Raw genomic sequence first — 109,968 nt, 5'->3', positions numbered from 1 at the left:
TGGCCTACCGGGTTCTGCAAGGACTGTCGGCGGCGGCCATCGCCCCCACGGCCCTCGCCCTGCTGACCACCTCGTTCCCCGAAGGGCCGGCGCGAGCTAAGGCGATGAGCAAGTTCGGTATCGCCACAGTGCTCGGGTTCATCGGCGGCCTGGTGCTCAGCGGCCCGTTGGTGGACGCGCTCGGCTGGCAGAGCGTCTTCTATGTCACGGTTCCGGTCGGAGCGGTGATGGCCGCGCTCGCGCCGCGGTTCATAGCGCCCGCGGCTCCCCGGCGTCGCAGGCTCGACGTGCTGGGCGCGGGGATGATCACGTCCGGTGTGGCCCTGATCGTCGTCGCGCCGGCTCAGGGCAGCGCCAACGGATGGACTTCGCCGCGGTGCGTCCTGCCGCTGGTCGCCGGCATCGCGGTGCTGACGCTCTTCCCGGTCGTGGAGCGCCGCCAGCCGGAGCCGCTGGTGCGCCTCGGGCTGTTCCGGTCGAGCACGCTGCGGATGGCCAACCTCGTGTCACTGGCGTCCGGCATGATGTCGGGGGCCGGCTACCTCCTGGTCACCCTCTACCTCCAGGAGGTCAAGGGCTGCGGCCCGGTCCTGGCGGGTCTCATCGTCGCGCCTGTCGGTGTGCTGAACCTCGCGCTCGGCACGGTCCTGCCCCGGGTGATCACACGCATCGGTCTACGGCTGTCGATCAGCGGCGCGACCGTGTCGGCCGGTCTGCTGCTCGCCGTCATCTCCACGCAGATGACGGCCGCGCGGGACCTTGTGGTGTTCGGACTCCTCCTGCTCCCCTTCGGCGCGATGATGCTCGCCACCACGGTCAGTTCGACGCTGGCGGCAACCTCGGGAGTCTCCGGCCACGAGCAGGGGTTGGCGGGTGGCGTACGCCAGACCTCGTTCCAACTCGGCATCGCCCTCGGCGTGGCCGCCCTGTTGTCCCTGGCGACTACGCGGACCACCGCCCTGGAGGCGGCGAACCCCGCCGTCGGGCACGTACAGGCGCTCGCGGCCGGGTACCAACTCTCCCTCTACGTCCTCGGCGGACTGGTGATCGCAACGGGCGTGATCGTGTTCGCGAGCCTGCGAGACACGACCACCGGATCCCATCCCGGCGCGGTCATCCCGAACCGCGCCCTCCATCGCGGGTGAAGCCAGAAGACACTCTTGTCGCTCACCCGTGCCAGGCGATGTGTCGAGTGCTGCTGTCTGCGTCCCAGTCTTAGCGTCCGGTCCGCGCCAGAGTGTGGTCTCGTTGGGGGGCCTTGCAACTCATGTCTCGGGGAGGGACGGATCGGGTGTCCATGGGGTCGGTGCGGTGATGGCCCAGCGCTCGTGGTCCTGCCACCTCCCATCGATATAGAGGTAGGCAGGGGAAAGCCCCTCGTACTGAAAACCGAGCCGCTGGACCAACGCCAAGGAGGCTGTGTTCGCCGGCTGGATGTTGGCCTCCAGCCGGTGTAGCCGCAGCTCGGTGAAGGCGTGCTGCAGGGCGGCCGCGAGTCCTTCGGTCATGTACCCGCGCCCAGCGGACGGAACGAAGGCCGCATAGCCGAGGGACGCCCCCTGGTAGCGGCCCCGGATGATCGAGTTGATGTTGACCATGCCGGCGGCCGCGCCGGTCTCCCGGACACGGACCAGAAAGCCCTGGTTGGTGCCGTCGTCGAAGCGGCGCATCCAAGCCTGGAACGCCTCCTCGGTCGCGGGCAGTTGCATCCACGGCCGGTGCAGTTCGGTGGTGGCCTGCACGAGCGAGCAGAACTCGTCCTGATCGGAGCGGGTGAGCGGGCGTAGTTCGACCCGTGACGGCGTCTTGAGCATGAACCAACGTTAGGGCGGCGAAGCCAGACGATGAGCGTTGGACGCGCACCCTCCGAAAGAGCTCCGCAAGACGCGGGGGCGACATCGCTCAGGGCCACCACACTCGGCGGCCATGGCGGTGGGGGTACTCCGTCACCTTGTTCGGTGAGTGATCCAGGCTCGGCCCGCTTGCGCTGCCCTGGCCCGGGAGGCGCGTATGTCCTCTGGCCCGTGCATGGCCTTGTACTCGCGGAACATCGTCCACAATGCGCCAAGGCCGGTGACTGCATCGGCCAGAGCCGTGTTCCAACCAGGGTGTGCTGCGACGAGCGCTTCGGCTTGCGCGGGGCTGTGTCCGGCTTCGACCAGCCGGGGGGCGAGCAGCGCGGCATCGATCCACGCTTGCCCCCGGCACGCGAAGGACCAGTCGATGACGAAGACGTTCTGGCCGGCGGTGAGGAGGTTCCCGGTGTGCAGGTCATAGTGCAGCAGCGTCTCCCCCTTCAGTGACTCCGCCGACAGCCATTCGAGTGCCTCGGCGTACAACCCCCACCACGACTCCCGCGGCTTCATGCCCAACAGTTCAGCAGCCGTTCTCTGCAGCGTGTCGAGGTTGGCCGTCACGCACGGCAGCGCGCCGCCCGCCCCTCCAAGCCGTGCCAGGGTGTCGATCACGGCGGGCAGATCCGGAGACCCGGGCGACAGGTCGGCGCCCCGCGCGCCATCGATGTACTCGAACACCAGCAGGTGCCAACCGCCGATGTCGGCGCACCACAGCATCCGAGGGGCCGGGACGGACGGGGCGAGGGCAAGGTTCGCCGCTCGCTCACGCAGGTAGAGGCGGGCGGCGGGATCGTCGGCCGGAACGCCCTTGAGGAAGACGCTGCCGCCTTCCGCATGTAGCCTCGCAGCCACCCCCGGCATGATGCCCCGCTCCGCGGCCTCAGCCTTGAGCACCGTCCCAAACCGGGCCTCCACGGCTGCCAGCACCTCACCGGGAAGGTCCTCCCACCGCCGTTTCCTCACGCTATATCGCCTTCGGGGAGTCGTGGCAGCCCTGGTGGCACTGGCTGCAGTCACCGGTCGTCTCCCAGAGGACTGGGTCGACGGTCAACCCAGCCTGCTCCATGGCGGCCACGGTAGCCCGGATACCGGCCCTTCCGGTGCGGATGTCGCCCCGGTCGTCGGGCGTGTGGTGGATGAACCGACCCGCGACGCGGTGGCAGAACTCGGCGTACTCGCTGGTGTAGAGGACGAAGGCGTGCCATCCCACGTCCACGGCCTTGGACGGGGCCAGACCGGCACCGGGGTTGAGTGCGCAGGCCGTCAGGAAGGCCAACGCCTGGGTCAGGACGCGCTCGGCCTCATCGGTGCCAACGTGCCTTTCGTGGACGATCCGGGCGACCAACCGGCCGAAGAGATCGGTGCTGATCAGCGTCCTCGGGTCGGTGACGACTGGAGACGGATGCGCTGCCGTTACGGACAAGGGCTGCTCCTCATCTTGAGTGGCGGGCGGCGGTCTGCGGCCGTCCTGCCTGCGGAACTCCACAACGAGGACGTTAAAGAGCCGATCGCCGACCGCGCCAGAGGCTTGCGTGAGCTTGCGCATGAACTCAGAGAGCCGCGATCGCGGCCATGATCAAGCTGCGGGCCGCCCGGCCATGAACCGCCATCGAGGAGAGCTCGGAGAAGGTCCTCCGGTACAGGTCGAGTTCGCCGGCCTGCCGCACCGTGATCTTGGCGGAGACGGTCTCGATGACAACCTGCTCCTCGTCCAGTATCCAGAACCCCTCGACCGGCCACATGTCGCGGAAAACAGAGAACGGAATAATTCCGAGTGCCACTGACGGCAAAGTCATTGCGTCCAGCAGATGACCCAACTGCCCGGCCATCACATCGATGTCTCCAAGACTCGTACGCAGCACTGACTCCTCAATGACGACCGCGAACCGGTGACCGCCGCTGTAGAGCAGTCGCTGCCGCTCGACCCTCGCCTTCGCCGCCTCATCTCCGGCGTCCGGAAGCGAGAAGAAGTCGGCTATTCGGGCAAGAAGCGCACTTGCATATGCCTCGGTCTGCAAAAAGCCCGGCACGACGCCAGGCTCGTAGATCCGAAAACTAGCAGTCTGTTCCCACAACGGCATCACGGCGTCCTGCAACCGCTTCAAGCCGCCACGCTGCATACGCCGCCACTCCACGTATGCGGAATCGAGTCGGCGGTTGATGGAAATGAGTTCCGCCGAAACCCACTCATCCACCCCACAGGCCACGCACCATGCCTTGATGTCGGAATCCGCTACGGCCTGTTTACCACTCTGCATTCGGCTGCATTTGGACTCATGCCAGCCGCACGCGGCCGCCACCTCACGGGCCGACAGGCCGGAATCCAGGCGGATCTCCCGCAGCCGAGCGGCTAGGGCCTCGCGGGCCTGCTGGACAGACGATGAAGGATGGATTGGCATGGATGGACGTCAGGAGGGCCGGTACTCGCTGTGGTCGATCGCTCGCTCCCACACCGCCGCGAAAGCGGTTGAGCACAACGTGACCAAAGACCGATCGCGGGTCACTTCATTACCAGCCCACTCACCGTCACCAGAGAAATGGTTCCATACGAGGACGGCGGAATCAAAGATCCAGAAGTCGGTCGGCGGCGTCACAAGGCCGACCGTCCGTTGGCGAGGCAGCCACCGCACCTGCTCCCCCGCCGTCAAGTTAACCGGAGCCGTACATTCCCATAGCCATCGACTGTAATCGGAGAGCGGCTCAGAAATAATCCGCGCTCGCCGGATAGCAACCCCTCTTGCAACCGCCTTGCCGATGATTGATATCCACCACTCATCGTTGGCGTCTGGGGACACGATCCCGGTTTCACGCCACTTCACGAAAGAAGCGTCCGCCATATAGGCATCACGCAACTCCAGGTGGACGGCGGAATCGATCGCTGCGGCGAGAAGGTCTTCAAACCTCTCGTTGGTCAGCGGCGTCCCCATCGAGCGCCTCCAAGGCCTTCAATATCATCGGCTTCATACGCGCGGGAACCCGTACCGAAGACTCGTTCTCAGCCGTACGGCTGTAGGACGAGATCTCAGCCAGCACGGCCGCATCAATCTCCGTCCACCCCTGGATGACGAGTTCGCCGCTCGCACGGTCCAGGAAAATGGCGGGCGAGCCCTGGTTCTTGCTGGTGTCATCCTTGCCGTAGAACTCCAGAGCCATACTGACCTCCGGCACCCGCGCATGCGTCGGCTTGCATGCAACTGGGTCGATCCTCCGCTTCGCGGCCCCCAGCGGTCAAGCGTCCGGCAGACGGCGAAGGGAAGCGCTCACCACGATGGGAGAGGAGAGTCACCTACAAGACCGGTGCTCGGTCCGCATGCTTTTCGTCTTCGCCCCAGACCGCGCTGCGATCTTCCTGGTGGCTGGGGACGGAAGCCGGGCACTGGCGCGCTGGTACGACGAGGCGATCCCATTGGCGAAGCCCGCTGCGCCGAGTACCGGGGCCGTGAAGGACAAGAAGGCCGGACGATGAGCACCGGATGCCGCTGGCAGGACAACAAGGTCGAACAGTCACGTAGCCACGCACGTGTCAACCACGCCCCCGATCGTCGATTCGAAGTCGCAGCGCGCGTACGCTCCGGATCTTGGTGGGTGGCGTTTACCTGCGGCTTTGGCGCCTGGGTTAGCATCGTCCCCTGATGCGTCATCGTTCCCGCTCCTGGGTTCGTCGGCGGCTGCGGTCGCTGGCTTGGCTGGAGCTGTTCAACGTGCCGCTGCAGGCCGTGATCTGGTTCGGCGTCCTCGGCTTGCCGGTGACGGCGGCGAACCTGACGGGCTTCACGATGTTCGCGGTCCTGCTCGTGGTGGGGGCCGGGTATTGGCTGGCCAAGCTGCGGCAGGTTTCGGGTCCTGGTGCGTCTCTGCCCGGTGCTCGGGTCTTCGCGGTGGCCCGCATCGCCATTGCCCCGCTTCTCGCGGTCGGGGTGCTGTCCACCATCGGGTGGGTGGTCGCCGCTCCGGGCGCGGGCAGTTGGCCGGGGCTGGGCTTCGCGCTGTTCGCGGTGCTGGAGTACGTGAACTACTTCCACGTCCAACTCATGTACGACACGGTCGAGGATGTCCGCTACCTGCGCTCACACGGCCTGCGACGTGCGCACCTGGCCCGCGACCTCACCGTCCGCCACAGGTCACGTCAGCGTGGACGGGAGACGGCGTTCGACACCGCAGCGGAAACATCCATCCACCGCTGACATGACGGAGTGGTGCGTGCTCTCCGCAGGCACATCCCTCTCACGACTCCACGCGGGCCTGGCACAATTGCCCCAGGCAGCCGCCCCTGTGCTCCCGTCCCCACGGCCGCCTCAAGGAAGCGGATGCGGTGAGGCGATGGTCAGGCGCTGCCGTCGACGTCCCAGTCGTAGCGTCCAGCCTTCACCTGAGCCGTGAAGCCAACCCAGGCTTCGGGAGCGTAGGTGAGATGCCCGGCTTCGGGCGCTTTGCTGTCGCGCACACCAATGCCGACTGCGAGATCGGCGACTTCGACACAGTCACCGCCAGCGCCGTTGCTTCGAGTGCTTTTGCGCCATACAGGGTGGGATACGTCCGAGAGTTGCATGCCCCGCACCTCAGTGTCTTCCGTCGTCGTGTGCGTCACGCCATGCTGTCGGCTACGCGTGCGATGAGCTCCTGCGAGTCGCCCGGTCGCAGGGCGGCTGCACGCAAGTGGTCAAATGCCAGGCTATACCGCTCAATCTCATGTGGCTTCTCCAGATACAGCCCGCCTGTCTGTCCTTCCATGAAGACGACTTTGGGATCCGTCGGCTCAGGGAAACCCAGGATGGTGAAGGCGCCGCTCATCGCCGGGTGAGCACCCGCGTCGAACGGGAGTACCTGGAGGGTGATGTTCGGCCGCGTTGCCATGTCACGAAGGTAAGCGAGTTGCGCTCGCATGGCTTGATCTCCCCCGACACGACGGTGGATCACCGCCTCGTTGAGGACGGCCCAGAACTTGGGAGCGTCCGATGCGGTGAGGCGCGCAGTACGAGCCATCCGGAGTTCGACACGCTTATCAATCTCCGCTCCGTCCTCGGCGGGGAATGCCTCGAAGACCGCGCGGGCGTAGTCAGCCGTCTGGAGCAGGCCGGGGATGTGCTCAGACTCGTACTTGTCCATGGTCACGGCGTCCGACTCCAGGCCAACGTAGACCTCGAACCAGGGCGGGATGGCCTCGCCGTAGCTGTGCCACCAGCCCTTCTGCCGAGCTTCGCGGGCGAGCGTCAGCAGGACCTCTCGCGCTTCGTCTTCGACCGCGTACACGTTCAGCAAGTACTTGACGTCACGTGGCAGCACACCGACGCGAGCGTTCTCAATGCGGCTGATCTTCGCGTTCGACCACTCCAACCGTTCGGCGACCTCGTCCAGGGTGAGTCCCAACGCTTCCCGATGCCGGCGCAGCTCGCCCGCGAGCCTGCGGCGCTTCACCGTTGGAGTACTCCTTGCGATCATCTCCATACCCCTTGTAATCAGCAATCTGCATCTGTAATTTACTGGTGCAAGTGACCGTCACTCAAAGCATGCCACTGCTGGCAGAGAGTGCGCAGGCGAACACCACCGCTGAGTGGTCGGTCAGGGAGGAAACAGAGCGGCCCCGGGCCGGTGGTGCAAGCACCGGCCCGGGGCCTTGACCCGACTGACAAGGAGTCGGACCCATGGTGAACCTACCCAACTGCTCACCTTCCGGGGAGCGCGGGAACGTGATGTCGGTGCCGCTGGAGACGGCTCAGCGGCTGGAACTGCTGGTCAGGCTGATGGTCGGCCTGCGCAGCCTCGGGCGTGGCTCGGTGCTATACCTCGACGGGCGGGCTGAGCCCGTCCTGTCTGTGCCGGTGCTGTCGCGGCGGCGGTCGCTGGCGGTGCTCGTCGTCCAGGACGGTGGCGGGTGGTCCTACCTGTGGGACGCCGTCCACCGGACCCCCGCCGGTGCAATGCAGATCGCGGCCGAGCAGATCGCCGGGGTCGCGCGGTGATCGTCTGGGACGAGAAGCACGTGGAGCGGGTGTGCTCGGACGGTGCCGTGGACGTCCGGGAGGTTCGGGCTCGGGTGCTGCGGACGGTGACCCGATGCGCCGACGGGTTCGATCTGGACGATGTCGACCTCCTCGTCTGCGAGATCGCGACCAACGCCGTCCGGCACAGCGCGAGCGGCCGACCCGGGGGTGGGCTGCGGGTGACCGTGCTCGTGGCGGCCGGGCGGCTGCGGGTCGAGATCCAGGACGACGGCGGCTCGGAGGGGCGTCCGATGATCCCTGCCGAGGGCTCGGCGTGGGACGAGTGCGGGCGCGGGCTCCTCATGGTGAGCGAGCTGGCCGATCGGTGGGGTGCGCTGCGCGGGGAGGACGGACGCCACACGGTCTGGTTCGAGGTCGTCTCGTGACGGTCGTGCGGTGGCTGCGCGGTGCGTGGCCTGTGTGGCGGTGCGGGTCATGCCAGGACGAGCGTTGGCCCGTCCGAGAACTGCTTCCGGAGTCGCGGCCGGAGGTGGTGTTCCTCTTCGCGGGCGTTGGCCCCCAGGCGCGCAAGGCGTTCGAGATGCTGCCGGGTGAGGTGCGGGCGTGGCGGACGCTTGCGGAGATGGAGGCCGCGCGGTCCCGGGTCTGGTCGCGGGACGGCCGGGTGTGGGACGCGGGCGTTTCGGCCGGGCGGGCTGAGGCGTACCGGGCGGCGGCCGAGCAGCTCGAAGACGTGCTGATCGAGTCCCTCGACCTCTGGGACGAGTACGAGCGGCAGGTCGGCGAGGACACCTTCAGTTGAGCCCTGACCTGCGGCATGCTGCTCTCGCGGGGATGCGGAGCGGCATGCCGCAGGAGCGGGCCGCTAGGTGGTTCGGAGCGTGTAGGTGCCGTTGTGGTGCTCGTAGACGGGGTCTGTGGTGTTGCGGGCCGTTTCGCGTAGGGGGCGCTTGATGACCTTGTTGGTGGGGGTGCGCGGCAGGGCGTTCACCACGCGGATGTAGCGCGGCGTCCACTTCGTACCGAGGTCGGGCTGAGCCTGGAGGAACGCCGCGAAGGAGTCCGGGGCGAAGGATTGATCCGGGGCGAGGGCTACGGCTGCCATTACCTGGTCGCCTACGTGGTCGTCCGGGACGGCGTAGACGGCTACCTCTGCGAAGGCGTCGTAGCGGGCCAGGAGGCGTTCGACGGGGGCTGCGGCGAAGTTCTCGCCGTCCACGCGTAGCCAGTCGTCGTTGCGGCCGGCGAAGTACCAGTATCCGTCGGTGTCGCGGTAGGCGAGGTCGCCCGACCACGTCCAGCCGTTGCGAACACGCTTCGCCGTGGCCTCGGGATTGTTGTAGTAACCCTCGAACTTGCCCGCCCCGTTGGTGTCGACGATTTCGCCGATCGCTTCTTCTGCGTTGAGGAGCGTGCCGTGGGCGTCGAACTTAGCCGGCGGGCACTCCTGGAGTGTGTCAGGGTCGATGACCAGGGTGCCCGGCTCCGCGACGCCCAGGGAACCCGACGGCGTGCCGGGGACGCGGTTCAGGCGGATCTCGCCTTCGCTGGAGCCGTACGAGTCGATGACCGTGCAGCCGAAGCGGCGAGCGAAGTCTTCGATGTCACGTTCGTTCGCCTCGTTACCGAAGGCGATGCGGAGAGTGTTGTCGGCGTCGTCCGGCTTCTCCGGAGTGGCCAGGATGTAGTTGAGCGGCTTGCCGACGTAGTTGAAGAACGTGACGCCGTAGCGGCGGACGTCCGGGAGGAAGCCCGAGGCTGAGAACTTGCGGCGCAAGGCGATACGACCGCCCGTTGCCACGGCAGGGGCGATGCCCGCCATCAGGGCGTTCGAGTGGAACATCGGCATGACCACGTAGAACACGTCGTCGCGCGTCAGTGACCGGCGGTCGCGTTGCTGGACGGCAATGCGTCCAAGCCTGCCCTGGGTGCAGATCACCGCCTTGGGGGCCGATGTCGTCCCCGAGGTGAAGACCAGTGAGAAGACCGTCTCGGGTGTGACCGGGAGGACGTCCGCCAGAGATGTCGTTGCCAGACGATCGGCGTAGGCAGCCGTGTCGATCGTCAGCGTCGGGACCTCCACCAAACCGTCCAGCAGCGGTTCCCGGGACGTCTCCGTGACCAGAAGCGCACAATCAGTGTGGGCGATGTCGCGAGCTAGTTCAGCACCCCGCCGCGTGGGGTTCAGTTCGACGACCGGTACACCCGCCAACGCTGAGCCCAGAAGCCAGAACAAATGCTCCGGGCCGTTCTCCAGGAAGAGGCCGACATGTCCGCCCGCCGAACGAGCCAGGGTCGCGCGACGCTGGGACTCTTCGATGACCTCGCGCCATGTCCAGGACGCGTCCTCGAAGTTCAGAGCCGGTCGTTCGTCGTCCGCGCGGGCCGCGATCAGTTCGGCGAACGTGACCTCGTGGCTCGGGCGGTCGTCCTGCAGCGCGGGCATCGGTACTCCCTAGGCGCGGTGGGGGCGGTTCGTCCAGCCCTGGTCGTCGGCGCGGACGAACCAGCCGGACGCGGCGAGCGTGCCGCCGTCCACCGGGATCGTGTGGCCGGTGACGAAACGGGCGTCATCAGAAGCAAGGAACGCGACCACGGCTGCGTAGTCGTCCGGCTCGCCGAAGCGGGCCAGCGGAACCCAGGTGTGCTCCAAGCCCTCGTCGTAGCCGCGCCGCATCCACTCGACCGGAGTCTGTTCGGTGTTGGCCAGGTCGGGGGCGATCGCGTTGACGCGCACCCCGTGTCGTCCGACCGCTACGGCGAGGCTCCGGGTGAACGCCGACACACCCGCGTTGAACGCCGAGTACACCGGGTGCTGCGGGATCCCGCGGAACGCCTCGACCGTCGAGTTGTTGACGATGCTGCCGGCACGCTGCTCGATCATGGTGGGAAGCAGCGCGTGAGTCAGTTTGAAGACGTGCAGCAGGTTCAGCTCATAGAGCCGCTGCCACTGGTCGGGCGTGCTGTCCTGGAAGGACGGGGAAGCCGGACGGAAGTCGCCCACGTTGTTCACGAGCACGTCCACCCGGCCGGGAACAGCCGCCGCGACCCGCTCGACCGTCTCGTCCTCGACGATGTCGCCGATCACCGTGACGCACCGGCCGCCCGCCTTCTCGATGCCGGCCTGGGCTCGGGCGGCGGCGTCCGCGTCGATGTCGTTCAGGACCACCAGGTCACCGCCGGCGGCGAGGCGGCGGGAGATCGCCCCGCCGATGCCGAGCGCGCCGCCCGTGACGACGCTTACACGTTCAGCCATGGCGCCACCTCCGGACGGGACGGGTCTCGATCGAGTCGATGCGCTGCTCGCGCCGGGCGATCCGCCAGGTCTGGCCGTCCAGCCGGTAGATGTCGGTGTACCGGCAGTGCCAGACGAGGTCGGACACCGTGCCGTCCTCGCGCGAGGTCATGTGGTGGGCGACGCAGGCGATCTCGCCGCTCGCCGTGCCGGGCTCCGGCCCCACATCGAAGACCTGCCCCGCGAGCGCGTGGAAGGTCACCGGGATCTGGTCCAGTACCGACAGCGTCGCAGCGATCTCCGGACGCCCGGTGAACGTGCGGACCGGGTCGAGCTCGTCGGGAGCGTCCGGCAGGACGAGTACGGCGTCCTCGGTGAACAACTCCCGCATCGCGTCGATCTCGCGCCGGTCGGCGTACAGCGCGTACCGGGCGACCAGATCGCCGAGGGCGATCTGGTCCACGACTCCCAGCGTCATGCCAGGCCCAGGCGCTCGGCGCAGGCCGACAGCTCGTCCTTCGCCTCGTTCAAGTCAGTAGTCGGCGCACCGCGCAGAACGAGCCGCCCCGCCCCAAGCCCAGCAAGCTTCTCCGCCTTCTCCGGTGTGACCGCCGACAGCGAATGGCCGAGCGTCAGCTCCAGCGCCTCCGGGTCGCGGCCGTTCTTCTCGGCCTCCTCCCGCATCAGCGCGACGAGCGAACGAAGCTCGTCCCCCGCGACGCCCAGCGGTTGAAGACCGTCGCCGTAGCGGCCGGCGCGGCGCGCGGCGGCCTTCGTGTGGCCGCCGACATGAATGGGCACGCCGCCCTTCTGGACGGGCTTCGGGTAGCTCATCGCCCCCTCGAACCGGAAGAACTCCCCGTCGTGCGAAGCCCCCGAAGGCGCGGTGTCGGCCCACAGTTTCCGGAGCACTTCGAGCTGCTCGTTGCCGCGCCGTCCCCGCGAGTCGAAGCCGGCGCCGCACGCCTCGATCTCCTCGCGCATCCAGCCCATGCCGACGACCAGCCGCAGCCGTCCGCCCGACAGGGCGTCGATCGTGGCGAGCCGCTTGGCCAGCACCACCGGGTGGTGGTTCGGGAGGACGAGCACGCCGGTGGCGAGCCCGATCCGCGACGTCCGCCCCGCGAGGAACGCGAGCAGGTCCAGCGGGTCGGGGATGTCCAGGTCGTCGGCGAGTTCCATGCGGCCGGACGCGTCGTACGGGTAGACGCTGGAGTAGCCGCTCGCCACCACCGCGTGCTCGACCGCGCCCACCGACTCGAAGCCGCAGGCCTCGGCGTGCCGGACGTACGCGCCGATCCACGCGGGATCGGCGGTGACGCCCGCCGCCACGGGGAGCAGGACGGCGTACTTCATTCAGAACCTTTCGTGAGTGCGGCGGCGCGCCCGGCGCGGCGGCCGAAGAACGTGCCGTCGCCCAGGGACGTCCCGCTGATGTAACCCTCGCCGTGGATGCCGGAGGCCGTGCGCCCCGCCGCGTACAAGCCGGGGATCGGCTCACCCGAGTTGTTGCGGACCTCGCCGTCCACGGTGGTGTCGAGGCCGCCGAGCGTGAAGCCGCCCGCGCCCGTCCCGGCGCCGTGCTTGCCCGCGCCGAAGAACCCGTCGCGCGGGTCGATCGCCGCGAACGGCCCCTTCAGCGGACGCAGCCACCTGGCGTCCTTGTGGAAGTAGGGGTCCTCGCCCTTCTCCGCGTACTGGTTGTACGTCTCGACGGTCTGCTCCAGCGAACCGGGCGGCAGGCCGAGGGACTCCTCCAGCTCCGCGACGGTCTCCGCCGCGTGCGTGGGCCGGACGCCCCACATGTCGGCCTCGTCGATGTCGTCGTGCCCGGCCTCGTCGATGATCGCCCAGTAGGGGCCGGGCTGGTGCTGGACGGCCCGGTGGCTGAACAGGCCCGGGTAGACGTCCTCGTTGATGAAGCGGCGGCCGAGTCCGTCCACGAGCATGCCCCGGCAGATGACGGCGGGGTTGGCGGTGAGCGCGATCTCCACCGCCGCCATGCGGCGGGTCGCGGCGCCGGCCGCGGTCGCCATACGGATGCCAGAGCCGTCGCTGGTGCCGTCGCTGACCTTGTCGTGCCCGAGCAGCACCGGGGCGTGGTCGGCGAGCATCTCCTCGTTGTCGACGAACCCGCCGGACGTCAGGATGACGCCCCTGCGCGCCCGGTAGGTCACCGTTTCGGAGAACTTGCGCGCGACGACGCCGACGACACCTCCGCCGTCCACGACGAGGTTCGTGGCGTAGGTGTCCTGGTGGGTGACGGCGCCCGCCTCGGCGACGGCCGCGATCAGCTTCTCCATCAGGATCCCGCCGGCGAACATCGGCGTCTCCGGGCGGTGCCCGCGCGGCGCGGGCCGGGCGATCGTGTTGTACGGCCAGGCGTTCTCACCGAGCCACATCAGGCCGTCCTCGGTGTACGGCATCCAGCCCGGCGCGTCGAACAGGGTCTCCTTGAACGGGACGCAGCGGGCGCGGAACCACTCGAAGTGCTCCACGCTCCCGTCGCAGTACAGCCGCAGCTTCTCCTCGTCGGCGTGCGGGCCGAGCGCCGCCTTGAGGAAGGCGAACATGTCGTCCGGCGTGTCGTCGAAACCGCACGCCTTCTGCACCTGCGTGCCGCCGCCGAGGTACAGCTCCCCGCCCGACTGCGCGGACGTCCCGCCGGGGCCGCTCGACCGTTCCAGGACGAGCACGTCCGCGCCCGCCGCCGCGGCCTCGTAAGCCGCGGCGGCACCGGCCGCTCCGAAGCCGACCACCAGCACGTCGCACTCGTGGTCGAACTCCACCTCCGCGGCGGCGACCGGCTCCACCGAAGCCTTCGCCATCGGCGTCAGCCCTTCGCGGGCGGCACGAACGCGGCCAGCGGCTCCGACCCCGACCAGTCGTGGCCCCAGTAGCTGTCCTTCGTGATCTCCTCGGCGGTGTAGTACGTCTCGTCCACGAGCATGCCCTCGCAGCCGTACTCGATGTCCCACCCGCCGGGCGCCCGGACGTAGAACGACACCATCTTGTCGTTGGTGTGCCGGCCCAGCGTCGACGAGATCGAGAAGCCCTTCCCCTTGACGGTGTCGAGCGCGATGCCGACCGCGTCGAGGCTGTCGACCTCCACCATCAGGTGGACGAGGCCGGGGGCGCCGTCGTGCGGCGCCGGGCAGACCGCGAGGCTGTGGTGCCGCTGGTTGACGCCCATGAAGCGGATGCGGACCGCGCCGCCGCCGACCTTCATCGCGCCGCGCGGCAGGAAGCCGAGCACCTCGTTGTAGAAGGCGATGTTCGCGGCGAAGTTCGGGGTGGGCAGCACGACGTGGCCCATGCCCATCGCGCCGGTGACGAACTTCTGCGCGAAGCCGGTGCGGACGGGGCTGTGGTCGAGCACCGGGCCGAAGAACACCTCGACGGGGGTGCCGCCCGGGTCGGTGAACGCGATGACCTCCTCGGCGTCGCGTTCCGCCGCCTCCTTGGCGGTCAGCGCCGTGACGGCCGTCCCGGACTTCTCGACGGCCTCGCGGACGGCGGCCAGCGCGAACTGGTCGCGGACCTCCCAGCCCACGGCCAGCACCTTGTCGGAGTCGCCGGGCACCAACTGGAGGCGTGACCGGCGCTCGTCCATGCGCAGGTACAGGCCGTCGGGGTTCGGGCCGCTGCCCTCGGCGAATCCGAGCCCGTCGAGGGCGAACTCGCGCCAGCGGTCGATGTGCTGGGTCTGGACCTTGAGATAACCCAGCCCTCGGATCTGCGTCACTGTCCTGGATCCCTTCGATTTCGCGGCCCGCGCAGCGGCGGTCCATGCTCAACCTGCCAAACCGCGTGGTCGGCCGCCCGGACCTTCCCGCTGAGTGAGAGTCGCGCGGCGGCCCCGGCCGGACGACCGGCGAGGATCGTGGGATGACAGCAACGAGACCGGTCGCGCTGGTGACCGGGGCGAGCCGGGGAATCGGCCGGCGGACGGCGCTCGCGCTGGCCGCCGCCGGGCACGACGTCGCGTTCACCGCGCGGACCGTCGAAGAGGGCGAGGGCCGGATACCGCCGCGGCACGGCACGGGCGGCGCCATCCCCGTCCCCGGCAGCCTGGCGCGGACGACGGCGGAGATCGAGGCGCTCGGCGCGCGGGCGCTGCCCGTCCGGATGGACCTGCTGGACCGGGCGAGCGTCCGGGCCGCCGCGCGGGCCGTGCTGGACGCCTGGGGCCGCATCGACGTCCTGGTCAACAACGCGGTCGCGCACATCGCGGGCACCCACGAGCGGTTCCTCGACCTGGACGTCGACGTCGCCGAGCAGACCGTCACCGGCAACTATCTGCACCAGATCGTCCTGCTCCAGGCCGTCCTCCCGGCGATGCTCGGCCAGGGCGGCGGGACGATCGTGAACCTGTGCTCTGGGTCGGCGACCAGCGACCCGCCCGGACCGCCCGGCGAGGGCGGCTGGGGGGTGGCGTACTCGGCGTCCAAGGCGGCGTTCGGGCGGCTCGCCGGCGCGATCAACGCCGAGTACCGGGAGCGCGGCGTCCGCGCGTTCAACCTCGACCCCGGTTTCGTGGTCACGGAGGCGGGCGCCGCGCGCGGCGGTCTCGACTCCCTCAAGGACAAGGGCTTCGAGGCGACGCCCGAGGAGGCTCCGGGCGCCGCCGTCGTCTGGCTTGTCACGAACCCGGAGGCCGAGGGCTTCCTCGGCAGGGTGATCTGGACGCCCAAACTCGTCGAAGACCTGTCCCTGCTCCATTGACGGTCCCTGCTCCGTTGACCTGCGGCGTGTTGTCGTTAAGAGGGCGCTCTTAACGACAACACGCCGCAGGTGAACGAGGCTCGCCGGTCAGATCATGGAGCGCATCGGGCCCTGGGGGGGCTCTATGTCCAGGTCTGTCAGGGCGCTCACGTGGTAGACCGAGCCGGGCACGTGGATCGCGTGGGCCAGGCCGACGTGGGCGTCGCGCCAGAAGCGCTGGATGGGGTTGTCGTTCCGCATCGCGTTGCCGCCCGACCGGACCACGATCTCGTTCATCGCCTGCACCGCCCGCCACGCGGCGCGCACCTGGGTGCGGCGGCCGGCGGCGCGTTCGGCGAACGTCGGGACGTGCCCGGCGGCGACCATGTCGTACATGCGCGAGCAGTTGTCGAGCAGCGCGGTCCGGGACGCCTTGATCTCCTCGGCGGCCTCGCTGATCGCGTACAGCACGTACGGGTCGTCCTTGATCTTGGTGCCGGTGATCTGGACGCGGTTGCGCTGGTAGGCCAGGTGGTGGTGCAGCGCGCCCTCGGCGATGCCGATCACCGCGGAGGTGATGCCGAGCGGGAACACGCAGGAGAACGGCATCAGGTAGGACGGGTTGGTCAGCCCGGCCTCGCGCGGCGCGGAGCCGTCCACGACCTTGGTGTACTCCAGGGTGCGGTAGGCCGGGACGAAGGCGTCCTTGACGATGATGTCCTTGCTGCCGGTGCCCCTGAGCCCGGCGACGTCCCACGAGTCCTCGACGATCTCGTAGTCGGAGCGGGGCAGGATGAGGTGCAGCGACCGCGGCGGCATCGCCATCTTGCCCTCGTCGTCGCCGAGCATCCCGCCGAGGAAGATCCAGTCGCAGTGGTCGGTGCCGGAGGAGAACTGCCAGCGGCCGTTGAAGACGTAGCCGCCGTCGACCGGGCGGGCGATGCCCATCGGCGCGTACGGGGACGCGATCCACGTGTCGGGGTCCTCGCCCCAGATCTCCTCGCGGACCTTCGGGTCGGCGTAGGCCATCTCCCACGGGTGGACGCCGACGATGCCGGCGATCCAGCCGGTGGAGCCGTCCAGGGAGGCGACGCCCATCACGGTCTCGGCGAACTCGCGGGGGTGGACCTCGAGGCCGCCGTACTCCTTCGGCTGGAGCAGCCGGATCGCGCCGGCCTCCCGCAGGATCGACGCCGCCTTGTCGTCCAGCCGGCCGAGGGCCTCGTTGGCCGGGCCGAGCTCGCGGATCTGCTCCGCCCTCTCCATGATCGTGTCAAGCACGCGGTTCGCCATCGCCTGTCTCCCGTGATGTGTTTCAGCCGTCGTAGGTGATCTTCAGCCGGTCGGTGACCGGCCTCGCCTGACAGGCGAGGATGAGGCCGTCGGCGAGATCCTGCTCGTCGAGGACCGAGTTGGCGTCGAGAGTGACCTCGCCCTCCAGCTTCACGCAGGCGCAGGCCGAGCAGTTGCCCTCCCGGCAGGAGAACGGGGCGTCGACGCCGGCGCGCAGCAGCGCGTCGAGGAGCCGCTCGGACTTGGGCCACGGGACGGTGCGCGTCTCGCCGTCCATCTCGACCTCGATCTCGCCGGCGTCCCCGGTGTCCGCGGGGGCCTCCTCGGGCTCCTCGAACGGGTCGCCCTCCAGCGAGAAGAAGCGCTCGACGTGGACGCGCATGCCGAGATCGGTGAACGTGGCGGTGGCCAGGTCCATGAAGATCTCCGGCCCGCACACGAACGCCTGCCGACCGGTGTACGGTCCGGCCAGGGACCGCAGGACGGCGGGCGTCGGCAGCCCCTGCACCGACTCCAGGATGTGGACGACCGTGAGCCGTCCGGGGTGCGCCTCGGTCAGCGCCCGCAGCTCGGCCGCGAAGATGACCGACCGTTCGTCCCGGTTCGCGTAGAGCAGCGCCACCTTGCCGCTCCCGCCCGCCAGGCACGACTTCAGGATCGACATCACCGGGGTGATGCCGCTGCCGCCCGCGACGAGCAGCAGGTCCTCGTCCAGGGAGGACGGCGTGAACGTGCCCGCCGGGCGGAGCACCTCCAGCGTGTCGCCGGCCGTGACGTTGTCGCAGATCCAGTTGGACCCGAGACCGCCCGCGACCCGCTTGACCGTGACCTTCAGCCGGTCGTCGGTGAGCGGGGAGCTGCACAGCGAGTAGCAGCGCGCCGCCCAGCCGTCCCCGGCCGGGACCCGGACCGTGAGGAACTGGCCGGGCCGGTAGCCGAACCGGTCCCGGTCCCCCTCGGCGGGTTCGAGGACGAGCGAGTGCGCGTCGGCCGTCTCCTGGACGACCTCCACCACCCGCGCCTTCAGAGCCGTCATGACCGTTCCGCGGCCTTCCCAGCGGCGTGCCGCGCCGCGATGTAGCCGAACACGATGGACGGGCCGATCGTCGCGCCCGGCCCCGCGTACTCGTTGCCCATCACCGAGGACGACGAGTTGCCCGTCACGTACAGGCCGTCGATGACCGTGCCGTCCTCGCGCAGGACGCGGGCGTGCTCGTCCGAGACCAGGCCGCCCTTGGTGCCGAGGTCGCCGACCTCCATCCGGAACGCGTAGTACGGGCCGCCCTCGATGACGTCCAGGTTCGGGTTCTCCAGGTTGGGGTCGCCGTAGTAGCGGTCGTAGGCGGAGTCGCCGCGGCCGAACTCGGGGTCCTTGCCCGCGCGGGCGTACCCGTTGAACGTCTGGACGGTCTCGCTCAGCGCCGCCGCCGGTACATCGATCTTCCCGGCCAGTTCGGCGAGCGAGTCCGCCTTGAACGCGATGCCCGCGTCGTAGAACGCCTTCGGGATCGGCGCGCCCGGCAGGATCTGCGCGAACGGGTAGCGGGCGCGTGCCTTCGCGTCCATCACGAACCAGCACGGGACGTGGCCGCCTTCGAGCTGGTCGTGGACGAAGTTGACGTAGGGGGCCGACTCGTTGGTGAACCGCTTGCCGTCCTGCGACACGATCACCGACCGCGGGATGCACCGCTCCGACAGCAGCGGGATGACCGCGCCCGCCGGGTGCCGGACGGCCGGCATCCACCAGGCGTCGTCCATCAGGTCGAGCGCGGCGCCGAGGCTCTCACCGGCGCGAATGCCGTCGCCGGTGAGCTCGCGGGCGCCCATCGCGAAGTCCTCCTGGCCGCCCTTCGGCAAGTACGTGTCGCGCATCTCCTGGTTGTGGTCGAAACCGCCCGTCGCGAGCAGGACGCCCTTGCGGCCGCGGATCCGCACCGTCTCGCCGTCGCGCTTCGCGACGATCCCGGTGACGCGGCCGTCCTCGTCGGTGACCAGCTCGGTCATGGTCGTCTTCAGCCAGAGCGGGACGCCGGCGTCCTTCAGCGCCATCCGCAGCCGGGCGGCGAGCGCGCGGCCGCCCGTCGCCATGTGGCGGCGGCGGACCATGTTGGACGACACGCGCCACGCCGCGACCAGCGACGCGCGCCGGCCCGCCCAGGTGCGCTTGGCCATCGCGAGGTCGTGGTAGTCCTTCGCGGTGATCCACAGGCCGAGCGGGCCCTTCATGCTGTTGGGCCGCTGGAACTTCTCGTCCTCGCCGAGCTTGCGGGTGTCGAACGGCTTGGCCTCGATGGACCGGCCGAGCGGACGGCCGCCCTCGTACTCGGGGTGGTAGTCGGCGTAGCCCTTCGTCCAGAAGAACTGCATCCACTTGCTCTTGCCGATGAGCTCCATCGCGGCGGGGCCGTTGTCGACGAACGCGTCCAGGCGCGCCGCCGGGACGCGGCCCTCGGTCAGCCGGTCGAGGTACCGGCGGATCGACTCGCGGCTGTCGTCGTGGCCGCGCGCCTTCAGCGTCGGGTTGTTCGGGATCCAGATGCCGCCGCCGGAGACGGCGGTGGAGCCGCCGAACCGCTTGCCCTTCTCGACGATCAGGGCGGACATGCCGGCGTCGTGCGCGGTCAGCCCGGCCGCCATGCCGCCGCCGCCGCTGCCGACGATGACGAGGTCGTACTCGTGGTCCCATTCCGGGGCGGCGTCGCTCATCCCTGCTCCTCGGTGGTCAGGAAGGCGAGGACGGCGCTCTCCCAGGCGGCCTTCTGTTCGATCATCACCCAGTGCCCGCAGTTCGGGAAGATGTCGACCTGGACGTCCGGGATCGTCCGCATCGGGATCAGCGCCATGTCGACGGGGCTGACGCGGTCGTCCCGTCCCCACGTGATGAGGGTCTTGGCCTTGAGCTTGTGGAGCATCGCCCAGTAGGGCGGCTCGTCGGACGCGGCCATCGCCTTCGCGCGGGCCGCCATCGCCTTCGACCCGTACATGCGGCGGGCGGCGGCGAGCGTGTCGGGGTCGGTGGCCTGCTGCCAGCGCTCCTCGATCAGCTCCTCCGTCACGACCTTCGGGTTGTAGACCATCGAGTTCAGCCACCGGACCAGGCCCTCGCGGGTCGGGTCGTCGGTGAACTCCGCCAGCAGCTTGATGCCCTCGCCGGGCGCGGGGCTGAAGACGTTCCGGCCGATGCCGCCGATCGTGACCAGGCGGCCGATGCGGTCGGGGTGCCCGAGCGCGACCTGGGTGGCGATGATGCCGCCCATCGAGTTGCCGATCACGTCGACCCGGTCGAGGTTCAGGCCGTCCAGGAAGCGGATCACGGCGCCGCCGGCCGCCATCATGGGGTGCTCGTCCGTCGGGTCGCTGACCCCGAACCCGGGGAACTCCAGGACCAGGCACCGGAAGCGCTCGGCGAACCGGGCGAGGTTGCCGCGGTAGTTCCGCCAGCCGGTCACGCCGGGGCCGGACCCGTGCAGCATCAGCAGGGGCGGGCCCTCTCCTGCCTCGTGGTAGCGCAGGACGCCCCGGTCGGTGGCGAGCTCGCGCAACGTCGACTCGTAGGTCAGCTCCGCAGGCATGATCTCCCAGTCCTTCGACGGTGGCTTGACGGGAACGTAATTCCGGTCGGGGCAAGGTAACCCGATGGATCCCGATCAGCGGGACGCGGGTCTCGCCGGGGCCTCCCGGGGCCGGTTCGGCACGCGCTTCCACTCAACGGGATCGGTACGCGCCGGCCCGCGGGGGCATGCCTACGTTTCAGGCTCACCGGCCACTTGACCGGCGACGCGCCCACCCTGCTTATTGGACCTTGCCGCTTATTGGGCATTGTTGTCGGAGATGTTGTTGTTGAACCTGGACGTCGACCACCGCGTCCCGCACCCAGCCCCGAGGTGAACAGATGCCAGCCGAGCCAGCGCTCACCGCAGACACCGGCCGCACACCGTCCGGCGCCGCCGCGTCCGACGCCGCCGCGCCCGACCCCGTGGAGTTCCGGAAGGCGATGGCGGAGTTCGCCACCGGGGTCACCGTGGTCACCGCCCTCGACGGCGGCGAGCCGGTCGGCTTCGCCTGCCAGTCGTTCGCGTCGGTGTCGCTGGAGCCGCCGCTGATCCTGTTCTGCGCGGACAAGCGCGGCCGGTCGTGGCCGCGGATCCGCACGGCGGGGCGGTTCTGCGTCAACGTGCTCGGCGAGGAGCAGCGGGAGCTGTGCGAGCGCTTCGGCTCCAGCCGGGGCACGAAGTTCGAGGGCCTGGACTGGGACGTGTCCGAGTGGGGCACCCCCAGGCTGCCGGACGTCCTGCTCGCCGTGCACGCCGTCGTCCACGGCGTGCACGAGGCCGGCGACCACGAGGTGGTGATCGGGCGGGTCCTGGACGTGGAGCGGCACGACAACCGGAACGGCGTGTGGCGGCGTCCGATGGTGTTCTTCCGCAGCCGGTTCGGCGTGGGCGAGCCCGACGCGCCGATCGCCCCCGACCCGTGGGGGCTCGGGGACCGGTGGGGCTGGGGCTGACGCCCCGCCCCCGCGCGGGTGCGGCCTCACATCCAGGTGCCGCGTCCGTCCACGGCGAGCAGCCGGTTCATCGTCTCCGGCGACCATGTCGACTCCTCGCCCGCCCGGTGGACGCCGCGGCGGGCACGCGGGCGCGCGGTCCCGGCCGCCGAGCCGGGGAAGAGGATCTGCGCGGTCTCGCGGGCCGCGGTGACCACCAGCGGCGCGACGTTCTCCAGCGGTGTCCGGATGTCGCCGGCCAGGGAGATGCCCGCGACCGGGCCCTCGTCGCCGCGGATCGCCGCCGCGACGCAGGCGATGCCGGCGAACGACTCGCCGCGCTCGAACGCCAGGCCGCGGCGCTGCCGGATGCGGTGCAGTTCCTGGTGCAGGGTGCCCAGCTCGCCGATGGTGCGGCTGGTGAACCGGCTGATGTTCTCGCCGAGCAGCGCGTCCACCTGCTCCGGCTCCAGCCACGCCAGCATCGCCTTGCCGAGCGCCGTGCAGTGCGCCGGGGCGCGGCCGCCGACCCGCGACGGCACGGAGGTGGCGAGCCGCCCGCCGAGCTTGTCCAGGTAGAGGACCTCGGCGCCGTCCAGCACGGCGAGGTGCGCGACGAGCCCGGTGGTGACCTGCAGCTCGTGCAGCAGCGGGGCCGCCGCCTCGCGGATCTTGCCGTGCCCGCCGTCCTGGCCGCCGAGGCCGAGGGCGCGCTGGCCGAGGCCGTAGCCGAACGAGTGGTGCGCGAGCCAGCGCTGCTTGACCAGCTGGTCCAGGATCCGGTGCGCGGTCGAGCGCGGCAGCCGCGTGCGGCGCGCGACGTCCTCCAGCGTCAGCCGGGCCGTCGGCCCGTTGAAGGCGTCCAGGATGAGCGTCATCCGCTCGATCATCGACGGCGGCGACTCCCGCCGGGCCGCTCGCAGCGCATCCGCCGTCATGGCCTCCGGCGCTGCTCCGCGCATCATCGCCTCGGTCATCGCACCTCCCAGAACCCGACTGAAATGAATTCTTGTTACCTGGAATGTAGCAACCGCTTGGTCTTCTGTGAAGAGGGGACGTAAGTCCAGGTCAGCGAAGTTTAGGATGCGAGAACCGGTGCGCGGGGCGTCCAGGACACCGTGATAGAACGTTTTCCTGCCAACGAGGGGAGCAACGATGCGTGTCGGTATCGTCACGCCGGTGGTGGCGCAGCCGCCCGGCAGCGCCGCCTGGGAGCGCGGCGCGGGGATCGAGGAGATCGCGGCGATCGCCGCGGCGGCCGACCGGCTCGGCTACCACCACCTCACCTGCAGCGAGCACGTCGCCGTCCCCGCCGAGGCGGCCGAGCAGCGCGGCGGCGTCTACTGGGACCCGCTCGCCACCCTCGGCCACCTCGCCGCCCGGACGTCCCGCATCCGGCTGGCCACGCAGGTCCTCGTGCTCGGCTACCACCACCCGCTCGCGATCGCCAAGCGGTACGGGACGCTCGACCGGGTCAGCGGCGGCCGCCTCACGCTCGGGCTGGGCGTCGGCAGCCTGGAGGAGGAGTTCGACCTGCTCGGCGCCCCCTTCGCCGGCCGCGGCGCGCGCGCCGACGACGCCCTCGCCGCCCTTCGGGCCTCCCTCGGGCGGCGCCTCCCCGAATACCACGGCCCGCACTACGACTACTCGGGGCTGGTCGTGGAGCCGCACGCCGTCCAGGAGCACGTCCCGCTGTGGATCGGCGGCCGCTCGGGGCGCTCCCTGCGCCGCGCCCTGACCGCCGACGGCTGGGTCCCGTTCGGCCTCCCGCTGAAGACCCTCGCCGAGATGCTGAGCGAAGCCGACGTGCCGCCCGGCTTCGACGTGGTCCTGGCTCCGTCCCGCCCCTTGGACCCCATGGCCGACCCCGAGGCCGCGGGCGCGGCCCTCACCAGGCTCCGCGACGCGGGCGCCACGATCGCCGGCGTCAGGTTCGCGTCGTCGTCCCCCGCGCACTACCGCGAGCAACTGGCGGCCCTGCGCGACCTGGCCGGGGCCTACGGCCTGACCTTCGAGGAGAAGCTGTGACCGTCGAATCCCGCCTCGCCGCCCTCGAAGAGCGCCTCCGCGCCCTGGAGGACGAACGCGAGATCACCCGGCTGATCCTCTCCTACGGCCCCCTCGTCGACAGCGGCTGCGCCGCCGACGTCGCCGCCCTCTGGGAGCCCGACGGCGTCTACGACGTGGACGAGATCCTCATGACCGGCCAGGCCGAGATCGACGCCATGGTCCGCTCGTCCAGCCACCAGCGCTGGATCGCCGGCGGCTGCGCCCACTTCGTCGGGCCTCCGCACGTCACCCTCGACGGCGACGAGGCCACCGCCGTCGGCTACACCCTCATGATCGTCAACAGGGACGGCTTCGCCCTGCGCCGCGCCACCGCCAACCACTGGCGCCTGCGCCGCACCGCCGGCGGCTGGCGCGCGGTGAACCGCACCAACCGGGTCCTGGACGGCCGCGAAGAGTCCCCCGACCTCCTGGCCTCCCACTTCCCCGACGCCGCCCGCCACCGCTGAGCGGCCGGACAGGCCGAGGCCGCGCCGGGGGCGGGTTCGGCCGGTGCGGTCAGGGGGTGTTGCCGCCGAACCACTCGCCGGCGTGCGGGCGGGAGTCGGCCGCGCCGGACGGGGCGGACGGAGGACGGCCGTCGCGGCGGGCCTCCAGGCGCTCCTGGAGTTCGGCCTCGATCCGCATCTCGTCCTCGCTCGGCGCCATCGCGATGACGATCAGCAGGATGGTCGCGACCGCGCCGACGCCGCCGACGAGGGGCAGGATGAAGTCGACGGCCTTGGCGCCGGTGGGGGCCGCGTCGCGGGCGTGCAGGTGCACGCGCATGGCGGCCATGCCGGTGTAGTGCATGCCGGTCACGGCGACGCCCATGATCAGCGCCGCGCCGGCCGTCGCCCACATGCCGCGGACCTTGAGCGCGAACCAGAGCGCGGCGGTGGCCGCCACCAGGGCGATCACCACCGACAGCGTCACGAGGGCGGGCTGGTAGCCGACGTCTGCGGACATGTTCATGGCCGCCATGCCCATGTAGTGCATGCTCGCCACGCCCGCGCCGGTGAGCAGCCCGCCGGTGATGATCAGCGGCGTGCCGGCGCCGGCGAAGCCCACCAGGAACAGCCCGATCGCGACGACCGCGATCGCGATGAGGCAGCTCAGCAGGGTGAGCGGCACGTCGTAGCGGATCTCGGCGTGCGGCACGCTAAAGCCGAGCATGGCGATGAAGTGCATCACCCAGATGCCGGTGCCGCCGATGGCCAGCGCCGCGAGGCCCAGCCAGGAGGCCCGTGACCGGCCGCTGGAGGCTCGCGCGCGGGCCGTGCACATCAGCCCGAGCAGCGAGCCGACGAAGGACATGAGATACGCGGCCACCGGTGTCAGCAGCCCGTAGGAGAAGTGGTGGACTTCCGCCATATGTTCCCCTCGGAACGGTCCAAAAAGTGATCGCCGCATCATGTCACGCTGATCAGCACGAATCGAACGCGGTTCCGGTGAGCGGGGAAGCGGATCGGCGGAACGTCAGGGGGTGATGGCCATGGCGGCAAGGATCCTGGCGGCCAGGTCCCGGTCCCCGGTGACGCGGACGGTGACCGCGTCGGGGGTGCAGCGGCCGGCGGTCAGGCGGACGTAGGTCTCCCAGTCCATGGCGAGCTCGGACGTGGGGTCGCCGGGAGCCGACGGGGCGGGGGCCGACGGGGCGCCGCGGCCGTTCTCGTCCACCGTGACTGCCGCCTGGAAGTCGGGCGGGCCGGTGATCGTGAAGGCCACGGAATCGCCGGGGGCGGCCTTCGCACGGCGGGCGACGATGAGGGGCAGGGCGGGGCTGAACAGGTTCCAGAAGCAGTGCGCCGCCGGCGCGTCCAGGTTGCCCGGACGGTCGACGGCGCGGCGGACGTCCTGCTCGTGCGTCCAGCAGTCCATGGCGCGGACCATCATCAGGCGGGAGTAGGGGCCGTCCCTGCCGTCCGGCATGGTGACGACGCGGTCGGGGTCCAGGGTGGGGAGCTGGACGAGGCGGCGCTCCAGGGCGTCCGCGAGCTCCGCCGCCACGGCCGGGCCCGGGAGGGGGCGGCGCGCGTGCACCGCCGCCTCCAGAGCCCGGCCGAAATCGTTGCGGAGGTACTGGAAATCGGGGACGTCGACGTCGGGGGAGGGTTCGCCGAGGAGCTGGAGCTCGATGCCCACCAGGTGGGACAGCTGGTCCTTGACCGTCCAGCCGGGGCATTCGGTCGGACGGTCCCAGTCGTCGCCGGTGAGCGTGCCGGCGAGCGCGAGGGTCGAACGGACCGTCTGCTCGTAGGCGGCGGTGTTGGCGCGCATCTCCTCGTTCATCCCCCGGAGCCTACGCTCCGAGCACGTTGCCGATGATGTCGGCGTAGGCGGCCTCGCCGCGGGCGTTCGGGTGCAGGGGTGCGGCCGGGTTGACGGGGACGTAGCCCTCGATCCATCGCTTGGACGACGACTGGCAGGCATCGTGGCCGGCGGACGGGGTGACGAGGTCGACGTAGGTGGCGCCGTGCGCGGCCGCCTGGTCGCGGATGACGCCGTTCATGGCGTTGACGGCGCCCTGCAGGAAGTTGGCGTCGGTCGGCAGGACGGGCTGGATGGGCCAGCAGCCGTTCCTCTTGATGTAGAGGCCGTATCCGGTCACGACGACGTGCGCCTTCGGGGAACGGGCGCGGATACCGTCCAGGACGGCGCTGAGGCGCGGGCCGAGGTCGGCGGTCTTCTGGGCGACCTCGGTCTCGAACTCGCCCTTGCAGGGGGTGGCGGTGGGGTCGAGGTTGATGCAGTCTTCGGCGATGCCGACGAGCCCGACGTCGTTGCCGCCGATGGTGAGCGTGACGAGGGTGGTGGACGCGGTGAGGGCGTCGAACTGGGGCGGGACCGTGCCGGTGTCGACGCCGGCGACGCTGGTGCTCTGCGGTTCGGTCATGTGCTTGGTCCGGGCGCCGCTGCAGGTGACGTCGTGCAGGTCGGCGTTGAGCGCGTCGGCGAGTTCGTGGGCGTAGTTGTTGGTGGAGCGCCCGCATCCGATCGGGCCGGTGATGTCGGGGATGAGCGGCCCGGAGGCCATCGAGTCGCCGAGGGCGACGTACTCCACCGTCGCCGCGTGGGCGGGGGCCGCGGCCAGAGCCGTTCCCGCGAGGACGAGTGCGCCGACCATGCCGTGCAACAGACGCTTCATGCCAACTCCCGGCGTCATGGACGATGTCGCCGTGATCGTCCAGAATCTGGACACACCGTTCAATTGGCGTGAAAACAGACTCTTGCGGGAGCGGTTGTGACGCGGGACAACAAGGGCGGCGGCCGGGCACTGCGCATGGCGGGACGGCCGATGGCGGCCCATCTGCGGGCCCGCGCTCCACGGCTGACCCGGCGCGTGGTCGCGCGGCTGCTCGCCGAGCTGCCCGTGTACGCGGAGCTGCCGCAGGAGGAGGTCGCCGGGGATATCGCCGGAATCGTCCAGCACAGCCTCCGGCAGTTCGCGGACGTGCTGGAGCGGCGCCGCCCCGCCCGGCCGGACGAGTTCGGCAGCCAGCGCGACTCGGCGGCGCTGCGGGCCGAGGAGGGCGTGCCGCTCGACGCGATCCTCACCGCGTACCAGATCGGCGCGGCGATGGCGTGGGACGAGCTGACCGCCGGCGCGGAGCCGGCCGACCTGCCCGCCTTCCAGGAGGCGCTCGGCTACTTCCTGGACTTCCAGCGGCTGCTGGTCTCGGCGGTCAGCGCCGCCTACCTGGAGGTGCGGCAGATCCTCGACAGCCAGGAGCACGGCGGCCGGCACGCCCTGATGACCGCGCTGCTGGCCGGGGAGACGGCCGCGCACCGCCCGGCGCCCCGGTACGCGGTGCTGACACTGGCGTTCGCCCCGCATCCCGACGAGGCCGGCGCGGGTCAGCGCGCCCGGATCGCGGCCCGGCGCAAGATCCGGCGGATCCGGACCGTGCTGGACGAGGTCGCCGACGAGCCCGCCCTCACCGCCCTGGACGCCTCCGGCGGAACCGCCCTGCTGCCCTTCTCGGCCGGCTGGGACGTCCTGGCCGACCTGGTGGCGCGGGCCGCGAAGTCCGCCGACATCCCGGTCACGGCGGCGGCGGAGATCGCCGCGCCCGCCGGGATCCCCGCCGCGGTCGCGCAGACCGCCGAGATCATGGACCTGGTCCGCCGGGCGGGCCGCCCGCCCGGCCTGTACCGGCTCGCGGACGTCCTGCTGGACTACCAGCTCAGCCGGCCGAGCGGCGCGCTCGCCGGGCTCGCCGCCCTGCTGGCGCCGCTCGACCGCAAGCCCGAACTGCTCCGCACGCTGGAGCGCTACCTGGCCTGCGACCTGGATCGGCGGACGACGGGCGCGGCACTGCACGTCCACCCGAACACGGTGGCCTACCGCGTCCGCCGCATCAGCGCGCTGACCGGGCTCGATCCGGCCCGGCCGAGCCACCTGCAGCTGCTGAACGCGGCGCTGATAGCGCGCCGCGCCCTCCCGTAGTGCGGTGACCCCTGCGCTCCGCGCTCGGTGTGGGTGGGGGGCTCAGCCGGCGGTCGCGCCGGGGTGCTCGGTACGGAGGTGGTGCTGGAGCGAGGACAGTTCGAGGTGCGCCTGGTGGCAGCGCACACACGCCCAGATGCCGTCCGGAATGGTCACGCCGTGCTCAGCCCCGTCGTCACGCGCGCAGAGCGCCGTGTAGGTCTGGACGAGGCGCCGCCACGTCCTCCGGACCGCCAATGACATTCCCGCTCCCCCTCCAAGCCGAACCTCATGGATCGGCTAAGGATAAGGCAACGGGAATGTCAAGGTGAAACGCCGGAGATCACTGTCCGATCTTCACCCCCGGCTCGCCGTGCTTGTACTCCAGCGGCCGCATGCCGCGGCCACCCGGGATGTTGCCGGCCGCGCGGTACTTGCCGGTGGGCAGGATGGTCCGCCCGAAGGTGTTCTCCATCATCATCGCGGCCGCCGCGTACAGGGCGACCGCCGCGGAGGCGACGAACAGCCAGCCGCCGATGTCCAGCGGCCAGGTGGACCCGGCCCAGAATCCGGCGGCCGTGAAACCAGCGCCCACGGCGAGGCAGGCCAGCAGCAGCGCCAGCACGATGTTCTCGCCGAGCGCCGCCAGCGCGCACAACCCCGTGATGGCCGCCAGCGCGATGAACCAGAAGCCGAAGCCCTGCTCCACGCCGCCGAGGACCGGCGCCAGCGCCAGCGGTGCCGCGCCCGCGCTGATCAGCAGGAAGAGCGTGCCCCAGCCGAGCCAGAACGCCCCCCAGGTGCCGTGGACCGCGGTGGCGAGGCCGTCGCGGGCCCGGTAGGCCCACATGCCCGCCAGCAGCTGGGCGAGGCCGCCGAAGAACAGCACGAACGGCCAAAGGATCAGTGGGGTCGCGGCGGTGCCGTACCAGCCGGCCTGCCATGCGCCGACCATCATGGTCGCGCCCGCGAACCCGAACAGCCCGAGGATGGACGGTGCCGCGATGGGCTGCAGGAAGACCCGCGTGCGGTCCTCCCAGATCGCGTGCTCGCCGGGCTCATTGGCGCCTCGGCGCGGCGCGGCCGTGGCGGCGCCCTCGGCGGGCGTCGCGGCTGCGGCGCGCTCGCCGGGCATCGGCGATTCCCCTCGCTCTCTTCGCCTTGCCATGAGATCCCCCTCTGGAATCGGAGAGCTGTAAATCCCTCCTAACCGTGGTTTGGGGGGTCAAACAGCCCCGGACCTGGATACTCGCGGAAGCATCCCCCATCGCGCGGATCGTTTACCGCGCCCGGGTGCGGACGTGGTGATCCGCTGACGCGGGCGGCCCGTCAGCGCTGCGGGCGGCAGTGGATCGTCAGGCCGGGGGTGAGGTGCCAGCCGATGAGGCGGAAGAGCCGGTCGATGTGCGGCGAGACCGTGTGCAGGACGAGCAGCCGGCCGTGGTCGTGCATCTCGCGGGCCGCGACGGTGAAGGCGCGCAGCCCGGCGACGTCCATGAAGGCGAGCGCGGCCATGTCGACGTGGACGTCGCCGGCCAGCCGGACCTGCGCGGCGTGCAGCGCGGCGGCGACGCCGGGAGCGGTGGAGACGTCGATCTCGCCGGCCATCCGGAGCCACGGCGAGGACGACGCGGCGGCGATGTTCAGCAGCGCGGTGTCGAGCTCGACGATGTCGTAGCGGGGAGCCGCGCGCTCCCCGGACCCGGGAGCGCCCTCCCCGCCGCCGATCCGCCAGATCGTCATGTCACGCGCACCTCGCCCTTGGACGGGGCGCCGCTGTCCGGGCGGCCCCGTATATGCCAGGCTCTCACCTGTCGGCATCCTATGGACCCCACCGGGCGGATTTCATGGACGAGAAGACGATTCTGGACCGTATCAACGAGTTCATCGAGGAGGAGCACGCCCTCCGGCAGGCGCACGAGCGCGCGGAGACGACCGACGGCGAGGCGCGCGACCGGCTGCAGCGGCTGGAGGTGGCGCTCGACCAGTGCTGGGACCTGCTGCGCCAGCGCCGGGCCCGGCGGGCGGCGGGACAGAACCCGGACGACGCCGAGGTCCGTCCCGCCGGTGAGGTCGAGGGCTACTGGCAGTAGCCCCCTCGGGTCCCGCGGATCACGGGACCATCCAGCCGAGCACGCCGGTGGACTGCAGGCCCGACAGCAGGCACATCCCGGCGAGGAAGAGCAGGCTCCAGAGGACGACGCGGCGGAAGATGTCGCCCTCGCGGCCGTCCAGGCCCACCGCGGCGGCCGCGATGGCGAGGTTCTGCGGGGACACCATCTTGCCGAGGACGCCGCCGGAGCTGTTCGTCGCGGCCATCAGCACCGTCGAGAGGTCGGCCTTGTTCGCGGCGGTGACCTGGAGGGCGCCGAACAGCGAGTTGGACGAGGTGTCCGACCCGGTCACGGCGGTGCCGAGCCAGCCGAGGATCGGCGACAGCACCGCGAACGCGCCGCCCGCCCCGGCCATCCAGGTGCCGAGCGTGACCGTCTGCCCGGATGCGTTCATCACGAACGCGAGGGCGAGGACGGCCATGACCGTGATGATCGCCCACTTGAGCTGGACGAGCGTCGTCCAGTAGGCGCGCAGGGCCTTGCCGAGGCCGACGCCGAGCACGGCCATGGTGATCAGCCCGGCGACGAGCATCTGCGTGCCGGGGGTCGTCAGGTAGTTGAAGTTGAAGTTCGGCAGGCTCAGCGGCTTGCCGGACGGGCCGGTGAGGTGGAGGCCGGGCCAGGAGACCGTCTGGGTGGCCTTGTCCAGCTGGTTCTTGACCGCGTCGATCTGGCAGACGACGAAGACCGCGATGATGATCGCGTAGGGGGCGTAGGCGCGGGCGACCTCGGCGCGCGAGTCGCGCTCGCCGCCGGTCTCGACGCGCGCGGCGAACTCGGGCGTGGGCTCGTCGGCGGAGCCGCCCGCGACCGGCGCGGGCCGGGCGGGCGCCTGCCGCGGCCGCAGCCGGACGACGAGGACGACGGCCGCGGCCGAGACGAGGGACGCGACGACGTCGGCGAGCGGCACCGAGATGAAGTTGGCGGTCACGTACTGGGCGACGCCGAACGCGAAGCCGCAGAACAGGGCGGTGGGCCAGGTCTCCCGGAGGCCCCGCTTGCCGTCCACGATGAAGACGAGGACGAGCGGGACGAACAGCGCGAGGATCGGCGTCTGCCGCCCCACCATCGCGCCGAGCGTGTCGCTGGACTCGCCGGTGACCTTGCCGAGGGTGAGGATCGGCGTCGCCATCGCGCCGAACGCGACCGGCGCGGTGTTGGCGGTGAGCGCGAGGACGGCGGCCTTGATCGGCTGGAAGCCGAGCGCGATGAGCATGACGGACGTGACCGCCACCGGCGTGCCGAAGCCCGCGAGGGCCTCCAGCAGGGCGCCGAACGAGAACGCGATCAGCACGGCCTGGAGCCGGTGGTCGTCGCTGACCTGCGCGAACGAGCGGCGGAGCACGTCGAAGTGGCCGGTCGTGACGGTGATGTTGTAGACCCAGAGCGCGTTGATGACGATCCACAGGATCGGGTAGAAGCCGAACGCGGCGCCCTCGCTTCCGGCGAGGAACGCCTGGTCGGCCGGCATGCCGTACGTCCAGATCGCGACGGCCAGGGAGACGGCCAGCGCGATCAGGGACGCCAGCCACGCGCGCATGCGCAGGCCGCCCAGCAGGACGAACAGCACGGCGAGCGGCAGCGCGGCGACGAGTGAACTCCAGCCGAGCGAGTCGGCGACGGGATCGAGGATCTGCTGGTACACGGCGATCACCTCGCGGCTAGGGAGCGCCCCCGAGCACGTGATCGATACCCACCGGCGTGACGTGCATCACCTTGATAGTGAACTTTTCAAACAGTCATCTCCACCTCCACTCGCGTTGCCCTCCTTCACAGGTGCGGGAGGAGTTTCGCGGGGGTGATGGGCAGGTCGCGGACGCGCACCCCGCACGCGTGCGCGACGGCGTTGCCGACGGCCGCGGCGGCCCCCACGATGCCGATCTCGCCGATGCCCTTGGAGCCCATCGGGTTCAGGTGCGGGTCGGACTCCTCCACCCACGCCGCGTCGATGTCGCGGACGTCGGCGCAGGACGGGACGTGGTACTGGGCGAGGTCGCCGTTGACGTAGTCGCCGAACCGCTCGTCCATGACGCTCTCCTCCATCAGCGCCATGCCGATGCCCATGGTCATGCCGCCGATGAACTGGGAGCGGGCCGCGACCGGGTTGATGATCCGCCCGACGGCGAACACGCCGAGCATGCGGGGCACCCGGACCTCGCCGGTGTCCATGTCCACCTCGACCTCGGCGAAGTGCGCGCCGAACCCGTGCCGGGCGTACTCCTCCTCCGCCTTCAGCTCGCCGGCGGTGTCGGCCGACACCTCGATCCCCTCGGGCGGGACGGCGCCGTTGAGCCGTCCGAGGAGCGTCTCGCAGGCCCGCACGACGGCGGTGCCCCAGCTGGCCGTCCCGCTGGACCCGCCCGCGACGGACGCGGCCGGGAAGGCGCTGTCGCCGACCTCCATCCGCACCCGGCCGAGGTCGGCCTTGAGCGTCTCGGCGGCGATCAGCGCGAGCGCGGTGCGGGCGCCGGTGCCGATGTCGGCCGCCGCGATCCGGACCGTGAACGTACCGTCCCGGTCCGCCCGCGCCGTCGCCCGGCCGGGGTTGCGGCGGGCCGGGTAGGTGGTGGCGGCGACGCCCGTCCCGAGCAGCCGGCGGCCGGCGCGCCGCACACCCGGCGCCGGGTCGCGGCCCTCCCAGCCGAACCGGTCGGCGCCCTCCTCCAGGCACGCGACGAGGTTGCGGGAGCTGAACGGCAGCCCGCTCTCCGGCTCCCGGTCCGCGTCGTTGCGGATGCGCAGCTCGACGGGGTCGACCCCGGCGGCGACGGCCAGCTCGTCCATGGCCGATTCGAGCGCGTACATGCCGGGCGTCTCGCCGGGCGCCCGCATCCACGACGGCGTCGGGACGTCCAGCCGGACGACCCGGTGCGTCGTGCGGCGGTTCGCGGCCCGGTACATCACCCGGGTCGGCGCGGCGGCCTGCTCGGCGAACTCGCGGACCGTGGAGGTCTGCTCGACCACGTCGTGCATGATCGCGGTGAGCCGCCCGCCGGTGTCGGCGCCGAGCCGCATCCGCTGGATGGTGGGCGTGCGGTAGCCGGTGGTCGCGAACATCTGCCGGCGCGGCACCGCGAACTTGACCGGGCGGCCGACCTCGCGCGCGGCCATCGCCGCCAGGACGGCGTTGGGCCGGGGCGTGCCCTTGGACCCGAACCCGCCGCCCACGTGCGTCGACACGACCCGCACCTGGTCCTCGCCGAGCCCGAAGATCTTCGCGATCGTCCGCTGGTGGCTGGACGGGCCCTGGGTGGACTCGAAGAGCGTGAGGGTTCCGTCCTCGTTCCACTGGGCGACGGTGGTGTGCGGCTCCATGGGGTTGTTGTGCTCCGCCGGGGTCGTGTAGGTGACGTCCACCCGCACGGCCGCTCCGTCGAAAGCCTCGTCGGGGTCGCCGAGTTCGGTGTCCGCGGGGAGCCCGGCGTTGACCTGCTCGGGCTTGTAGAGGCCGGGATGGTCCCGGCGGAGCCGGACGTCCGGCTCCTCCGGCGCGTACTCGACGTGGAGGAGGCGCGCCGCCTCCCGCGCCGTCTCCAGCGTCTCGGCGACGACGGCCGCGACGAACTGGCCCCGGTAGGAGACCGTCCGGGACTGGAAGACGGCCAGCTCCCCGTTGGACGACGGCTCCAGCCGGGGTGCGTTCTCGCAGGACAGGACGGCCAGCACGCCCGGAAGCCGGCGCGCCGAGCCGGTGTCCACGGAGACGATCTCGCCGCGTCCGGCCTCGGCCTGGACGGCCGACAGGTAGGCGGCGTCGTGCACCGGGTACTCGAAGGCGTACCGCGCCGCGCCGGTGACCTTCTCGCGGCTCTCCAGCCGGTTCGTCATGACCTCTCCCTCCACTCGTCCGCCAGCTCGGTCAGCGTCCGCACGACGAGGTTGCGCGCGAGCGGCACCTTGTAGCCGTTGTCGCGCAGCGGTGCGGCGGCCGCCAGCTCGGCATCGGCGGCGCGCGCGAACTCCTCCCCGGTGGCGGGGGCGCCGCGCAGCGCGTCCTCGGCCTTCCGGGCCCGCCACGGCTTGTGGGCGACGCCGCCGAGCGCCAGCCGGACGTCCCCGACCGCGCCGCCGCGCACGTCCAGCGCCGCCGCCACCGAGACCAGCGCGAACGCGAACGACGCCCGCTCCCGCACCTTGCGGTACGCGGCCGGCATGCGCAGCGGCGGCACCACGACCCCGGTGATCAGGTCGCCGGGGTCCAGCGTGGTGTCCCGCTGCGGCTCGGAGCCGGGCAGCCGGTAGAGGCCGCCGAGCGGGACGGTCCGCTCCCCGCCGCGGCCGAGCACCCGCACGGAGGCGTCGAGCGCCGCGAGCGCCACCGCCATGTCGGACGGGTGGGTCGCGACGCACGCCGCCGAATGCCCGAGGATCGCCAGGTTGCGGTGCTCGCCGTCGCGCGCCGGGCAGCCGGTTCCCGGGCTCCGCTTGTTGCAGGGCTTGGACGCGTCCTGGAAGTAGGGGCAGCGGGTGCGCTGCAGCAGGTTGCCGCCGACGGTCGCGAGGTTGCGGAGCTGGCCGGACGCCCCCGACAGGACGGCCTTCGCGAGCATCGGGAACTCCTCGCGCACCGTCCGGTCGGCGGCGAGGTCGCTGTTGGTGACGGCGGCGCCGATGAGGAGCGTCCCGTCCGGGTCCCGCTCGATCCGGTCGTAGGGCAGGCGGGTCACGTCCACGAGCTTCGAGGGCTCCTCCACCCCGAGCCGCATCAGGTCCACGAGGTTCGTCCCGCCGCCCAGGTAGCGGGCACCGTCCCCGTCCCCGTTCCGGGCCATGGCGTGCTGGGCCATCGCGTCCTCGGCCGTCGTCGCGCGCGCGTATGCGAAGGGCCTCATGCCCGCGCTCCTTCCCGGACTCGCCGCGCGGCCGCGCCGGGTTCGCCGGCCGCCTCGCGCAGCGCGGCGACGATGCCGGCGTAGGCGCCGCAGCGGCACAGGTTGCCGCTCATCCGCTCGCGGATCTCGGCGTCGTCCAAGGGCGGCTCGGAGGCCATGTCCCCGGTCGCGGCGCTCGGCCAGCCGCGTGCCGCCTCGTCCAGCACGGCGGTCGCGGAGCAGAGCTGGCCGGGCGTGCAGTACCCGCACTGGAAGGCGTCGTTCTCGATGAACGCCTCCTGGACGGGGCTGAGCCGCCCGTCCCGCGCGAGCCCTTCGACGGTGACGATCTCGGCGCCGTCATGGGCGACGGCCAGCGCGAGGCATCCGTTCGCGCGGCGCCCGCCGATCAGGATGGTGCAGGCGCCGCACTGGCCGTGGTCGCAGCCCTTCTTGGAACCCGTGAGGCCGAGGTCCTCCCGCAGGACGTCCAGCAGGGACGCGCGGGTGTCGACGCTGAGCCGGTGTTCTCGGCCGTTCACGTCCAGGGTGATGTCGGCGTGGATAGGCATGTCCATGCCGCGCCCCTACCCCGGACGGAAGGGGTGAGTCAGCGGCGCCGCGGACGCAGCCGGTGAAGGCGGTACCAGGCGGCCGCGACGAAGACCGCCAGCAGCACGGCCGCGATGCCCATGTCGAACGCCCAGGTCGCGGCCGCCGGCTTCCACAGCGGGTCGGGGTCGCCGGCCGGCGGGGAGATCCTGCCGAGGTCGATGGTCGCGCCCGCCGCGCCCATCCCCCACCGGGACGGCGACAGCCACGCGAGCTGCTCCAGCCCCGGCTTGCCGTTCAGCCGCACCAGCGCGCCGGACAGCACCAGCTGCGCCATGGACAGGACTATCAGCAGCGGCAGCGTCTTCTCCGACGTCCCGACCAGCGCCGACACCAGCAGCCCCAGCGCCATCGACGCGACGCCGAGCAGCGCCATCGCCAGCATCAGCTCGGGCAGGACGGCGGTGAAGGTGCCGTGCGGCGGCAGCTTCACCCCGACCGTGCCGATCAGCACGAGGACGATCGCCTGCAGCGCCGTGATCACGCCGAGGACCAGCAGCTTCGACATCAGGTAGACGCCCGCCGACAGGCCCGCCGCCCGCTCCCGGCTGTAGATCGTCCGCTCCTTGACCAGCTCGCGGACCGCGTTGCCCGTCCCGGCGAAGCACGCGGCGAACGCCATCACCATCAGCTTGGACGCGGCGTCCGGGTTGGTGCCGGGCGCCCCGGTGAGGCCCTTGGCGGCCGGGATCGCGGCGGTCAGCCCGCCGAGGATCAGCGGCATCACGCCGAGCAGCACCAGGTAGCTGCGGTCGGACGCGATCACCGCGAGGTAGCGCCGGCACAGCGTGCGGAGCTGCGCGAGCCGGGACTGGCGCCGGGGCGGCGGCTCGGGCGCCCTGGCCGCGGCCGGGCGGGACGTCCCGTTCGGCATGCCCGCGACATAGCGCGTGTGGCGCGGGGAGGCGCGGAACTCCGCCGCCCAGTCGCGGTCCGGCTCGCGGTCGAACGACTGGAACACCTCGGCCCACGTCCGCTTGCCGAAGTGGGCGAGGCCCTCGTCCGGCGGCCCGTAGTAGGCGAGCCGGCCGCCGGGGACGAGGACGAGCAGCCGGTCGCAGGTGTCGAGGTTCGCGACGCTGTGCGTGACGACGATGACCGTCCGGCCGTCGTGGGCCAGCGCGCCGAGCATCTCCATGACCGTCTTGTCCAGGCCCGGGTCGAGGCCGGACGTCGGCTCGTCCAGGAACAGCAGCGACGGTTTCGTCAGCAGCTCCAGCGCGACGCTGACCCGCTTGCGCTGCCCGCCGGACAGCCGGTCGATCCGGGTGCGGGCGTGCGGGGTGAGGCCCAGCTCGTCCAGCACCTCGTCGACCCGCTGCTCCCGCTCGCTCCTGCGCGTGTCGCCGGGGAAGCGCAGTTCCGCCGCGAACAGGAGCGCCTGCCGGGTCGCGAGCTGGGTGTGCAGGATGTCCTCCTGCGGGACGAGCCCGATCCGGTGCCGCAGTTCATCGTAGTCGGCGTACAGGTCGCGGCCGTCGTAGCGGACGGTGCCCTCGGTCGCCGGGTGGGTCCCGGTGACGGCGCCCAGCAGCGTCGACTTCCCGGCGCCGGACGGGCCGATGACGCCGACGAGGGACCGTTCCGGGATGGGGAAGCCGACCCCGTCCAGGATCACCTTGCCCTCGGGCGTCCGGACGGTCAGCCCCTCCACCGACACCGACACGTCGCCGGTGTCGACGAACTCCCGCAGCTCGTCCCCCACCAGCCGGAACGTCGCGTGCCCGACGCCGACCAGGTCGTTCTCGGCGACCTCGGCGGCGCCGACACGGTCGCCGTTGACGTACGTGCCGTTGTGGCTGCCGAGGTCGACGATCTGGTAGCGGCCCGGCACGAGCGGCCGCAGCTCGGCGTGGTACCGCGACACGACCAGGTCGGGGACGACGACGTCGTTGTCGGCGGCGCGGCCGATCCGCAGCACGCGCGGCACGACCTTGAAGATCTGGCTGGGGCGCCGCCCGGCCCCGGCGGCCTCCGGCAGCGGGTCGGCGTCCGAGCAGGCCAGTTCCTCGCCGGCCGCGGCGTCGCCGAGCCGGAACGTCAGGTCGCCGCGGATCGCCATGCGCGTGACGCGGCGGCCGTCGAGGAACGTGCCGTTGCTGCTGCCCGCGTCCTCGATCCGCCAGCCGTCCGGCCCGGCGCGCAGCACGGCGTGGAACCACGACACCCGCGGATCGGTGAGGACGATGTGCGACGCGGGGTCGCGGCCGATCCGGTACGCAACGCCGGCCCGCAGCCGGTGCACGCCGCCGCGCGTCCGGACGACGAGGGGCGTGGCACGCGATTCCGCGGCGGGCACGGCCGTCATGGACCGGAGTTTAATTCCCCGCGCCGATATTGACAGGGCCCCATTCCGGGAATTGAGTGAATACCATGGCGAAGCCGTCCGGCGAGGCGACCGCCACCCGCGTCGACCGGCTGCCGCAGCGGCGCCGGCGGCGCTGGCCGGTCGCCCTTCTCGCCCTCGTCGCACTGCTGTCGCTGCTGGTCGGGACGGCCGACCGGGCCGGCGCCGCGGTCGCCCAGCACGAACTGGCGGCGGAGATCAGAAAACAGGGATTTCCGGCCACACCGGAAGTGACCATCAAGGGAATCCCATTCCTGACGCAGGTCGCCTCCCGTGATTTCCGCGATGTGCGGCTGAAAGCGGACAATATTATCGAGGGACCCCTGCGCATCACGAGTCTCAAAGTGCGCGCACGGAATGTCCGGGTCGATCGGGGATTCCAGAGCGGCGTCCTCGGGTCGGTCGACGGGACCGCGTTCGTCGCGTTCGGCGACCTGGCGAAGGCGGGCGGCAGCCCCGGCCTGGAGCTGACCGCCGGGGCGGACGGCCGGGTCCACGCGAAGGTCGACCTCGGCATCACGGACGTGACCGCCACCGCCGCCGTGACGAAGGAGGGCGACGGCATCCGGGTGAAGGCGCTGTCGGCCGCGGGCTTCCCGCTGGACGAACTGGAGGGCGCGCTCGACTTCACCGTCCCGGTGAAGGGCCTCCCGCTGGGGCTGGCGTTCCGCGGCCTGACGGTCTCGTCCGGCGGCGTCTCCCTGCACGTGGACGGACGGAACGTCCGGTTCGGCTAGCGGACAGCCGGGCGGCCCCGGAGATCAGTCGGCGTCGGTGAGTATCTCCACGACCTGGCGGGCCGTCTCGGTCGGCAGCGGCGCCGGCAGCCCCTTCCACTTGCGGGACGCGGCCAGCGCCGCGGCGCCCGCCCCGCCGCCGTACACGGCCGCCGCGACGAAGGACGCCAGCTCGGGCGGCAGCTTCTTCTCCAGCAGCAGCACGTTCATCCGGTAGGTGGCGGCGGTCGCGAGCATCCCGAAGGCCCCGGCCACCGCGCCCAGCCGCAGTGCCGGGATGCGCTGCCGGGCCTTGTCCAGCATCTCCTGCTGCGCGGCGTCGACCACCCGCCGGGCGAGCAGGAGGTTCTGCTCCAGCGGGCCGTCGACCTCCGCGGGTTCGCTCGACTCCGTCATGACCTCCGGCTTACCCGCAGCAGGGCGAAAGAATCCGGCGAGCAATATGTCACAGGGCGGGGCGGGGGGCGGGGATCATGAGGGTGTGGCGCTCGTCCGGGGTCAGGCGGCGGAAGACGCGGGTGCGGGCGCGCTCGACCAGGGCGGCGCCGTCGGTGACGGCCTCCCAGACCCGGACCGTGCGGTCGCCGGAGGCGGTCGCCAGGCGGGTGCCGTCCGGCGACCAGGCCACGTCCCAGATCTCGTCGTCGTGGACGGCCGCGACCGACAGCTCCCCGCCGGTCAGCGCGTCCCACAGGCGGACGGTCCGGTCACCGGACGCGGTCGCCAGCACCCGGCCGTCCGGTGACCACGCCACCGACCACAGCCAGCCGTCGTGCCCGGACAGCACGGACACCTCCGTCCCCTCCGCGGCGTTCCACACCCGCACCGCGCGGTCGCCGGAGAGGGCGGCGATGTGCGCGCCGTCCGGCGACCAGGCGACGGCCCTGACGGCGCCCTGCGGCACGGTCAGCGCCGTGAGCCGCAGGCCCGTCCGCGGCTCCCAGACGAGGACCGCCCCGTCCTGCGACCCGGAGGCCAGCCGGGTTCCGTCCGGCGACCAGGAGACGGCGCGGACGGTGTCCTCGTGCCCGCGCAGCACGAGGGGCGCGGAGCCGTCCGGCCCCTGCACCCGGACGGTGCGGTCATCGGACGCGCTGGCCAGCCGGGTTCCGTCCGGCGACCACGCCACCGCCCGCACCCAGTCGCCGTGCCCGGTGAGCACGCTCTCCAGCGCGCCGTCCGCCGCCCAGACGCGCACGGTGCGGTCGCGGGAGGCCGTCGCGAGGCGGGCGCCGTCGGACGACCACGCCACGTCCCAGATCTCGTCGGTGTGCCCGCGCAGGACGCGCGAGGTGCCGCCGGCCCAGATCCGGACGGTGCCGTCGTGCGAGGCGGAGGCGATGCCGCCCGCCGACCAGCCGATCGCCGACACCGCGCGCTCGTGCCCGCGCAGCACCGCGACCTCGGCGGCGCGCTCGGCGTCCCAGAACCGGACGGTCCGGTCGTTGGAGGCGCTGGCCAGGCGGGCCCCGTCCGGCGACCAGGCCACCGCGCGCAGCGCCTCGCCGTGCCCGCGGAACACGGCGAGCTCGGTGCCCTCCGCGGCCGACCACAGCCGGATCGTCCGGTCATGGGACGCGGTGGCGAGGCGGGCGCCGTCCGGCGACCACGCGACGGCCCACACGATGTCGGCGTGCCCGGTCAGCACCGCCGCGGACCCGCCGGTCGCCACGTCCCACACGCGCGCCGTCCGGTCGTAGGAGCCGGTGGCCAGGCGGGTCCCGTCCGGCGACCAGGCGGCCGTGCGGACGGTGTCGTCGTGGCCTTCCAGCACGGCGACCGTCTCGCCCGCCGCGGCGTCCCAGACCCGGACCGTGCGGTCATCGGACGCGCTGGCCAGGCGGGTGCCGTCGGGCGACCAGGCCACGTCGCGGACCCATCCCCCGTGGCCGCTCAGCGTGGCCGTGGCCGAGCCGCCCGCCGGGTCCCAGATCCTGACGTCGCCGTCCCGGGACGCGGAGGCGAGCCGGGCGCCGTCCGGCGACCACGCCACCCCCCACACCATGTCGGCGTGGCCGCGCAGCACCGCGACCCGGGTGCGGGCGGCCGCGTCCCAGACGCGGACGGTCAGGTCGTTGGACGCCGTGGCGAGCCGCAGCCCGTCCGGCGACCAGGCGACCGCGACGACCGGGCCCTCGTGCCCGCGCAGCACGGCGGCCTCGGTGCCGTCCGCGTCCCAGATGCGGACCGTCCGGTCCGACGACGCCGTCGCGACCAGCGCGCCGTCCGGCGACCAGGCCACCGACCAGATCCGGTCGTCGTGGCCGCGCAGGACGCCGCGGACCCGGGACACCGCGAGCGCCGCCGACAGCGCCCGGCGGGCCAGCGGCGTGGGCGCGCACTCCTCGTGCGCGGCCAGCGCGAGCAGCAGGCTGTGCTCCGGGTCGGTGCGGAAGCCGGTGAGCGCCTGCCGGGCGATCGAGTCGGCGAGCCGCCGCATCGCGGCGCCGTCCGAGCGGTGGGAGATCTCCACGAACTCGACGGCCAGCGGTTCGGCGGCGGCGAGCCCGTCCGCCTCGGTGATCCACTTGCGGGCGGCGGCGAGCCGCTCGCCGCGCAGCAGGTACGCCTCCTGGCGGCCGTAGCGGTCCCATTCGGCGGCCCACTGCTCCAGGTCGGCGAGGCGGCGCAGCGTCTCGGCGTGCAACGCGATCGTCTGCCGCAGCGGCGCCCACGCGGAGAACAGCGCCTCGTGCGAGACGTCGAACACCGCCTCTTCGCCGTCTTGGCCGCTGGTGCAGAGCCGTTCCCGCACGAACGCGTCCACGACGCGGCGGGCGGCGTCGTCCAGCTCGCTCGCGGGGACCCGCCGGCGCGTCGGCCGGCCGTCGGTGAACTTGACGAACTTCAGCAGGACCGGCAGGACGGGCGGCGCCGGTTCCAGGGCCTCCAGCTCCCGCATCACCCGGTCGGCGCGGCGGGTGAGGGCGCCGTCGACGCCGCCGGTCCGCCGGTAGTCCTCGGCGGTGATGGTGCCGTTGCGCCCGACGTGCAGGTACAGCTCGTGCAGCAGGTAGGCGAGCAGCGGCAGCGCCGTCCCGTCCCCGGTGTCGTCCGCCATCTGGGCGACCAGTTCCGGCGGCTCGAACGCGACGCCCGCCCGCTCCGCCGGTTCCCGGATCACGGTGCGCAGCGCCGCCCGGTCGAGCGCCGTGACCGTGAACGGGTGCCGGAACATGCCGGCGAACCCGCCGCTCAGGAAGGCGGTGAGGAACTCGGCGCGGAACACGAACACGGCCCACAGCTTCGAGTCGCCGTCCAGGGCGTCGCGGAGCATGCCCAGGAAGGCGTCGCGGTCATCGCCCGGCGTGAGCGTGAGCAGTTCCTCGGCCTGGTCGACGACGATCAGGACCGACCGGTTCCGCCGTCCCCGCCGGAGCGCGTCGATGCGCCTCCCCAGCTCGGCGGGATCGTCCCGCAGCCCCGCCGCGATCTCCTCGGCGTCCCGCTCGCCCTGGGCGTCGGCGAGGCGCTGGGCCAGGCAGCGGAACGGGTCGCCCTCCGGGGTCAGCGGCGGCAGCACGACCCACCGCCGCTGCTGGTGGATGCGCGGCAGCAGCCCGGCGTACAGCAGCGACGACTTCCCGACCCCGGACGGCCCGGTCACCGCGATCGACCGCGGCTCACTGCCCGGCCGCAGCCGCTCGATCAGCTCCTGGATCTCGGCGTCGCGTCCGAAGAAGACCCCGTCGTCCTCTTCCGTGAAGGCGTCCAAGCCCGGGTACGGCGACCGGTCGGCCTCCCACACCGGCCGGGCCATGGTCCGCCGCTCCTGCCCCTTCTCCCACGCGAGGACGAGGGGAATCAGCAGCATGCACAGGATGATGACGGGAAGTGCCCACTTTTGGACGACATGAGTGGTTTGCGGCGAAACCTGCAATGCCAGCCCGAGCAGCGCCACCAGCAGGATCATCAGATAACCGGGGAAGACAGGGCCCTGCCGACGACGCATGCACCATCCTCCGAACGAGACCGCAAACCCAGCCCATGCTACGGGCGGCCCCCGATGCCCCCAATGGGCGCATCGGCCACAACTCCTTTCGACCCCCGACCGGACGAAATGCTGAGCCCCTTCCGGACATGTGGAGATGTGTTAGGCCAGTTCGCCGCGCCAATGGCGTGCGATGAGAGGAGATGGCTTGCCGTCCACTGTGGAGGAGCCCCATCCGCCCGATGACCGGCGGCGCCGTTTCGAGGAGGTCTACGCGGCGAACCGCGCGCAGATCCTCGGATACGCGCTGCGCCGGACCACCGACCCGCAGGACGCGGCGGACGTCCTCGCCGAGACGTTCCTGACGGCGTGGCGGCGGCTCGACGACGTCCCGCCGGGCGCGCAGGCGCGGCTGTGGCTGTACGGGGTGGCGCGCCGGGTGCTCGCCAACCACCACCGCGGGGAACGCCGCCGGTCGGCGCTGGCCGCCGATCTCGGGTCCCGGCTCCGCGCCGCGGTGGCCGGCCACGACCCGGCCGACCTGGCGGACGTCGCCGCCGCGTTCCGCACCCTGCCGGACGGCGACCGCGAACTGCTGTCGCTGGTCGGCTGGGAGGGGCTGGACCACGGCGAGATCGCGGCCGTCCTCGGCTGCTCCCGCAACGCGGTGCGGATCCGCCTGCACCGCGCCCGGCGCCGGTTCGCCCGCGCGCTGGCACGCACGGACGCGCCCGCCCTGCCCGCCGCCGCACGGATCCCGAACGGAGAGCACGTATGAACCGCGACATCGACACGCTGATCGGCAGGCTCGCGCCCATCACCGACGCCCGCACCGCGGAGCTGCTGACGGACGAGGCCGCCGCCGACCTGGCCGACCGCATCACCGCCGCCTTGCCGGCTGAGGTCCCGGTCACCGCCCCGGCCGCGCGGCGCTCGCCGCTGCTGCTGAGGCTCGGCCTCCCGCTCGCCGCCGCGGGCGTGGCCTGCGCCGCCGTCACGGTGGGCCTGCTCGCCCGGGACGACGGGCCGCAGCGCCCACCGGCCACCGCCTCGACGGCGCCGACGGCCGCCCCGACGAGCCCCAAGGTCGCGCTCGTGGCCGCGCTCTCCTTCACGCGCAAGGGCGGCTACATCGACGTCCGGGTCCGCGACCCGCTGGCCGACCCGAAACGGTACAGCGCCGAGTTCGCCAAGCACGGGCTCGACGTCGAGCTCTCGCTGGTGCCCGCGTCGCCGTCCATCGTCGGCACCGTGGTGATGGTGGACACGAGCGAGGGCACGAAGGACGGCGACATCACGACCATCACCGCCAAGGGCGAGTGCGAGACCGGCGGCGGGGGCGACGTCTGCCCGGTCGGCGTCCGCATCAGGAAGGGATACAAGGGCACCGCCGGGGTCGTGTTCGCGCGGGCGGCCCGTCCGGGCGAGCAGTACAACAGCACCGCACCGGTCACCGCACCGGGCGAGGCCATGCACGGGATGGCCTTCAGGGGCCACCGCGTGGGCGAAGTACTGGCGGCGCTGAAGAAGCGGCACGTGACCGTCCCCGAGTACCGCTACATGGACGGGAACATCAGCAAGCCCCTGTACCCCGGCCAGGTACCCGGCAACTGGTACGTCCACGACGCGGTCCCGTGGGCCAAGGGCCAGGTCCTCTTGTTCGTAGGCACCGGCCCCCGCGAGTGACACGTCCTTGCAGCCCCGGCCGGCACCGGCCGGGGCCGCAAGCACGGACGATGCCGTCCGGCGCCGCCATCGCGACGGAACGGGGAGGGCTGGGCGGCTCGCGGATCGTCGGCGGAGAGGCCTATGCCCCAGATGCGGTCCAGTGGGCTTGCTTCCACCAGGACGCGGTCGCGAGTGCCCAGGAGGTAGTCGCGGAGTTCATTGTTCTGGCCGAACTTCGCCTCGCTGGCTTTTGTGACAATCGCCACACGGCTGTCCCGCCATGTCCGCTCGTCGAAGTCGCGGACCCCGCGGCCCAGGTCTTTGGCGCGGCGAGGATGGGAGGCGGCGATGACGGCGGCGGCCGTTTCGTCGTCACCGAAGAGGCGGGTCCGGACGGGAATGGATGATCCATTAGCGGTGTTAACGGTTGCGTCGCGTCCAGCGGGGGATGGGCGCGGTCTAGACCATTTTGCGAAAGCGGGCCGGTGACCGGGAACATCGTCTCAATTAGGCCCCGGCTCGAACTGGGAGGACAGCAGTAACAATGGACAAGGCCCTGGCGAACCCCCGACGCACCAAGATCGACTCCTGGCCGGAGCGGCCCGTGGACGCGGAATCCGAGCGTCCCGTAGAGGCCGACGCCACGGAGGATCTCGCCGCGCGCTGACCCGCGGCTATAGATGGAGACCCGTCCGGTCGATCCGGGCGGGTTCTTCGCGTCTTCAGCGTGGTGCGGCCGTGCTGGCGCGGAGGACGACCTCGCCGGCGACGCGGTCGATGCGGCTGCGGCGGGCGGACGGCTCGCGCAGCGCCAGGCCCATGACCCGCTCCCCCATCGCGTTCAGCGGCAGCGCGACGGTGGTGAGCGGCGGCGTCAGGTCGCGGACGATCGGGATGTCGTCGAAGCCCGCGAGCGAGATGTCGCCCGGCACGGAGACGCCGTTGTCGCGGAACGCGGCGAGGGCGCCGATCGCCATGACGTCGGTGACGGCGAACACGCAGGTCGGCCGGTTCTCGCGGCGGAGCAGCTCGGTCGCCGCCGCGTAGCCGCCGTCGCGGGTGAACGCCGCCTCGACGATGTGCTCGGACCGGACGCGGACGCCCGCCTCGGCGAGCGCGTCGGTGAACCCGCCGAGCCGGTCGGACACGGTGGTCAGGGCGCGCGGGCCGGTCAGCACGCCGAAGCCGCGGTGCCCGAGGTCGAGCAGCGCGCGGGCGAGCGCGGCGGCGCCCTCCCGGTTCTGCGGCAGCACGGCGTCCACCTTGAGGCTGCGGTGCCGGCTGAGGACGGCGACGCGGCCGCCGGTGCGCTGGTAGGGGTCGAGTTCGGCGGCCATCGCGCGCTCCCAGTCGCGGTCCTCGAAACCGGACCCGATGAGCAGGATCGCGCGGGCCCGCTGGGCGCGCAGCATCGCCACGTACTCGATCTCGCGGGCCGGGTCGCGGAACGTGCTCGCGAGCATCACGAGCATCCCGTGCTCGGCTGCGGCGCTCATCACGCCGCGGGCTACGGCGGCGAAGTACGGGTCGCTGACGTCGTGGCAGATCACCCCGACCGACTTGCTGGACGAGCTGGCCAGCGCCTGCGCGTGCGCGTTCGGCGTGTAGCTGAGCTCCGCGGCCGACGCGAGCACGCGTTCCCGCAGGTCGGCGCGGACCTGCGAGGTCCCGTTCAGGACGCGGGACGCGGTGGCGAGCGAGACGCCGGCCTCCCGGGCGACGTCCTGCAGCGTCACGTAGGCCCGGTCCGCGCGCCGCTCCTCGGCCGCTTCCGTCATCGCACTCCCTCGTCCGGCGCGGCGGGTTCCCGGCGAACACCCTCTTGACCGCACCGTGCGCCGCTCTTACGGTACCTCAGAAAGCGCTTTCTGAACGCGCTTTCCCAAGGTTGGGGAGGAACGGGATGGCACGCAGGTCCATCGGGATCGTCATGAACGGCGTCACCGGGCGCATGGGGTACCGCCAGCATCTCCTCCGCTCGATCCTCGCGATCCGCGAGCAGGGCGGGGTGCGCGCGGGCGACGGCACCGTGCTGTGGCCGGAGCCGGTGCTCGTCGGGCGCAGCGAGGCCAAGCTGCGCGATCTCGCCGAACGGCACGGGCTGGCCGAGTGGACGACCGACCTCGCCGAGGCGCTGGCGCGGCCGGGCGTCGACGTCTACTTCGACGCGCAGGTCACCGGCGCCCGGGTGGACGCGATCCGCGCGGCCGTCGCGGCGGGCAAGCACGTCTACACCGAGAAACCGCTGGCCGAGGACCTGGCGGGCGCGCTGGCGCTGGCCCGGCTGGCGGACGAGGCGGGCGTCAAGCACGGCGTCGTCCAGGACAAGCTGTTCCTGCCGGGACTGCTCAAGCTGAAGCGCCTCGTCGACGGCGGCTTCTTCGGCCGGATCCTGTCGGTGCGCGGCGAGTTCGGCTACTGGGTGTTCGAGGGCGGCTGGCAGGAGGCGCAGCGGCCGAGCTGGAACTACCGGGCCGAGGACGGCGGCGGCATCATCCTCGACATGTTCTGCCACTGGCGGTACGTGCTGGACGGGGTGATCGCCCCCGTCCGCTCCGTGCAGGCGCTGGGGGCGACGCACATCCACGAGCGGGCCGACGAGGACGGCAAGCCGTACGAGGCCACCGCCGACGACGCCGCGTACGGGATCTTCGAGCTGGACGGCGGGATCGTCGCGCAGATCAACTCGTCCTGGACCACGCGGGTGTTCCGCGACGAGCTGGTGGAGTTCCAGGTGGACGGCACGGAGGGGTCGGCGGTCGCCGGGCTGCGGCGCTGCCGCGTCCAGCACCGGTCGATGACGCCCAAGCCGGTATGGAACCCCGACCTGCCCGCCACCGAGGACTTCCGCGCGCAGTGGCAGGAGATCCCCGACAACGCCGAGTTCGACAACGGGTTCAAGACGCAGTGGGAGATGTTCCTGCGGCACATCGCCGACGACGGCCCCTTCCCCTGGGACTTCTACGCGGGGGCGCGCGGCGTGCAGCTCGCCGAGCTGGGACTGCGGGCCTGGCGGGAGGGCCGCCGCCTGGAGGTGCCGGAGCTGTGAAGATCGAGCTACCGGGCCTGGAGGCACCGCACGTCATGGGCGAGCCGCGCGCCTACGCGCGGCCGCCGGGCCCCGCCTCGTCGCGGGTCGCGTATGCCGCCGCGCACGTCGTCCCCGGCGGCGACTCGCTCGACTGGGACACGACCCTGGCGTTCCGCCGGCACCTGTGGTCGTACGGGCTCGGCGTCGCCGAGGCCATGGACACCGCGCAGCGCGGCATGGGCCTGGACTGGGCGACGACCCGCGAGCTCATCCTGCGGAGCGGCCGGGAAGCGCTTTCAACCGGCGGCCGGATCGGCTGCGGCGCCGGCACCGACCAGCTGCCGCCCGGCCCCGCGACGCTGGACGCGATCGTCGCCGCCTACGAGGAGCAGCTCGCCGTGATCGAGTCGGTCGACGCCGTCCCCGTGCTGATGGCGAGCCGCCACCTGGCCGCCGCCGCGCACGGCCCCGAGGACTACGCGACGGTGTACGGACGGCTGCTGCCCCAGGTCAAGCGGCCCGTCGTGCTGCACTGGCTGGGGTCGATGTTCGACCCGGCACTGGACGGCTACTGGGGCTCCCCCGACCTGGACGCGGCCGCCGACGCGCTCCTCTCCCTGATCGGCGACCACGCGTCCCGCATCGGCGGCGTGAAGATCTCGCTGCTGGACGCGGGCCGCGAGATCGCGTTCAGGCGCCGCCTCCCGCCCGGCGTCCGCCTCTACACCGGGGACGACTTCAACTACCCGGAGCTCATCAGGGGCGACGACATCGGGCACAGCGATGCGCTGCTCGGCATCTTCGACCCGATCGCACCTGCCGCCGCTGCGGCGTTGCAAGCGCTCGATGACGGCGACCTCGCGTCCTACGAAGAGATATTCGCCCCGACGGTGCCGCTCTCCCGCCACCTGTTCGAGGCGCCCACCTACTACTACAAGACCGGTGTGGTCTTCCTGGCGTGGCTGGCCGGCCATCAGCGGCAGTTCCGCATGGTCGGCGGGCTGGAGACCGCACGTTCCGTCCCGCACATGGTCCGCCTCTTCCAGCTCGCCGACGCCGCCGGTCTCTTCCCGGACCCCGCTCTGGCGGCGCACCGGGTGCGCGCATGGCTGACCGTCCAAGGAGCCGAGCGATGAGGTTCAGCCTGAATCAGTGGACGACCCGGCACTGGCCCCTGCCCGACCTGGCCGAAGGCTGCGCGGCGGCCGGAGTGACGGGTGTCGGCCTGTGGCGGGAGCCCGTCGCCGACTACGGCGTGGCCCGCACGACCGAACTCATGCGCGACCACGGCCTCACGGTGACGTCCCTGTGCCGAGGCGGCTTCTTCCAAGACCCGGCCGCGCTGGACGACAACCGCCGCGCCATCGAGGAGGCCGCCGAGCTGGGCGCCCCCGTCCTGTGCCTGGTGAGCGGCGGACTGCCGGACGGATCCCGCGACCTGGACGGCGCCCGCTCACGCGTCGCGGACGTCCTGGCCGAGCTCGCCCCCTACGCGGGCGAGCACGGCGTCCGGCTCGCGCTGGAGCCGCTGCACCCGATGTACGCCTCCGACCGCTGCGTGGTCTCCACCCTCGGCCAGGCGCTCGACCTGGCCGCGCCCTTCCCGTCCTCCCAGGTAGGCGTGATGATCGACACCTACCACCTGTGGTGGGACCCGGACGTCTGGGACGGCATCGCCCGCGCGGGCGCGGTCGGCCGCCTCGCCCTGTTCCAGGTCGCCGACTGGGTGACGCCCCTCCCCGAGGGCGTCCTCACGGGACGCGGCATGCTCGGCGACGGCTGCATCGAGCTGCGCCGCTTCCGCGAGGCCGTCGACGCGACCGGCTACACCGGCCCCATCGAAGTGGAGATCTTCAACGAGGAACTCTGGGCCATGCCGGGCCAGGAAGCCCTGGCCCTGACCCTGTCCCGCTACAAAGAACACATCACATGACGCACCCGTCGCGCAGCGGCGCACCACCCTCATGCTCCTGATCCCCGGCACGAGGTGTTGACTAGCCGCGGCACTCCAGGCGGGCGGCCCAGCGGTGCAGGGCTCTCACCTGGTCGAACGTCAGGCCGCGGGCGGGGTTCACCGGTAGCAGGCGCAGGTGTCGGCGGTGCGGGAACGCCTGCCGCCTGATCGTCAGCGGGAGCACGTCGTCGGCCCAGGCGAAGGGGCGCCCGTTCGCGTGGCGGAGGATGGGCGCCCATTTGCGGGTGTACGGAAGTTGCATCACCGGGATGCGCGGGTCGCCCCGCCGGGGGGTGTAGTCGAAGAAGTCGACGTGGGGCAGCGGCGGCAGCCCGAGGAGGGGGCCGATGTGCTCGTTGGCGTGCTCTTCCCAGGTCGTCGCCCAGACCAGGTCGTAGCTGGTCGAGAGGTTGCGCAGCCAGATGCCGTGCTCGGCGCTGATCCGGACGGTCAGGCGGCCGATGGCGTGTTCGGTGAACCCCTCGCTCGGTGTGTCCGGGCTCAGGACGCCGTCTACGTCGAGGTAGAGGAGCGGCCTTCCGTCGCGGGTACCGGGGCGGGGGACGTCGCCTAACCACATAGGCGCGCCATGTGAAGGCCGTCGTCGGTGGCCGCGAGGAGGGTGCCGTCCGGGGAGAGCGCCAGATCGTTGGCGGGGGCCGGGACCTCGATGCGGTGGGACGGGGCCGGGGTCGCGGCGTCCCAGGCGAGGAGGGTGCCGGGCTCGTCCTGGAGGGCGGCGGCGACGAGGAGTCGGCCGTCCACCAGGGACGCCGCCACCGGGTCGCACGGGGCCGGCGTCTCCAGGGTCGCGAGCCGGTCGCCGTCCAGGCCGAGGACGTGCAGGCCGGAGGGGACCGGCTGGACGAGGACCAGGCCGTCGGGGGACGGGGTCAGCACGGCGGCGGGCACAGCGGCGGGCAGGGCGGCGGGCAGGGCGGCGATCTCCTCGCCGCGTTCGATGTCCAGGAGGCTGACGGCGGAGTCGCCGGGGAGGCCGATGAGGGGGCCGGTCGCCGGGGTGGCGTGCAGGATCCAGCGGTCGATGGCCGTGCGGTGGCCGAGCCAGACGGTGAACTCGGCCAGGCGATCGCCGGTGACGACGTCCCACGCGACCACCTCGGCGTCGTTCGCGGGGCCGAAGACGGCGACGACCGCGGCGCGCCCGTGGTGGACGGCCAGGCCGAGGAGGTCCGGCTGGCCGTCGAACACCGGCTCGTGGCCCGTGGACAGGTCCTGGACGTGGACGCGGTCGCGGTGCGTCCAGGCGACGGTCGGCGAGCCGGCGGGGACTCCGAACGCCCAGTCGGCCCGGTCGGTGGGGAAGTCGGGGATCGGCGGGCCGAGCGCGGCGCCGGCGGTCAGGTCCCACAGCTGACCGGCGTTCGCGCCCCGCGCCGCCTGCGAGGTGAACGCCAGCGGCGCGCCCTCCGCGGTGGCGGCGACGCTGTCGAACGAACCTTGCGCCAGCGGTTCCGCGGGCACGCTTTCCGGCATGCGACGGAGATTAGGCCACCCGGCCGCGATCGTTCCACGGATGCGTGGAAACTCGGTCGCGGTGTGACACTTGCGTGCGCCGCGCAGCTGTAATCAGCCGGCGGCGCGAAGGCGGGCGGCGATGTCCTCCGGGGGGACGTCGTTGATCCAGGCGGCCATGCCCGACTCGGAGCCCGCCAGGTACTTGATCTTGCCCGGGGCGCGGCGGACGGAGAACAGCTCCAGGTGCAGGCGCAGGAGGTCGTTCCCGGCGGGCGCCTGGTGCCAGCCGGCGACGTACGGGAGCGGGGTGCCGTAGAGGCCGTCGCAGCGGCGGAGGAGGTCGCGGTAGAGGACGGCCAGCTCGTCGCGTTCGGCGGCGTCCAGCGCGGTGAAGTCGGGGACGTGGCGGTGCGGCATCAGGTGCACCTCGACCGGCCAGCGCGCGGCGGCGGGGACGTAGGCCGTCCAGTGCTCGCCCGCGAGGACGACGCGGCTCCCCGCGCGCTCGGCCTTCAGGACGTCCTCGAACAGGCCCGGGGTGGCGGCGGCCATCTCCAGCATGCGTTCGGTGCGCGGCGTGATGAACGGGTACCCGTAGATCTGCCCGTGCGGGTGGTGCAGGGTCACGCCGATCTCCACGCCGCGGTTCTCGAACACGTAGACCTGCCGGACGCCGGGGACCGCGGCGATCTCGGCGGTGCGGTCCGCCCACGCGTCGATGATCGTCCGGACGCGGGAGACGGGCAGCCCCGCCATCGACGCGTCGTGGTCGTCGGTGAAGCACACGACCTCGCAGCGTCCCGCGCCGCGGGCCCGCGGCACCCCGTCGATCTCCGGCGGAACGGGCGGCGTGCGGACGTCGAAGGACGGGAACCGGTTCTCGAACGCGACGACGTCGTAGGACGGGTCCGGGATCTCCGCGGCGGGGCCGCCGGGGCACAGCGGGCACTGGTCGGCGGGCGGCAGGAACGTGCGGGTGTTGCGGTGCGCGGTGATCGTGACGTGCTCGCCGGTCAGCGGGTCGCGGCGCGTCTCGCACACCGCCTCGGCCGGCCGCAGCCCGCGCGGGTCGGGCACGGGCACCCGCCCCGGCGCCTCGTCGTAGTAGACGATCTCTCGGCCGTCCGACAGACGGGCGCGTATCCGGTTCATGGCGCCGAAAGCCTACAGTGCGGCCGGATCACCCAGCGGTGGCGCCCGCCGCGTTCTGCGCCTCGTGCACGCTCAGCAGATGCCTCACCAGCGTCGTCAGCACCTCCTTGCCGGACGTTCGCTCGCGGACGTCGCAGAGCACGACCGGGGTGTCCGGGCGGAGGTCGAGCGCGTCCCGGATCTCCTCGGACGTGTAGTCGTAGCCGTCGTCGAAGCAGTTGACGCCGATGACGAACGGCAGGCCGCGGTTCTCGAAGTAGTCGACGGCGGGGAAGCAGTCGGCGAGCCGGCGGGTGTCGGCGAGGACGACGGCGCCGAGCGCGCCGAACGACAGCTCGTCCCACATGAACCAGAAGCGGTCCTGGCCGGGCGTGCCGAACAGGTACAGGACGAGGCCGTCGCGGATCGTGATGCGGCCGAAGTCCATCGCGACCGTGGTGGTGGTCTTCTGCTCGATGCCCTCGGTGTCGTCGATGCCGACGCTCCGGTCGGTGAGCAGCTCCTCGGTCTGCAGGGGGCGGATCTCGCTGACCGCGCCGACGAGCGTGGTCTTGCCGACCCCGAAGCCGCCGGCGACGAGGATCTTCACCGCGACCGGGACCGCCGGGCCGGGTCCCTCGGGTTCCGCGGGCTCAGAGGGCTTGGAGACCATGGAGCACTTCCCTCAGCAGACGTTCCTGGGAGAGCGGGCTCTCCTGTTGGGGGCGGGTGGCGGTGATGAGCCGGTGGTGCAGCAGGTCGCCGAGCAGGACGCGCACGACGACCAGCGGGAGCTTCATGCGGGCGGCGATCTCGGCCACCGGCTGCGGCTGCACGCACATCTCCAGGATGTCGAGATGCTCGGGGCCGATGCCGGGCGAGCCCGACCGGGGCCGCGCCGCGGTCGAGACTATCGTGATCATGTCGAAGGCCTCGCCGGTCGCGGGCCGCGCGCGCCCGCGGGTGAGCGCGTACGACCGTACGATCGGGCCGGCCTCGTCATCGAGCCATTCGCTGCCAGGACCGGTCATGGCCCGTCACGATTCCTCGGTGTCGAGGGCCTCGGCGCGGCCGCGCCGGGTGCCCTGCTGGATGGACGACATCATCGACCGCAGCTCCTCGGGCGACCGGCTCGGCCGCGGCTCGGCGGGCGGCGTGGGCGCGGCGGACCGGTCCTCGCGCAGCTGGGCGGCCATGTTCTCCTGCCGGACGCGTTTCGGCAGCGCCGGCCGGCCGGCCGCTCCGGACCCGCCGGGGGGCCGCCGCCGGACCTCGCGCGGCGACCGCGGCACGCCCGGCTTGGCGGCCGGCGGCTCGGCCGCGGGTCCGGCCGCCGCCGCGGGCGGCTCCGGCTCGGGCGCGGGCGGCGGGTCGCCCCACGGCGACGGCGCCGAGCGCGGCGCGGGCGCCGGGCCCTGCATCGGCTCCTCGAACACCGGGATGGGGCCGGTCATCGGCCCCGGGTCGCCGAACATGGGGATGGGCCCGGTCATGGCGCCCGGTTCCTCGGCGGGCGGGCCGCCGGCGGACGCGGCCTCCGACGGCGCGGACGCGGGGGCGGCGTGCCGTCCCGAGGCGAGCCGCAGCACCGACCCGCCGCGCTCCTGCCGGTCCCGGCCGCCGACGACCGAGCCGACGGGGACGAGCGCGTCCTCCGCCCGGCGGGTGGTGAGGGCGGGGCCGGCCTGCGCGGGGTCGCCCTCGTCCGGGACGACGAGGCCCTCGGGCAGCAGGACGATCGCGGTCATGCCGCCGTACGGGGACGTCCGCAGCGTCACCTTGATGCCGTGCCGGCGGGCGAGCCGCCCGACGACGAACAGGCCGAGCTGGGCGCTGTCGGACAGGTCGAACTCGGCGGCGGTGGCGAGCCGCTCGTTGGCGGCGGCGAGGCTCGGCTCGTCCATGCTGAGGCCGCGGTCCTCGACCTCCAGCGTGAAGCCGTGCGAGACGGCCTGCCCCTGCACCTGGACGGTGGTGTGCGGCGGCGAGAACGCGGTGGCGTTCTCGATCAGCTCGGCGAGCAGGTGGATGACGTCGGCGACGGCGGGGCCGACGACCGCGGCGCGGGTCATCGGGGCGACGTTGACCCGGGTGTAGTCCTCGACCTCGGACGCGGCGGCGCGGGCGATGTCGACGATCGCGACGGGGCTGCGCCAGCCTCGGCCGGGCGCCTGCCCGGACAGGATGATCAGGCCCTCGGCGTGCCGCCGCATGCGGGTGGCGAGGTGGTCGACGCGGAACAGGTCCTCGAGGTCGTCGGGGGTCTCGATGCGCCGCTCCATCGCGTCCAGCAGCTTGAGCTGGCGGTGCAGCAACGTCTGGCTGCGGCGCGCGAGGTTGACGAACACGTCGCTGACGTTGCGGCGGAGCGTGGCCTCCTCGACCGCGCCCTGGATCGCGGTGCGCCGGGCGGCGTTGAACGCGTCGCCGACCTGGTCGATCTCGCGGGTGCCGAACGCCAGCGGCGGCGCCTCGGCGGCCACGTCGACCTCCTCGCCGCGGCGCAGCCGGCGGATCACGCCGGGCAGCCGGACGTCGGCCAGGTCGATCGCCTCGCGGCGCAGCCGGGCCAGCTCGCGGATGACGGACCGGGCGACCCAGATCGCGAGGACGAGGGACGCGGCGACGGCGACGAGCCCGAGCGCGCCCGCGAGGACGACGCGGGTGATGATGCCGGCGGCGATCGGCTCGGCGCGCCGCTCCGCGCCCTCGGACACGGCGAGTTCGAGGCCGCGCAGCCGGGTCAGGTTGGAGTCGGCGGTGGTCTTCCACAGCACCCCGGCGTTACCGGCGCTGTTCTTGGCGTACCGGGCGGACCCGACGAACCGGTCCTCCAGCGTGCGGAGCCGACCGTACTCGGGCATCGCGACGACGCGCTGGTAGTAGGCCTGGTCGGCGGAGCGCAGCTCGGCCGCCGCGTACCCGTAGAGGGCGCGCTGCGTCCCGACGAGCTTGACGAACCGGGAGTGCTCGGCGGCCGTCATCCGGCCGGCGGCGAGCGCGCCGGCGAGGAGCGCGTCCTCCTGCGCGAGGACCTCGCGGGCGCGGGTCAGCGACGCCTCGTTGCGGGCGTCCTTGGCGACCTCGGAGTTGTCCAGCGTGGCGAGGGAGCCCTGGAGCGCGCCGACGTCGCCGAGCAGCGCGGTGTAGTCGGCGAACGCGCGGTCCCGGTCGACGGCGCCGTTGTCGATGGCGCGGCGGCGGGCGGCCAGCCCGTCCAGCTCGCTGATGATCTTGTCGGCGAGCTTTCGGGTGGGCTCCGGCGCGGCGTCGCGGGCGCCCGCGTCCCCGGCGAGCCGGCGGAACAGGTCGGCCTGCCGGTCGGTGACCAGCCGGCCGGACTCCATCGACGCGCGGTCGCCCTCCGCGCGGCCGCCGAGGTACACCATCGACAGCCGCCGCTCCGCCTGCAGCGCGCTGCCGAGCGCGCCGGACGGGTACCCGTAGTGGTCCTGGACGGTCTTGACGTGCCGGAGGTTGAGCCCCTCGCCGAGCGCGATGCTCGCGGCGAACGCCCAGAGCACGCCGAGGGAGACCACCGACACGGTGACCATGAGGACGACCTTGAAGCGGATGGACCGGAATCGCGCTGCCTTGGGAGCCCGCCGGCGGCCGGCGGCTGAGTCCGTGGTGGTGCGGCCTCGATTTGGCACTGCGGCTAGAACTTTCACTCGTTCGGACGGCTGGCGAGACGGAAGCGACTGCTGTGCGTGGCGGGTCGCGGGGGAACGGTAGGAGAGCCTAAGACCGTCCGGCGCCGTGTGTCGACAGTTTCCGGATCATCACGTTTTGTGTGCACAGATGGACGAAAATACCCCTACGATGCCTCAGCGTGATGGCTCGTTCTCCCCACGCGACGGAAAAAGCCGGGTCGCTCGTCCGCATGCGCAGGTCGCGGGCGGTGCTCGCCGCGGGCGCGCTGGCCACGGTCGCGGCGCTGACCGCCGGATGCAGCGGCGACTCCGCGTCCGCCGCCGGACCGCCCGACATCCCGATGATGCAGGAGCTCGGCACCCCGGAAGGGCGGCTCGATCTCGTCGCCTGGGCGGGCTACGCCGAGGACGGCTCCAGCGACAAGAGCGTCGACTGGGTCACCCCGTTCACGAAGGCGACCGGCTGCCGGGTGCACACGAAGGTCGCCGACACGTCCGACTCGATGGTCGCGCTGATGAAGACCGGCCGTTACGACGGCGTGTCGGCGTCCGGCGACGCGAGCCTGCGGCTCATCTACGGCGGGTCGGTCGCGCCCGTCAACACCGGTCTCCTCAGCAACTACGGCGACATCGCCAAGTACCTGAAGGACCAGCCGTACAACTCGGTCAACGGCCAGATGTACGGCGTTCCGCACGGCTACGGCGCCAACATGCTCATGTACCGGACGGACAAGATCCCGCAACGTCCGACCTCGTGGAGCGTCGTGTGGGAGAAGGACACCCCGGCGGCCGGGCACGTCGTCGCCTACGACTCCCCCATCTACATCGCGGACGCGGCCCTCTACCTGAAGGCGCACCGTCCCGACCTGAAGATCAAAGACGTGTACGAGCTGGACGAGAAGCAGTTCCAGGCGGCGATCGGCCTGCTCAAGCAGCAGCGCCCGAACGTCAACCAGTACTGGGCGAACTACCTGGACGAACTCCAGTCGTTCAAGAGCGGCTACAACTACGCGGGCACCGCGTGGCAGGTGACCGCCAATTTGACCCTCGCGGACAAGGCGCCGGTCGCGACCACCCTCCCGTCCGAGGGCGCGACCGGCTGGTCCGACACCTGGATGGTCTCCTCGAAGGCGCAGCACCCCACCTGCATGTACAAGTGGATGAACTGGGTCACCACCCCCAAGGTGCAGGCCCAGGTCGCGCAGTGGTTCGGCGAGGCCCCCGCCAACCCGAAGGCGTGCGGGTACACCGCCAAGGGCTTCTGCTCGACGTACCACGTCGGCGACCCCGACTTCTACAAGCGCCTGGCCTTCTGGAAGACCCCCGTGGAGGACTGCGGCGACGACCGCGGCAACACCTGCGTCGACTACTCCCGCTGGGCCGAGGCCTGGACGCAGATCAAGGGGTAGGCGCGCGTCCCGGCGCTGTCAGTGATCGCGTCGGTCTCGGCGGTCTCGGCGGGCTCAGCGGGCGGTCTCGACGTTCTCCAGGACGCCGAGCGCGTCCGGGACCAGCACGGCGGCCGAGTAGTGGGCGCTGACCAGGTAGGTCAGCAGCACCCGGTCGTCGATAGCGGGTGTGGACGTGCAGGACGGTCTGCGCGACGCTCAGCTCGTACTCGCGCGGGGAGCCCTCGTAGTCGACGAACGTCCCCGGCAGCACCGGCTCGCCGTCGCCGAGCGTATAGGCGAGCCGCCGGTTGACGCGGTAGGCGCCGCCGGCCGCGTCCTCGATCCGCTGCGTTCTCGCCCGGCCCAGGTGGGGCACACGGGTCAGCCCGCGCCGTAACCCGCCGGTTCCGGGACGCGCTCGTTCCCGGCCTCCTCGATCGGCACCCCGGCCGTCTCCGGGATCATGATGATCGGCACGAGCGCCACGAGCGCGGCCAGCATCAGGTAGTACGCCGGGATGTAGTTCGAGCCCGTCACGTCGATCAGCGACCCGACGAGCACCGCCGCCGTCCCGCCGAACAGCGACGTCGAGATGTTGTAGCCGATGGCGAATGCCCCGTACCGCACCTTGGTGGGGAACATCGCCGGGAACGTCGCGCCGATCACCGCCAGCATCAGCACCAGCAGTCCGCCGACGACGGCGTAGCCGGCCGCCACGCCGAGCTTGTTGTCGGTCTGCATGAGAGCGAACGCCGGCCAGGCCAGGAAGATGTAGCCGATCGCCGCCGTCAGCAGCAGCGGCTTGCGGCCGATCCGGTCGGAGAGGTGGCCGAGCGGCAGGATCACGACCATCATGGCCGCCTCGACGCCGATCGTGATGAGCTGCGCCGTCTCGGCGTCCATCTTGATGAAGTCGACGAGGTAGGACGGCATGAACGTGAGCAGCGTGTAGTCCGCGACGTTCAGCAGGAACACGATGCCGATCAGCATCACGATGACGCGCCAGTAGTGCTGCAGCGTCTCCTTCAGCGGCGACTGGGCCTTCTTGCCCTCCTGCTCCATGCGCTGGAAGGTCGGCGTGTCCTCGATCCGCGTCCGGACGTAGAGGCCGACGAGGCCGAGCGGCAGCGCGACCAGGAACGGGATGCGCCAGCCCCAGGCGTGCATCGCCTGATCGCTGAGCGCGAGGTCCATGACGAAGACGAGGCCGGCTCCCAGGATGTAGCCGGTCAGCGTGCCGAACTCCAGGAAGCTGCCGAAGAACCCGCGCCGGTGCGTCGGCGCGTACTCGGCGATCATCGTGGCGGCGCCGCCGTACTCGCCGCCCGTCGAGAAGCCCTGGATCAGCCGGACGCCGAGCAGCGCCAGCGGCGCCGCGATCCCGATCGTGGCGTAGCCGGGCAGGATCCCGATCACGAACGTCGAGCCGGACATCAGGATGATCGTGGCGGCCAGCACCCGCTTGCGGCCGAGCCGGTCGCCCATCGGCCCGAAGAACAGCCCGCCGAACGGGCGGGCGAGGAACGCCGCCGCGATCAGCGCGAAGGACCGCAGCGACGCGCTGCCGGCCGCCTCCGCCGGGAAGAACACCGTGCCGATGATCGCGGTCATCACCCCGGCGCTGAACACGCCGAAGTCGAACCACTCGATGCAGTTCCCCATGGCCGAGGCGATGACGGCCTTGTGGACGGCGCCGGTACCGCCCTTGTCCGCCGTCAGGCTCGCGCCGCGGACGGCGCGCTCCGGGTCGTCTTTCACGCGGTGCATCTGCCCGATGATCGACGAAGCTAACGCCGATCGGCGGCCTCGGTGACCCGGAGTCAGCGCACGGTCACGCCTTCCTGGTCTTCTTCCTCTTCGCGCTGCGGTGAGTGCGGGCGGTGTCCTCGTCGTCCTCACCGGTGGGATCGTCCGCGGGCCGGGTGGCGAGGACGGTGGTGCGCTGCGGGTCGTCGTCGTCGTCCGGGACCTCGGGGAGGTCCGAGGCGGCCCCGGCGCCCAGCTGCTCGCCGGGCTGCTCACCGGGCAGCTCGCCGGGCAACTCGTCGGTGCGCTGCGGGTCGCCGTCGAGGAGCTCGTCGAGGGTGGCGGTGCGCTGCGGATCGGCGTGCGGGCCGTCCTCCAGGAGGTCGTCCTGCAGGAGGTCGTCCTCGGGGATCGACACGAGCGCCTGCGTCTCCTGCGACTCCCGCGTGATCACCCCGCTGGCGAGGACGGTGTTGCGGTGCCGCAGCGCGCCGTTCTCCCGCAGCAGGTTGTCGACGTCCGAGCGGGCGCGGGCGATGCGGCGGCTCAGCCGGAGGTGCACCACGAACCCGCCCACCGCCGTGCCGAGGACGAACCCGGCGACCGGGAAGCCGACCGCCGCCGGGGCCAGCAGGGCGACGAGCGCGACCACCACCAGCGCGACGACCACGGCAAGCGCGACGAAATGCTGTTCCATCCAGTCCAGGACGGTGTTGACGCGCTTGGGGATCCTCACTCCGCGACTCCTCCACTCGGCTTCGGGTGGGCAACGACCGGCGCGCGGCACGATGTTCCATCGCCGCGACGCCGCCTGCTCGGGTGCACCGCCGGGCTCCGCGGCCGGGACGGTCGGGGCTCGCGCCGCCCGGCGCGCCGCCCTCTCGGTTGAACGGCTCCCGCAGATGGTGACCGGCGGGAGGCCGTCCGAAACACTAACAGTAGTTGACTGCTCCCCTGGCTGGCGGGAAAGGGTGCTGTGGCCCTCGCCATGAAACGTGCGCCGGCCCTCGGTCGGCGCCCGGCCCGGCGCATCGGGATGCGAGGAGGCGGCCGCGCCGAATAGTGTCCATTGATATGAGCGAACACTTTGACGTCGTGATCCTCGGCGCGGGCCCGGGTGGATATGTCGCCGCGATCCGGTCGGCACAGCTCGGGCTGAAGACGGCGATCATCGAGGAGAGGTACTGGGGCGGGGTGTGCCTCAACGTCGGCTGCATCCCCTCGAAGGCGCTGCTGCGCAACGCGGAGCTCGCGCACATCTTCACGCGGGAGCAGCAGACCTTCGGGATCAACGTCGAGGGGCGGGTGTCCTTCGACTACGGCGTCGCGTTCCAGCGCAGCCGGCAGGTGTCGGACAAGCTCGTCAAGGGCGTCCAGTTCCTGATGAAGAAGAACAAGATCACGACCTATGACGGGCGCGGCACCTTCACCGACCCGAACACGGTGCAGGTGTCGCGGCAGGACGGCTCGTCCGAGACTGTGACGTTCGACAACTGCATCATCGCGGCGGGCGCGCACACCAAGCTGCTGCCGGGCACGTCCCTCTCCGAGCGGGTCGTCACCTACGAGGAGCAGATCCTCAGCGCGGAACTGCCGGAGAGCATCGTCATCGCCGGCGCGGGCGCGATCGGCGTGGAGTTCGCCTACGTCCTGCACAACTACGGGGTGAAGGTCACGATCGTCGAGTTCCTCGACCGGATGGTCCCGAACGAGGACGCCGACGTGTCGAAGGAGCTGGCGAAGCGGTACCGCAAGCTCGGCGTGGACGTCCTCACCGCCACCCGCGTGGACGCGATCGACGACTCGGGCGACAAGGTGAAGGTCACCGTCACCGGCAAGGACGGCGCCCAGCAGGTCATCGAGACCGACAAGGTCCTGCAGGCGATCGGCTTCCAGCCCAACGTGGACGGCTACGGCCTGGAGAAGACCGGCGTGGCCCTGACCGAGCGCGGCGCGATCGACGTGGACGGCCGCTGCCGGACGTCCGTCCCGCACATCTACGCCATCGGCGACGTCACCGCCAAGCTCATGCTCGCGCACGCCGCCGAGGCCATGGGCGTCGTCGCGGCCGAGACCATCGCGGACGCCGAGACGATGGAACTCGACTACATCATGATCCCGCGCGCCACCTACTGCCAGCCGCAGGTCGCCTCCTTCGGCTACACCGAGGCCCAGGCCAAGGAGCAGGGCTTCGACGTGAAGACGGCGAAGTTCCCCTACAGCGCCAACGGCAAGGCGCTCGGCATGGGCGAGGGCGACGGCTTCGTCAAGGTGGTCAGCGACGCCAAGTACGGCGAGATCCTCGGCGCCCACCTGATCGGCCCCGAGGTCACCGAACTCCTGCCCGAACTGACCCTGGCCCAGAAGTGGGACCTGACGGTCAACGAGGTCGCCCGCAACGTCCACGCCCACCCCACCCTGGGCGAAGCGATTCAGGAAGCGATCCACGGCCTGGCCGGCCACATGATCAACCTCTGACGCGCGGCGGCCGGCGCGCCCGCACGGGGCGGCGCCGGCCGCGGTCGCCGGCCTCGGCCGACGGTCAGGCGAGGTTCCAGCGGTCGAGGGACGCGTAGGCGGGGCGCCAGGTGGTCTCGTAGGCGGCGCGGGCCGGTTCCGGGAGGACGGCCAGCATCGCCGCCGCGGTCTTCTCGTCGGCGCCGTCCAGCAGCCAGGGGATGATGCGGGGGGCGTTGGGGCCCAGTTTCGCGCCGTGCACCTGGCCGAAGTTCGCGATCTGGGCGGGTGTGAGGGTCGCGTCGATCAGGGGCAGCGCGGCCTCCTCCTCGTGGCTCAGGTGGGTGGTCAGTGCGGTGGTCAGCGTGTCGACGAGAGGGGCGAGCGGCTCCGTGCCGGCGTCGATCGCCTCTAGGGCCGGGTCGATGGCGGCGTGTTCGGCCTCCATCGCGTCCATGAGGGCCAGGGCGTCCGGGCGGTCGGCCAGGGCCTCGCGCATCGGGGGCCAGAGCGCCTCGTCCTCGGCGGTGTGGTGGATGTGGAGGGCTGTCTCGAACAGCTCCCAGCCCGGCGCCCCGGCGAGGATTCGGCGCGCCTCGCCGTCCTCGCGCGCGGCGACCTTGGCGAGCTGTTCCAGCTCTCGCCTGAGCGCGTTGTGCATCACGTACATCGCGGTCCAGTCGTAGTTGGACATGGTTCCCCTTCCGTTCAGTTCCTAGACGGATCGGAAGGGGAGAACGTGACCGGCTAGGACGTCGGGGCGGGGCTGGAGAGGCGGCTCAGGAGGCGTTGGCCCTGGCGGGAGCTGATGTTGAGGCGGCGGCCCAGTTCGGCGCCGGTGATGTTCGGCTCGGCGTCGATGATGGCGAGGGCCTGGGCCTCGTTGTCGGTGGCCACGCTGCGCGGAACGGGCGGCTTCTTGGGCGGGACCTTCTTGGGCGGGACCTTCTTGGGCGGGGCCTTCTTCGGCTCGGGCGGCGCCTGGGGCTCGGGCGGGGGCGGAGTCGTCAGGTCGGTGACGCGGGCCAGGGCCTGGTCGAGCATGACGCCGTCTTTGAGCATCCAGACGATGTCGGTGGGGGCGTTGGACTTCCATTTGCGGCCGTAGTGGTCGTCCAGCAGGGCCAGGGCGTGGCGGCGGCGCTGCTCGGCCTGGAGGGCGTCGGGGTAGGACGTGATCTGCCACAGGACCATGCGGCGCCACAGGCGGAAGGTGGAGAAGGGCGCCAGGAGCCAGCGGGCGACGGGGACGCCTTCGCGGACGATGCCGGCGGCGATTCCGGCGCGGCGGCGGATGGCGTGCCGGACGGCTTCGATGAAGGTGATGAAGAGGATGGGCATGGCGGCGTGCATGACCATGCCGGTGATGTCGCCGCGGGCGGCGGAGATGTTGAGCCAGACGGTGGCGGCGGTGAAGGCGAAGGCCGTCCAGCGCAGGGCCGGCATGGGCATGGCCAGCCATTCCAGCAGGAGCGCGACCGAGACCAGGGCGAGGATGCCCAGGTCGACCCCGGCGGGGACGATCCACGCCTCGCCGCCGAACCAGGGCTCGGCGACGTCGCGGACGGACGCGAAGGAGCCGTAGCCGCCCAGCCCGGCGAGGCCCGCGAAGAACAGGCCGCCGACCCCGGCCAGGACACGCTGGGCCCGGGTCAGCGGCATCGTCGTCCGGTCCATCGCGTCCCTCCCGTCACAGGGGTGCTAGATCACCCCCGTGACGGTAGCGCGCCGCCCGGGACGAAACCGGCAATATCCCCCAGTCGTCAGCGGAGCGGATCGAACGGGTCGAGTTCGCTCGGCCGCCGACCTGTGACGATCTGCTCGGCGAGGAGGCGTCCGGTGGCGGGGCCGAGGGTCATCCCCCACATGCCGTGGCCGCCGGCCGCGAAGACGCGGGGTGAGCGGGTCGCGCCGATCAGCGGGAGGCCGTCCCGGGTGCAGGGGCGGGAGCCGACCCACTCGTCCTGCCGGGCGTCGAGGTCGGCGCCGCGCAGGAGGGGGCGGGCGGCCTCGACGATCGCCTTGATCCGGCGCGGGTCGAGCGGTGCCCCGGGGCTGCGGAACTCCATCATCCCGGCGACGCGCAGCCGGTCGCCGAGCGGCGTGCAGGCGACGCGCTGGGCGGGGAAGTAGACGGGCCCGTCGGGGACGCGGTCCACCGGCACGCTGAAGCTGTAGCCGCGGCCCGCCTGCACGAGCGAGCGGACCCCGAACGGCCGGGCGAGATCGCCGAGCCACACGCCGCTCGCGAGCACGACCGTGTCGAACTCCTCGAAGTCGCTCCCCGTGGTGCGCACGGAGACGCCGCCCTTGCGATGGGCGATGCCGGTCACGGCCGCGCCCGTCCGGATCTTGCCGCCCCGGTCACGGACGGAGTCGGCGAGGGCGTGCACGAACGCGCCCGGGTTGATGAACCGCTGGCCGCGCAGCACGATCGCGGCGCCGATCTCGTCGGAGAGGGCGGGCTCCAGCAGCCGGGCCTCGTCGCCGGTCAGGGCCTCGTACTCCAAGGCCTGGCCGGCCGCGCGGATGTGCTCGATCTCCGCCAGCAGGACGCGCCGCTCCCCGGCCGTCCGGTACGCGGCGAGGAAGGACCCGGCCTCGTTCGTCTGCGCCTCGACACCGCCGTCCAGCAGCGCGTCGAAGCTCGGCAGCGCCCGGCCGTTGATCGGCACCAGGGACTCCATCGCGCGCCGCCAGCGCACCGCCGTGCTGTTGCGCGCGAACCCGGCGAGGAACCGCAGCAGCCGCGGGTTCGCGCTCGGCGGGACGTAGACCGGCGAGGACGGGCTGAGCACCGCCCGCACGCCGTAGGAGAGGACGGCCGGCTCGGGCAGCGGGGTCGCCAGGCCGGGGGTCAGCCAGCCGGCGTTGCCCCAGGACGCGCCGGCGGCGACGTCCTCGCGGTCGAACACGGTGACGTCGGCCCCGTGCTCCTGCAGGAACCATGCGGTGGACAGCCCGACCATGCCGGCGCCCACGACGGCGACCCGGCGCGGCGCTGCGTCGAGAGCCATGGCCACTCCTCTCCTCGCTGAATGCGTGACACTTCGATGGTGGGCCGCGTCCGGGCAGTCGTCTCTGTCGCGTTCGGCCAATCCGGCGGAGCCTCATCGTGCGGACGGCACAATGGACGGATGGTGAAGCTCCGCGTCGCCGACCTCGTCGACTCGCTGGGGCTGCTCAGGCTGGTGACCCCGGGCCGCGGCGGCGAGGTGCACGACGTCGTCCTGGCCGAGCCGGGCGAGGCGGCGGGGCAGCCCGGCGAAGTCGTGCTGGGCGTCGGCGTGACCGATCCGGCGGATGCCGTCGCCCTGCTGGAACGGGCCGACACCGCCGGGGCGGACGGCGTCGTCCTGAAGGCGCCCGTCGCCCCGGAGGTCGCCGCCGCCGCACGGTCCCTGAAGCCCGCTCTCATCGAACTTCAGCCCGACACGTCCTGGACGCACGTCGTCTGGCTGGTGCGCGGCGCCATCGACCGCGCCTACGCGCCGCAGGGCGTGCACGACGACCTGTTCGCGCTCGCCGACACCGCCGCCGAGATCGCCGACGCGCCCGTCACCCTGGAGGACGCCCGCTCCCGCGTCCTCGCCTACTCCGGCCGCCAGGACACCACCGACCCCGCCCGCGTCTCCACGATCGTGGGCCGCCGCGTCCCGCCGCAGGTCATCGCCCATCTGCGCGCCTGCGGGGTGTTCCGGAAGCTGGCGCGCTCGTCCGACCCCATCCTCGTCCCGGCCGGGCCGGACGAGATGCTGCCGAGGCTCGTCATCCCGGTGCGCGCCGGGGGCGAGTGGCTCGGCTCCATCTGGGTGGTGGCGCGGACGCCGATCCCGCCGGACCGCGTGCGGCGGCTCACCGACCTCGCGTCCGTCGTCGCCCTGCAGCTGCTGCGCCTGCGGGCCGAGGCGGGCGTCGCGCGCCGGATGTCGGCCGGCCAGCTGCGCGACGCACTGCGGGACGGCACCCCCGTACCGGCGGAACCCCCGTGCCGGGCCGTGGTCCTCGGCGGCGGCGAGGACCTCCGCCGCCGCCTCGACCTGTGGGAGGCGATCACGCACCGCTTCGGCTGGCACCGCCCCCTCCTCACCGACCTCGACGGCGCGCTCTACACCGTGCTGACCGACCGGCCGCACACCGGACACGAAGCCGGATCGATGCCGTGGCTGCGCACCGTCCTCACCGAGGTCCGCGCCCACGACCGCTCCCTGTACGCGGCGGCGGGCGGACTCGCCCGCTCCCCCGCCGAACTCCCCCGCTCCCGCGCCGAGGCCGCCGAACTCGACGCCCTCATCGCGTCCGGCCGCCCGCCCCCCGGCCTGGTCCTGCTGGAGGACGCCTGGGACGCCGTCATCGTCGAGCGCGCCCGCAGGGCCACCCGCGTCGAGGCCGGCTTCCTGGGCGGCCCGCTGGGCGCCCTCAGGTCCCACGACGAAACCCACGGGACGGCGTTCCTGCCGACGCTCGCCGCCTGGCTGGACCACTACGGCGATCCGAAAGGCACGGCGGAGGCCCTGTCCGTTCACCCCAACACCCTCCGCTACCGCCTACGCCGGATGGCCGAGGTGACCCCGCTGGACCTCTCGTCCCCCCGGCTCCGCCTGGCCCTCCGCCTCCAACTAAGCGCCCTGGACAACCGCCTATAACCCACACGTCACCCCCATGCGAGGCGGTGGTCAGCGGGGTTGGAGGCGGATGAGAGCGGCGCGTCCCCGGTCGTCCACTCTGATCACGGCGGACAGGCGTCCAGCGGTGACGTCCTGTTCGAGAGCACGGGGGCCACCGCCAGCCGGTACTCCCGGCCGGTCAGGCGGGGCGACAACTGCGGCTGGACGGCCCAGGTGACCAGCGCGGCCTGGACGAGCACGGCGGCCGCCGCCGCAACCGCGTGAGCTTCTCCGGAGGGATGCCAGGGCGGTCGGCGGCGAGGTTCGAGAGCATCTCGTCCAGGATCCGGTGAGTCCATTTCGCCCGAACCAAGCCTGCCTGGGCGAGTCGGATGAGCAAGTCCCTCAGCGTGTTCCCGTACAGGACATTGGCGTCGTAAACGACGACGAAGGACATCGTCAGGCCCCAAGTTCCTGCCCAAGGGCTGCTAGATCATCAGCGGCGCTCCGACGCTTCAGATCATCACGACGCTTGTACTCCATGACGTCCTCGGCGGTGATACGGCGATGACGACCCACCATGCGATAAGAAAGCGCTCCCGACTCCAGCAATCCGATCAAGTACGGACGGGATACGTTCAGCAGATCCGCAGCCTGCTGAGTGGTCAACTCGGCCCGCGAGGGGACGACGGAGATGCCTCTGCCCTCGGCGGCCTGGCTCAGGATGAAGGCCAGCATGCTCACCACGTCCCGAGGAAGGACCAGCGGGTCCTTCTCACCCGACTCTCCAGTGACCCGGATCGTTCCTTCGTCCGGATGCCGCATGAGGTAGTCCTTGATACGCCGGACCGCACGCTCCGCGGCCTGAGCGTCGATCGCCCCCGGCTCGATCGACCTGACCTGCACACCAGTCATCACAACCTCCCTATTCGCAGTATGCGCAACCAACGAAATAAACGCAACAAGGCCGTGCTCGGTGCTGGCGCTACACACGTGGCGCGGCATGCGGGACATCCCCGCCAGCGCGGACATGGTCGCGCGGAAGAACGCGATGAACCGGCCGAGGAAGACGGCGACGCCGCCACGGCGCCGGATCAGGTCGCCGAGGGTGGGCCCGCCGCGTGGTTCCGTTCGTCGACGGGTGTGCTGCTGGGGGCTTGCGCCGATCCGAGGCGGGCGGCCGAAGGGGTGCGGGTGCTGCTCGGGCCATGGGTCGCCAGGGCGCTGAGCGGCGCGCGGCGGACCCGTGCGGGGCGGCGCAATGAACAGGGTGTCCGTGGCGGAAACACGCAACGAAGTGCCAGGTCGGAGCAAGGTTGGCGCATTGGATTGCGGCGGCTTCGTTCCTAGGCTTTCGATCAGTCGATCCCCCTTCTCGGATGTCCCTGGAGACACGTATGACCGTCATGCCGGCAATGGAGCCGAGCACCGTCGAGCGGAGCGCGCTGCGGCGGCGCTACCTGATGTGCCGTCCCGATCACTTCGCCGTCACCTACGCCATCAACCCCTGGATGGACCCGTCGGCCGGGGCCGATGCCGGGCGGGCCGTCGCGCAGTGGGAGGCGCTGCGGGACGCGTATCTGGCCCTCGGGCACGAGGTGAGCCTCATCGATCCGATCGAGGGGCTGCCCGACATGGTGTTCGCGGCCAACGGGGCGCTGGTCGTCGGCGGGCGGGTGTACGGGGCGAAGTTCACGCACCCCGAGCGGCACGCGGAGGGGCCCGCGTACGCCCGGTGGCTCAGCGAGAACGGGTTCTCCGAGGTGCTGGACGCCCAGCACACCAACGAGGGCGAGGGGGACTTCCTCACGCTCGACCACGTGATCCTCGCCGGGACGGGGTTCCGGACGGATCTCGCCGCCCACCAGGAGGCGCAGGAGTTCCTCGGACGTCCCGTGGTGACGCTCCGGCTCGTCGACCCGCGCTTCTACCACCTGGACACGGCGCTGTTCCCCCTCGGGGGCGGGAACATCGCCTACTTCCCGGGCGCGTTCTCGGCGGGCAGCCGGGCGGTGCTGGAGCGGCTCTTCCCGGACGCCGTCCTCGCGACCGAGGAGGACGCAGCGGTGCTGGGCCTCAACGCCGTGTGCGACGGGCGCAACGTCGTCGTCAACGCGGAGGCGGCCGGGCTGATCGCGACGCTGCGGAGCCATGGGTACGAGCCGGTTCCGGTGAATCTGTCCGAGTTGCGCAAGGCGGGTGGCGGGCCGAAGTGCTGCACGCTGGAGCTGCGCGCCTGAGCTAGCGGCGGAGGCCGATGTGGCGGCGGGCGAGGGCGCGGGTCCGCAGGACGCCCGTGACGCCGATCGCCCAGATCCCGATCTGGACGGTCCACGCGGCCCGGAACGCCTCGGGCGTGAACTCGCCGGCCGGCGACAGGGCGTCCAGGACGAGCCCGATCAGCAGGATCGTGACGAGGGAGGCGATGAAGCCGCCCACGTTGACGATGCCGGTGGCGGTGCCCTGCCGGCCGGGCGGGTTGAACGTCCGGGCGTAGTCGAAGCCGATCATCGAGCCGGGGCCGCCGGGCGCGACGCACAGCACGAGCAGCACCAGCAGCCAGGCGGGGGCGGGCGGCGGCCAGGCGAGGACCGCCGCCCAGGCCGCCACGTTCATCCCGACGATGCCGAGGACGAGCCACGACCGGCGCAGCGGGTAGCGGGCGACGAGCCGTCCGATGAACGGGCCGGACACGACGTTGACCAGCACGAACAGCGTCAGCAGCGTGGACGCGGCGGCCGGATTCATGCCCTGCCCCGACACCAGGTACGGGTAGCCCCACATCAGCGCGAACGTGTTGGACGAGAACTGCGTCACGAAGTGCGACCAGAGGCCGAGGCGCGTCCCGGGGTGGCGCCAGGCCTCGACGAGGTTCGTGCCCGTCTCGCGCAGGGTGGGGACGTCGGCGCGGCCCGGCCCGTCCCGCAGCACGGCGATCGACAGCACCGCCATGAGGACGCCGAGCGCCGCCGCCGACCCGAACGCCGTGCCCCAGCCGGGGCCGTGCAGCAGCGCGACGAGCGGGATCGCGCTGAGCACCTGGCCGAGTTGCCCGAGCTGCCCGGTGAGCTGGGTCACGACCGGGACGTACCGCCCGGGGAACCAGGTCGCGACGATGCCGAGGACGCTGATGAACGTCATCGCGTCGCCGGCGCCGACCATCACGCGGGCGGCGACGGCCGTCCCGATGTCGGTGGACACGGCCATGAGCGCCTGCCCGCCGGCCATGAGCAGCGCGCCGCCCGCGACCATCCGGCGCGGGCCGACGCGGTCGAGCAGCAGGCCGACGGGGATCTGCAGGCCCGCGTAGACGAGCAACTGCAGGACGGTGAAGGACGCGAGGATCCCGGCGGACGCGTCGAACCGGTGGACGGCGTCCAGCCCGACGACGCCGAACGACGTCCGGTGCAGGACCGCGACCGCGTACGCGAGGACGCCGACGCCCCAGATCGCCCACGCGGCGGGGGCGGCCTTCCGGCGATCCGGGCATTCCTGGGGAGGTTGGGCGGTCTGCACGGATAACCAACTTATGTCACTTCTGTCGGGGTCTGGCTCGCAGGTGCATCCGCTCCCCCTGCGGCCCGAACAGGGTGAGCACCTCGGCCGTCCCGGCGGCGGCGCCGAACCAGTGCGGCAGGTGGGTGTCGAACTCGGCGGCCTCCCCCGGCTCCAGGACCAGGTCGCGGCCGGCGAGGTGCAGCCGCAGCCGCCCGTTCAGGACGTACAGCCACTCGTAGCCCTCGTGGGTGCGCGGCTCGGGGTCGGGCACCCGCTCCGGGACGATCATCTTGAACGCCTGCAGCCCGCCCGGCCGCCTGGTCAGCGGCAGCACGATCAGGTCGCCCATCTTCTGCGGGCGCGGCCTGATCCGCGGGTCGCCGACGGACGGGGCGCCGACCAGTTCGTCCAGCGGGACCCCGTGGGCCTGCGCGAGCGGCAGCAGCAGCTCCAGGCTCGGCCGCCGCTTGCCCGACTCCAGCCGCGACAGCGTGCTCACCGAGATGCCGGTGGCCTCGGCGAGCGCGGCCAGCGTGATCTCGCGTTCCTGCCGGAGCCGCCTGAGCCTGGGCCCGACTTCGGCGAGGACGTCCTCGGTCGTCTCCATGGCTCTATTGCAGGATCGGCAAACAAGTTTGTCAATCTGACGGGTCGTCGCGCATCCTCGCGGCATGGCTGACAACAGCGAACGAGACGTACTGATCATCGGGGGCGGGCCGGCCGGGCTGAGCGCCGCGCTCGTCCTGTCCCGGGCCCGCCGCGGCGTCACCGTGGTGGACGCCGGCGAGCCCCGCAACGCGACGGCCGAGCACATGCAGGGGTTCCTCACGCGGGACGGCATGCCGCCCGCCCTGCTGCTGGAGACCGGCCGCACCGAGGTGCGCGGCTACGGCGGCGAGATCGTCTCCGGAACGGTCGAGCACGCCGCCGGCGACGTCGCCGCGGGCTTCACCGTCACCCTCGCCGACGGGAGCACCCTGCGCGGGCGCCGGCTGCTGGTCACCACCGGGGTGACCGACGTCCTGCCGGACATTCCGGGCCTCCAGGACCGCTGGGGCCGCGAGGTGCAGATGTGCCCGTACTGCCACGGCTGGGAGGTCCGCGACCAGCGGATCGTCGTGCCGGCCACATCGCCGAACTCCGTCCACCAGGCGTCGCTGCTGCGGCAGTGGTCGCCGGACGTGACGTTCCTCGCGGCGAAGGCCCCCGCCGGCGACGACGCGGCCCGCCTGGACGCGCGCGGCGTCCGCGTCGTGGAAGGCGAGGCGCGGCGCCTCGTCGTCGAGAACGACCGCGTCACCGGGTTCGAGCTGGCGGACGGCTCCGTCCTCCCCTGCGACGCCGTCTTCGTGGCTCCGACATGGGTCGCCAAGGACGGCCCGCTGACCGACCTCGGCTGCGAGTTCGGCGACGACGGCTTCGTGAAGGTGGACGAGACCGGACGGACCAGCGTCCCCGGCGTGTGGGCGGCGGGCAACGTCGCCTTCCCCGCCGGCCAGGTCATCATGGCGGCCTCGGCCGGCTCCATGGCCGCCGCGATGGTCAACGCCGACCTCATCGAGGCCGACGTGCGGGACAAGCTCGCCGCCGCCCAGAGCCCCCGTTGATCTGCGGCATGTTGTTGTTATCACCGGCCGGAAAACAGCAACATGCCGCAGCTCAACGTCGGGTGGGAGGGTGGGGCGATGGATGAGCGGGAGTGGGGCGCGGGGCGGGCGGCGCTGAACGGCGCCCGAGCGCGGCTCGGCGAGGTCGCGAGCGGGCTCTACCCGGGCGTGCCGCGCGTCGCGGGGACGCCGCTGCTCTGCCGAGACGACTGGATTCCCGGCATGCCGGTCCCGCTGGGCGACATCCGGCTGGAATGGGACGACCGGCCGGCCCCGCCCGCCGTCGCCGATCCGCCGGACGGGCTGCCCGGCGGGTACCGGACATATGCCGAGGCCATGGCCGCGCTCGCGCCGCCGAAGGTCTTCGAGGACCGTCCGTCCTACCGGCTCCTCGAAGCCCGGCCGCCCGCCCTGCGCCTCGGGCCCGCGCGCTACTTCGACGGCGTGAACGTCGGCGAGTCCGTCGCGCACGAGCTGGCGGCCGGGACGGACGGACTGCCGCTGCGCACCCGCATCGGCGACCCGTGCGACCTCGCCCGCCGGCCCGCCCTGTGCGCGGTCACGACGGTGACCGTGACGACGTCCGGCCTGTACGTCCTGCACTGGCGCGACCCGGCGAAGGTCGCGCATGCCGGCGGGCTCCACCAGGTGATGCCGGTCGGGGTCTTCCAGCCGCTCCGCGATGAAGCACCCGACCTGTGGCAGTGCATGGTGCGCGAGTACGCCGAGGAGTTCCTCGGGACGGACGAGGACTACGGCGACGGCTTCGTCCAGGAGGAATGGGCCTTCCACCGGGCGATGACCGCCGCCCGCGCGGAAGGCCGCCTGCGGGCGCACTTCCTCGGGCTCGGCGTCGACCCGCTGACGTTCGCGCTCGATCTGCTCACGGCCGTCGTCATCGACGACGACCTGTTCGGCGACCTCTTCGGCGGCCTGGTCGCCGTCAACGAGGAGGGCACGGTGTCGATGGCGCCGTTCGACGGGACCGTCCCGCGGCCGATGCAGCCGGCCGGCGCCGCCGCGGCGGCGCTCGCCTGGCGGCACCGGGAGGCGCTCGGCCTCACTCGCGGCTGAGCGCCTTCAGCTCGTCCAGCGCGTCCACGAGGTGGTCCACGAGCTCGGACGGGTCGGGGACGAGGTCGCGGCACGCGACGATGCCGACGTGCACCTTCCCGTTGTAGGAGAAGACGGTGATGTTCAGGCCGCCGCTCACGTCCGTCACGACGGAGATCGGGTAGTAGGCGAGCACCTTCGCCCCGCACAGGTACAGCGGGATCTGCGGGCCGGGGACGTTCGAGATCATCAGGTTGACCGGGCGCAGCGACAGCGCCGGCGCGGCCCGCAGCGCGAGCCGGGTGGCGGCGGCGGCGAGCGGCGCGGGCAGCAGGCCGCTCATGTCCCGCACCCAGGCGCCCGACGAGCGGGTGAAGCGGCGCTTCGCGAGGTCCATGTCGGCGCGGACGGCGGTGTACCGCTCGGCCGGGTCCGGGACGTGCGTGGCCAGCGGCGCCGTCATGATCGAGAGCTGGTTGCCCGGCTCGGCCACCGCCCCGCCGCGCCGCAGCGACACGGGGACGGCCGCGACCAGCGGGCGGTCCGGCAGGTCGCCGCGCTTGTCGAGCCACTGCCGCAGCGCCGTCGCGCACAGCGCCATGACGACGTCGTTCACGCTGCCGCCGAGGCCCCGCCTGATCTCCTTGATCTCGGCGAGCGGCAGTTCCCCGCAGGCGACCGAGCGGCGGCGCCCGATCGGCCGGTTGAACGGGGTCGGCGGGGCGCTCACCCGGGGCGCCCGCGGCGTGGGCGGCCGGTTCAGCGCGCCCTGCACGGCCGACGACACGAGCCCCACCCCGGGGATGGACGAGAGGCCGGGCACCTCGTCCAGGTAGGGGGCGGTGCGCACCATCGACACGGCCGACAGGACGGGATGCAGCGCCGCCCGCAGCAGCCCGGTGCCGACCATGTCGAGCACGCCGGGGGCATGGGCGGGCGGGGCCTCGTCGGCCGGGACGTCGCGGGACTCGGGGGTCAGGTCGAGCAGCGCGGCGAGCGTCTCGGCGGCCATCACGCCGTCGACGGCGGCGTGGTGCACCTTCACGTAGACGGCGGTCAGCCCGCCTTGGAGGCCCTGGATCAGGACCAGCTCCCAGAGCGGCCGGGTGCGGTCGAGCGGCTGCTCGTGCAGCATCCCGACGATGTCGGCGAGCTGCCGTTCGGTGCCGGGCGCGGGGAGCCCGATCTCGGTGATGTGCCGTTCGGGCGCGAAGTCCGGATCGTCCTCCCAGTAGGGGTTGTCCAGGCCGAGCGGCACCTGGACGAGCCGCCGCCGCAGCGGGCGGGCCGCGAGGTGCGCGCGGTCGCGGATCAGCTCGGCGACGAGCGGGACGGTGAGCCGGCCGCCGGGGCACGACCCGGCGTCGACGATGCCCAGCCCGGCGATATGGGCATGGGTGGTGTCGGTCTCGGCGTGGAGGAAGGTGGCGTCCACGGTGGTCAGCTGGCTCATGCTCTCGTCCCGTCCGCTCGTCCTTTGTCGCCTGCCCTGCCTCTCTAGGAGGTATGCGCTCGGCGGCGCCAGGTCAACGCGGGCCGGAAGGAAGCAACAGGGATTTAACGGGGTGTTTCACCCAGTTCATGCGACGTTTTGGGGGGCGGCTGGACAAGATTTTCACCGGCCCCGGCCGCTGCCGGACAAAACACTTCACAAAGGGGCGGCCGAGCGAAACTCGGCGGTTACCGGCGAGCGGGGTGATCACCGGACTAGGGTGGTGCGCCATGACCGCACGACCACTCGCGGAGATCGTCGAAGCGGGGTGGGCCACCGCGCTGCAGCCGGTCGCCGGGACGATCGCCGCCGCGGGCGACTGGCTGCGCGCCGAGGTCGCCGCCGGCCGCCGCTACCTGCCCGCCGGGAACCACATCCTGCGCGCGTTCACCCAGCCGTTCGACGACGTCCGCGTCCTCATCGTCGGCCAGGACCCCTACCCGACGCCGGGGCACCCGGTCGGCCTCAGCTTCTCCGTCGCCCCCGACGTCCGGCCGCTGCCCGCGAGCCTCATCAACATCTTCCGCGAGTACTGCAGCGACCTCGGCCACCCCGAGCCGTCCAACGGCGACCTCACCCCGTGGACGGAACAGGGCGTCTGCCTGCTCAACAGGTCGCTGACCGTCATGCCCGGCAACTCCGGCTCGCACCGGGGCAAGGGCTGGGAAGAGGTGACCGAGCAGGCCATCCGCGCCCTCGCCGCACGCGGCCGCCCCCTCGTCGCCATCCTGTGGGGACGGGACGCCCGCAACCTCAAGCCGATGCTCGGCGGCGTCCCCTGCATCGAGTCCCCGCACCCGAGCCCCTACTCGGCCGACCGCGGCTTCTTCGGCTCCCGCCCGTTCTCCCGGGCCAACCAGCTCCTCGAACAGCAGGGCGCGAGCCCGGTCGACTGGAAGCTCCCCTAGCCCCCGGGGGCGACCCCCTGGAACCCCCGTCAGCGACGCAGTGGGCTGAGGTCTACTCTTCGGGGAGGTGGCGCAGGAGGGTGGCGAACTCGCCGGTGCCCTCCGTGGGGGCGTCGGCGGGGAGCGGGGTCAGCCGGCGCTCGCCGTGGCTCCAGTAGACGCCGGGCGCGCACGGGTCGTCGGCGAGGTCGTACATCTCGCGCGTCACGTCCGCGAACACCGGCAGCACGTCCCGGACGGCCGTGGACATGATCGGATACAGCAGCAGCGTGCTGTGGCACGGGACGCCGACCAGGGCGCCGTGCTCGTTCGGCCACGGAAGGAACTGGTCGACCTCGCTGAGCAGCGCCGACACGTACCGGCTGCCGGGCTTGTTCACCACGCGGACGTCACGTCCCGGCAGGAGCGGCTGGTCGTGGACGGAGACGTCCGCCAGCTCCCGGTCGTGGGTGTTCGTCATCACATAGCCGAGCTTGTGCAGGCCGAGGAGCCCCGCACGGGCCTTGGTGAGCGGTCCGCCGTACCGCGGATGCTCGATCATCACCATCGCGTCGAAGTGGTCGCCGGCGGGGACGACGACGAGGCCCTCCCGGTCGTGGGGCGCGAGCTTGGGCACGATGCGCAGCCGCAGCAGTTCCCGGACGTCGCCGAACAGCTCCATCTCACCGATCGCGAGGAACGCGCGGTCGCCGACCTCGCGGACCCACTCGTCCACCACCTGGGGCCATACTGAGCGCGGCTCGCGGGCGCACCGCTCCAGCACCGTCCAGCTGGAGGCGCGCGCCTCGGACCGGCCGACGGGCAGCACCACCTCGGACGTGCCCGGGTCGAACCAGGCGCTGGGCGCCAGGGCGGGCAGCACGTCGCGGATGAGCGCGTGCACGTCCGCCGCCGCGTCCAACGGTTCCATCAAAGCTCATCCTCCCTCAGCCGTCGGCGGATCACGTCACTATCCAACCTTCTCAGAGTTCGGGCCCGTTGTGTGATCCATCGCGATCCCCGCCGCACACTCGCTGATCATGAGCGGCTCAAGTACGGTGCCTACATGCGCGAACTCGTGTACCCACCGGTGATCAAGACGGCCGTCGGTGTGTTCAAGGCCCTGAACATCAAGTTCCGTCTGGAGGGGACCGACCACATCCCCAGTACCGGCGGAGCGGTGCTCGTCAGCAACCACGTGAGCTACCTCGACTTCATCTTCGCCGGCCTCGCCGCCCACCCCGGCAAGCGGCTGGTGCGGTTCATGGCGAAGAAGGAGATCTTCGACAACCGGATCGCCGGGCCGCTCATGCGCGGGATGCACCACATCCCGGTCGACCGGAACGCGGGCGCCTCGTCCTACGCCGCCGCGCTGAAGGCGCTGAAGAGCGGCGAGATCGTCGGGGTGTTCGCGGAGGCGACGATCAGCCGGTCGTTCACGGTGAAGGGCATCAAGAGCGGCGCGGTGCGGATGGCGGTCGCGGCCAAGGTGCCGCTGGTCCCGGTCGCGCTCTGGGGCCCGCAGCGGATGTGGACGAAGGGCCGCAAGCGGCGGCTGCTGCAGCGCAACGTCCCGGTGACGATCCTCGTCGGCGAGCCGATGTACCCCAAGCGCGGCGACGACTACGAGGCCGTCACCCAGGAACTCCGCGCGCGCATGGCGGAGCTCCTGGAGAAGGCGCAGCGCGAGTACCCCGACGTCCCGCGCTCGGACGAGACCTGGTGGCAGCCCGCCTACCTCGGCGGCACGGCGCCGACCCCCGAAGAGGCGGAGAAGCTCGACCTGGAGGAGGCCGAGGCCCGCAAGGCGGCCCGCGAGGCGGCCCGCGAGGCCAGGGAGTCCGGCGGCGCGTAATTCGCTGGACGCCGCCCGGCGCACCGCGTGATCATTCTTGGCATGACCATGTCGCAGGAGAGGCCGCAGGAGGTTCTGCATCTGATCGAGCCCCTGGAGAACATCACCGACCCCGGGGCCGAAGCAGCGCTGCCCGTGGTCTTCAACCTGTCCGACAACAACTCGCCCGCCGACGTGATGGACGTCCTGTCGCTGCGCCCGTTCGCGTCCGGCGAGCAGCCCTGGTCGCGGTCGACGCGGCTGGAGCACGTCAAGGCCGACGCGCCGCTGCGCCCGGACGGCGCCCGCCTCGTGCGGGTCGCGCACGAGAAGGGCAAGGAGTCGGTGCTCGCCGAGGGCGACGGCTGGACGCTGCTGACGAACCGCTGGAAGAGCGGCGTCGCCTACCTCGCGGTGTCCGCCGTCACCGACGAGCTGGCCGAGGCGATCCTCGAAGCGTCGGTGCGGGACGCGACCGAGCCGCCGAAGACCGACGAGACCAGCGTCGAGATGGGCTTCTGGCACATGGGGTCGCACGGCCCCGTCCGCAGCGAGCGCGCGATCACGGCCGACTCCTGGGACGACATCCGGCGCAACTACACCGCGCCGGTCGCCGCGGCGCTCGACGAGGTGATGGGTCTCACCCGCGACGAGGTCGCGGGCCGGCTGCTGCTCCTGCACGGCCCGCCCGGCACCGGCAAGACCACCGCGCTGCGCGCCCTCGCCCGCGCCTGGAACGGCTGGTGCCAGGCCGACTGCGTCCTCGACCCGGAGTCCCTGTTCGGCACGCCCAGCTACCTCATGGAGGTGGCGGTCGGCGACGACGAGGACGAGAACCGCCGCTGGCGGCTGCTGATCCTGGAGGACTGCGACGAGCTGATCCGCGGCGAGGCCAAGCAGTCGACGGGCCAGGGCCTGTCCCGCCTGCTCAACCTCACCGACGGGATGCTCGGCCAGGGCCGGGACGTCCTCGTGGCCATCACCACCAACGAGGACCTCGCCACGCTGCACCCGGCCGTCGTCCGCCCCGGCCGCTGCCTGGCCCAGATCGAGGTGGGCCGCCTCAGCCGCGCCGAGGCGCTGACCTGGCTGGACGGCACCGGCGTCGCACCCGCGGAGATCACCCCCGACGGCGCCACCCTCGCCGAGCTGGCCGCCCTCCGCAAGGGCGAGAAGCGTCCCGAGAACCAGGCCGCGCCGACCGCGGCGACCGGCTTCTACCTCTGAGCGGCGCCCGGCCGCGCGCATGCGGGCGGCCGGGTCAGGTCGCCTTCGCCACGGCCTGGGCTATGTCGGCCCAGAGGTCGTCGGGGTGCTCCAGACCGACCGAGAGGCGGACGAGGCCCTCGGCTATGCCCGCGGCGGCCAGGGACGCGGCGTCCATCTGCCGGTGGGACGTGCTCGCCGGGTGCATCACCAGGGTGGCGATGTTGCCCAGGGACGGGCCGAGGGAGATCAGCTCGACCGCCTCGGAGAAGACCCGGCCCGCGTCCCGGCCGCCGGCCAGCTCGAAGGCGAGGACGCCGCCGGCGCCGTCCGGGAGGAGGCGGCGGGCGACCTCGTGCTGCGGGTGATCCGGCAGGCCCGGGTAGTGGACGCGGGTGACGGACGGGTGCCCGGCGAGGCGGCGGGCCAGGTCGAGGGCCGAGGCGCTCTGCCGGGCCACGCGCATCGGCATCGTGGCGAGGCCGCGCACGGTCAGCCAGGCGGCGAACGCGTCGGCGCTGCAGCCGAGGTCGAGGGCGTGGTGCCAGACGCGGTGGTGGACGTCCGGGTCGGCGAAGACGGCGACGCCGCCGATGACGTCCCCGTGCCCGCTGAGATACTTGGTCGTCGAGTGGACGACGATGTCGACGCCGTGCTCGATGGGCTTGCAGAGGAGCGGCGCGAAGGTGTTGTCGACGACGGTCAGCACGTCCCTGCCGCGGACGGCGGCGGTGAGGGCGGGCAGGTCCGTGACGTGGGTCGTCGGGTTGGCGACCGTCTCCAGGTAGAGGATGCGGGTGGTGGGGCGCAGGGCGTCGCGCACCTCGGCCGGGTCGTCGCCCGCGATGAAGGTGACGTCGACCCCCCAGCGGTCGGCGAGGTCGTTGAGGAGCGCGTAGGTGCCGCCGTAGAGGGCGGTCTGCGCGATGACGTGGTCGCCGCCGCGGAGGAGGCCCATCAGCACCGCGTTGATGGCGCCCATGCCGGACGCGGTGGCGAGCGCCCCGGCGCCGCCTTCGAGTTCGGTGACGGCCCGCTCCAGCGAGCGGACGGTCGGGTTGCCCATGCGGGCGTAGAAGAACGCCTCGTCGGGGCCGGAGAAGGCGGCGGCCAGGTCGTCGGCGGCGTCGAAGGCGAACAGGTGCCCCTGGTAGATCGGGACGGCCATCGGCCGGCTGCCCTCGGGAACGATCACCGGCGGGTGGACGGCGCGGGTCTGCGGGTGGTGTCCGGTCATGTCTCCAGCCTGCGGCGCGATGCCGGGACCCGGAACGGCCAATTGCGACCAGTGGCCCGGACCACGCCCCCCGTGTCGTGCTTCGCGGCGCCGGACCACCGGCCCGGCCGGGGGGCGCCCGCGCCCCTGGCCGGTACGGTACCCGTCGCCGGCCTGCCCACCCCGCGAGGGCCGGCCGGCGATCGGGATCGTCCCGGACAAAGGTGCCGTTTTCGGCGTCCCTCGGCCGGAGTCCTGAGCATGACCCGGCTGACCCCCTCCGCGCCATCCGGGAGATCACCGCCAAATCCGGCCGCGCGTCCAGGTGCGGGGAGTACGTACTTACGGGTCAGCCCCGGTCCCGGCGGGCGAACGGCCGCCTGCGGCCGCGCCGGTGACCGTGGAGATCACTTACGCGGCGGCGCACCCGGTTCGCCGCGGTGCGAACCCCGGCTCCTTGACGTAAAGATTAGGCTTGCCTAACTTAGGTGTACCTAATCACCAAGGAGAGTGATGAACAACCCTCGTCCGAAAGTGCGGTTGTCGCGGGCCCTCGGGATCCCGCTGACGCCGAAGAGCGTGAAGTACTTCGAGGCGCGCCCCTACCCGCCAGGCATGCACGGGCGCGCCCGCAAGCAGGAGACCGACTACAAGGTCCGGCTGCGGGAGAAGCAGCGGCTGCGGGCCCAGTACAACATCCGCGAGGCGCAGCTCCGCAACGCCTTCGCCAAGGCCGCCAAGGCCGGCGTCAAGACCGGCGACGCGCTCCTCGCCGACCTGGAATGCCGGCTGGACGCGCTGGTCCTGCGCGCGGGGTTCGCCCGCACCATCTACCAGGCGCGGCAGTTCGTCGTGCACCGGCACGTCCTCGTGAACGGCCGCCGCGTCGACCGCCCGTCCTACCGGCTGCGGCCCGGCGACGTCATCACGATCGCCGAGCGCAGCCACCGCATGGACGCCTTCCAGATCGCCGCCGCCGGCGGGCACGCGGAGAACGTCCCGCCCTATCTGGACGTCCGGCACGACGCCCTCGCCGCGCGGCTCACCAGGCTCCCCGAACGCACGGAGATCCCCGTCATCTGCGACGAGCAGCTGGTCGTCGAGCACTACTCGCGCTAGCCGTACTGCCCAGGCAGGTCGCCGAGCTCCTCACGGGACGCGGCGCGGTCGGCCGCCCCGCCTGCCCTCCTCCCGCTCGCGGCGGGCATGACGTGCGGGCGCCCCGCACGCTTCCGTGCGGGGCGCGGCCGGTCGTCAGTTCTTCGGCTTCTCGCTCGTCGCCGGCTTCGGCGACGTCGACGCGCCGCCGCTCGGGACGCCCGGCAGCCCGCCCTGCTGCTGGTTCTTGTTCTGGTCGTTGACGCCGGACGGGTACTGCTGGGTGATCTTCCAGGCACCGTCGATCTTGCTCAGCGACAGCCGCAGCAGCGTCGCCGGCTGGTTGATCGCGCCGTCCTTGGTCTTCAGCGCCATGTCCATCATGAGCACCGCCGTGGCGAACCTGCCGTTGACGCTGCCGACGAACACCTGGTTGGTCTTGGAGGTCAGCGCCACCTGGGAGTCGGCCTGGAAGGCGCCGGCCAGGGTGGGCACCGTGTTCTTCTTGTAGTCCTCCTGCATGTCGCCGGCCATCAGCTTCAGAGCCTTGCCGGTCTGCGTCTCGTAGTTCGTCGCGTTGTAGTTGTAGGCGATGTCGCCGTAGGCGGAGACGACCTTGCCGATGGCCTCGCGCTCGTTCTGCTCGGACGACAGGGAGCTCGCGCTCGTCCACTTCCAGACCGCAAGGCTCGCCAGCAGCGCGACGAGCACCACGAACACCACCGTCGGAACGAGGGGCAGCCCGAACAGGCCCGGCCGTGACCCCGCCGGGGCGCCGCCTGAGCGGCCCGGCGCCTCCTCGGCCTCCTCCGGAGGTTCGAGGCGGGTCGGGCGGGCCTTCGGAGCGGCCTTCGGCGCGGCCTTCGCAACCGGCTTGGCGGCGGACTTGGCCGGACGGGCCGGGGGCGCCTCCGCGACCTCCTCCTCGACCGCCGCGGCGTCGTCGTCCCCGGCGTCGAGGGCCTCAAGCACCTCGTCCAGGTCCTCGTCGTCGATGACCTCGATGACCCGCACGCGGCGCTTGCGCTTGGCGGCGGGGCGCGCCGGCGTCGCCTCGGCCTCCCCGGCCTCCGCCTGGGTCTCCGCCTGCTCCTCGGCCGGGACCGCCTCGACCTCGTCGACCTGGTCCTTGCCGGTCTTGGCTGTCACTTCGGTAGCTCCTCGGGGGTTGAGTCAGTCCTTGCGCCGGCGCGGCCGGCTCAGTCCTCCTTGCGCCGGCGCAGCCGGCCGAGGCGCGACACCACGGGCACCGAGCCCATCAGGACCCTGATCAGCACCAGCAGGGCGATGACCGGGGGAACGTACACTAGCCAAACCGGCGGCCCGCCAGAAGAGTCGTCGCCGTTGTTCGCGGCGTTCCTGGCCTGCACCTGCCGGTCGAGCGCCGGATCGTGCGTCGGGATCGTCTCGCCCGGGTTCTCGGCCTTGTAGGGCTTCTGCTTGGTCACCGCCGGCATCCGCCCGCCGGGGCAGGTCGGGACCTTGTTCACCTTCGGCTGCGGCAGCGGGTACTTGTACTCCAGCGTCGCCGGCGTGTTCAAGGTGACCTGGAAGACGACGTTCAGGACGGGCTTGCCCTGGTCGATCCCGATCACGTTGTCGAGGACCGTCTTCAGCTGCGGAGCCCGCGCCAGCGTCTTGTTCAGGTCCCTCAGGTAGCCGGGGTTGTACTTCCCGACGCCCCAGTTGCCGAGCTTGTCGACGGTGCACCCGAAGTCGGACTCGGTCTGGTCGAGCAGGCCGTTGACCGTGGCGAGCAGGTCGGGGCCCCGGTCGCGCAGCTCGGCGATCTGGCCGCGGACCTGGCTGAGCGCCGCGGTCAGCGCGGCGAGGTTGTCGATGCCGGCGCCGAGCGACCCGCGGTTCCGGTTGAGCACGTAGGTGATCCGGCCAAGGTCCTTGGTCAGCCCGTCGAGGAGCTCGGTGTTCTCCGCGAACGTCTTGGTCAGGTCGTCGCCGCCGTTGATGATCTGCCGGAGCGAGTCCTCGCGTCCCGACCAGCCCGCGGCCAGCTCGTGCGTGAGCACCTTGGCGTCGTCGGGGTTGATCGCCTTCAGCGAGTCGATGACCGCGCCGAACAGGTCGCCGTACTTGGGCGGGACCGAGGTCTGCGACACCGGGATGACGGCGCCGGGCTTCATCGGCGGCGCGTCCGCCTGCCCGGCACCCGGGGTCAGCTCGACGACCGGCTCGCCGACCGCGGACTTGCGGGCCGCGGCGGCGGTGACACCCTTCGGGATCTTCACGTCCCGTTCGATGTCCAGCCGGACGATGACCTTGTCCTTCTTCAGCTTCACCGAGTCGATCTTGCCGATCCGCAGCCCGAGGTAGTCGACCTCGAAGTTCGGGTGCAGGCCGGGCGAGGACTCGAACTCCACCGTGATGTGGTACGGCCGGTCGATGAAGTCGAACCGGACGACGTTGTTGAACGCCCACACCACCATGACCGCGGCGAGGACGCCGAAGGCCACCAGGTTGATCGTCAGCCGCCTGGTCATCAACGCCCTCCCAGGATCTTCTCAAGGTCCGGCAGTGCGTCGTCGAGCTGCTTCGGAATCTTGGTCGAGGCGGTCTTCTTCGGCTTCTCGCTGAGCCCGGGGAAGATCGGTCGCCCGTCCGGCCAGGTGATGCGGAGGATCGGGTAGAGCAGCAGCTGGCCGTCGTAGCTGGCCAGCGGGATCTTGTACGAGAAGGCCACGATGCCGTCCACCACCGCGGTGAGCCGCTTGCGGTTGCTGCCGAGCTGCTGCAGGACGGGGTCGAGGTCGTTCAGCAGCTGCCGGAACCGGCGGATGCGTCCCTCCAGGACCTTGTCGTTCAGCTCGTGCGCCATCCGGGTGAGCCGGTCGACGGTCTTGATGATCTTCTCTTTGTCGTCGTTCAGCATCCGGGTGGTGCGTTCGAGCTGCCCGGGGGCCTCGCTCAGCGCGTCGCCGCCCTTGGCCAGCGACCGGCCCAGCTTCGCGAACCGGTCGACGGACTCGCCCAGCTCGACGCGCTGCGCGGCGAACAGCTTCACCAGGTCGCTCGCCTGGGCGATCGTCTTGTTGAGCTTCTGCCCGTTGCCGTCCAGCGCGGTGGCGCCGGCGTCGACGACGGTCGCCACGTCGTCGCCCGCGAGCGCCTGGATCAGCGGCCCGGCCTGCCCGACGACCTCCTCGAACGCGGGCTGGACGCTGGTGTCGGTGATCGCGGCGCCGGAGGCGAGGAAGGGACCGCGGTCCATGCTCGCGCCGGGCGGCAGCCGCAGGTCGACGTAGTTCTCACCGAGCAGCGACGTCACCTTGATCTCGGCCCTGGTGCCCTTAGGGATCTTGACGTCGTCCTCGATGGACAGCGTCGCCTTCGCCTTGTAGCCGACCAGCTCGACCTTGGTGACGGTGCCGATCGTGATGTCGGACATCTGCACGCTGTGCCCGGCGACGAGGCCCTGCGCGTCGTCGAACGTGGCGGTCAGCGTGAGGTCGCCCTTCGGCGCGCCCGCCGTCTTGTAGGAGCAACCCGAGACCGCGAGGACCGCGGCCACGATGACGAGGAGGAATCTCCTGCCCATCAGTTGCCTCCGTCCCAGGGGCAGTTGGAGTTCGGCTTCGGAAGCGGGCAGCCGACTTCGTCGGTGTTCATCAGGCCCTTCAGCCACGTCCGCAGGAACGCGTCCGTCGCGAACCGGATCTGCAGCGACTTGTTCTTCGGGTTGTAGCCGCCGATGAGGGCGTCACCGATGCCGGGAAGCACGTGCAGCAGCTGCGCGACCTCCTTGGCGTTGCCCTTGAGGACCAGCGCGGCCCTGGTGAGGACCGCCAGGTCGTAGGGCAGGTTGCCCTTGTACTTCTGGATCAGCTTGTCGCCGTTCTTCGCCAGTTCGAGGATGCCGCTGATCAGCTGCTGCAGTTCGCCGCGCTCGGAGCTGAGCACCCGGCTCGCCTCGCCGAAGTCCCGGATCATCGAGCCGAGGACCTGCTCGCGTCCGCGCACCACCCCGGCGAGCCGGTCGAGGTTCCGCGCGACCTCGATCAGTTCCTGGTCCTGCCCGGCGACGTTCTCGATGAGGCGGGCGCTCTGTTCGAGGGTGGCGTTGAACTCCTTGCCGTTGCCCCTCACCGTGTCGGCCGCGGTGCCGAGCGCGGACTGCATCTTGGTCGGATCGAGCGCGTTCGCGAGGTTGGTGAAGGAGCTGAGCGCGTCGTCCACCTCGACCGGCACGTGGGTGCGCTCGATCGGGATGACGTCCGCGGTCTCCTTCGGCTCCCCCGGCTTCCACGCCGGATGCAGGACCAGGTTCCGCTCGCCGATCAGGTTCAGCGGGACGATCGACGCCTGCACCCCCTGCGGCAGCGGAACGTCGCCGCGCAGGTGGAACGTGACCTTGACCTTGTCGCCCTGATTCTCGACCTTGTCGACGAGGCCCACGTCGGCGCCCATCACCTTGACCTTCGACTCCGGGTAGAAGGAGCGGGCCTTCGGCACGTAGACGACCATCGTGCGCTCGCTCGCGGACGGAGCCAGCGAGCAGCCGCCCAGCGACGCCGTCAGGGCCAGGCCCAGGGCGATGGCGATTCCCTTCACACGGGCCTTGCCTGGGGGTGTGGTGGGTCGTCCCCCCACGATGACGCGCCCCATCAGTTGCCTCCCTGGCCGCGCCGGGTGGAGATCGGGCCGGGCGGCTGCAGCGGGCCGAGCCCGGTGAGCACGCCCTCGATCCAGGGGCCGTTGCCCTTGAGGTTGGCGACCTGCTGGAACGTGGGCCCGAGCAGCGAGAAGTTGGTGTTCAGCGCGTCCATGTTGGGCGCGAGCCGGGTGGTCAGCAGGTGCAGGTTGCTCAGCAGCGTGTCGAGCTGCCGCTGGTTCTTGGAGATCACGTTGGACAGCGTCTGGACGGTGCGGTTGCCCTGCCCGATCGTCGCGGCCAGCTCGTTGCGGCGCCGCACCAGCGTCTGCAGCAGCACCTGGCTGGAGTTGATGATCTCGCGGAGCTGATCGTCCTTGCTCGCGAGCGTGCCGGTGATCGTCTTGCTGCTCTCGATCAGCCGCTGGATCTGCGGGTAGGAGTCGTTGAGCATCCGCGACAGGTCCTGGATGTTGACCAGGATCCGGTTCAGCTTCTGCGCGCCCGGCGACTTGATCTTGTTGATCTCGGTGAGGAGCTTGTCGATGCTCTTCTCGTCGAGCCGGCCGACGATGTTCTGCGCGCCCTCCAGCGCCTCCGGGACGGTGAAGGGGACGCTGGTGCGCGCCAGCGGGATCCGCCGCCTCGACTCCGGGACGTCCGCCAGGTACGGCTTGGACACCGGGCCGGAGAGCCGCAGGTACCGGCCGCCGAGCAGCGTCGTCGTCTGGATCTCCGCCCGGGTCTTCGGCCCGAGGTCGATCCCGGCGTTCACGTGCCAGGTGACGATGATCCTGCCGTGCTCGAAGTCGGGTTCCACCGAGGTGACGCGGCCCGACTTCACGCCGGCGACCCGCACGTCCTGGCCCTTCTTCAGCCCGGCGGCATCGCTGAACTCGCCGCTCATCGTGTAGCCGCGGTCGAACAGGTGCAGCTGGCCGACGGCGAACGCGAACACGCAGGTGGCGCCGAGCGCGGTCAGCGTGACGATCGCGACGATCTTGTGGTTGACGTCGCGCAGGGACTTCAGCGCCATCAGCCGCCACCTCCCTGCAGCATCTTCCTCAGCTTGACGAGGTCGTTCTTGGACGGCCCGTCGGTGCCCGGCGCCCTCGGCAGCTCCATCGGGAACGGGCACGGCCCCTGCATCACGTTCAGGCACAGCGCGTTCGTGCGCAGGAAGTGGCCGCCGTTCGCGGAGGCGAAGAGCTGGCGCAGCGTCAGCGGAAGCTGCTGCACCATCTTCTCCAGCTGGGCGACGTTCAGCCGGAACGTCTCGGCGAACTTGCCCAGGTTGCCGACGATGCGGGCGAGCTGCGCGTCGTTGCCGCCGAGCACCTGGTTGAGGTTGGTGGTGACGCCGCCGATCTCGACGATCGCGTTCTCCAGCAGCCTGCGGTTGTTCGCGAAGACCTTGGTGAGCGACTCCAGGTTGTCGACGCTCGCCGCGATCTGCTTGTCGCGGGTGGCGATCGCGCCGGTCACCGTCTCGTAGTCGTCGATCATCCCCACGATCGTCTTCTTGCGGGCCGCGAACGTCTGCAGCAGCGCGTCCAGGTTGTCGGTCAGCATCGAGATGTTCTGCTCGTTGCCGTCCAGCGCCAGGGAGAAGGCGGTGAGGATCTTGTTGAGCTGGTCCGGGTCCAGGTTGCGGGTCAGCGGGCCGAGCGCGTTCACGACCTCGCCGAGGTCCACGACCGACCGGGTGTGCGGGACGCGGTCGCCGTTGCCCAGCTTGGTCTGGCTCGTCCCCGGCTCCAGGTAGACGACCCGCTGCCCCATCACGTTGCGCCAGCGGATCGCGGCGGTGGAGTCGGAGGGGAGCCTGACGTCCTTGTCGACCGCCATCTTCACGACGGCTTTGCCGCGCACCACCTCGATGTCGTCGACCTGGCCGACGGGCGTGCCGGCGACCTTCACGTCGTCGCCTTCCAGCAGGCCGGTGACGTCGTCGAAGGTGGCGCTCAGCCGGTAGCGGTCGCTGAAGCTGGTGCCGAGGATCTGCTGGCCGATGTAGAAGGTGAGCAGCCCCGTCAACGCCACGAACGCCAGCGTCTTCAGCACCGTGGAGTACTCGGGTCCGCGCGCCGTCTTGCGGCGCATCCGCGGGCTCACGGCCGCCCCCCGGTCTTGCCCTGCTTCGGAAGCCGCAGTTCGAAGGCCGTCTTCGCCGGCGGCTTCGTGCAGGCGTCGACGAAGATCTGGCAGATGTCCAGCGGGAGGTCGTCGCGCGCCTGGGCGATCACGGTCCCCTCCGGGCCGGGGATGCGGATGATCTGCGCCAGCAGGTTGAAGAACCCGTTCAGGCTGTCCAGCAGCACCGGGATGTTGCGGCGCTGGTTGTCGAACACCGCCACCAGGTCGCCGCCGCCGTCGACGATGTTCCCGAGGTTGCGGCCGTGCTGCTGCAGGTTCCGGCCGAGCGTGTCGCCGAGCCGGCTCGACTCGTCCAGCAGCTGCGAGACCTTGTCGGGACGCTCGTTGATCGCCTGCGAGAGCCGGTTGAAGTCGCCGGTGAACCCGGCGAGGGTGTCGCCGCGGGACGCGAACGTCCCCGACAGCCCGTTGATGTCGTTCAGCAGCGCGTTGATCGCCGCGCGGTCCTTGTGCGTCGCGTCGACGACGATCGCGCCGTTGTCGATCGTGCGGCGCAGCGCCTGCCCCTGCCCGGACAGCCCCGAGCCGAACGTGTGCAGGATGGTCGCCACGTCGTCGGGGTTGATCGCCTTGGTCAGGTTGTAGGCGGGCCAGGCGGTGTCGGACAGCTCCTCGGGGTCGTTCGTCTTCGCGATCGTCCCGCCGTCCTTCAGGTACGGGCCGCTCAGCTCGTGCGCGCCGAGGTCGAGGCTGATGTCCTTCGGGCCGAACACCGAGACCGGCTCGACCGTCGCGGCCGCCGTGTCGGCGACCTTGACGCCCTTGTCGACCCGGATCCGGACCTTCACGCGGCCCTGGTGGTCGAGTTCGAGGTCGTCGACGGTGCCGACGGAGATGCCGCGGACCTTCACCTCCGACTTGCCCGGGTCGAGACCCTGCCCGGCGCGGCCGAACGTCGCGTCGAAGTACGTGGAGCCCGAGTGGTCCGGCGTGGAGCCGATCGCGACGAACGCCGCCGCGGCCGCGATGACGCCGGCGCCGACCAGCCCGAAGATCGTCCGGGAGCGCTGGGAGAGTGTCTCTTCGCTCATCCGGTCAGCTTCACTGTGCTGCCGTGTCCCCAGAAGATGTAGGACAGGACCAGGTTCATGAGGATCATCAGGATGGTCGACTCCCGGATCGCGCGTCCGGCGGCGACACCGACGCCCACCGGGCCGCCCGCCGCGTAGTAGCCGCGGTAGCAGTGGATGAACATGATGATGAAGGCGAACACCGCGACCTTGATGACGCTGTAGAACACGTCGATCGGCGGCAGGTACAGGTGAAAGTAGTAGTCGTAGATGCCGGGCGAAAGACCGAAGTACTGGATCGTGATGAACCTGGTGGCGAAGAACGCCATGAACAGCGACACGAGGTACAGCGGCACGAGCGCGATGACGCCGGCGGCGACCCGGGTGCACACCAGGTAGGCCAGCGAGTTGATGCCCATGACCTCCAGCGCGTCGATCTCCTCGGAGATCCGCATCGCGCCGATCTCGGCGGTGAACCCGGTGCCGACCTGCGCGACCAGCGCCACCCCGGCGATGATCGGGGTGACCTCGCGGACGTTGGAGTAGCTCGCGACCAGGCCGGTGAACGCCTCGGCGCCGATGCGCTCCAGCCCGGGGTAGCCCTGCAGCCCGACCATCGCGCCGGTGGCGAGCGACATCGTCGCGATCACGAAGATCATGCCGCCGCCGATGACGAGCGCGCCCACGCCGACGGTGATGTCGCTGACCTGCTTGGCCAGCGTCTTGCCGTACTTGCGCTTCAGGATGATGTCGAAGAACAGGTGGTAGAGGACCCGGCCGAGGAAGATCGGCAGGTTGGCGGAGGCGGCGAGGCCGGCGGTCCGGCCCCGGAAGGCCCGGCCCATTCTGCGTACGGGGGATATGGCGACCATCAGAACCTCGGGGGGAAGAGAACCTGGTAGATCATGGTGAGGATGTAGTTCGTCGCGAACACCACGATCGAGGTGACGACCACGGCCTTGTTCACCGCGCGGCCGACGCCGACGGGTCCGTAGTCGCAGTTCATCCCCATGTAGCAGGCGACGGCGGCGGCGATGAAGCCGAACACCCACGCCTTGAACAGGGTGATGATCAGGTCCGAGAACTGGAGCAGGGTCGTCGAGCCGTCGAAGAACGCGCCCGGGCTGACGCCCTGCTGGATGACGTTGAAGTAGTAGCCGCCGAGCACGCCCGCCAGGATCACCACCGAGCACAGCAGCCCGGACACCATGCTCGCCGCCCACAGCCTGGGGGTGACCAGGCGGTGGATCGGGTTGATGCCCATGACCTCCATGGCCGCGAGTTCGTCGCGGATGTTGCGGGCGCCCATGTCGGCGGTGATGGCGGACCCGCCCACGCCGGACACCAGCAGCGCGGCCGCCAGCGGCGCCACCTGCTGGATCATCGCGGCGGTGAGCAGCGCGCCGGTGCCCGACTGGGCGCCGAGCTGCCGGGCGATGTCGCCCACCTGCAGCGAGATCGTCGCACCGAGCGGCACCGCGATGAGCATGACCGGGATGCTCGTGACGCGGGCCAGGAACCAGCACTGCTCGATGAACTCGCCCCACCACTGGCGCAGGTCCCAGGAGCGGCGCAGCCCTTCGAGCAGGGTCACGCACAGCAGCCCGGTCTCGTCGAGCGCCCGCCCGACGCGTCTGCGTGCCAGATCGGGGGCCTTGGTCAGGCTCAAGGCCATCAGCCGGTGACCTCCCCCAGGGGGGCGGGGTGAAGGTACATACCAGCCTCCTTCGTTCTCGGACGTCGGCGCCCATCCGATACTCCGGATTCCACCGGCCCACAGGCGGCGCCCACGTCCTTGCCTTCGTTGCGCGCGCCACCGGGGTCTCAGCAGAGACCGGGATCACCCGGAAACCCAAGCAAGCACTCGGGCACCGTCTGTGATCTGTGGCACTCTATTGGAAGAAGGTCTAAGAAGCGAGTACTTACATCTGGATTTGTCCGAAGCTACGATCGGCGCACGATGATCGAGGCCGGGCAGGAGATGGCGGACGACATGGACGGCGGCGCGGACCCGCTGGTCATGGGCGTCCGCGACCGCTGGGACGTGCAGGGCCTGGAGGGCGAGCCGTGGCCGTTCATGGCGATCTGCTCGGTGGGCCGGCTCAACCAGCTGCTCAAGAAGGCGCTCGACGCCGAGCTGCAGCGGCTGGGCCTCAGCCGGACCGGATACTTCCTGCTCACCACGCTCGCCCTCACCCCGCGCGGCAACGCGCGGCTGAGCACGCTCGGCCGGTTCCTGATGATGCACCCGACGACGGTGAAACTGACCGTCGACCAGCTGGAGGCCGCCGGGTTCGTCGGCCGCGCCCGGCATCCCCGCGACCGGCGCGCCACGCTCGTCGAGATCACCGCCGCCGGGCGGACGAGGGTCAACGAGGTCGGCGTGGCGCTGGAGGCGCCCGGCGGCGCCTTCGCCGCGTTCGGCGGCATGCACCGGGAGTTGTTCGAGGCGCTGCAGCCGGCGCGCCTCGCGGCCGGCGACGTGGAGCCCGTGGAACGCGGCATCGGCGGACACGGCATCGGTGAACACGGCATCGGTGGACGCGGCCTCGGTGAACACGGTACTGACGGGGCAGAGGCGGGACGGCGGTGAACCGCGTAGCATGCGGGCCCCGTACCTTCACTCCGACGACATAGCACCCGGGCGATAAGGCAGTCTTCTCCTATGCCACAGAGTCACGGCACTCGCAGACGTCCCGACGGCGGCGGCCGGCGCGCCCGTCCCGAACGGGTCCCCGCGCCGCGCGAGGCGGCCGAGGCGCGCGGCTCGTCCGGCCCGGGCGGCCGCTACGACCGGTACGACCGCTACGACGACGAGCCGCCGGTCCTCCCGCCGGAGAAGAAGCGCCGGGTGCGGCGGGTGCTCACCAGCAACGTGACCATCACCGCCGCCGCGATCGCCGTGCTCGGCTCGGCCGTCGTGCTGGTCGACCTCGACCGGTTCACCGGCGACGACACCAAGCCGCCGCAGGCCGCCGCGGCGGGCCTGTCGACCAACGACATGCTCGCCAAGCTGACGTCGGCGTCCGACATGGACAAGGTCGCGGCCGACGCGGTCGCCCACGCCAAGGAGCGCGCCTACAAGGAGCACCAGCGCGAGCTGAAGCGGCTCAAGGCGAAGGCCAAGCGGGACGCGGCGGCGCGGGCGAAGCTGAAGGCCGAGCAGGAGCGCGAGCGGCTCGCCAAGTCGAACCCGAGCTCCGCGCAGAACAAGGCGTTCGGCAAGAAGATGAACGCCCTCAAGGGCTGGGGACGCTGCTGGCCGTCCCTGCTGACGCTGTGGAACCACGAGAGCGGCTGGAACGAGCGGGCCGAGAACCCGTCCAGCGGCGCCTACGGCATCCCGCAGGCGCTGCCCGGCTCGAAGCTCGCCAGCGCGGGCCCCGATTGGCGCACGAGCTCCCCCACCCAGATCGCGTGGGGCCTCGGCTACATCAAGGCCCGCTACAAGGACCCGTGCGGCGCCTGGTCCTGGTGGCAGGCCCACAACTGGTATTAGGACGCTTCCCGCCCGCGGGTCCGCGACCTGGCACCATGGAGGGATGCGGACGAGCAGGACGCGCCAGGGGAACGACACCGCCAACGGCGACGGGCACGCGGGCGGCGGGCGGCAGTGGGCCCGCGCCGACGCCACCCGGCAGGCGCTGCTGAGCGCGGCGCAGCAGGTCTTCGCCGACCGCGGCTACGCCGACGCGGGCATCGCCGAGATCGTCGAGCGGTCCGGGATCAGCGTCGGCAGCCTCTACCACCACTACGGCGGCAAGGCCGGGCTGTACGTCGCGCTGTGGGAGGAGCTGACCGCCGAGCAGGAGGCGAGCGCCGCGCAGGCCGTGTCCGCCGCCCGCAAGGAGGGCGAGTCCGACCCGATCGCGCTGTTCACCGACGGCGCCCGCGCCTACCTGCGGGTGTGCTGGGAGCGCCGGGAGGCGGCCCGGCTGTTCCTCGGCGGCGAGGGGCCGTCCGGGTCGTCGCTGATGCGCCGCAGCCGCGCCCAGCACTGGATCGCGCAGAACACCAAGCTGCTGCGCGGCCCCGGGCCCGGCGAGCCGGCGGGACGTCCCGAGCAGGTGCTGAGCCTCGTGCTCACCACGGTCATCGGCGAGGCCGGGCGGGAGATCGCCACGGCCGAGAACGAGGCCGAGGCCGGGGAGATCATCGACGAGGTGTGCCGGATCCTGATCCGTCTCGCCCGCTGACCCGCGGCGGTTCGACGTCCCAGCGCAGGATCCCCGCCAGCGCCACGACCGACTCCGGGTCCTCCCACCAGGGCTTGAGCGGGCGGGACGCGGCGGACGCGGCCGGCGCCGGTTCCAGTGCGCGTGTTTCCCGTGCGGGTGTTTCCGGCTCGAGCGCGGGCTTCGGACGGACGGGGCCGGCCGGAACGAGCCGCACCCGGGCCCGTTCGCGCGCCCGCCCGGGACGGACGCGGAGGGCCAGCCGCAGCCTGAGGAGCAGCAGCGCCACCGACGACGCCATCGCGGCCAGCACACCGGCCTGGAGGGCGCTCAGGTCCTCGACGGCCAGGCTGTCGTCGGGGAGCGTGCGCAGGCCCGCGACCGGCACGGGCGCGATGCGCTCCGGCGCGACCTCCGGGGAGCTGATCGGCGGCAGCGCGACCTGCGGCCCCGGGATCGCCGGGACGGAGTTCACCGGCGGCGCGGCGCCCGGCAGGCTCCCGGGGACCGCCGGAAGCGCGGCGGGCGGCACGGCGCCACCGGGCACCGGGGAAGCCGGTGCACTGGAGGGCGCTCCCGGCGCGGCGCTCGGCCGCGCCGGCGCCGGAGCAGTGGGCCGCGGCGCCGGCGTCTCCGTCGGTACGGGCGCCGGAGTGGGGGTCGGCGTGGGTGTGGGGGTCGGCGTGTGAGTCGGGGTCGGCTCCGGTGCCGGCGTCGTCGGCGGCGCCGTGGGCGTCTCGGTCGGCGTGGGCTCCGCCGTGGGCGCGAGGGTGGGTGCGGGCTCGGCGATCACGGGCGCCGCACCGGAGACGGCGATCGCCGCCGCCGCGCCGACGCCCACCAGGAACGCCCCGCCCGCCGACCGTGAGCGCACCGGCCCCACCTCCAACACGTCGAGAGCCGCTGAGACGGATGCAAGCACGCACGGGATCCCGGCTCAAGGCCGCGCGGAAAGCCTGACGCCGGTTGCGCATCCGCGTACCCCGCCGGCCGGCCGGGTTGTCAACGAGTGCGCATCCGGCGGAGCCCCGGCGTCCGGCGGGGGCCCGGGTGACGTTTTGGGTCACACGGGACGCCGCAGACCGTTATCCTGACCTTCTGGTTACCGGTTCCTGACGGGAAGTCGAAGGAGTCCATGCCGACGTCGACCTGGTTCCGCCTCAACGTCGCCAAGCGCGAACGGGTGCTCGAGGTGGCGATGCGCGAGTTCGGGGAGCACGGATACTCGACCGGCAGCCTGAACACCATCGCCCGCGAGGCCGGCATCGCCAAGGGCTCGCTGTTCCAGTACTTCAGCGACAAGCTGGAGTTCTTCGCGTTCGTGTGCGACGAGGCGTCGCGCCGTGTCCGCGAGGAGATGGAGCGCCGCATCGAGCGGATCGAGTTCGACCAGTCCTTCGACGAGTGGCTGTTCGACGTCCTGTGCGACTGGACCGAGTACATGGCCGACCACCCGCTGGAGCGCGGGGTCACCGCGGCGACGAACTTCGAGCTCGACAACAGCGTCCGGTCCGTGGTCCGCGACACCGCGAACCAGCACTACCTGCAGGTCATCCACCCGACGCTGGAACTGTGGAAGGCGGAGGGCGCCATCCGGGAGGACGCCGACCTCGCCGTCCTCGCCACGTGGCTGATGACCCTCCTGCCGTTCCTGGCGCTGGCCCCGTACTACGACGGCCTCGACCCGGTCCACGACCTGCGGGGCCGCACCCCGGTCGAGCAGCGCCCGGTGATCCGGCAGCTCGTCGCGGGCTTCCGCCCCATGTTCGCGCCCGAGAAGTAGCGGCGCCGTCCTCCAGGTCCGCGACCAGCACGTCCATGGAGCGGGCGGCGTAGCGTCCGGGACGGCGCGCGCACGCCGTCCCGGACGGTTTCCGGCTCAGCGGGTGAGGAGGTACTCGTCCGGGTCGGCCTTGCGGGAGCCCGCCCAGAACTCGAAGGTGTGCCCCGGCCACAGGGTGCGGTTGACGCCGGCGTCGTCGAGGTACCAGCTGCTGCAGCCGCCCTCGTTCCAGACGGCGCGGCGCAGCCGCTTCTGCATGCGGTCGTTGAAGCGGCGCGCGGCCTCCGGCTTCGGCTCGATCGCGTCGGCGCCGGCGTCCTGGAGGAGGCGCAGGCAGCCCAGCACGTGCTGGATCTGCACCTCGATCATGAAGACGACGGAGGTGTGGCCGAGGCCGGTGTTCGGGCCGAGCAGCATGAAGAAGTTCGGCATGCCGGGGATCGTGGTGCCCCGATGGGCCTCGATGCCGTCCGCCCAGATCTCCTGGAGCTTGGTGCCGTCGCGGCCGGTGACGCGCAGGTCGGTGAGGGCGTCGGTCACCTTGAAGCCGGTGCCGTAGACGATGCAGTCGACCTCGTACTCGCGCCCGTCCGCGGTGACGATCGAGTTCTCGCGGACCTCGGCGACCTCGGACGTCTCCAGGTGCACGTTGGGACGGGTGAGCGCCGGATAGTAGTCGTTGGACAGCAGGATCCGCTTGCAGCCGATCGTGTAGTCGGGCGTCACCTTCGCGCGCAGTTCGGGGTCGGCGATCTGCTTGCCGATGTGCCGGCGGGCGATCTTCTCCTGCGGGGTCGACAGCCGCGGGTCGATGGTGAAGCCGACGGCGCGGGCCTCCAGTGCCCAGTAGATGCCGTTGCGGAAGGCGCGGGCGGCGCCCGGGACCTTCTCGAACGCCTTGCGCACCGGGGCGGGGATCCGCACGTCGGGCTTGGGCTGGATCCACGGCGCGGTCCGCTGGAAGACGACGAGGTCGGCGGCCTTCTTCGCGAGCTGAGGGACGAACTGGATCGCGGACGCGCCCGTCCCGATGACGGCGACGCGCTTGCCGGTGACGTCGTAGGAGTGGTCCCACTCGGCGGAGTGGAACGCGGTGCCCTGGAACCGCTCCATGCCCGGCAGGTCCGGGAAGGACGGCACGTGCAGGGCGCCGATGCCGGACACGACGGCCTTCGGGGTGAGGACCGTCCCGTCCGCGAGCGTCACGTTCCAGCGCCTCGCGTCGTCGTCGTACTCCATGGAGTCGACGCGCGCGCCGAAGCGGATGTGGTCGCGCACCCGGTACTTGTCGGCGGTGCGCTCCATGTAGGAGCGGATCTCGGGCTGCGGCGCGAACATCCGCGTCCAGCCGGGGTTCAGCTCGAACGAGAAGGAGTACATGTGGGAGGGGACGTCGCAGGCGCAGCCGGGATAGGTGTTGTCGTGCCACGTCCCGCCGAGCGCCTCGCTCTTCTCCAGCATGACGAAGTCGTGGAAGCCGTTCTGCTTGAGCCGTATCGCCATGCCGAGGCCGGCGAAGCCGGAGCCGATGATGACGATCGCCGGGGCACGCTCGCTCATAAACCATCCTCTCGCGTAACCTACTTCCGGTAAGTTACCCGGAGTAGGTTACTGACGGTAGGTCCAACAGAGAGGTTCCCCTGTGAGTGCCGCCACACCGCATCCTCCCTCTCGCCGGAAGCGGATGTCCCGGCCCGCGCGCGAGCGGCAGATGCTGGACGTGGCGGAGGAGGTGTTCGGCGAGCGCGGCTACCAGGCCACCTCGATGGACGAGATCGCCGACCGGTGCGGGGTCTCCAAGCCGATGCTCTACGAGTACTTCGGCTCCAAGGACGGGCTGCTCGTGGCGTGCGTGAGCCGGTCCAAGGCGGAGCTGCTCGACGTCACGCAGAAGGCCATGGCGGGCGCCACCACCCCCGAGGACATCCTGTGGCGCGGCATGGTCGCCTACTTCTCCTTCATCGACTCCCACAGCAACTCGTTCGCGATGCTGCTGCGCGAGCCGGCGGCCGCGTCCGCGGAGACCGCCGAGGCCGTCGAGGCGACCCGGCGGCAGCAGAGCACGCTGATCGCCGGGGTGCTGGCGACGTTCGCGCCGTCCGCGCCCGCCGCCGCGATCGAGGCGTACACGCAGATCATCATGGGCGCGAGCGAGCGCGTGGCGCTGTGGCTGACGAGCCGTCCCGACGTGTCGGCGGAGGACGCGGCCCGCCACATGACCGACTTCTGCCGGCAGGGCCTCAGCCCGTACCTGACCCCGCCTCCGGCCGGCGGGGAAGCGCCTCCAGAGCCGCGATGAGCAGGTCGAGGCCGAACTCGAAGTCGGTCTCGGGATCGTGCGCGGCCAGCTCGGGGCCGTAGGCGATGACGTGCCGGAACGCGTCCGGGTCGAGGTCGTTCCACGACTTGGCGCCCGTCTCGGCCAGATGCCCGAGCATCTTCTCCATGCCGATCTCGCGCATCTGGGCGCCGATCGCGTAGGCGAGCAGCGCCCGCATGATCCGCACGGCGGTGCCGCCGTCGAAGCCGGCCGCGTCCGCCAGCGCGAGCGCGCGTTCCATCGGCCGCAGCCCCGCCGCCGAGTCGATCTTGTGGGTGAAGACGATCGTCATGCAGCGCGGGTAGTCGTGCGCGACCTTGCGGAACGCGCGGACGAGGGCGCGCGCGCCCTCCTGCCAGGGCGCGGCCGGGTCGTCCTCCAGCTGCAGGCCCTCGACGACCCGCTCCGCGACGCCTTCCAGCAGCGCGGTCTTGTTCGGGACGTGGTTGTAGAGGGACATCACGGCGACGCCCAGGTCGGCCGCGACGCGGCGCATCGACAGCGCGTCCGCGCCCTCCCGCTCGATCAGCGCGACCGCCGCGTGCACGATGCGGTCCCGGGTCAGCGCGGGACGCGGAGTGTCGGAGGTCACCCGCCGCACCATGCCGCTCCCCTCCGTCGACCGTTGACACCGGTAAGTGTCCCATGACACGGTACGTACATTGTACGTGAGACGTACACCGTACGTCCGCGCTTCGGGGAGGAGTGCCCTTGTCGACACACGACCTCTACACCGACCCCGTCACGGCCGAGCCCTGGAACGTGCCGATGGCCGGCGACGCCAGGTTCACCTGGGAGTACGACGACGGCCGCGACCGCCTCCTCGCCCTCTACCAGAAGGGCAAGGACAAGCAGTGGGACTCCACCAAGCGCATCGACTGGGACCTTGAGGTCGACCCGCACAACGTCCTCGGCGTCCCCGACCAGTCCCTCGCCATCTACGGGACGAAGTACTGGGACAAGCTGTCGGAGAAGGAGCGCGGCGAACTGCGGCAGCACTCCACGTCCTGGCAGTTCTCCCAGTTCGTGCATGGCGAGCAGGGCGCGATGGTCACCGCCGCCCGGATCGTGGAGTCGGTGCCCGACCTCGACTCCAAGTTCTACTCCGCCACCCAGACGATGGACGAGGCGCGGCACGTCGAGCTGTTCACCCGGTTCCTGCACGAGAAGGTCGGGATGGTCTACCCGATCAACACCAAGCTGCAGGACCTGCTGAACGAGACCCTCACCGACTCCCGCTGGGACATGCCCTACCTGGGCATGCAGGTGCTCATCGAGGGCCTCGCGCTCGCCGCGTTCGGCGTCATCCGCGACATCACGACCAAGCCGCTGCCGAAGCAGATCCTCGCCTACGTCATGCAGGACGAGGCCCGCCACGTCGCGTTCGGCCGGCTCGCGCTGCGCGACTACTACAAGCGGCTCTCCCCGGCCGAGCTCCGCGAGCGCGAGGACTTCGTCATCGAGGGCTGCTACCTGATGCGCGACCGCATCCGCGGCCGGGAGATCTGGACCAACTTCGGCATCGACCCGGCCGAGGTCGACGAGATGGTGGAGAACTCCCCCTACATGCGGATGTTCCAGAGCCTGCTGTTCAGCCGGATCGTCCCGTGCGTCAAGGACATCGGGCTGTGGAGCGAGCGCATCCAGCAGGTCTACGACGATATGGGCGTCCTCGACATGTCCAAGGCCGACCTGGACGCGCTCATGAACCAGGACGAGGAGATCGCCGAGAAGCTCGACACCGAGCGGTTCGCCGCCGAGGAGGCCGCCCGCAAGGCCGAGGTGGACGCCGTCATCGCCGACGCCGCCATCGCCGACACGGGGACGGGCTGAGTACTTTTGGATCACTCGATCCGCACACCTCGGAGGTCTTGATGCCACTCGCGCATTTCGATGGAGCGCTCGCCGTCGTCACCGGAGCGGGCAGCGGGATCGGCCGCGCCATCGCGCTCCGGCTGGCCGAGAACGGGGCGAGCGTCATCGCCGCCGACATCGACCTGCCCGCTGCGGAGCGGACCGTCGCGCAGGCCAAGATCGTCGGCACGGGCGGCACCGCCTACCAGGTCGACGTGGCCGACGCCGCCGCGATGGAGGCGTTCGCAGCCGAGGTGAAGGACGCGCACCGCGTCCCCGACATCGTCGTCAACAACGCGGGCATCGCGGTCACCGGGTCGTTCCTCGACACGGAGCTGGACGACTGGAACCGCATCATGGGCGTCAACCTGTGGGGCGTCATCCACGGGTCCCGGCTGTTCGGCCGGCAGATGCGCGACCGCGTCGGCGCCCTGCCCAACAAGCCCGACAAGCCGAACCTCGGCGGCCACATCGTCAACATCGCGTCCGCCGCCGCGTTCGCGCCGTGGCGCGCGATGCCCGCCTACTGCACGACGAAGGCCGCCGTCCTGATGCTGAGCGAATGCCTGCGCGCGGAGCTGGCCGGCTCCCGCATCGGCGTCACCGCCGTCTGCCCCGGCTTCGTCAGCACCGACATCGTCAAGAACGCGAGCTACGTCAAGGGCGACCTCGGCTCCACCGAGAAGCTGAAGCAGCGGGGCCAGAAGGCCATCCAGCTCCGCAACTACCCGCCGGAGAAGGTCGCCGAGCGGGTCGTCAACGCCATCGTCAAGAACAAGCCCGTGGTGCCCGTCAACTTCGAGGGCCACCTCCTGCACGTGCTCTCCCGCGTGTCCCCCGCCTCCCTGCGCCTCATGGCCAGGATCCCCACCCCCCAGGGCTGACGCCCCCGCCGGGCGCGGCCCCGACTCTCCCCGCACTGAGAGGTGAAGGATCGATGCCCCCCAATGTGCTGCTGAGCGACGGCCGCCCCCGTACATGGACGGCGCAGATCAGGTGCAAGGACGGCGACCACGCGCTTGAGCTGACGCATCGGGAGGTGGTCGCCGAGCGGCTGCTGCGGACGTCCCGCAAGCACTCGTTCGACCCGGACGTGGACGTCGACTGGGACGCGCCCCAGGACCCCGACGTGTTCTACGCGCCGCCGCAGCTCGCGTCGATCTACGAGACGCCGCTGTGGGACGGGCTGACGCACCGGCAGCGGGTGGAGCTGACCAAGCAGGAGATGTGCAGCATCGCCTCGTTCGGCATCTGGTCGGAGATGCTGCTGATGCAGTCGCTGGTGATGCACGCCTACCGGCACCGCTACGACAGCGACCACGTGGCGTACGCGCTGACGGAGATCGCGGACGAGTGCCGGCACTCGAAGATGTTCGCCCGGATGGTGCGGACGTGCGGGCTGCGGACGCACCGGCCGCGGGCGCTGGAGTTCCACTTCGCGAAGCTGTTCGGCGCCGTGTACGACCCGATGCCGATGTTCGCGGGGACCCTCGTCGTGGAGGAGTTCACCGATGCGTTCCAGCGGCTGACGTTCCCGGACGAGGCCGTCCAGCCGATGGTCCGGCAGGTCACCCGGATCCACGTGGTCGAGGAGGCGCGGCACATCAAGTACGCCCGGGAGGAGCTGAAGCGGCTCGTCGCGGAGATCCCCGCGGTGCGGCGGCGGGCGGCGGCCTACGGCATGGCGCAGGCGACGCGGCTGATGGCCGCGCAGGTGATCCACCCGTCCTGCTACACGGCCGTGGGCCTGGACCCGAAGCTGGCGCGGCGGGTGGCGGCGCGCAGCCCGCACCGGCGGGCGACGATGGCGTGGGCGTTCCGGAAGTGCACCGCGTTCTTCGACGAGGTCGGGTTCCTGGACGGGCGGGCCCGTGACGTGTGGATCCGCTCGGGTCTACTCGAAGCGTAACCTGTTCTACTCCACCGCCATTTATCTTGACGTCGAAGAGCTTTTAGAATTCAGTTCGCGGATACCGGACGCATTGGTCCGAACGGCGGCAAGAAATGGGCCGCGGAGTGGGGGTCCAATCCGCGGCCCGATCGACGAACACTGCGCCTGCCTGGGGTTATCTCACCCAGGACACTCCAACCGATTGCACGGTCACGTCGTCGCCTCCTCCTCCCAGGCGTTCCCAGCATGCCGATCGAGTGCCTGGCGCGGGAGCATGATCGGCATACCGCCTCCCCTTTACCGCATCACCTTAGAAGGTCTTGACAGAAAATAGTCCACGATCGGCCGAATCAGGTCAGAAATCATTTAGTGCCGCGAGTACTTCGCGGGCGGCGGCGGTCGTCGTGCCGAGGACCGCCCGCTCCCGCTCGGCCTGCCGCGCGCCGGCCGGCGCCTGCTCGCTGTAGCTGACCGTGAAGACCGCGTTGCGGATCCGCGCCGTGACCTGCCCGACCACGGTCGGCTGCCCCTCGTCGGCCTTGAACCACCGGTACGCCTCGTCCCCGACGCCGCCCTGGCGCTCCAGCGCGATCGTCCGGACGAGCGGGGCGTCGTGCGCCTGCGCCCACTGCGCGTCGTAGTAGCTCTCGGCGTCCCGCACCGGGTCCGCGGTGTTCGCGGGCGCGTACAGCCGCGCCTCCACCCGCAGCCAGCGGAACGCCGACCCCGTCGAGGAGTACGTGCACGTGGTGAGCGTCGAGTTCGCGCTGTGCCGCTTCGTCGCCTTCGGGACCGCCTTCGCCACGGTGCCGTCCGACACCGTCCCGCACGGCGGCGGCAGGGCCTTGACGATCCGCTGCGCGGGTTCGGACGACGGCGCCCGCGGGGTACTGTGCCGCGGCGCCACGGCGGCCCGGTCCGTCCCGCCCTGGTCCTTGCCGGGCGCCACCAGGAAGACCGCCACCGCCGCCGCGGCGAACGCCGCGACCGCCGCCAGCAGCACGAGCAGCCGCCTGGGCCGCCGCGCCGGAGACGGCGGCTCCGGTCCGGCGTACGGCCGGTGGAACGGTTCGCCCGGACGCTGCAGCCCCACGTCCCGCTCCTCACTCCTCCGTCGCGTCATGGCCCGCCCTTCCGTCAACGTAGCCAGGCGCGCCGCCCCTGACCAGGCCCCTGACGGTGCCGATTGTCAGACCGGCGGGTCAGACTGGAGGGGTGCTGATCGCTGACATCGCGCGGACCTCGGGGGCGGTGGCGGGCACCTCGGGCCGGAAGGCCAAGGTAACCGCGCTCGCGGAGTGCCTGCGCCGGGCCGACGCCGACGAGGCCGCCATCGTGGTCGCCTACCTGTCGGGTGAGCTGCCGCAACGCCAGATCGGGGTCGGCTACGCCGCACTGCGGGACGTTCCGCCACCCGCCGCCGAACCGTCCCTGACCGTCCCGGAGGTGGACGCGGCCTTCACGGAGATCGGCGCAGTCTCCGGCGCCGGCTCCGTCGCCCGCCGCCGCGACCTCGTCGCCGCGCTGCTGGCCCGCGCCACCCACCCCGAGCAGGGCTTCCTCATCAGACTCCTGGCGGGCGAGCTGCGCCAGGGCGCGCTGGACGGCGTGATGACCGAGGCGATCGCCGCCGCCGCCGAGGTGAAGCCCGCCGAAGTGCGCCGCGCGGTCATGCTCCGCGGCTCCCTGGGCCCGGTCGCCACCGCCGCCCTCGCCGACGGCGTCGCCGGCCTGCGCGCCTTCACCCTGGAGGTCGGCCGCCCGATCAAGCCCATGCTGGCCGCGTCGGCGCCGTCCATCGACGACGCGTTCGCCAAGCTGGAAGCAGCGGCGGCGGTCGAGTGGAAACTCGACGGCATCCGCGCCCAGGTGCACGTCTCCGGCGACGAGGTGCACATCTTCACCCGCACCCTGGACGAGATCACCTCCCGCCTGCCCGAGGTGGTCGACGCCGCCCGCCGGCTCCCGGTCCACGAGGCCGTCTTCGACGGCGAACTCATCGCCCTGCGCCCCGACGGCCGCCCCCACCCCTTCCAGGTGACCGCCGCCCGCACCGCGACCCGCACGGCGAAGAACACCGACCCGGTCCCCCTGAGCGTCTTCCTCTTCGACGTCCTCTACCTGAACGAGCGCCCAGCCGACGTAGACGCCGCCGAGAGGGGTGCGACTCCGGGCAGCCCGGCCTCAGGGGATCTGCTCGACGCGCCGGGTGCGGAGCGGAACGCGGCACTGGTGCGGGTCGTACCGGAGGACCTGCGGATGCCCCGGGTGGTCACCGATGACCCGGTCCAGGCCAAGGAGGTGTTCGACGAGGCCGTCGCGCGTGGACATGAGGGCGTGGTGGTCAAGTCGCTCGATACCCCCTACACGGCGGGGCGGCGCGGCGCGGGGTGGATCAAGGTGAAGCCGCGGCACACGCTCGACCTCGTCGTGCTCGCCGTGGAGTGGGGGCACGGGCGGCGGCGGGGGCTGCTGTCCAACCTGCACCTGGGCGCGCGGGATCCCGAGACGGGCGGGTTCGTGATGCTCGGCAAGACGTTCAAGGGGCTCACGGACGAACTGCTCGCCTGGCAGACGGAGAAGCTCCGCGAACTGGCCGTCCGGGAGGACGACTGGACGGTGCACGTCCGGCCCGAACTGGTCGTGGAGATCGCGTTCGACGGCGTCCAGCACAGCCCCCGCTACCCCGGCGGCATCGCGCTGCGATTCGCGCGCGTGCTGCGGTACCGGCCCGACAAGTCCGCCGCCGAGGCCGACACGATCGGCACCGTCCGCGCCGTCGCCCCCGTCATGGACTGACCCGCACGCGGCGGAAGGCCGCGCGCACGGTCACGCGGTACGGGCGGTCCGCCGTCCGGACGCGCCGGAAAGCGACGCCCGCCGGCCGGGCCGTCATGGCGGCTCGTCGCCCGTGCCGGGGGCCTTCTCGCCGAGCGGGGCCGGTTCGGCCGGCTTCGGCGGCGCGGGTGGGACGCGGCCGCCGGGGCGGAAGCCGGGCGGGAAGTCGTCCTGGGGGCGGCCGGCCCGGCGTGCCGCGGCGCGGGCCCGCATCCGGGACGCGGCCTGTCCGGTCACCCGCGGCGACGGGGCACGGGCGGCCGCGACGCGCCGGCCGCCGCGTCCGTCCGGACGTGCGGCCTCGTCGCCGCGCGCGGTCGCGTCCTCGGCGGGCGTCGCGGCCCGGCGCGCGGCTCTGCGGGCGGCGCGGCGCTCGGCCCGGCGCTCCGCGCGGGCGGCGGCCTTGCGTTCGTCGCGGACCATGACGCGGCGCTCGGCACGGACCACGGCGCGGCCCTCGGCGCGGGCGGCCGCGCGGCGCTCGGCGCGGGCGACCCTGCGGCGGCGGGCGCGGTCGGCGGCTTCGGCGTGGCGCTGCAGCAGGTCGGGCGGGATGAGGTCGTGCCGTCCCGCGATGAACTCCTGCACCCAGATCTTGCCGCGGATCAGCGGCCGGCGGAGCTGCTTCTCCCGCCGGACGGCCCGCTGGTAGCGGCGCGAGTCGGCGGGGTAGCGCCAGCGCGCCCACGGCGAGCCGGGGCGCGCCACCCGGATCGCGCCGACGATCAGCAGGGCGGGGACGAAGAGGCCGATGAGGCCCGTCCAGATCTTGCCCTTGAGGAGGGTGAGCACCGCGAAGACCAGGTTGACGACGAGGGACACCACGTAGACGCGGGTCAGGATGCCGGTGCCGGGGTCGGGCGCGATGCCCTCGTAGCCGAGCGGGCGGATGCCGAGCAGCAGCAGTCCCGTGACCGCGATGGCGACGAACACGGCGTCGACGGACGCGCGGCCCTTCTCCGTCCAGTACACGTCGCTGAGATGCAGGATCAGCGCGAACTCGTCCAGGACGAGGGCGGAGCCCATCCCGAAAACGACGGCGGCCCCCACGTTGAGCCCGGTGTAGGCGTCGGGGACGGCGAGGCTGCCCACGCCGCCCGCCAGCATCAGCACCACCCCGAACACGACGTGGTGGATGTGCAGGTCCCCGGCGGTCACGTTGCGGAACCACCAGCGCGCGTCCGCCCGGATCAGCCGGACGTTGACCCGCGTCAGCACGAAAGTGATCAGGAACGCGACGAAGAAGCCGAGCAGCGGAAGCCGCCCGGTCGCCACGATCCGCTCGTCGAACATCTCGATCATCTGCCCCCCGCTGCCTCCATGATGCACCGTGACATGCGCGGATATCGTGGCACCCGTCCGATCAACGACGATCGAGGAGGACTCCGACGTGAGCCGAATCGTGGACCGCTGCGATCCCGGGTACCGCGCGTGGATCGCCGAGGCGATCCGGCTGGTCGACGCCGACGCCAACCGCAGCGCGGACACGCACCTGCACGTGTTCCCGCTGCCGCCGGAGTGGGGCATCGACCTCTACCTGAAGGACGAGTCCGTCCACCCGACGGGTTCACTGAAGCACCGGCTCGCCCGGTCGCTGTTCCTGTACGGGCTGGCGAACGGCTGGATCCGGCAGGACACGACGATCATCGAGGCGTCCAGCGGGTCGACGGCGGTGTCGGAGGCGTACTTCGCACGGCTGCTCGGGCTGCCGTTCGTCGCGGTGATGCCCGCCTCGACCAGCCCGGAGAAGATCCAGCTGATCGAGTTCTACGGGGGCCGCTGCCACCTGGTGGACGACCCGGCCACCATCTATGCCGAGTCGCGGCGGCTCGCGGCCGGGTGCGGCGGGCACTTCATGGACCAGTTCACCTACGCCGAGCGCGCGACGGACTGGCGCGGCAACAACAACATCGCCGAGTCGATCTTCGAGCAGATGCGGCTGGAGCGGTTCCCGGAGCCGTCCTGGATCGTGGTCGGCGCGGGCACCGGCGGGACGTCCGCGACGATCGGCCGGTACGCCCGCTACCAGCGGTTCCAGACGCGGCTCGCGGTCGTCGACCCGGAGGGGTCGGCGTTCCACGGCTCGTTCGCCGACGACGACCCGGACCGGACGGCGGCGGGCTCCCGGATCGAGGGCATCGGCCGGCCCCGCGTCGAGCCGTCGTTCCTGCCGACGGTGATCGACCGGATGATCCGGGTGCCGGACGCGGCGTCCGTCGCGGCGATGCGCTGGACGGCCGAGGTCAGCGGCCGGAACGTGGGCGGCTCGACCGGCACGAACATGTGGGGCGCGGCGGAGCTGATCGCGGAGATGCGGGCGCGCGGCGAGCGCGGCAGCGTGGTGACGCTGATCTGCGACGGCGGCGAACGGTACGCGGGCACCTACGGGTCGGACGCCTGGCTCGCGGAGCAGGGCCTCGACATAGCGCCCTGCCTCGCGGCGCTGAACGGCTTCCTGAAGACGGGCGAGATGCCCGCTATCCCGTGACCGTGACGGGGTTCACCAGGTCGGCGTAGATCAGCAGGCCGCCCATGACGATCAGCACGACCGCCATCACGTACGTCACCGGCAGCGCCTTGGCGACGTCCACGTAGCCGGGGTCGGGCCTGCGGAACACCTTGGCGAACGCCTTCTTGATCGCCTCCAGCAGGGCGCCGGCGATGTGGCCGCCGTCCAGCGGGAGCAGCGGGACGAGGTTGAACAGCCCGACCGCGAGGTTCAGCGAGCCGAGCAGCATCACGAAGAAGGAGACCTTCTCGGCGCTGGTGTAGTCGGCGGAGGCGGCGACCTCGCCGCCGATGCGGCTGACGCCGACGACGCCGACCGGGCCGTTCGGGTCGCGCTTCTCGTCGCTGAACGCGGCGTTCCAGACGCCGACCATCTTCTGCGGCATCCGCACCAGCGCGCCCGCGGTGCGCGCGGTCAGGTCGCCCATCGTGCTCGCGACCGCGCCCGGCCCCTGCCGCTCCATCGCCTGCGTCGGGGTGATGCCGAGGAAGCCGACGTTCACGATCTTCTCGGGGTCGTCCAGGTCGTACATCTGGTTGCGGGTGATCGGGACGCTCAGCGTGATGTCCCGCCCGCCGCGCTCGACGGTCATCGGCACGGTCTTGCCGCCGTCGTCGCGGATCAGCACCCGCAGCTTCTCGTAGTCGTCGATCTTCCTGCCGTCGAACGCCACGATCCGGTCGCCCGCCTTCAGCCCGGCCTGCGCGGCCGGCGTCGGCGTGGCACCGGCCGGGCACTCCGCCACCTGCGACTGGCTCGCGGGCACCATGCAGTCGTGGACCTGCCCGATGACCGGCTGCGCCTGCTTGGTGCCGATGCCCATCAGCAGGATCGCGAAGAACATCACCGCGAGCAGCAGGTTCATCGCGGGCCCGCCGAACATGATGAGCAGCTTCTGCCACCACTTCTTGGCGTAGAACACGCGGTCCTCGTCGCCGGGCCTGATCTCCTCCAGCGCGGCGCCGCGCGCCGACTCGATGAGGCCCTGCCACGGGCCGGTGCTGATCTGCCGGACCTGCCCGGGGGCGTCGCCCTTGCGCGGCGGCAGCATCCCGATCATGCGGATGTAGCCGCCGAGCGGGATCCACTTGACGCCGTACTCGGTCTCGCCCTTGTGCCTGGACCACATCGTCGGGCCGAACCCGACCATGAACTGGGTCGTCCGCACCTTGAACAGCTTGGCGAACGAGAAGTGCCCGAGCTCGTGCAGCGCGATGGACACCAGCAGGCCGAAGAACAGGATCAGCATTCCTGCCAGGTAGACCATCCGGGGTGCCCCTCAACTCGTGCGCCCGCGCTCACCGCGGGTGATCTCAGCAACCAACTCAGAGTACGCGAACGGCCCCGGTTCGGTTGAAGTCATCCGGGGAATCCGCGCAGCGGCGCCGCCGCGCCATCCGGGTGCTCGGCGAGCCTGCGGGGCGCTCCTTTGAGCTGAGCTGCTAAATCGGGCCCGCGGCATTGGCATGCGGCGCGATAGCGGCGGGCCGTCCCGCCCCCGCATCATGGGCCGAGCTCACACCCTGTACACGGAGGTCCACTTGAAGCGCGGTCATGTAGCGGTGCTGGTGCTGGTGCTGGCGCTCAGTGGATGCGGCGGCTCCGACGGCGGCGGCGAGAGCGCGTCCGCGCCGCCCTCGCCCGCCGTTTCGGCACCGGCCTCGGCGCCGTCCGGCACGGCGCCCGGCAAGGGGAACGCGACGCCCGTGCCCGAGGTGTCGAGGGCGACGGAGAGGTTCAACGACTGCATGCACAAGCAGGGCGTGGAGCTGCCGACGCCGAATCCGTCGTCCACGCCCGCCAAGAAGGACCTCGAAAAGATCAAGGCGGCCCTGCAGACGTGCGTGAAGTCCATGTCGGCGTCGCCGCCCCCGGCGGGCTGACGGCGGGTGGTCGCGGGGCGGGGCCGCTGCTAGATTGGCGGTCAGCCGATGATCCCGTGCGGGAGAGTCCCACGCAGCCGGTGTGGGGCGCCGAAGGAGCAAATCCTCCCCGGAACCTCTCAGGCCCACGGACCGCACGGACCAGGCGACCTCTGGAAAGCGGGGACCCGGTCCCCCGCCGAAGGTGAAAGCCCGCAGGCAGGCGGGTGAAGCTCTCAGGCGCCGATGACAGAGGGGGAGGCACCGAGACGCCCGGTGCGCGGATGGGACGATGGACCACGCGCCCGTGACGAAGGAGCCGAACCCATGTCCGCCGATCCGAAGACCACCCCGCTGCACGACGTCCACCGGGACCTCGGCGCGAACATCGTCGACTTCGCCGGCTACCTGATGCCGCTGCGCTACAAGAGCGAGACAGCCGAGCACGAGGCCGTCCGCACCGGTGCCGGCCTGTTCGACCTCTCGCACATGGGAGAGATCTTCCTGTCCGGGCCGGGCGCGGGCGCCGCGCTCGACCACGCGCTGGTCGGGAACCTGTCGCCGATGCCGGTCGGCAAGGCCCGCTACACGATGATCTGCGGGCCGGACGGGGGCGTCCTCGACGACCTGATCGTCTACCGGCTCGCCGACGACACGTGGATGGTCGTCGCCAACGCGGCCAACGCCGCCGTCGTCCGGGACGCGCTGGTCGAGCGGGCCGCGGGCTTCGAGGCCGCCGTGGACGACCGCTCCGGCGCCTACGCGCTGATCGCCCTGCAGGGCCCGCGCTCCCAGAAGATCCTCGAAGGGTTCACCGACGCGCCGGTGGGCGGCCTCAAGTACTACGCGATCCTGGCCGGGCGCGTCGCGGGCGTCGACGCGCTGGTCGCCCGCACCGGGTACACGGGCGAGGACGGTTTCGAGCTGTTCGTGGACGCGTCCGACGCCGTCCCGCTGTGGCGGGCGCTCGCCGGCGTGGACGGGGTCGTCCCGGCGGGGCTCGCGGCGCGCGACTCGCTGCGCCTCGAAGCGGGCATGCCGCTGTACGGCAACGAGCTGACCGCCGAGACGACGCCGTTCGAGGCGGGCCTCGGCCGCGTCGTGAAGCTGGACAAGACGGTCGATTTCGTGGGCAAGACCGCCCTGGCGGCGCAGGCCCAGACCCCGCCGGGCCGTAGGCTCGTGGGACTGGTCGCGCGGGGGCGTCGCGCGCCGCGAAAGGGGTACCAGGTCGTCACGTCCGGCGGCGCGCCGTGCGGGGTCGTGACGAGCGGCGCGCCTTCGCCCACACTGGGCAAGCCGATCGCCTTGGCGTACCTCGACAGCGGCACCGAGGAGACGGGCCTGGCCGTGGACGTCCGCGGCCGGCCCGAGCCGGTGGACGTCGTCGACCTGCCGTTCTATAAGCGTTCCTGAAAGAGAGAAGAGATCGTGAGCGTTCCGGAGCAGCTCCGCTACAGCGAAGAGCACGAGTGGGTGTCCGGCCTCGGCCCTGCTGGTCCAGAAGCGGAGGACGGCATCGTCACCGTCGGCATCACCGCGCACGCCGCCGACGCGCTCGGCGAGATCGTCTACCTCGAGCTGCAGCCGTCCGAGGGCGACGCCGTCGAGGCGGGCGAGCCCTGCGGCGAGGTCGAGTCCACCAAGTCGGTCAGCGACCTGTACTCGCCGGTCAGCGGCGAGATCACCGCGATCAACGGCGCCGTGGTGGACGAGCCGAAGGTCATCAACGACGACCCGTACGGCGAGGGCTGGATCTTCAAGGTCCGGATCTCCGACGAGCCCGGCGACCTGCTCGACTCGGCCGCCTACGCGAAGCTGATCGAGGAAGCATGAGCCTCTACGACTCCCTCGCGACGGCCGACCCGGAGGTCGCCGAGGCCGTCGCCGCGGAGCTGCGCCGCCAGCAGTCCACGCTGGAGATGATCGCGTCGGAGAACTTCGCGCCGGTCTCGGTGCTGGAGGCGCAGGGCTCCGTCCTGACCAACAAGTACGCCGAGGGCTACCCGGGCAGGCGCTACTACGGCGGCTGCGAGTATGTCGACGTCACCGAGCAGCTCGCCATCGACCGGGCCAAGTCGCTGTTCGGCGCCGAGCACGCGAACGTCCAGCCGCACAGCGGCGCCCAGGCCAACACGGCGGTCTACTTCGCGCTGCTGCAGCACGGCGACACGATCCTGGGGCTGGACCTCGCGCACGGCGGCCACCTCACCCACGGGATGCGGCTGAACTACTCGGGCAAGACGCTGAACGTGGTCCCGTACCACGTCCGCGCCGAGGACGGCCGGGTCGACATGGACGAGGTCGCCTCGCTCGCGGCGGAGCACCGGCCCAAGATGATCGTGGCGGGCTGGTCGGCGTACCCGCGGCAGCTCGACTTCCCGGCGTTCCGCGAGATCGCCGACTCGGTCGGGGCGCTGCTCATGGTCGACATGGCGCACTTCGCGGGGCTCGTCGCCGCGGATCTGCACCCGTCGCCCGTCCCGCACGCCGACATCGTGACGACGACCACGCACAAGACGCTCGGCGGCCCGCGCGGCGGCCTGATCCTCGCCCGCGAGGAGTTCGCCAAGAAGATCAACTCCGCGGTGTTCCCCGGCATGCAGGGCGGCCCGCTGGAGCACGTGATCGCCGCCAAGGCGGTCGCCCTCAAGATCGCCGCGTCGGACGAGTTCCGCGCCCGCCAGGCCCTCACCGTCGAGGGCGCCCGCCTCCTCGCCGAGCGTCTCCTCGCCGAGGACTCGGCCAAGGCCGGCGTGAAGGTCCTCACCGGCGGGACGGACGTCCACCTCGTCCTGGTCGACCTGGTGGACTCCGAGCTGACCGGACGCGACGCCGAGGACCGCCTGCACGACATCGGCATCACGGTGAACCGCAACGCCGTGCCGAACGACCCGCGCCCGCCGATGGTCACCTCCGGCCTGCGGATCGGCACGCCGGCCCTCGCCACCCGCGGCTTCACCGCCGCGGACTTCGCCGAGGTCGCGGACATCATCGCGCTGGCCTTGCAGCCGTCCTCCGCGGACCTGGGGTTGGCGGCCCGGGTGCAGGCGCTCGCCGACGAACATCCGCTCTATCCCAACCTGTGATTTCCGCCGCGCCCCCTCCCGTCCCGGGTGGGGGCGCAGCTACAACGAGGTAGCTCATGGCCATCAGCGTTTTCGACCTGTTCAAAATCGGCATCGGCCCGTCCTCGTCCCATACCGGCGGCCCGATGGCGGCGGCGCACCGCTTCGCCCGCGGCCTGGAACGCGACGGCCTCCTGGAGAAGACGGCCTCCGTCCAGGTCGTCCTCTACGGTTCGCTCGGCCTCACCGGCAAGGGCCACGGCAGTGACAAGGCCGTCATCCTCGGCCTGGAGGGCGACAAACCGGAACTGGTCGACGTGGACCAGGTGGACGCACGCCTGGCG

At 71.7% G+C, this 109,968-nt stretch carries 109 protein-coding genes, 3 pseudogenes and 2 riboswitches (2 of these 114 running past the window's edge); of the genes and pseudogenes, 44 read left to right on the top strand and 68 right to left on the bottom strand.

Going from position 1 to position 109,968, the window contains the following annotated elements; genetic code table 11:
* Positions 1-1,145: the 3' portion of an MFS transporter gene (locus AL2_RS18555; protein WP_067635133.1), read on the top strand. The gene continues 313 nt to the left of window position 1, outside the view; 1,145 of the gene's 1,458 nt are visible here — the last part of the coding sequence; its start codon lies off the left edge, out of view; the stop codon is at positions 1,143-1,145.
* A 120-nt stretch (positions 1,146-1,265) separates the two neighbouring features.
* On the opposite strand, the gene AL2_RS18550 is transcribed toward AL2_RS18555, so the two are convergent.
* The 6 genes from AL2_RS18550 to AL2_RS18530 form a co-directional block, all read right to left on the bottom strand.
* Positions 1,266-1,814 (bottom strand): GNAT family N-acetyltransferase, encoded by a 549-nt coding sequence (locus tag AL2_RS18550; RefSeq protein ID WP_067635132.1) that lies wholly within the window; start codon positions 1,812-1,814, stop codon positions 1,266-1,268.
* A gap of 132 nt (positions 1,815-1,946) precedes the next feature.
* Entirely contained in the window at positions 1,947-2,783 is an 837-nt protein-coding gene (locus AL2_RS18545; protein ID WP_067635131.1) for a phosphotransferase family protein, read from the bottom strand.
* A 37-nt stretch (positions 2,784-2,820) separates the two neighbouring features.
* Positions 2,821-3,402, bottom strand: coding sequence for a glycine-rich domain-containing protein (locus AL2_RS18540; RefSeq protein ID WP_210747718.1), 582 nt, complete (start codon positions 3,400-3,402; stop codon positions 2,821-2,823).
* Positions 3,403-3,406: 4 nt separating this feature from the next.
* Positions 3,407-4,255: a helix-turn-helix domain-containing protein gene (locus tag AL2_RS18535; RefSeq protein ID WP_067635130.1), complete on the bottom strand. Its 849-nt coding sequence runs from the start codon at positions 4,253-4,255 to the stop codon at positions 3,407-3,409.
* 9 nt (positions 4,256-4,264) lie between these two features.
* Positions 4,265-4,783, bottom strand: coding sequence for a DUF6879 family protein (locus tag AL2_RS36475; protein WP_083946651.1), 519 nt, complete (start codon positions 4,781-4,783; stop codon positions 4,265-4,267).
* Positions 4,752-5,009 (bottom strand): hypothetical protein, encoded by a 258-nt coding sequence (locus tag AL2_RS18530; protein ID WP_067635129.1) that lies wholly within the window; start codon positions 5,007-5,009, stop codon positions 4,752-4,754. Before AL2_RS18530 ends, AL2_RS36475 begins: the two co-directional genes overlap by 32 nt.
* A gap of 479 nt (positions 5,010-5,488) precedes the next feature.
* Here AL2_RS18530 and AL2_RS18525 point away from each other — a divergent pair, with 479 nt between their 5' ends.
* Complete coding sequence (locus AL2_RS18525; protein WP_067635128.1) at positions 5,489-6,040, top strand: hypothetical protein; 552 nt, start codon at positions 5,489-5,491, stop codon at positions 6,038-6,040.
* Positions 6,041-6,180: 140 nt separating this feature from the next.
* On the opposite strand, the gene AL2_RS36465 is transcribed toward AL2_RS18525, so the two are convergent.
* Together AL2_RS36465 and AL2_RS18520 are read right to left on the bottom strand one after the other, a co-directional pair.
* The gene (locus AL2_RS36465) at positions 6,181-6,405 is read right to left on the bottom strand and encodes a DUF397 domain-containing protein (RefSeq protein WP_083946682.1); all 225 of its coding nucleotides are present in this window, start codon (positions 6,403-6,405) and stop codon (positions 6,181-6,183) included.
* 35 nt (positions 6,406-6,440) lie between these two features.
* Positions 6,441-7,271, bottom strand: a complete 831-nt coding sequence (locus tag AL2_RS18520; RefSeq protein WP_245666722.1) for a helix-turn-helix domain-containing protein — start codon at positions 7,269-7,271, stop codon at positions 6,441-6,443.
* 227 nt (positions 7,272-7,498) lie between these two features.
* On the opposite strand from AL2_RS18520, the gene AL2_RS18515 reads away from it, so the two are divergent.
* The 3 genes from AL2_RS18515 to AL2_RS18505 are packed head-to-tail and all read left to right on the top strand — an operon-like array spanning position 7,499 to position 8,600.
* Positions 7,499-7,816 (top strand): hypothetical protein, encoded by a 318-nt coding sequence (locus tag AL2_RS18515; protein WP_157438229.1) that lies wholly within the window; start codon positions 7,499-7,501, stop codon positions 7,814-7,816.
* Positions 7,813-8,223, top strand: coding sequence for an ATP-binding protein (locus AL2_RS18510; protein WP_067635126.1), 411 nt, complete (start codon positions 7,813-7,815; stop codon positions 8,221-8,223). The genes AL2_RS18515 and AL2_RS18510 overlap by 4 nt, the downstream gene beginning before the upstream one ends.
* The gene (locus tag AL2_RS18505; RefSeq protein ID WP_067635125.1) at positions 8,220-8,600 is read left to right on the top strand and encodes a hypothetical protein; all 381 of its coding nucleotides are present in this window, start codon (positions 8,220-8,222) and stop codon (positions 8,598-8,600) included. The genes AL2_RS18510 and AL2_RS18505 overlap by 4 nt, the downstream gene beginning before the upstream one ends.
* Positions 8,601-8,663: 63 nt before the next feature.
* Here AL2_RS18505 and AL2_RS18500 read toward each other — a convergent pair whose 3' ends face one another.
* The 6 genes from AL2_RS18500 to AL2_RS18475 are packed head-to-tail and all read right to left on the bottom strand — an operon-like array spanning position 8,664 to position 14,778.
* A complete protein-coding gene (locus tag AL2_RS18500) occupies positions 8,664-10,244 on the bottom strand; it encodes an AMP-binding protein (RefSeq protein WP_067635124.1) in 1,581 nt (526 codons plus the stop codon).
* Positions 10,245-10,253: 9 nt separating this feature from the next.
* Positions 10,254-11,054, bottom strand: a complete 801-nt coding sequence (locus AL2_RS18495; protein WP_067635123.1) for an SDR family NAD(P)-dependent oxidoreductase — start codon at positions 11,052-11,054, stop codon at positions 10,254-10,256.
* Positions 11,047-11,496, bottom strand: a complete 450-nt coding sequence (locus AL2_RS18490) for a nuclear transport factor 2 family protein (RefSeq protein ID WP_210747720.1) — start codon at positions 11,494-11,496, stop codon at positions 11,047-11,049. The genes AL2_RS18495 and AL2_RS18490 overlap by 8 nt, the downstream gene beginning before the upstream one ends.
* Positions 11,497-11,507: 11 nt before the next feature.
* Positions 11,508-12,389 carry an LLM class F420-dependent oxidoreductase gene (locus tag AL2_RS18485; RefSeq protein WP_067635121.1) on the bottom strand — a complete coding sequence of 294 codons (882 nt, stop codon included), beginning with the start codon at positions 12,387-12,389 and terminating at the stop codon, positions 11,508-11,510.
* The gene (locus AL2_RS18480; RefSeq protein ID WP_067635120.1) at positions 12,386-13,861 is read right to left on the bottom strand and encodes an FAD-dependent oxidoreductase; all 1,476 of its coding nucleotides are present in this window, start codon (positions 13,859-13,861) and stop codon (positions 12,386-12,388) included. The genes AL2_RS18485 and AL2_RS18480 overlap by 4 nt, the downstream gene beginning before the upstream one ends.
* 5 nt (positions 13,862-13,866) lie before the next feature.
* The gene (locus tag AL2_RS18475) at positions 13,867-14,778 is read right to left on the bottom strand and encodes a VOC family protein (protein WP_067635119.1); all 912 of its coding nucleotides are present in this window, start codon (positions 14,776-14,778) and stop codon (positions 13,867-13,869) included.
* Between the two features lie 143 nt (positions 14,779-14,921).
* Between AL2_RS18475 and AL2_RS18470 the strand changes: the two genes are divergently transcribed.
* Positions 14,922-15,758 carry an SDR family NAD(P)-dependent oxidoreductase gene (locus AL2_RS18470; protein WP_067635118.1) on the top strand — a complete coding sequence of 279 codons (837 nt, stop codon included), beginning with the start codon at positions 14,922-14,924 and terminating at the stop codon, positions 15,756-15,758.
* An 87-nt stretch (positions 15,759-15,845) separates the two neighbouring features.
* On the opposite strand, the gene AL2_RS18465 is transcribed toward AL2_RS18470, so the two are convergent.
* The 4 genes from AL2_RS18465 to AL2_RS18450 are packed head-to-tail and all read right to left on the bottom strand — an operon-like array spanning position 15,846 to position 20,602.
* Positions 15,846-17,030 (bottom strand): acyl-CoA dehydrogenase family protein, encoded by a 1,185-nt coding sequence (locus tag AL2_RS18465; protein WP_067635117.1) that lies wholly within the window; start codon positions 17,028-17,030, stop codon positions 15,846-15,848.
* Between the two features lie 22 nt (positions 17,031-17,052).
* A complete protein-coding gene (locus AL2_RS18460) occupies positions 17,053-18,066 on the bottom strand; it encodes a ferredoxin--NADP reductase (protein WP_067635116.1) in 1,014 nt (337 codons plus the stop codon).
* Positions 18,063-19,736: an FAD-binding protein gene (locus tag AL2_RS18455; protein ID WP_067635115.1), complete on the bottom strand. Its 1,674-nt coding sequence runs from the start codon at positions 19,734-19,736 to the stop codon at positions 18,063-18,065. Before AL2_RS18455 ends, AL2_RS18460 begins: the two co-directional genes overlap by 4 nt.
* Positions 19,733-20,602: an alpha/beta fold hydrolase gene (locus tag AL2_RS18450; protein ID WP_067635114.1), complete on the bottom strand. Its 870-nt coding sequence runs from the start codon at positions 20,600-20,602 to the stop codon at positions 19,733-19,735. Before AL2_RS18450 ends, AL2_RS18455 begins: the two co-directional genes overlap by 4 nt.
* 320 nt (positions 20,603-20,922) lie before the next feature.
* Here AL2_RS18450 and AL2_RS18445 point away from each other — a divergent pair, with 320 nt between their 5' ends.
* On the top strand, positions 20,923-21,537 hold the full coding sequence (locus AL2_RS18445) for a flavin reductase family protein (protein WP_067635113.1): 615 nt from the start codon (positions 20,923-20,925) through the stop codon (positions 21,535-21,537).
* A 26-nt stretch (positions 21,538-21,563) separates the two neighbouring features.
* On the opposite strand, the gene AL2_RS18440 is transcribed toward AL2_RS18445, so the two are convergent.
* Positions 21,564-22,493 (bottom strand): IclR family transcriptional regulator, encoded by a 930-nt coding sequence (locus tag AL2_RS18440; RefSeq protein ID WP_245666721.1) that lies wholly within the window; start codon positions 22,491-22,493, stop codon positions 21,564-21,566.
* Positions 22,494-22,671: 178 nt separating this feature from the next.
* Between AL2_RS18440 and AL2_RS18435 the strand changes: the two genes are divergently transcribed.
* Both AL2_RS18435 and AL2_RS18430 read left to right on the top strand, forming a co-directional pair.
* Positions 22,672-23,544, top strand: coding sequence for a TIGR03619 family F420-dependent LLM class oxidoreductase (locus tag AL2_RS18435; protein WP_067635112.1), 873 nt, complete (start codon positions 22,672-22,674; stop codon positions 23,542-23,544).
* Positions 23,541-24,032 (top strand): nuclear transport factor 2 family protein, encoded by a 492-nt coding sequence (locus AL2_RS18430; protein ID WP_067635111.1) that lies wholly within the window; start codon positions 23,541-23,543, stop codon positions 24,030-24,032. The genes AL2_RS18435 and AL2_RS18430 overlap by 4 nt, the downstream gene beginning before the upstream one ends.
* Before the next feature lie 49 nt (positions 24,033-24,081).
* Here the strand turns inward: AL2_RS18430 and AL2_RS18425 are convergent, their stop codons facing one another.
* The 3 genes from AL2_RS18425 to AL2_RS18415 all read right to left on the bottom strand — a co-directional run bounded on the left by AL2_RS18425 (position 24,082) and on the right by AL2_RS18415 (position 26,710).
* Complete coding sequence (locus AL2_RS18425; RefSeq protein ID WP_067635110.1) at positions 24,082-24,936, bottom strand: MHYT domain-containing protein; 855 nt, start codon at positions 24,934-24,936, stop codon at positions 24,082-24,084.
* Between the two features lie 105 nt (positions 24,937-25,041).
* Entirely contained in the window at positions 25,042-25,854 is an 813-nt protein-coding gene (locus tag AL2_RS18420) for a maleylpyruvate isomerase family mycothiol-dependent enzyme (protein ID WP_067635109.1), read from the bottom strand.
* Between the two features lie 10 nt (positions 25,855-25,864).
* Entirely contained in the window at positions 25,865-26,710 is an 846-nt protein-coding gene (locus tag AL2_RS18415) for an SGNH/GDSL hydrolase family protein (RefSeq protein WP_245666720.1), read from the bottom strand.
* 96 nt (positions 26,711-26,806) lie between these two features.
* On the opposite strand from AL2_RS18415, the gene AL2_RS18410 reads away from it, so the two are divergent.
* Positions 26,807-28,012, top strand: a complete 1,206-nt coding sequence (locus tag AL2_RS18410) for a PucR family transcriptional regulator (protein WP_245666719.1) — start codon at positions 26,807-26,809, stop codon at positions 28,010-28,012.
* Positions 28,013-28,054: 42 nt separating this feature from the next.
* Here AL2_RS18410 and AL2_RS18405 read toward each other — a convergent pair whose 3' ends face one another.
* The 3 genes from AL2_RS18405 to AL2_RS18395 form a co-directional block, all read right to left on the bottom strand.
* Positions 28,055-28,255, bottom strand: a complete 201-nt coding sequence (locus AL2_RS18405) for a hypothetical protein (RefSeq protein WP_067635107.1) — start codon at positions 28,253-28,255, stop codon at positions 28,055-28,057.
* A gap of 79 nt (positions 28,256-28,334) precedes the next feature.
* Complete coding sequence (locus AL2_RS18400; RefSeq protein ID WP_067635106.1) at positions 28,335-29,126, bottom strand: acetate uptake transporter family protein; 792 nt, start codon at positions 29,124-29,126, stop codon at positions 28,335-28,337.
* Positions 29,127-29,320: 194 nt separating this feature from the next.
* A complete protein-coding gene (locus AL2_RS18395) occupies positions 29,321-29,734 on the bottom strand; it encodes an STAS domain-containing protein (protein WP_067635105.1) in 414 nt (137 codons plus the stop codon).
* 104 nt (positions 29,735-29,838) lie between these two features.
* On the opposite strand from AL2_RS18395, the gene AL2_RS18390 reads away from it, so the two are divergent.
* Positions 29,839-30,084: a DUF2630 family protein gene (locus AL2_RS18390; protein WP_067635104.1), complete on the top strand. Its 246-nt coding sequence runs from the start codon at positions 29,839-29,841 to the stop codon at positions 30,082-30,084.
* A 19-nt stretch (positions 30,085-30,103) separates the two neighbouring features.
* On the opposite strand, the gene AL2_RS18385 is transcribed toward AL2_RS18390, so the two are convergent.
* The 5 genes from AL2_RS18385 to AL2_RS18365 all read right to left on the bottom strand — a co-directional run bounded on the left by AL2_RS18385 (position 30,104) and on the right by AL2_RS18365 (position 37,836).
* A complete protein-coding gene (locus AL2_RS18385; RefSeq protein ID WP_067635360.1) occupies positions 30,104-31,750 on the bottom strand; it encodes an L-lactate permease in 1,647 nt (548 codons plus the stop codon).
* A 125-nt stretch (positions 31,751-31,875) separates the two neighbouring features.
* Positions 31,876-33,933, bottom strand: coding sequence for a xanthine dehydrogenase family protein molybdopterin-binding subunit (locus AL2_RS18380; protein WP_067635103.1), 2,058 nt, complete (start codon positions 33,931-33,933; stop codon positions 31,876-31,878).
* The gene (locus AL2_RS18375) at positions 33,930-34,937 is read right to left on the bottom strand and encodes an FAD binding domain-containing protein (protein ID WP_067635102.1); all 1,008 of its coding nucleotides are present in this window, start codon (positions 34,935-34,937) and stop codon (positions 33,930-33,932) included. The genes AL2_RS18380 and AL2_RS18375 overlap by 4 nt, the downstream gene beginning before the upstream one ends.
* Positions 34,934-35,494 (bottom strand): 2Fe-2S iron-sulfur cluster-binding protein, encoded by a 561-nt coding sequence (locus AL2_RS18370; RefSeq protein ID WP_376741362.1) that lies wholly within the window; start codon positions 35,492-35,494, stop codon positions 34,934-34,936. Before AL2_RS18370 ends, AL2_RS18375 begins: the two co-directional genes overlap by 4 nt.
* 32 nt (positions 35,495-35,526) lie before the next feature.
* Positions 35,527-37,836: an FHA domain-containing protein gene (locus AL2_RS18365; protein ID WP_067635101.1), complete on the bottom strand. Its 2,310-nt coding sequence runs from the start codon at positions 37,834-37,836 to the stop codon at positions 35,527-35,529.
* 65 nt (positions 37,837-37,901) lie between these two features.
* On the opposite strand from AL2_RS18365, the gene AL2_RS18360 reads away from it, so the two are divergent.
* Positions 37,902-38,612: an LmeA family phospholipid-binding protein gene (locus tag AL2_RS18360; RefSeq protein ID WP_067635100.1), complete on the top strand. Its 711-nt coding sequence runs from the start codon at positions 37,902-37,904 to the stop codon at positions 38,610-38,612.
* Between the two features lie 24 nt (positions 38,613-38,636).
* Here AL2_RS18360 and AL2_RS18355 read toward each other — a convergent pair whose 3' ends face one another.
* Both AL2_RS18355 and AL2_RS18350 read right to left on the bottom strand, forming a co-directional pair.
* Positions 38,637-39,008, bottom strand: coding sequence for a phage holin family protein (locus tag AL2_RS18355; RefSeq protein WP_067635099.1), 372 nt, complete (start codon positions 39,006-39,008; stop codon positions 38,637-38,639).
* 49 nt (positions 39,009-39,057) lie between these two features.
* Positions 39,058-42,564, bottom strand: a complete 3,507-nt coding sequence (locus tag AL2_RS18350) for a WD40 repeat domain-containing protein (RefSeq protein WP_067635098.1) — start codon at positions 42,562-42,564, stop codon at positions 39,058-39,060.
* A 187-nt stretch (positions 42,565-42,751) separates the two neighbouring features.
* Here AL2_RS18350 and AL2_RS18345 point away from each other — a divergent pair, with 187 nt between their 5' ends.
* Together AL2_RS18345 and AL2_RS39250 are read left to right on the top strand one after the other, a co-directional pair.
* A complete protein-coding gene (locus AL2_RS18345) occupies positions 42,752-43,321 on the top strand; it encodes an RNA polymerase sigma factor (RefSeq protein WP_245666718.1) in 570 nt (189 codons plus the stop codon).
* Positions 43,318-44,229: a hypothetical protein gene (locus AL2_RS39250; RefSeq protein ID WP_067635096.1), complete on the top strand. Its 912-nt coding sequence runs from the start codon at positions 43,318-43,320 to the stop codon at positions 44,227-44,229. Before AL2_RS18345 ends, AL2_RS39250 begins: the two co-directional genes overlap by 4 nt.
* Positions 44,230-44,324: 95 nt before the next feature.
* Here the strand turns inward: AL2_RS39250 and ybiA are convergent.
* A pseudogene (gene ybiA, locus AL2_RS39245) lies at positions 44,325-44,612 on the bottom strand (riboflavin biosynthesis intermediates N-glycosidase); the annotation flags it as partial.
* A gap of 143 nt (positions 44,613-44,755) precedes the next feature.
* Between ybiA and AL2_RS39775 the strand changes: the two are divergent.
* A complete protein-coding gene (locus tag AL2_RS39775) occupies positions 44,756-44,878 on the top strand; it encodes a hypothetical protein (protein WP_281181601.1) in 123 nt (40 codons plus the stop codon).
* A gap of 55 nt (positions 44,879-44,933) precedes the next feature.
* Here the strand turns inward: AL2_RS39775 and AL2_RS18330 are convergent, their stop codons facing one another.
* Complete coding sequence (locus AL2_RS18330) at positions 44,934-45,989, bottom strand: LacI family DNA-binding transcriptional regulator (protein WP_067635094.1); 1,056 nt, start codon at positions 45,987-45,989, stop codon at positions 44,934-44,936.
* A gap of 125 nt (positions 45,990-46,114) precedes the next feature.
* Between AL2_RS18330 and AL2_RS18325 the strand changes: the two genes are divergently transcribed.
* From AL2_RS18325 to AL2_RS18315, 3 genes are read left to right on the top strand one after another with little or no spacing between them, the layout of a single operon-like run.
* Positions 46,115-47,260, top strand: coding sequence for a Gfo/Idh/MocA family protein (locus AL2_RS18325; protein ID WP_067635093.1), 1,146 nt, complete (start codon positions 46,115-46,117; stop codon positions 47,258-47,260).
* On the top strand, positions 47,257-48,378 hold the full coding sequence (locus AL2_RS18320; RefSeq protein WP_067635092.1) for a dihydrodipicolinate synthase family protein: 1,122 nt from the start codon (positions 47,257-47,259) through the stop codon (positions 48,376-48,378). The genes AL2_RS18325 and AL2_RS18320 overlap by 4 nt, the downstream gene beginning before the upstream one ends.
* Positions 48,375-49,175 carry a sugar phosphate isomerase/epimerase family protein gene (locus AL2_RS18315; RefSeq protein ID WP_157438227.1) on the top strand — a complete coding sequence of 267 codons (801 nt, stop codon included), beginning with the start codon at positions 48,375-48,377 and terminating at the stop codon, positions 49,173-49,175. Before AL2_RS18320 ends, AL2_RS18315 begins: the two co-directional genes overlap by 4 nt.
* Positions 49,176-49,236: 61 nt before the next feature.
* Here AL2_RS18315 and AL2_RS18310 read toward each other — a convergent pair whose 3' ends face one another.
* From AL2_RS18310 to AL2_RS18285, 6 genes are all read right to left on the bottom strand, one after another.
* Positions 49,237-49,776: an HAD domain-containing protein gene (locus tag AL2_RS18310; RefSeq protein WP_067635090.1), complete on the bottom strand. Its 540-nt coding sequence runs from the start codon at positions 49,774-49,776 to the stop codon at positions 49,237-49,239.
* A complete protein-coding gene (locus tag AL2_RS18305) occupies positions 49,767-50,693 on the bottom strand; it encodes a WD40 repeat domain-containing protein (RefSeq protein WP_067635089.1) in 927 nt (308 codons plus the stop codon). The genes AL2_RS18310 and AL2_RS18305 overlap by 10 nt, the downstream gene beginning before the upstream one ends.
* A 93-nt stretch (positions 50,694-50,786) precedes the next feature.
* A complete protein-coding gene (gene galT, locus AL2_RS18300; RefSeq protein WP_067635088.1) occupies positions 50,787-51,827 on the bottom strand; it encodes a galactose-1-phosphate uridylyltransferase in 1,041 nt (346 codons plus the stop codon).
* A gap of 28 nt (positions 51,828-51,855) precedes the next feature.
* Positions 51,856-52,479, bottom strand: a complete 624-nt coding sequence (locus AL2_RS18295; RefSeq protein ID WP_067635087.1) for a GTP-binding protein — start codon at positions 52,477-52,479, stop codon at positions 51,856-51,858.
* Positions 52,460-52,837, bottom strand: coding sequence for a DUF742 domain-containing protein (locus tag AL2_RS18290; RefSeq protein WP_067635086.1), 378 nt, complete (start codon positions 52,835-52,837; stop codon positions 52,460-52,462). Before AL2_RS18290 ends, AL2_RS18295 begins: the two co-directional genes overlap by 20 nt.
* A gap of 6 nt (positions 52,838-52,843) precedes the next feature.
* Positions 52,844-55,360, bottom strand: coding sequence for a sensor histidine kinase (locus AL2_RS18285; protein WP_067635085.1), 2,517 nt, complete (start codon positions 55,358-55,360; stop codon positions 52,844-52,846).
* Between the two features lie 281 nt (positions 55,361-55,641).
* Between AL2_RS18285 and AL2_RS18280 the strand changes: the two genes are divergently transcribed.
* Positions 55,642-56,868, top strand: a complete 1,227-nt coding sequence (locus tag AL2_RS18280; protein ID WP_067635084.1) for an ABC transporter substrate-binding protein — start codon at positions 55,642-55,644, stop codon at positions 56,866-56,868.
* Between the two features lie 54 nt (positions 56,869-56,922).
* Here the strand turns inward: AL2_RS18280 and AL2_RS39240 are convergent.
* The 4 genes and pseudogenes from AL2_RS39240 to AL2_RS18265 form a co-directional block, all read right to left on the bottom strand.
* Positions 56,923-57,030, bottom strand: a pseudogene (locus AL2_RS39240) (hypothetical protein); the annotation flags it as partial.
* A gap of 1 nt (position 57,031) precedes the next feature.
* Positions 57,032-57,130 (bottom strand): annotated as a pseudogene (locus AL2_RS39235) (hypothetical protein); the annotation flags it as partial.
* Positions 57,131-57,231: 101 nt separating this feature from the next.
* Positions 57,232-58,617, bottom strand: a complete 1,386-nt coding sequence (locus AL2_RS18270; RefSeq protein WP_210748525.1) for an MFS transporter — start codon at positions 58,615-58,617, stop codon at positions 57,232-57,234.
* Positions 58,618-58,681: 64 nt separating this feature from the next.
* Entirely contained in the window at positions 58,682-59,332 is a 651-nt protein-coding gene (locus tag AL2_RS18265) for a hypothetical protein (protein ID WP_067635082.1), read from the bottom strand.
* A 338-nt stretch (positions 59,333-59,670) separates the two neighbouring features.
* On the opposite strand from AL2_RS18265, the gene lpdA reads away from it, so the two are divergent.
* Complete coding sequence (gene lpdA, locus AL2_RS18260) at positions 59,671-61,074, top strand: dihydrolipoyl dehydrogenase (RefSeq protein ID WP_067635081.1); 1,404 nt, start codon at positions 59,671-59,673, stop codon at positions 61,072-61,074.
* Positions 61,075-61,138: 64 nt separating this feature from the next.
* Here the strand turns inward: lpdA and AL2_RS18255 are convergent, their stop codons facing one another.
* The 3 genes from AL2_RS18255 to AL2_RS18245 all read right to left on the bottom strand — a co-directional run bounded on the left by AL2_RS18255 (position 61,139) and on the right by AL2_RS18245 (position 64,076).
* Entirely contained in the window at positions 61,139-61,747 is a 609-nt protein-coding gene (locus tag AL2_RS18255) for a hemerythrin domain-containing protein (RefSeq protein ID WP_067635080.1), read from the bottom strand.
* A gap of 53 nt (positions 61,748-61,800) precedes the next feature.
* Positions 61,801-62,730, bottom strand: a complete 930-nt coding sequence (locus AL2_RS18250; RefSeq protein ID WP_067635079.1) for a DUF2637 domain-containing protein — start codon at positions 62,728-62,730, stop codon at positions 61,801-61,803.
* A gap of 86 nt (positions 62,731-62,816) precedes the next feature.
* Positions 62,817-64,076, bottom strand: coding sequence for an NAD(P)/FAD-dependent oxidoreductase (locus AL2_RS18245; RefSeq protein WP_369688512.1), 1,260 nt, complete (start codon positions 64,074-64,076; stop codon positions 62,817-62,819).
* A 114-nt stretch (positions 64,077-64,190) separates the two neighbouring features.
* Here AL2_RS18245 and AL2_RS18240 point away from each other — a divergent pair, with 114 nt between their 5' ends.
* Both AL2_RS18240 and AL2_RS37540 read left to right on the top strand, forming a co-directional pair.
* Positions 64,191-65,699, top strand: a complete 1,509-nt coding sequence (locus tag AL2_RS18240; RefSeq protein WP_067635077.1) for a PucR family transcriptional regulator — start codon at positions 64,191-64,193, stop codon at positions 65,697-65,699.
* A 39-nt stretch (positions 65,700-65,738) separates the two neighbouring features.
* Positions 65,739-65,945 (top strand): hypothetical protein, encoded by a 207-nt coding sequence (locus AL2_RS37540; protein WP_157438225.1) that lies wholly within the window; start codon positions 65,739-65,741, stop codon positions 65,943-65,945.
* A gap of 174 nt (positions 65,946-66,119) precedes the next feature.
* Here AL2_RS37540 and AL2_RS18235 read toward each other — a convergent pair whose 3' ends face one another.
* The gene (locus AL2_RS18235) at positions 66,120-66,575 is read right to left on the bottom strand and encodes an excisionase family DNA-binding protein (protein ID WP_067635355.1); all 456 of its coding nucleotides are present in this window, start codon (positions 66,573-66,575) and stop codon (positions 66,120-66,122) included.
* A 482-nt stretch (positions 66,576-67,057) separates the two neighbouring features.
* Between AL2_RS18235 and ddaH the strand changes: the two genes are divergently transcribed.
* Complete coding sequence (gene ddaH / locus AL2_RS18230; protein ID WP_083946647.1) at positions 67,058-67,900, top strand: dimethylargininase; 843 nt, start codon at positions 67,058-67,060, stop codon at positions 67,898-67,900.
* 1 nt (position 67,901) lies between these two features.
* Here ddaH and AL2_RS18225 read toward each other — a convergent pair whose 3' ends face one another.
* Together AL2_RS18225 and AL2_RS18220 are read right to left on the bottom strand one after the other, a co-directional pair.
* Entirely contained in the window at positions 67,902-69,176 is a 1,275-nt protein-coding gene (locus tag AL2_RS18225) for an MFS transporter (protein WP_245666716.1), read from the bottom strand.
* A gap of 16 nt (positions 69,177-69,192) precedes the next feature.
* The gene (locus AL2_RS18220; protein WP_067635076.1) at positions 69,193-69,765 is read right to left on the bottom strand and encodes a helix-turn-helix domain-containing protein; all 573 of its coding nucleotides are present in this window, start codon (positions 69,763-69,765) and stop codon (positions 69,193-69,195) included.
* Positions 69,766-69,829: 64 nt separating this feature from the next.
* On the opposite strand from AL2_RS18220, the gene AL2_RS18215 reads away from it, so the two are divergent.
* Both AL2_RS18215 and AL2_RS18210 read left to right on the top strand, forming a co-directional pair.
* On the top strand, positions 69,830-70,765 hold the full coding sequence (locus AL2_RS18215) for an NAD(P)/FAD-dependent oxidoreductase (protein WP_067635075.1): 936 nt from the start codon (positions 69,830-69,832) through the stop codon (positions 70,763-70,765).
* A gap of 78 nt (positions 70,766-70,843) precedes the next feature.
* Positions 70,844-71,839: a hypothetical protein gene (locus tag AL2_RS18210; protein ID WP_067635074.1), complete on the top strand. Its 996-nt coding sequence runs from the start codon at positions 70,844-70,846 to the stop codon at positions 71,837-71,839.
* On the opposite strand, the gene AL2_RS18205 is transcribed toward AL2_RS18210, so the two are convergent.
* On the bottom strand, positions 71,826-73,271 hold the full coding sequence (locus AL2_RS18205; RefSeq protein ID WP_067635073.1) for a WS/DGAT/MGAT family O-acyltransferase: 1,446 nt from the start codon (positions 73,269-73,271) through the stop codon (positions 71,826-71,828). The two genes, AL2_RS18210 and AL2_RS18205, sit on opposite strands and share 14 nt — an antisense overlap.
* Before the next feature lie 269 nt (positions 73,272-73,540).
* On the opposite strand from AL2_RS18205, the gene AL2_RS18200 reads away from it, so the two are divergent.
* On the top strand, positions 73,541-74,218 hold the full coding sequence (locus tag AL2_RS18200) for a uracil-DNA glycosylase (RefSeq protein ID WP_067635072.1): 678 nt from the start codon (positions 73,541-73,543) through the stop codon (positions 74,216-74,218).
* Positions 74,219-74,270: 52 nt separating this feature from the next.
* Here AL2_RS18200 and AL2_RS18195 read toward each other — a convergent pair whose 3' ends face one another.
* A complete protein-coding gene (locus tag AL2_RS18195) occupies positions 74,271-75,128 on the bottom strand; it encodes a hypothetical protein (RefSeq protein WP_067635071.1) in 858 nt (285 codons plus the stop codon).
* Positions 75,129-75,263: 135 nt separating this feature from the next.
* Between AL2_RS18195 and AL2_RS18190 the strand changes: the two genes are divergently transcribed.
* Both AL2_RS18190 and AL2_RS18185 read left to right on the top strand, forming a co-directional pair.
* Positions 75,264-76,052: a lysophospholipid acyltransferase family protein gene (locus AL2_RS18190; RefSeq protein WP_067635070.1), complete on the top strand. Its 789-nt coding sequence runs from the start codon at positions 75,264-75,266 to the stop codon at positions 76,050-76,052.
* 42 nt (positions 76,053-76,094) lie between these two features.
* Positions 76,095-77,258 (top strand): DUF5925 domain-containing protein, encoded by a 1,164-nt coding sequence (locus tag AL2_RS18185; RefSeq protein ID WP_312032899.1) that lies wholly within the window; start codon positions 76,095-76,097, stop codon positions 77,256-77,258.
* Positions 77,259-77,292: 34 nt separating this feature from the next.
* On the opposite strand, the gene AL2_RS18180 is transcribed toward AL2_RS18185, so the two are convergent.
* Positions 77,293-78,474, bottom strand: a complete 1,182-nt coding sequence (locus AL2_RS18180; protein WP_067635069.1) for a trans-sulfuration enzyme family protein — start codon at positions 78,472-78,474, stop codon at positions 77,293-77,295.
* A 492-nt stretch (positions 78,475-78,966) separates the two neighbouring features.
* On the opposite strand from AL2_RS18180, the gene rpsD reads away from it, so the two are divergent.
* Complete coding sequence (rpsD, locus tag AL2_RS18175; RefSeq protein WP_067635068.1) at positions 78,967-79,572, top strand: 30S ribosomal protein S4; 606 nt, start codon at positions 78,967-78,969, stop codon at positions 79,570-79,572.
* A 135-nt stretch (positions 79,573-79,707) separates the two neighbouring features.
* Here the strand turns inward: rpsD and AL2_RS18170 are convergent, their stop codons facing one another.
* From AL2_RS18170 to AL2_RS18130, 9 genes are read right to left on the bottom strand one after another with little or no spacing between them, the layout of a single operon-like run.
* Positions 79,708-80,700 carry a hypothetical protein gene (locus tag AL2_RS18170; RefSeq protein WP_067635067.1) on the bottom strand — a complete coding sequence of 331 codons (993 nt, stop codon included), beginning with the start codon at positions 80,698-80,700 and terminating at the stop codon, positions 79,708-79,710.
* A gap of 50 nt (positions 80,701-80,750) precedes the next feature.
* Positions 80,751-82,049 (bottom strand): MCE family protein, encoded by a 1,299-nt coding sequence (locus AL2_RS18165; RefSeq protein WP_067635066.1) that lies wholly within the window; start codon positions 82,047-82,049, stop codon positions 80,751-80,753.
* Positions 82,049-83,104, bottom strand: a complete 1,056-nt coding sequence (locus tag AL2_RS18160) for an MlaD family protein (protein ID WP_067635065.1) — start codon at positions 83,102-83,104, stop codon at positions 82,049-82,051. The genes AL2_RS18165 and AL2_RS18160 overlap by 1 nt, the downstream gene beginning before the upstream one ends.
* Positions 83,104-84,171 (bottom strand): MCE family protein, encoded by a 1,068-nt coding sequence (locus AL2_RS18155; protein ID WP_067635064.1) that lies wholly within the window; start codon positions 84,169-84,171, stop codon positions 83,104-83,106. The genes AL2_RS18160 and AL2_RS18155 overlap by 1 nt, the downstream gene beginning before the upstream one ends.
* Positions 84,171-85,193: an MlaD family protein gene (locus AL2_RS18150; RefSeq protein WP_067635063.1), complete on the bottom strand. Its 1,023-nt coding sequence runs from the start codon at positions 85,191-85,193 to the stop codon at positions 84,171-84,173. Before AL2_RS18150 ends, AL2_RS18155 begins: the two co-directional genes overlap by 1 nt.
* Entirely contained in the window at positions 85,193-86,272 is a 1,080-nt protein-coding gene (locus AL2_RS18145; protein ID WP_245666714.1) for an MCE family protein, read from the bottom strand. Before AL2_RS18145 ends, AL2_RS18150 begins: the two co-directional genes overlap by 1 nt.
* Positions 86,269-87,345 (bottom strand): MlaD family protein, encoded by a 1,077-nt coding sequence (locus AL2_RS18140; protein ID WP_067635061.1) that lies wholly within the window; start codon positions 87,343-87,345, stop codon positions 86,269-86,271. The genes AL2_RS18145 and AL2_RS18140 overlap by 4 nt, the downstream gene beginning before the upstream one ends.
* Entirely contained in the window at positions 87,342-88,169 is an 828-nt protein-coding gene (locus AL2_RS18135) for an ABC transporter permease (protein WP_245666712.1), read from the bottom strand. Before AL2_RS18135 ends, AL2_RS18140 begins: the two co-directional genes overlap by 4 nt.
* Before the next feature lie 26 nt (positions 88,170-88,195).
* The gene (locus AL2_RS18130; protein WP_067635059.1) at positions 88,196-88,999 is read right to left on the bottom strand and encodes an MlaE family ABC transporter permease; all 804 of its coding nucleotides are present in this window, start codon (positions 88,997-88,999) and stop codon (positions 88,196-88,198) included.
* Positions 89,000-89,284: 285 nt separating this feature from the next.
* Between AL2_RS18130 and AL2_RS18125 the strand changes: the two genes are divergently transcribed.
* The 3 genes from AL2_RS18125 to AL2_RS18115 all read left to right on the top strand — a co-directional run bounded on the left by AL2_RS18125 (position 89,285) and on the right by AL2_RS18115 (position 91,520).
* Entirely contained in the window at positions 89,285-89,917 is a 633-nt protein-coding gene (locus AL2_RS18125) for a MarR family winged helix-turn-helix transcriptional regulator (protein WP_067635058.1), read from the top strand.
* Positions 89,918-89,989: 72 nt separating this feature from the next.
* Complete coding sequence (locus AL2_RS18120) at positions 89,990-90,823, top strand: aggregation-promoting factor C-terminal-like domain-containing protein (protein ID WP_067635057.1); 834 nt, start codon at positions 89,990-89,992, stop codon at positions 90,821-90,823.
* Positions 90,824-90,866: 43 nt separating this feature from the next.
* Positions 90,867-91,520 (top strand): TetR/AcrR family transcriptional regulator, encoded by a 654-nt coding sequence (locus AL2_RS18115; protein ID WP_083946645.1) that lies wholly within the window; start codon positions 90,867-90,869, stop codon positions 91,518-91,520.
* Here AL2_RS18115 and AL2_RS36450 read toward each other — a convergent pair.
* Positions 91,477-92,373 (bottom strand): hypothetical protein, encoded by an 897-nt coding sequence (locus AL2_RS36450; RefSeq protein ID WP_083946644.1) that lies wholly within the window; start codon positions 92,371-92,373, stop codon positions 91,477-91,479. The two genes, AL2_RS18115 and AL2_RS36450, sit on opposite strands and share 44 nt — an antisense overlap.
* Before the next feature lie 261 nt (positions 92,374-92,634).
* Between AL2_RS36450 and AL2_RS18100 the strand changes: the two genes are divergently transcribed.
* A complete protein-coding gene (locus AL2_RS18100) occupies positions 92,635-93,282 on the top strand; it encodes a TetR/AcrR family transcriptional regulator (protein ID WP_067635054.1) in 648 nt (215 codons plus the stop codon).
* 96 nt (positions 93,283-93,378) lie between these two features.
* On the opposite strand, the gene AL2_RS18095 is transcribed toward AL2_RS18100, so the two are convergent.
* Positions 93,379-94,842 (bottom strand): flavin-containing monooxygenase, encoded by a 1,464-nt coding sequence (locus AL2_RS18095; RefSeq protein WP_067635053.1) that lies wholly within the window; start codon positions 94,840-94,842, stop codon positions 93,379-93,381.
* Positions 94,843-94,966: 124 nt separating this feature from the next.
* Here AL2_RS18095 and AL2_RS18090 point away from each other — a divergent pair, with 124 nt between their 5' ends.
* Positions 94,967-95,581 carry a TetR/AcrR family transcriptional regulator gene (locus AL2_RS18090; RefSeq protein ID WP_067635052.1) on the top strand — a complete coding sequence of 205 codons (615 nt, stop codon included), beginning with the start codon at positions 94,967-94,969 and terminating at the stop codon, positions 95,579-95,581.
* Here the strand turns inward: AL2_RS18090 and AL2_RS18085 are convergent.
* Positions 95,523-96,194: a TetR/AcrR family transcriptional regulator gene (locus AL2_RS18085; RefSeq protein ID WP_245666710.1), complete on the bottom strand. Its 672-nt coding sequence runs from the start codon at positions 96,192-96,194 to the stop codon at positions 95,523-95,525. The genes AL2_RS18090 and AL2_RS18085 overlap by 59 nt on opposite strands.
* Before the next feature lie 119 nt (positions 96,195-96,313).
* On the opposite strand from AL2_RS18085, the gene AL2_RS18080 reads away from it, so the two are divergent.
* The 3 genes from AL2_RS18080 to AL2_RS18070 are packed head-to-tail and all read left to right on the top strand — an operon-like array spanning position 96,314 to position 99,365.
* Positions 96,314-97,435, top strand: coding sequence for a ferritin-like domain-containing protein (locus AL2_RS18080; RefSeq protein WP_067635050.1), 1,122 nt, complete (start codon positions 96,314-96,316; stop codon positions 97,433-97,435).
* Between the two features lie 41 nt (positions 97,436-97,476).
* Positions 97,477-98,340, top strand: coding sequence for an SDR family NAD(P)-dependent oxidoreductase (locus AL2_RS18075; protein WP_067635049.1), 864 nt, complete (start codon positions 97,477-97,479; stop codon positions 98,338-98,340).
* A gap of 53 nt (positions 98,341-98,393) precedes the next feature.
* Positions 98,394-99,365, top strand: a complete 972-nt coding sequence (locus tag AL2_RS18070; RefSeq protein WP_083946643.1) for an AurF N-oxygenase family protein — start codon at positions 98,394-98,396, stop codon at positions 99,363-99,365.
* A gap of 337 nt (positions 99,366-99,702) precedes the next feature.
* Here the strand turns inward: AL2_RS18070 and AL2_RS18065 are convergent, their stop codons facing one another.
* Positions 99,703-100,470: a hypothetical protein gene (locus AL2_RS18065; RefSeq protein WP_157438224.1), complete on the bottom strand. Its 768-nt coding sequence runs from the start codon at positions 100,468-100,470 to the stop codon at positions 99,703-99,705.
* A gap of 92 nt (positions 100,471-100,562) precedes the next feature.
* Here AL2_RS18065 and AL2_RS18060 point away from each other — a divergent pair, with 92 nt between their 5' ends.
* Entirely contained in the window at positions 100,563-102,146 is a 1,584-nt protein-coding gene (locus AL2_RS18060; protein ID WP_067635047.1) for an ATP-dependent DNA ligase, read from the top strand.
* Between the two features lie 93 nt (positions 102,147-102,239).
* Here the strand turns inward: AL2_RS18060 and AL2_RS39230 are convergent, their stop codons facing one another.
* Complete coding sequence (locus tag AL2_RS39230) at positions 102,240-103,487, bottom strand: hypothetical protein (protein WP_067635046.1); 1,248 nt, start codon at positions 103,485-103,487, stop codon at positions 102,240-102,242.
* 88 nt (positions 103,488-103,575) lie between these two features.
* Between AL2_RS39230 and cds1 the strand changes: the two genes are divergently transcribed.
* Positions 103,576-104,673 (top strand): L-cysteine desulfhydrase Cds1, encoded by a 1,098-nt coding sequence (gene cds1 / locus AL2_RS18050; protein ID WP_083946642.1) that lies wholly within the window; start codon positions 103,576-103,578, stop codon positions 104,671-104,673.
* On the opposite strand, the gene AL2_RS18045 is transcribed toward cds1, so the two are convergent.
* Entirely contained in the window at positions 104,663-105,961 is a 1,299-nt protein-coding gene (locus AL2_RS18045) for a M50 family metallopeptidase (RefSeq protein ID WP_067635045.1), read from the bottom strand. The genes cds1 and AL2_RS18045 overlap by 11 nt on opposite strands.
* A gap of 274 nt (positions 105,962-106,235) precedes the next feature.
* Here AL2_RS18045 and AL2_RS18040 point away from each other — a divergent pair, with 274 nt between their 5' ends.
* From AL2_RS18040 to AL2_RS18020, 5 genes are all read left to right on the top strand, one after another.
* On the top strand, positions 106,236-106,577 hold the full coding sequence (locus tag AL2_RS18040) for a hypothetical protein (protein ID WP_157438223.1): 342 nt from the start codon (positions 106,236-106,238) through the stop codon (positions 106,575-106,577).
* A 49-nt stretch (positions 106,578-106,626) separates the two neighbouring features.
* A riboswitch (glycine riboswitch) is annotated at positions 106,627-106,722 on the top strand.
* Between the two features lie 4 nt (positions 106,723-106,726).
* Positions 106,727-106,812, top strand: a riboswitch (glycine riboswitch).
* Positions 106,813-106,883: 71 nt separating this feature from the next.
* Positions 106,884-107,972 (top strand): glycine cleavage system aminomethyltransferase GcvT, encoded by a 1,089-nt coding sequence (gene gcvT / locus AL2_RS18035; protein ID WP_067635043.1) that lies wholly within the window; start codon positions 106,884-106,886, stop codon positions 107,970-107,972.
* Between the two features lie 15 nt (positions 107,973-107,987).
* Positions 107,988-108,392 (top strand): glycine cleavage system protein GcvH, encoded by a 405-nt coding sequence (gcvH, locus tag AL2_RS18030; protein ID WP_067635042.1) that lies wholly within the window; start codon positions 107,988-107,990, stop codon positions 108,390-108,392.
* On the top strand, positions 108,389-109,645 hold the full coding sequence (gene glyA, locus AL2_RS18025) for a serine hydroxymethyltransferase (RefSeq protein WP_067635041.1): 1,257 nt from the start codon (positions 108,389-108,391) through the stop codon (positions 109,643-109,645). The genes gcvH and glyA overlap by 4 nt, the downstream gene beginning before the upstream one ends.
* 56 nt (positions 109,646-109,701) lie before the next feature.
* Positions 109,702-109,968, top strand: partial view of an L-serine ammonia-lyase gene (locus AL2_RS18020; RefSeq protein WP_067635040.1) — the 5' portion only. Its footprint extends 1,104 nt past the window's final position; the window shows 267 of its 1,371 coding nt (coding positions 1-267); its start codon is at positions 109,702-109,704; its stop codon lies off the right edge, out of view.

It is taken from the genome of Actinomadura latina NBRC 106108, from assembly GCF_001552195.1.
GTDB lineage: Bacteria > Actinomycetota > Actinomycetes > Streptosporangiales > Streptosporangiaceae > Spirillospora > Spirillospora latina.
Note: the sequence above shows the minus strand (reverse complement) of the source record. Positions and strands in the feature narration are given on the sequence as shown.

What these genes read in the sequence shown, in the direction of transcription:
- AL2_RS18455 (WP_067635115.1), bottom strand. Translation starts at nt 19,736, where the DNA reads ATGAGCGACGCCGCCCCGGAATGGGACCACGAGTACGACCTCGTCATC.
- AL2_RS18405 (WP_067635107.1), bottom strand. Translation starts at nt 28,255, where the DNA reads ATGTCATTGGCGGTCCGGAGGACGTGGCGGCGCCTCGTCCAGACCTAC.
- AL2_RS18140 (WP_067635061.1), bottom strand. Translation starts at nt 87,345, where the DNA reads ATGAGCGAAGAGACACTCTCCCAGCGCTCCCGGACGATCTTCGGGCTG.
- AL2_RS18295 (WP_067635087.1), bottom strand. Translation starts at nt 52,479, where the DNA reads ATGGTCTCCAAGCCCTCTGAGCCCGCGGAACCCGAGGGACCCGGCCCG.
- AL2_RS18205 (WP_067635073.1), bottom strand. Translation starts at nt 73,271, where the DNA reads ATGAGCCAGCTGACCACCGTGGACGCCACCTTCCTCCACGCCGAGACC.
- AL2_RS18470 (WP_067635118.1), top strand. Translation starts at nt 14,922, where the DNA reads ATGACAGCAACGAGACCGGTCGCGCTGGTGACCGGGGCGAGCCGGGGA.
- AL2_RS18375 (WP_067635102.1), bottom strand. Translation starts at nt 34,937, where the DNA reads ATGAGGCCCTTCGCATACGCGCGCGCGACGACGGCCGAGGACGCGATG.
- AL2_RS18180 (WP_067635069.1), bottom strand. Translation starts at nt 78,474, where the DNA reads ATGACCGGACACCACCCGCAGACCCGCGCCGTCCACCCGCCGGTGATC.
- rpsD (WP_067635068.1), top strand. Translation starts at nt 78,967, where the DNA reads ATGAACAACCCTCGTCCGAAAGTGCGGTTGTCGCGGGCCCTCGGGATC.
- AL2_RS39230 (WP_067635046.1), bottom strand. Translation starts at nt 103,487, where the DNA reads ATGATCGAGATGTTCGACGAGCGGATCGTGGCGACCGGGCGGCTTCCG.
- AL2_RS18150 (WP_067635063.1), bottom strand. Translation starts at nt 85,193, where the DNA reads ATGGCGCTGAAGTCCCTGCGCGACGTCAACCACAAGATCGTCGCGATC.
- AL2_RS39775 (WP_281181601.1), top strand. Translation starts at nt 44,756, where the DNA reads ATGGACAAGGCCCTGGCGAACCCCCGACGCACCAAGATCGACTCCTGG.
- AL2_RS18370 (WP_376741362.1), bottom strand. Translation starts at nt 35,494, where the DNA reads ATGGACATGCCTATCCACGCCGACATCACCCTGGACGTGAACGGCCGA.
- AL2_RS18160 (WP_067635065.1), bottom strand. Translation starts at nt 83,104, where the DNA reads ATGGGCAGGAGATTCCTCCTCGTCATCGTGGCCGCGGTCCTCGCGGTC.
- AL2_RS18315 (WP_157438227.1), top strand. Translation starts at nt 48,375, where the DNA reads ATGAGGTTCAGCCTGAATCAGTGGACGACCCGGCACTGGCCCCTGCCC.
- AL2_RS18465 (WP_067635117.1), bottom strand. Translation starts at nt 17,030, where the DNA reads ATGGCGAACCGCGTGCTTGACACGATCATGGAGAGGGCGGAGCAGATC.
- AL2_RS18135 (WP_245666712.1), bottom strand. Translation starts at nt 88,169, where the DNA reads ATGGGCCGGGCCTTCCGGGGCCGGACCGCCGGCCTCGCCGCCTCCGCC.
- AL2_RS18415 (WP_245666720.1), bottom strand. Translation starts at nt 26,710, where the DNA reads ATGAAGCGTCTGTTGCACGGCATGGTCGGCGCACTCGTCCTCGCGGGA.
- AL2_RS18360 (WP_067635100.1), top strand. Translation starts at nt 37,902, where the DNA reads ATGGCGAAGCCGTCCGGCGAGGCGACCGCCACCCGCGTCGACCGGCTG.
- AL2_RS18280 (WP_067635084.1), top strand. Translation starts at nt 55,642, where the DNA reads ATGGCTCGTTCTCCCCACGCGACGGAAAAAGCCGGGTCGCTCGTCCGC.
- AL2_RS18070 (WP_083946643.1), top strand. Translation starts at nt 98,394, where the DNA reads ATGCCCCCCAATGTGCTGCTGAGCGACGGCCGCCCCCGTACATGGACG.
- AL2_RS18380 (WP_067635103.1), bottom strand. Translation starts at nt 33,933, where the DNA reads ATGACGAACCGGCTGGAGAGCCGCGAGAAGGTCACCGGCGCGGCGCGG.
- AL2_RS18200 (WP_067635072.1), top strand. Translation starts at nt 73,541, where the DNA reads ATGACCGCACGACCACTCGCGGAGATCGTCGAAGCGGGGTGGGCCACC.
- AL2_RS18115 (WP_083946645.1), top strand. Translation starts at nt 90,867, where the DNA reads ATGCGGACGAGCAGGACGCGCCAGGGGAACGACACCGCCAACGGCGAC.
- AL2_RS39250 (WP_067635096.1), top strand. Translation starts at nt 43,318, where the DNA reads ATGAACCGCGACATCGACACGCTGATCGGCAGGCTCGCGCCCATCACC.
- AL2_RS18530 (WP_067635129.1), bottom strand. Translation starts at nt 5,009, where the DNA reads ATGGCTCTGGAGTTCTACGGCAAGGATGACACCAGCAAGAACCAGGGC.
- AL2_RS18365 (WP_067635101.1), bottom strand. Translation starts at nt 37,836, where the DNA reads ATGACGGCCGTGCCCGCCGCGGAATCGCGTGCCACGCCCCTCGTCGTC.
- AL2_RS18355 (WP_067635099.1), bottom strand. Translation starts at nt 39,008, where the DNA reads ATGACGGAGTCGAGCGAACCCGCGGAGGTCGACGGCCCGCTGGAGCAG.
- AL2_RS18100 (WP_067635054.1), top strand. Translation starts at nt 92,635, where the DNA reads ATGCCGACGTCGACCTGGTTCCGCCTCAACGTCGCCAAGCGCGAACGG.
- AL2_RS18515 (WP_157438229.1), top strand. Translation starts at nt 7,499, where the DNA reads ATGGTGAACCTACCCAACTGCTCACCTTCCGGGGAGCGCGGGAACGTG.
- AL2_RS36475 (WP_083946651.1), bottom strand. Translation starts at nt 4,783, where the DNA reads ATGGGGACGCCGCTGACCAACGAGAGGTTTGAAGACCTTCTCGCCGCA.
- AL2_RS18250 (WP_067635079.1), bottom strand. Translation starts at nt 62,730, where the DNA reads ATGGACCGGACGACGATGCCGCTGACCCGGGCCCAGCGTGTCCTGGCC.
- AL2_RS18540 (WP_210747718.1), bottom strand. Translation starts at nt 3,402, where the DNA reads ATGCGCAAGCTCACGCAAGCCTCTGGCGCGGTCGGCGATCGGCTCTTT.
- AL2_RS18120 (WP_067635057.1), top strand. Translation starts at nt 89,990, where the DNA reads ATGCCACAGAGTCACGGCACTCGCAGACGTCCCGACGGCGGCGGCCGG.
- AL2_RS18190 (WP_067635070.1), top strand. Translation starts at nt 75,264, where the DNA reads ATGCGCGAACTCGTGTACCCACCGGTGATCAAGACGGCCGTCGGTGTG.
- AL2_RS18395 (WP_067635105.1), bottom strand. Translation starts at nt 29,734, where the DNA reads ATGACGATCTGGCGGATCGGCGGCGGGGAGGGCGCTCCCGGGTCCGGG.
- AL2_RS18480 (WP_067635120.1), bottom strand. Translation starts at nt 13,861, where the DNA reads ATGGCGAAGGCTTCGGTGGAGCCGGTCGCCGCCGCGGAGGTGGAGTTC.
- AL2_RS18460 (WP_067635116.1), bottom strand. Translation starts at nt 18,066, where the DNA reads ATGACGGCTCTGAAGGCGCGGGTGGTGGAGGTCGTCCAGGAGACGGCC.
- AL2_RS18125 (WP_067635058.1), top strand. Translation starts at nt 89,285, where the DNA reads ATGATCGAGGCCGGGCAGGAGATGGCGGACGACATGGACGGCGGCGCG.
- AL2_RS18525 (WP_067635128.1), top strand. Translation starts at nt 5,489, where the DNA reads ATGCGTCATCGTTCCCGCTCCTGGGTTCGTCGGCGGCTGCGGTCGCTG.
- AL2_RS18075 (WP_067635049.1), top strand. Translation starts at nt 97,477, where the DNA reads ATGCCACTCGCGCATTTCGATGGAGCGCTCGCCGTCGTCACCGGAGCG.
- AL2_RS18485 (WP_067635121.1), bottom strand. Translation starts at nt 12,389, where the DNA reads ATGAAGTACGCCGTCCTGCTCCCCGTGGCGGCGGGCGTCACCGCCGAT.
- AL2_RS18185 (WP_312032899.1), top strand. Translation starts at nt 76,095, where the DNA reads ATGACCATGTCGCAGGAGAGGCCGCAGGAGGTTCTGCATCTGATCGAG.
- gcvT (WP_067635043.1), top strand. Translation starts at nt 106,884, where the DNA reads ATGTCCGCCGATCCGAAGACCACCCCGCTGCACGACGTCCACCGGGAC.
- AL2_RS18550 (WP_067635132.1), bottom strand. Translation starts at nt 1,814, where the DNA reads ATGCTCAAGACGCCGTCACGGGTCGAACTACGCCCGCTCACCCGCTCC.
- AL2_RS18350 (WP_067635098.1), bottom strand. Translation starts at nt 42,564, where the DNA reads ATGCGTCGTCGGCAGGGCCCTGTCTTCCCCGGTTATCTGATGATCCTG.
- AL2_RS18045 (WP_067635045.1), bottom strand. Translation starts at nt 105,961, where the DNA reads ATGGTCTACCTGGCAGGAATGCTGATCCTGTTCTTCGGCCTGCTGGTG.
- AL2_RS18400 (WP_067635106.1), bottom strand. Translation starts at nt 29,126, where the DNA reads ATGCCCGGCGAGCGCGCCGCAGCCGCGACGCCCGCCGAGGGCGCCGCC.
- ddaH (WP_083946647.1), top strand. Translation starts at nt 67,058, where the DNA reads ATGACCGTCATGCCGGCAATGGAGCCGAGCACCGTCGAGCGGAGCGCG.
- AL2_RS18445 (WP_067635113.1), top strand. Translation starts at nt 20,923, where the DNA reads ATGCCAGCCGAGCCAGCGCTCACCGCAGACACCGGCCGCACACCGTCC.
- AL2_RS18435 (WP_067635112.1), top strand. Translation starts at nt 22,672, where the DNA reads ATGCGTGTCGGTATCGTCACGCCGGTGGTGGCGCAGCCGCCCGGCAGC.
- AL2_RS18285 (WP_067635085.1), bottom strand. Translation starts at nt 55,360, where the DNA reads ATGGTCACCGTGTCGGTGGTCTCCCTCGGCGTGCTCTGGGCGTTCGCC.
- lpdA (WP_067635081.1), top strand. Translation starts at nt 59,671, where the DNA reads ATGAGCGAACACTTTGACGTCGTGATCCTCGGCGCGGGCCCGGGTGGA.
- AL2_RS18065 (WP_157438224.1), bottom strand. Translation starts at nt 100,470, where the DNA reads ATGACGCGACGGAGGAGTGAGGAGCGGGACGTGGGGCTGCAGCGTCCG.
- AL2_RS18155 (WP_067635064.1), bottom strand. Translation starts at nt 84,171, where the DNA reads ATGGGGCGCGTCATCGTGGGGGGACGACCCACCACACCCCCAGGCAAG.
- AL2_RS18095 (WP_067635053.1), bottom strand. Translation starts at nt 94,842, where the DNA reads ATGAGCGAGCGTGCCCCGGCGATCGTCATCATCGGCTCCGGCTTCGCC.
- AL2_RS18235 (WP_067635355.1), bottom strand. Translation starts at nt 66,575, where the DNA reads ATGACTGGTGTGCAGGTCAGGTCGATCGAGCCGGGGGCGATCGACGCT.
- AL2_RS18220 (WP_067635076.1), bottom strand. Translation starts at nt 69,765, where the DNA reads ATGGAGACGACCGAGGACGTCCTCGCCGAAGTCGGGCCCAGGCTCAGG.
- AL2_RS18290 (WP_067635086.1), bottom strand. Translation starts at nt 52,837, where the DNA reads ATGACCGGTCCTGGCAGCGAATGGCTCGATGACGAGGCCGGCCCGATC.
- AL2_RS18305 (WP_067635089.1), bottom strand. Translation starts at nt 50,693, where the DNA reads ATGCCGGAAAGCGTGCCCGCGGAACCGCTGGCGCAAGGTTCGTTCGAC.
- AL2_RS18130 (WP_067635059.1), bottom strand. Translation starts at nt 88,999, where the DNA reads ATGGCCTTGAGCCTGACCAAGGCCCCCGATCTGGCACGCAGACGCGTC.
- AL2_RS18535 (WP_067635130.1), bottom strand. Translation starts at nt 4,255, where the DNA reads ATGCCAATCCATCCTTCATCGTCTGTCCAGCAGGCCCGCGAGGCCCTA.
- AL2_RS18255 (WP_067635080.1), bottom strand. Translation starts at nt 61,747, where the DNA reads ATGTCCAACTACGACTGGACCGCGATGTACGTGATGCACAACGCGCTC.
- AL2_RS18330 (WP_067635094.1), bottom strand. Translation starts at nt 45,989, where the DNA reads ATGACGGAAGCGGCCGAGGAGCGGCGCGCGGACCGGGCCTACGTGACG.
- AL2_RS18240 (WP_067635077.1), top strand. Translation starts at nt 64,191, where the DNA reads ATGGTGAAGCTCCGCGTCGCCGACCTCGTCGACTCGCTGGGGCTGCTC.
- AL2_RS18195 (WP_067635071.1), bottom strand. Translation starts at nt 75,128, where the DNA reads ATGGAACCGTTGGACGCGGCGGCGGACGTGCACGCGCTCATCCGCGAC.
- AL2_RS18495 (WP_067635123.1), bottom strand. Translation starts at nt 11,054, where the DNA reads ATGGCTGAACGTGTAAGCGTCGTCACGGGCGGCGCGCTCGGCATCGGC.
- AL2_RS18420 (WP_067635109.1), bottom strand. Translation starts at nt 25,854, where the DNA reads ATGAACGAGGAGATGCGCGCCAACACCGCCGCCTACGAGCAGACGGTC.
- AL2_RS18215 (WP_067635075.1), top strand. Translation starts at nt 69,830, where the DNA reads ATGGCTGACAACAGCGAACGAGACGTACTGATCATCGGGGGCGGGCCG.
- AL2_RS18440 (WP_245666721.1), bottom strand. Translation starts at nt 22,493, where the DNA reads ATGACCGAGGCGATGATGCGCGGAGCAGCGCCGGAGGCCATGACGGCG.
- AL2_RS18310 (WP_067635090.1), bottom strand. Translation starts at nt 49,776, where the DNA reads ATGTGGTTAGGCGACGTCCCCCGCCCCGGTACCCGCGACGGAAGGCCG.
- AL2_RS18450 (WP_067635114.1), bottom strand. Translation starts at nt 20,602, where the DNA reads ATGCCTGCGGAGCTGACCTACGAGTCGACGTTGCGCGAGCTCGCCACC.
- AL2_RS18090 (WP_067635052.1), top strand. Translation starts at nt 94,967, where the DNA reads ATGTCCCGGCCCGCGCGCGAGCGGCAGATGCTGGACGTGGCGGAGGAG.
- AL2_RS18165 (WP_067635066.1), bottom strand. Translation starts at nt 82,049, where the DNA reads ATGACCAGGCGGCTGACGATCAACCTGGTGGCCTTCGGCGTCCTCGCC.
- galT (WP_067635088.1), bottom strand. Translation starts at nt 51,827, where the DNA reads ATGAACCGGATACGCGCCCGTCTGTCGGACGGCCGAGAGATCGTCTAC.
- AL2_RS18500 (WP_067635124.1), bottom strand. Translation starts at nt 10,244, where the DNA reads ATGCCCGCGCTGCAGGACGACCGCCCGAGCCACGAGGTCACGTTCGCC.
- AL2_RS18425 (WP_067635110.1), bottom strand. Translation starts at nt 24,936, where the DNA reads ATGGCGGAAGTCCACCACTTCTCCTACGGGCTGCTGACACCGGTGGCC.
- AL2_RS36465 (WP_083946682.1), bottom strand. Translation starts at nt 6,405, where the DNA reads ATGCAACTCTCGGACGTATCCCACCCTGTATGGCGCAAAAGCACTCGA.
- AL2_RS18325 (WP_067635093.1), top strand. Translation starts at nt 46,115, where the DNA reads ATGGCACGCAGGTCCATCGGGATCGTCATGAACGGCGTCACCGGGCGC.
- AL2_RS18390 (WP_067635104.1), top strand. Translation starts at nt 29,839, where the DNA reads ATGGACGAGAAGACGATTCTGGACCGTATCAACGAGTTCATCGAGGAG.
- AL2_RS18270 (WP_210748525.1), bottom strand. Translation starts at nt 58,617, where the DNA reads ATGCACCGCGTGAAAGACGACCCGGAGCGCGCCGTCCGCGGCGCGAGC.
- AL2_RS18210 (WP_067635074.1), top strand. Translation starts at nt 70,844, where the DNA reads ATGGATGAGCGGGAGTGGGGCGCGGGGCGGGCGGCGCTGAACGGCGCC.
- glyA (WP_067635041.1), top strand. Translation starts at nt 108,389, where the DNA reads ATGAGCCTCTACGACTCCCTCGCGACGGCCGACCCGGAGGTCGCCGAG.